Genomic DNA, 115,343 nt, shown 5'->3' with positions numbered 1-115,343 from the left:
CACAACAAAATAATAGCTAGGTTATGCAACAAAAACCCGAAGGCCCAAAGTCTCGTTACCTTTTAATGGTCGAGGACACCGCATCTGTTGCGGCTCTGTACCGCTCATACCTGACACCGCTTGGCATAGATATCAATATTGTCGGCACAGGTAGGGATGCCATTGAGAGCCTAAATCATCGAATTCCAGATCTTATTTTACTCGATCTCCGTCTGCCAGATATGACGGGGATGGACGTTTTACATGCCGTTAAAAAGAGTCATCCCGACGTACCTATAATTTTTATGACCGCTCACGGTTCTATCGATACCGCTGTCGAGGCCATGCGTCATGGCTCACAAGACTTTCTAATTAAACCGTGTGAAGCAGACCGTTTACGTGTCACGGTTAACAATGCAATTCGTAAAGCGACCAAGCTAAAAAATGAAGCCGATAATCCAGGCAATCAGAGCTATCAGGGGTTTATCGGCAGTAGCCAAACCATGCAGCAGGTTTACCGTACGATAGATTCAGCGGCGAGCAGTAAAGCGAGTATTTTTATCACAGGTGAAAGTGGTACTGGTAAAGAGGTATGTGCCGAGGCTATTCACGCAGCAAGTAAACGTGGTGACAAACCTTTTATTGCAATTAACTGTGCTGCAATTCCAAAAGATTTGATTGAGAGTGAACTGTTTGGTCACGTAAAAGGGGCCTTTACTGGCGCTGCGAATGATCGTCAAGGGGCAGCTGAGTTAGCGGATGGCGGCACACTTTTTCTAGATGAGCTTTGTGAGATGGACTTGGATTTACAAACCAAGTTGCTACGATTTATTCAAACGGGCACATTCCAAAAAGTGGGTTCCTCAAAAATGAAGAGCGTGGATGTGCGCTTTGTTTGTGCCACTAACCGTGATCCCTGGAAAGAGGTACAAGAAGGTCGATTCCGTGAAGATTTGTACTATCGTTTGTATGTCATTCCTTTGCATTTACCGCCTTTACGCGAACGAGGCGAAGATGTTATTGAAATTGCATACTCACTGTTAGGTTACATGTCACACGAAGAAGGAAAAAGCTTCATACGTTTTGCGCCTGATGTCATCGAGCGATTCAACAGCTATGAGTGGCCGGGTAACGTTCGTCAGTTACAAAACGTGCTACGCAATATCGTTGTTCTAAACAACGGTAAAGAGATTACGTTGGACATGTTACCGCCACCGTTGAATCAACCGCTTGACCATCCGTCGTCTGTGGCTAAATTAATTGAGCCGAAAGCGATGACCGCATCTGAGATTATGCCATTATGGATGACGGAAAAAATGGCAATCGAGCAAGCGATTGAAGCATGTGATGGCAATATTCCTCGAGCGGCGGGATATCTTGATGTCAGTCCGTCGACGATTTACCGCAAGTTACAGGCATGGAACGGCAAGGAAGAGCGGCAAAAAGTATGAGTGTAAATGTATTAAATCAGCAAAAAATAGATGAACTGTCGATGGAAATTGGCAGTGACAACGTACCTGTACTGTTCGATATCTTCCTAGGAGAAATGGATACCTATATCGAGAACTTATCCCAACTGCAGGGGGCAGAGCGATTAGCTTACTCAAAAGAAATCAGCCACGCGTTGAAAAGTAGTGCTGCGAGCTTTGGGGCAGATCGCCTTTGTGAACTGGCTATGTCCATAGACAAAAAAGCGAAAGCCGGTGAGTTGACTGCGGAGTCTGAGGAGTTAGAGGCTATGTTCGATCTTTTGCACGAAACTCGAGATGCTTATCGCTCTTGGCGACAGTAGCTATTTTTTCTATTAACCATTTTTTCTATTAACCATTTTTTCTTAGTAAACATCTGTTTTTACTGGATGCCTGAACTAAAACCCTTCGATGACAGAAGGGTTTTCATTATCAATAAACACCTTAAAAGAGGGCGCTAGCCAGGTAACGTGCTCTTAAATAGAAAGTTGTAGCTGATTTTCAATCGCTAGTTTGAGCTTGTTTCTATCGTGACGCCAGTCTCGGTTAGAGGAGGCGAGTGACTCCGTCACTACATTCCATTGACTTAAGACGTCTTGCTCGGTTTTCTCTGCTAGAACCACGTCTATTTTTCTTCCTTGACAGGCACGTTCACACCATTCTAATTTTTGAGCCATCGTCATTCGTCCCGCTGGGCCGTATTCTGGACTCAGGTTAGCAACAAAAATGACTTTTGCTTTTGTGTTTGCTGCAATCGCTTTGCCGAGTTCAGGCAGCAATAAAGGAGGCATGATACTAGTTAAAAAACTGCCAGGGCCAAGAATAATCGCGTCAGCTTCCGCCAAAGCTGTGATGGCTTCTTTGGTAGCAGGCACTTCTGGTGAAAGATCCAAACGTCGCAAGTCTGCTTTCATTTCGTCGACATTTGTTTCTCCCGTAACCCACTTCCCATCTACGGATAACGCGGAAAGATCCGAAGGGTGTTCGGACATAGGAAGGATGTTAACGTCGACTTTTAACATATTGCGAATCAGATTAATGGCATCTAAAGGTCTGACCGATAAGTTATCGAGTGCAGTAAGCATCAAGTTACCAAGATTATGACCATCAAGTTCGCCAGTGCCTTTGAAGCGATATTCAAACATCATAGAACTGATCGAAGGCTCTGTAATGAGCTGATTAATACAGTTACGTGTGTCTCCCCAAGCGATTCCTCCTTGGCAGTGACGAATTCTTCCTGTTGAACCACCATTGTCAGTCGTGGCAACAATCCCAGTTGCATTGCTGCCAAAATCTCGTAATGCGGCCAGCATTCGACCTAAGCCATGACCACCGCCAACAGCGACCACTTTTTTATCTGTGTAGATATTCATTATGTTCTTCTAATAATCTAATAAAAAACGGCTACAATTTATCTTAAGGAGTGTCTTAAAGGTACTCACTTAGCGGTAAATTGTGTCTCTAGAGAGTTTTTTATCACTCAAGTCTGGATTCCATTACAAATATTAAGTATTTTACACCGCAAAGCTATCAGAGATTTCATATCTCTGGTTGCCATAACTCCGAGCTCACTATTGCTAAGTCCTTGGATAGGCGTTTTGAGCCAGTGGCATACTGTCACAAGGGCATGATTGGAAATGGCCATGCCTCCCGTGTTTGGAAAGGTGTTCCGTGGCGCAACAATTCGAAGACAAATTTCATCGTAAGTTTTATTACTTGCGTCTGTCTGTGACCGACGTATGTAATTTCAAATGTACCTATTGCCTTCCTGATGGCTATAAGCCTTCGGGCAATAAAAACTCGTCTTTTTTATCTCTCCCTGAAATCAAACGGGTCGTAAAAGCATTCGCTGATTGTGGCACATCAAAAGTGCGCATCACTGGTGGTGAGCCTAGCTTACGCAAAGATTTTACCGACATTATCCATTCAGTAGCGGCGACGCCTGGCATTCAAAAAGTTGCAACGACGACCAACGGCTATCGCATGGCAAAACAAGTCGCAGATTGGCGTGAAGCGGGTTTAACCCACATTAATGTCAGTGTGGATAGCCTTGACCCGCGTATGTTTCATCAAATCACAGGTGAAAATAAGTTTACTGAAGTCATGAATGGTATCGAACGTGCGTTCGAGGTCGGTTATGAGCAAGTAAAAGTTAATGTGGTGTTGATGAAAGATCTGAACCATCACGAGCTGCCAGCGTTTCTTAACTGGATAAAAGATCGTCCAATCCAACTGCGTTTCATTGAGTTGATGCAAACGGGTGAGATGGATGAGCTATTTAATAAGCACCATGTATCCGGAGTGGCAATTCGTAACCAGCTAATTGCAAATGGTTGGTTGCTGAAAGTGCGCTCGCATAATGATGGTCCTGCGCAAGTATTTGTTCATCCTGATTACAAGGGTGAAATAGGTCTTATCATGCCTTATGAAAAAGACTTTTGTGAAAGCTGCAACCGACTGCGCGTTTCTGCGATGGGTAAGCTGCACCTATGTCTGTTTGGAGACCACGGTGTAGAATTGCGTGATCTTTTGGAACGTGATGAGCAAGAGAGTGAGCTTATTGAACGTATCCAGGCGCAGTTACAAACCAAGTCGGTAAGCCATTTCTTGCATGATGGCAATACTGGTATGACGCCACACCTCGCGTCTATCGGCGGCTAACTTCATTCAATTTTTAGAGCGAGTTCACTGATAAGCTGGCTCTAACTTTTTCCGAATCGATACCAAGCGTATCAAAGCTAATTAAGAGAATAGGTGAACAAATGGGTCACGCTGAAAGCAAATTCCAACCTGCAAATATTGCCGTTCTAACGGTATCTGACACTCGTACTGAAGAAAACGATACCTCTGGTCGTTACCTTGCTGAACATGCTCAAGAAGCGGGTCACAACGTAGTAGACAAGCAAATTGTTATTGATGACATGTACAAGATCCGCGCGATTGTTTCTCAATGGATTGCTGATGAAAGCGTACAAGCGATCATGATTACTGGCGGTACAGGTTTCACCTCACGTGATAGCACGCCAGAAGCACTTAAGCCTCTATTTGATAAAGAAGTTGAAGGTTTTGGTGAGTTGTTCCGTATGGTGTCGTACGAAGAGATCGGTACGTCTACGATTCAGTCTCGTGCGATTGCTGGTTTTGCTAACCACACCGTGATCTTCGCAATGCCAGGTTCAACTGGTGCGTGCCGCACAGGCTGGACAAAAATTATTAAACAGCAGTTGGATGCAAGTCATCGCCCTTGTAACTTCATGCCACACCTATCTGTATAACCTTTCCTAAAAGCGAAGGAAAAACAATGACCCAATTTACACATATCAATGCTTCTGGCGAAGCAAACATGGTTGACGTGTCAGCAAAAACGGAGACGGTTCGTGAAGCTCGTGCTGAAGCATTTGTTCACATGGCCCCAGAAACACTTCAACTGATTGTCTCTGGCCAGCACCATAAAGGTGATGTATTTGCGACGGCTCGTATTGCTGGTATTCAAGCTGCGAAGAAAACCTGGGATTTGATTCCACTTTGTCATCCGCTACTACTCTCTAAAGTTGAAGTTCAACTGGAAGCTATCGAAACAGAAAACAAAGTTCGCATCGAATCAGTATGTAAACTTGCGGGTAAAACTGGTGTGGAAATGGAAGCGCTCACGGCAGCTTCCGTTGCTGCTCTAACGATTTACGATATGTGTAAAGCAGTACAAAAAGACATTGTCATTGGTCAAGTTCGTCTAGTAGAGAAAACGGGTGGTAAATCTGGTCACTTTAAGGTGGAATCATGATTAAAGTACTTTTCTTTGCTCAAACTCGCGAGCTGATTGGCATCGACAGTGTCGAGTTAGACGGGCCGTTTGAAACGGTTGAATCAATTCGTGCACATCTAGTGGAAGAAGGCACTAAGAAAGATGGCAAGTGGGATTTAGCGCTTGAGCCAGGAAAGCTACTTGCTGCAGTGAACCAATCCATCGTCCCTCTGGATACACAAGTAAAAGCAGGTGACGAAGTTGCGTTTTTCCCGCCGGTAACTGGGGGTTAAGATGGATTCTCGTGTTTCTGTACAAATTGAAGACTTTTCGGTTGAGCAAGAATATCAACGTCTATCTGAAGGGACGGCTGCCGGCGCTGTCGTTACATTCGTTGGTAAAGTTCGAGATATGAACCTTGGGGATAATGTCATTGGTTTACATCTAGAGCACTATCCGGGGATGACAGAGAAGAGCTTGAGCGACATTTGCGATCAAGCTGAGTCTCGCTGGCCACTATTAGGTGTACGCGTGATTCATCGTGTCGGAGACATGGATAGCGGTGATCAAATTGTATTTGTGGGCGTTTCCAGTGCGCACCGCGGCGCGGCATTTGATGCGTGCGAGTTCATCATGGATTATCTGAAAACCCAAGCACCATTTTGGAAAAAAGAGCGTACGACGAATGAAGATCGTTGGATTGAGTCGCGCGACACCGATCATCAAGCTGCACAGCGTTGGGAAAAATAGAACTAACCCGCATTCTAGTGAAAAAAGCTAAGTGCTAATGGTACTTAGCTTTTTTTGTATTTATCTTCATTGTATTGCTCACTTTGTTTCAATATTTCCTATCTTTTGTCTGGTGATATTCTTCACAATAAAAGTTTTTTGCCCAATATATAAACAATTATTTGTTAGACTTGATTTGTCATAAATGTTAAATGATGTGTAAATATCTAGCATAAGATGCTAGTAAATGGTTTAAACTCAGATTAATCGAAAGTTTCGCCTGTTAAATGTCGCTTCTGGTCTTTATTTGGCTGGTGAATGCTTTGGGGTTGGAGTTTACTGCTAGATATGTGTGGTTTAGTCAGCATTATTGGTTTTTTTGCTACATTTTTATGGCAAATTACTTCAATGATTGCTAATGTGTGCCGCAGTCTTTGTAAGGTTTTAGACTTTTGTGCTCAGAAAGTGCACTAAAAAAATCTAAAACTCTGACCGTTCCAGGCCCTTACAAAGAAGTCATGGATGCTAACGAAAAAATTTGGAGTTTTACGCATGTATAAGAATAAAATCACGCGCGCTTTATTTATTGGTGCTGGTCTTTCTCTCGCTCTAGCTGGTTGTGGTGAAAAGCCTGCGGAGAAACAAGCTGCTGAGCCTGCTCCGGCTCCAGCCCCTGAAGCTAAATCTGATTCTAAAGAGCCAAAACTTGCTGCTGTTCAAGAATTGGTGCGTGGTAACGGTACAGAAGTTGCGACAATAGACCCTCATAAATCTCAAGGTGTTCCAGAATCCCACGTGATTCGCGATCTTCTTGAAGGCCTTGTAAACCAAGATGCGGACGGTAACACTATCCCTGGTGTTGCAGAATCTTGGGAAACTGAAGACAACAAAACATACACTTTCCACTTACGTGAAGACGCAAAATGGTCAAACGGTGATCCTGTCACTGCAGGTGATTTTGTTTACAGCTTCCAACGCGCAGTCGATCCAGCAACCGCCTCTCCATATGCTTGGTACATGGAATACACCAAGATGAAGAACGCAAAAGACATTGTTGCGGGTAAAAAAGATAAGAGCGAGTTAGGTGTTAAAGCGGTTGACGATCACACGTTAGTGGTTGAGTTAGATACTGCAGTACCATATTTTGTAATGATGATGGGCCACACGACAGTGAAACCTGTTCATCAAGCAACTGTTGAAAAGTTCGGCGATCAATGGACGAAGCCAGAGAACTTTGTAGGTAACGGTGCTTATGTTGTTGACAACTGGGTTGTAAACGAGCGTTTGGTTCTAAAACGTAACGAACAGTACTGGGACAACGAAAACACGACGCTTGACCAAGTTACTTTCCTACCAATCGAGAACCAAGTAGCGGAAATGAACCGCTTCCTAGCGGGTGAAATCGACTTCACGAACGAGCTGCCTACAGAGCACTTCAAGCGTCTGAAGAAAGAGCACCCACAAGAAGTGTCTGTAACCGGTAACTTATGTACTTACTACTACATCTTCAATACGAAGAAAAAGCCGTTTGATGATGTTCGTGTGCGTAAAGCGATTTCTTATGCGATTGACCGTAACATTGTGACCGATGCGATTTTAGGTCAAGGTCAAAAGCCAGCTTACTTCCTAACACCTGAAATTACGGCAGGTTTCAACCCAGAAATTCCTGCATACGGCAAAATGACGCAAGAAGAGCGTAACGCAGAAGCTGCGCGTCTATTGGAAGAAGCGGGTTACGGCGCAGACAACCCTCTTGAATTTAACCTTCTATACAATACATCAGAGAACCACAAGAAACTTGCGGTTGCACTGGGTTCAATGTGGAAGAAGACACTTGGTCTAGACGTTACGCTAGAAAACCAAGAGTGGAAAACTTACCTATCTACCAAAGATTCTGGCAACTTTGAGGTTGCTCGTGCAGGTTGGTGTGGCGACTACAACGAAGCTTCATCTTTCCTAACGCTGATGATGAGTAATAACACTACTGGTGGTATTCACTACGACAGCAAAGAGTACGATGCGATCATGAACAAAGCATTTGCTTCAACTTCTGACGAAGAGCGTCAAGCGCTTTACCTAGAAGCAGAGAAGTTGATGGCAAAAGATATGCCAATCGCACCTATCTACCAGTACGTGAAATCACGTCTACTATCACCGAAAGTTGGTGGCTTCCCAGTAAATAACGCGGAAGACAAGATTTACTCTAAAGATCTCTACATCACAGAGTAATTCGTAACTCGATAGAACTATAAAAATGAGGCCCTACATGTGAGAAATTGCATGTAGCGCCTATCTTTAGTCCAAAAGAATTGGACGACTTCTTTAATTTAACTGTCACAGACTGAAAGAGTGAGTTTATGCTTAAATTCATCGCAAAAAGGATATTTGAGGCGATCCCAACAATGTTGGTTTTGATCACCGTATCTTTCTTTCTTATGCGCTTTGCACCGGGAAACCCGTTCTCGACAGAGCGTCCATTGCCACCCGAAGTAATGGCAAATATCGAAGCTAAATATGGCTTGGATAAACCTGTATTTGAACAATACACCACGTATTTGACCAATGTTATCCAAGGTGATTTCGGACCGTCATTTAAATACCTTGATTACTCAGTAAACGAGCTGATCGCGGTTGCCTTACCTGTTTCGGCTAAAGTGGGCTTCATCGCCTTTATCTTTACTTTGATAATGGGGGTTACTGTCGGTACCATTGCTGCGCTCAAGCAAAATACTTGGATTGATTACACCATTATGTCGACTGCGATGCTTGGTGTGGTAATGCCATCCTTTGTATTAGCGCCTGCGCTTATTTACATATTCTCGCTTCACTGGAATATCTTCCCTGCGGGCGGTTGGCAAGATGGTAGCTGGCAGTATTTAGTGCTTCCTGTTATTGGTATGTCGCTACTGTATGTTGCTACCTTTGCTCGTATTACGCGTGGTTCGATGATCGAAACCCTAAACAGTAACTTTATTCGTACGGCACGTGCTAAAGGTTTAAGTTACCGTTATATCATTATCAAACACGCTCTTAAGCCGGCACTTCTCCCTGTTGTTTCTTACATGGGTCCAGCTTTCGTAGGTATCATCACCGGTTCCGTTGTTATCGAAACCATTTTTGGTCTGCCTGGTATTGGTAAACTATTCGTTAACGCTGCGTTTAACCGTGACTACTCGCTAGTAATGGGGGTAACCATTCTGATTGGTTTCCTATTCATTCTATTCAACGCGATTGTAGATATTTTACTTGCAATGATTGACCCGAAAATTCGCTACTAACAGGGACGTTTGGTTATGTTAACGAAAAAAGAAAACCTAGAAGCGATTGAGAAATTCTCCGAAAACTTGGAGATTGAAGGTCGCAGTCTTTGGCAAGATGCTCGTATCCGTTTCATGCGCAACAAAGCGGCGATGGTGAGCTTATTCCTTCTTGTTCTAATGACGTTGGCGGTTATTATCCTGCCAATGATCGCACCGTACACATTTGATGATACTGACTGGTACGCGATGCACGTTGCACCGAATGCTGACCATTGGTTTGGTACTGACAGCTTAGGCCGTGATTTATACGTGCGTACGCTAATTGGAGGTCGTATTTCGTTGATGGTAGGTGTTATGGGTGCATTTGTAGCGGTACTGATTGGTACGCTCTACGGCGCAGCATCTGGTTTCATCGGCGGTAAAGTTGACCGCGTAATGATGCGTATTCTAGAAATTTTATACGCGGTACCGTTTATGTTCCTGGTGATTGTACTGGTAACATTCTTCGGTCGTAACATCATGCTGATCTTCGTTGCGATTGGTGCTATCGCATGGCTAGATATGGCGCGTATCGTACGTGGTCAGACTCTTAGTCTACGTAGCAAGGAGTTTATCGAAGCGGCACATGTGTGTGGTGTAAGCAACTGGAAAATCATTACTCGTCATATCGTACCGAACGTACTGGGTATTGTAGCGGTATACTCTACGCTGCTTATCCCAAGTATGATTCTAACGGAATCATTCCTATCATTCCTTGGTCTTGGTGTTCAGGAACCAATGACAAGTTGGGGCGCTCTTCTACAAGAAGGTGCACAGACAATGGAAGTAGCAATCTGGCAGCTGGCATTCCCAGCAGTGTTCATGGTTGTGACGCTATTCTGCTTCAACTACGTTGGTGACGGCCTGCGCGATGCGCTGGATCCAAAAGACAGATAATTAAAAGATAAGATTAAGGAAGCAATGATGAGCTTATTAGATGTCAAAGATCTGCGCGTCGAATTCACCACGCAAGATGGTATCGTAACCGCAGTAAACGATTTGAACTTCTCTCTCAACCAAGGCGAAACCTTAGGTATCGTTGGAGAGTCGGGATCAGGTAAATCTCAAACCGTATTCGCAATCATGGGCCTTTTGGCTAAGAACGGTATTATTTCTGGTAGCGCAAAGTTTGAAGGCAAAGAAATCCTAAACTTACCAGAAAAAGAACTGAACAAAGTGCGTGCGGAACAGATCGCAATGATCTTCCAAGACCCAATGACATCACTGAACCCTTACATGAAAGTGAGTGATCAGTTGATGGAAGTGCTTATGCTGCACAAAGGCATGGGCAAAGCGGAAGCATTTGAAGAATCAGTACGCATGCTGGAAGCGGTAAAAATCCCTGAAGCGCGTAAGCGTATCACGATGTACCCGCATGAGTTTTCAGGCGGTATGCGTCAGCGTGTAATGATCGCGATGGCGTTGTTATGTCGTCCTAAACTGCTTATTGCCGATGAGCCAACAACAGCACTTGATGTGACGGTACAAGCACAGATCATGGACTTGTTGAATGAGCTGAAATCTGAGTTCAACACAGCGATCATCATGATCACGCACGACCTTGGTGTAGTTGCAGGTTCGTGTGACAAGGTGCTGGTGATGTATGCAGGCCGTACTATGGAGTACGGCAACGTAAACGAAATTTTCTACAATCCAAGCCATCCTTATGCGGAGGGGCTGCTGAAGGCGATTCCTCGCCTCGATACTGAGGGTGAAATTCTGCCGACCATTCCTGGTAATCCACCAAACTTGCTTCGTCTACCGCCGGGCTGCCCTTATCAAGAGCGCTGTCACCGTGTGATGGATCGTTGTAAGCGCGAGGCGCCAATTCTGACACCATTTGGTGATGGTCGTCAGCGTGCATGTTTTTCTGAATGGGAGGCTTGGAACAAATGAACGCAGTAGACAAAAAACTAATTCTGGACATTTCTGAGCTGAAAGTTCACTTCAGCATTGCCTCAAAGTCGGCATGGCCGTGGTCAAAGCCTTCGAGCCTGAAAGCGGTAGATGGCGTGAACGTTCGACTATACGAAGGGGAAACGCTTGGTGTAGTAGGTGAATCAGGTTGTGGTAAATCGACGTTTGCTCGTGCCATCATTGGTCTGGTTGAAGCTACTGACGGCCAAGTAGTTTGGTTGGGTCAAGACCTTACTAAAATGAAAAGCGTTCAGCGCCGTGAGACGCGTAAAGAAATTCAGATGATTTTCCAAGACCCATTGGCATCGCTGAATCCGCGTATGACTGTTGGTGATATCATTGCTGAACCTCTTGAGACATTCTATCCAGAACTGTCTAAGCAGGAAGTGAAAGATCGCGTTAAAGAGATGATGGCGAAAGTTGGCCTATTACCTAACGTGATTAACCGTTACCCACACGAGTTCTCGGGTGGTCAGTGTCAGCGTATCGGGATAGCGCGTGCGCTTATCCTTAAGCCTAAGATGATCATTTGTGACGAGCCAGTATCGGCGCTTGATGTATCTATTCAAGCTCAGGTGGTTAACCTACTTAAAGAGATTCAAAAAGAGTTAGGGCTTTCTCTGGTATTCATTGCGCATGACTTGTCTGTCGTTAAACACATTTCAGATCGCGTTTTAGTTATGTATTTAGGTAATGCCGTGGAACTTGGCGAGGCCGAGGCTCTGTTTGCTGATCCTAAGCACCCATATACGCGTGCGCTGATGTCTGCGGTTCCGATCCCGGACCCGGATATTGAGCGCAACAAGAAAATCCAAATGCTAGAGGGTGATCTTCCTTCACCTATCAACCCACCGTCGGGTTGTGTATTCCGCACTCGTTGCCCACAAGCAACCGAAGAGTGTGCGAAGACGAAGCCAACCATTTTAGGTAATGACGTTCACGCGGTATCTTGTTTACACGTTAGTGTATAAATTCAGCCTGTGACGGGCTTAAGCGCGACACCTTCATCGGGTCGCGCTTTTTTTATGTGTCTGATTTATACATTCGAATTTCTTGAACATGATGTCCTAAGTTCGATGATTCTCTGTTTGATAGGAAACGCTAATATAGACACAAACAGAACGAGAGGAGAGCAATCATGGGTAAGTTGGTTGAAGGTGTTTGGCAAGATGTCTGGTATGACACAAAATCAAATGGTGGCAAATTTGTGCGCGAAGATGCCGGATTCCGTAACTGGGTTAAAAGCGACCCTGATGCGGAGTTTACACCAGAGTCCGGTCGATACCATTTGTATGTCTCTCTTGCTTGTCCGTGGGCACATCGAACCCTCATTTTCCGCAAGCTGAAAGGTTTAGAACCACATATTGATGTCACGGTCGTTTGCCCTGATATGCTCAGCCAAGGTTGGCAAATGGGGCTTCCTGAGCCATTGTTTGGTCACACGCGCATGTATCAAATTTACACGCAGGCCAAACCCGATTACACGGGCCGCGTAACCGTGCCTGTACTTTGGGATAAAAAGACCAATACTATTGTGTCAAACGAGTCGTCAGAGATCATTCGCATGTTCAATTCGGAATTCAATGCGTTAACAGGGAATCACGACGACTACTATCCAGATCATCTAAAACACGTTATTGATGAGTGGAACGATTTTGTTTATCCGAATGTCAACAACGGAGTGTATCGTTGTGGCTTCGCGACTACACAAGAGGCGTATGAAGAAGCGTTTGATTCTTTGTTTAATGCGTTAGATAAAATCGATGCTCACTTAGCGACGCATCGTTACTTAGCAGGGAACACAATTACTGAGGCTGATTGGCGTTTGTTTACGACTCTTATTCGTTTTGATGCGGTGTATGTGGGGCATTTCAAGTGTAACAAGCAGCGCATCGCAGACTACGAAAATATACAAGGCTACTTAAAAGAGTTATATCAAGTCGAAGGCGTCGAAGAAACGACGGATTTCTATCACATTAAACGCCACTACTACTTCAGCCACACTGGGATTAATCCGACGCAAGTTGTACCCAAAGGGCCTGATTTAGACCTAAATACTCCTCATGGAAGAGAAAGTATTGGCTAGTTTGCTGCTTCCATCGCAAATGAAAAAGTACTTAACGGTTAGTAATGCCGTTAAGTACTTTTGTGTCATCTAAATACCTGGAGTAGGAAGTTTACTTTTTCATTCATCGCCACCTTACTTAGCGCGTACGATGTCCATCACTAGCTTTCCGTCCACTTTTACAGGACCGTCCTCTTTAGCGCCGAGCGTATACTCAAACACGCCAGTCTTCATGCCACCTTTCTCTCCGTGGACCATTAACATCAGCATATCGCCTGATTCTACTGGTTCCATCAAAATTGCATTTACGTTTTCATTCTTTCCCATTTTTAACGGAGCGTAGCCGATAACAGGACCAGGCTTCATTGATTCGTCTGTTCGGTGGACAACCATCCACCCATTGTCATCAGCATGAGCCATTTCAGCGGTCACCGTTCCTCCGGACATATCTTGATCGACGCCTTTAATACTCGGGGCGGAAAAGCTGAATGAAGAAAAACTAATCAGAAACGCAGCTAAACCAAACTTTATCAGTGATGTATTGATGAAATCCTTCATATATATTCCTTAGCAGTCAATGAGTTTTTGCATTGCAGTAGCTTTTACGTATTTCCTAGCAAAAAAGTTTAGCTAAAACGTAAATAATGTCGATAAATTGAACAGGACCGTGCTGCTTTGGAGCCAATGCATTTTTTGGGAGTGGGTCAATCGGTGTAAGAACAAGCACGAGCAATGTCGATTAGGTATGGGGGGCGATAGGGAGAAAAGCTTTGTGCACCAGTAATTATAGGTTGTGCAGTGATTGGTATAAAAAACAAATAAGTGTTCTGGCCAGCAATAGAAAAAGCCCTCGACGAATCGAGGGCTTTGTATCTATATCCAACTAGATGTCAGAAGCGATTATTTAGCTTCTTGGTCTGCTTGGATAGCTGTTAGAGCGATGGTGTACACGATGTCGTCTACTAGCGCGCCACGAGACAAGTCGTTTACAGGCTTACGCATACCTTGCAGCATTGGACCGATAGATACTAGGTCAGCTGAACGTTGTACCGCTTTGTAAGTTGTGTTACCCGTGTTTAGGTCTGGGAATACAAATACTGTCGCTTTACCTGCAACTGGAGAGTTTGGTGCTTTAGAAGCAGCAACGTTTTCCATAATAGCAGCGTCGTACTGTAGAGGGCCGTCAATGATAAGATCAGGACGTTTCTCTTGAGCCAGTTTTGTTGCTTCACGTACTTTATCAACGTCTGCACCCTTACCAGATTCACCTGTAGAGTAAGAGATCATTGCAACGCGTGGTTCGATACCAAATGCTGCTGCAGAGTCAGCAGATTGGATAGCGATTTCAGCAAGCTGTTCAGCAGTTGGATCTGGGTTGATTGCACAGTCACCGTAAACCAGTACTTGATCAGGCAGAAGCATGAAGAATACTGAAGATACGATAGACGCATTTGGTGCCGTCTTGATGATTTGGAACGGAGGAACGATAGTGTTCGCCGTAGTGTGAACAGCACCAGAAACTAGGCCGTCAACTTCGTCGTTCTCAAGCATCATTGTGCCTAGGAATACTGAATCTTGTAGCTTCTCACGAGCCACAACTTCAGTCATGCCTTTAGCACCGCGCAACTCAACTAGGCGAGCAACGTAGTTTTCACGAACAGCATCTGCATCAATGATAGTTACACCAGTACCTAGCTCAACGCCTTGTTGAGCCGCTACGCGACGGATTTCATCTGGGTTACCTAGAAGTACACAGTCTGCAATGCCGCGTTCAGCACAGATTGCCGCTGCTTTAACTGTGCGTGGTTCGTCACCTTCTGGAAGAACGATACGCTTACCTGCTTTACGAGCAAGTTCAGTTAGCTGGTAACGGAACGCTGGTGGGCTTAGACGACGAGACTTCTGAGTGCCTTCAGTCATAGACTCGATCCAGTTACCGTCGATGTGGCCAGCAACGTGTTCGTTGATGAACTCGATACGCTCTTTATCGTCTGCAGGTACTTCGATGCTGAAGCTCTGTAGGTTTAGAGACGTTTGCCAAGTGTTACCTTGTGCTTTGAAGATAGGTAGACCAGTGTCGAATGCTGGTTTACATAGGCCTTCGATTTCGCTAGGGATATCGTAACCGCCAGTTAGCAGTACTGCACCAATATCCACACCGTTCATTGCAGCAAGAGAAGCAGCAACGATAACATCAGGACGGTCTGCAGAAGTAACAAGTAGAGAGCCCGGTTTGAAGTGCTCAATCATGTTTGGCAGAGAACGTGCACAGAAAGTGATGCTCTTGATGCGACGAGTGTTGATGTCACCTTCGTTGATGATATCTGCTTTCAGGTGCTTAGCCATGTCGATTGCACGAGTCGCAATCAGATCAATGCTCCATGGCACACAACCTAGTACACGAATTGGAGAAGTGTTAAAAATTTCCATCACTTTCAATTCGTTTTGTTTCGCGCTGTCTGCATCGTCAAAGATTTCAGATAGGTCAGGGCGAGTACGGCCAGCTTCGTCAACAGGAGCGTTTAGCTTGTTGATGATAACACCAGAGATGTTTTTGTTTTTAGTGCCGCCGAAGTTAGAACATGCTACTTCGATACGCTCTTTCAGTTGCGCAGGGTTATCAGTACCTGGAGTCGCAACTAGCACGATTTCTGCACCAAGTGTTGCCGCGATTTCCGCGTTTACTTGGTTTGCAAATGGGTGCTTACGAGTAGGTACAAGACCTTCGATTAGCGTAACGTCTGCGTCTTTGTTGATTTGGTTGTAACGTTCAACAACGGTTTCTAGCAGCTCGTCCATGTTGTCGTTACCGATTAGGCTTTCAGCAACAGACATCGCCATTGGTTCACCGATCTTCATATCGCTGTTACGACCAACGATAGTTGAAGTCAGATCTGGCTGATCACCACCTGAACGTGGCTGACAGATTGGCTTATAGAAAGAAACTTTAACGCCTTTACGCTCCATAGCGCGAAGAACACCCATGCTAACGCTTGTTAGGCCAACGCCTGCGCTAGTAGGGATAAGCATAATAGTACGAGACATTCGTAGAGTACCTTTAGCTATTTGGGGGATAAAAGCTCAACTCTTATTCCATGAAGCTCGAAGAATAGGAGTTGAGCCCCTAAGAAATTCGTTTGAATGAAAATCTGGCTAGCCGAGTGGCTAGCCAGGAATTCAATTAAAGACCTGTCAGGCGAGCAGTGTCTTCAGCGATGACTAGCTCTTCGTTAGTAGAGATAACCATTGCAGGGATACGGCTGTTTTCAGTCGTGATAACGCCTTCGCCGCCGAAGCGAGCTTTAAGGTTAGCTTCGCTATCTACTTCGATACCGAAGATGCCAAGACGGTTTAGAACCATTTCACGGATAGGGCCAGAGTTCTCGCCGATACCGCCAGTGAAAGTGATTGCGTCTAGACGGCCTTCCATTGAAGCAGTGTAGCCCGCAACGTATTTAGCTAGACGGTGGCAGAACACGTCCATTGCGCGTGTTGCTTCTTCTTTTTGACCGTAGTTGTCTTCAACGAAACGACAGTCAGAAGTCACTTCAGTTAGACCTTGAAGACCAGACTCTTTAGTTAGCATCGTGTTGATTTGATCAACAGAGTAACCTAGAGCGTCGTGTAGGTGGAAGACGATAGCAGGGTCGATGTCGCCACAGCGAGTACCCATTACCAGACCTTCAAGTGGAGTAAGACCCATAGAAGTGTCTACAGATTGACCGTTCTTGATCGCACATACAGATGCGCCGTTACCTAGGTGACAGTTGATGATGTTTACTTCTTCAACTGGTTTGTTTAGTAGGCCTGCAACTTCACGAGTGATGAACAAGTGAGAAGTACCGTGCATGCCGTAACGACGGATACCGTGTTCTTTGTATAGGTTGTATGGAAGAGCGTATAGGTAAGACTCTTCAGGCATAGTTTGGTGGAACGCAGTGTCAAATACAGCAACGTTTTTCAGCTCTGGGAAGTTTTTCTTAGCCGCTTCGATACCGATGATGTGAGCAGGGTTATGAAGAGGTGCAAATGTTGCAGCGTCTTGAATACCTTTTAGAACTTCATCAGTAATTAGTGCAGATTGAGTGAACTGCTCGCCGCCGTGAACGATACGGTGACCGATTGCGCCTAGGTTAGCTTTAAGCTCTGGCTTAGAAGCAAGAATAGTTTCTACCATAAACGCTAGTGCTTCTTCGTGAGCTGCACCATTGCCTAGTTGAGCTTCGTGCTTGCCATCAAGTTTCCACTTGATGCGAGCTTCAGGAAGGTGAAGACACTCAGCAAGACCTGACAAGTGCTCGTCGCCGTTCTCGGCATCAACAACGGCAAATTTAAGAGAAGAACTACCGCAGTTTAAAACTAAAACTAGCTTAGACATGTATGACTACCTGTTATTCGTCTGATAAAAAAATCAGTTAAAGAATGAAAAATTAATCACAAGAATAGCCGATACCCAGAAGGCTGCGCACTAATCCTGGTCAAAAATTGTTCTAATTCCATATAAAGAAATAGTGATGAACCCTTCCATCACTATGATGCGATCCGTGCAGATAGATATCTCGGAGTTGCTTAAATTGTAAATAACAGCAACAATGAGATTGAGGGTCTGCAAAGGATAGCGATAATAAGCAATGATAACAAAAAAAATTTGAAAGAATATTAACTTTCATCAATTTTTTGTACCTTCAGTTGAAATGTTCAACTATTTTTTAGTGAGAGAGCGGTATGAGTAATAAAGTCGGATTGATCCATAGCCTGAAAGATGGCCAGAATTACATGGAGATCTGGCCAGTTCGTAAAGAGCTAAGCGCCATATTTCCGGAACAGCGTATCATTAAGGCGACTCGCTTTGGCATTAAAGTCATGCCGGCCGTTGCTGCGATCAGCGTACTCACTCAAATGGCATTCAACAATTACCACGCGTTACCTCAATCCATTGTTGTTGCCTTGTTTGCGATTAGCTTGCCACTTCAAGGCATTTGGTGGCTTGGTGCTCGATCCAACACGAAATTGCCGCCTTCTTTGGCCTCTTGGTATCGGGAGTTGCATCAAAAAATTGTGGAAACAGGTTTTGCATTAGAGCCTGTCAAAGCTCGCCCTCGTTACAAAGAGCTTGCGATAATACTGAACCGAGCGTTTCGCCAGCTCGATAAATCGTCATTAGAGCGTTGGTTCTAATTTAAATTGTTTGAAATGGAGTGTGCACTGGCCGCTCCATTTTTGATCCTGCCTCTATTACCTACTTTGACGGTCGTTGATGAAGCGAGCGAAGCTTTGTTTACCAAAGATTCTTTCCGGATGAAGAAGTCCCCCCGATCACAAATGTTGCTTTAGTGTTAAATCTTTCTTTTCTTTACTAAGACTTAGTAGTAATAATAAAAACAAGATGCGCAAGAAGTGCACAGTTATATGAACACAACAATACCGCCTTCAAACATTTGAATTCACGAGTCGATACACATATTGAAAGCTCGTGAAACAAGGACGAAGTCACATCAAGGAGTTATGATGAAAACGAAACGTTTATTAGCCACTGCCGTTCTATCAGCTACTGCTATTTTCTCTTCTACCAATGTACTGGCCGCCACTGCAACTGTCGCAGTTTCACAGATTGTCGAACACCCGGCGTTAGACGCGACGCGCCAAGGATTGCTTGATGGTTTGAAAGCGAAAGGCTACGAAGAAGGCAAAAATCTAGAATTTGATTATAAGACCGCACAGGGTAATCCAGCGATTGCGGTGCAAATTGCCCGTCAGTACGTCGGTGAAAATCCTGATGTGTTAGTTGGCATCGCGACACCTTCGGCACAAGCTTTGGTGTCGGCTACTCGCTCTATTCCTGTTGTCTTTACTGCGGTAACAGATCCGGTTGGTGCGAAATTGGTTAAGTCGATGGAACAACCAGGCAAAAACGTAACTGGCCTGTCTGATCTTTCACCCGTTGCTCAGCATGTCGATCTCATCCAAGAAATTCTTCCTCAGGTGAAAAGCATCGGGGTTGTATTTAATCCCGGTGAAGCTAATGCCGTGACTTTAGTTGAATTATTAAAAGAAAGCGCAAAAGCAAAAGGCATACAAGTGGTTGAAGCGACCGCACTAAAAAGTGCTGATGTTCAGTCTGCGACTCAAGCGATTGCAGCGAAATCAGACATTCTTTACGCCCCAACAGACAATACAGTTGCAAGTGCGATTGAAGGGATGATTGTGGCAGCGAATCAAGCGAAGAAACCTGTATTTGGTGGCGCGACGTCGTATGTCGAAAAGGGTGCTATTGCAGGCTTAGGTTTTGACTACTACCAGGTTGGTGTACAAACCGCGGATTACGTGGCGGCGATTCTTGATGGTCAAGAACCAGGCAAGCTGGATGTAAAAGTCGCGACGGGCTCTGACCTTGTAATTAATGAAAGCGCAGCATCTAAGCTCGGTATCAAGCTGCCAAGTTCTGTGGTTGAACGTGCGACAAGCATGCAATAAGTAACGCTTTTTGGGGTTAAGCCTGTCACGTTGGTTGGTAGACGCTTGCCCCAAAATTGATACTCGCCGGATTTCTCGTGTAGAGCATTCTGCTAGAGAAGAAGGGGATTATACGTTAGAAGTCTTAAGTTCAGGTTGGTATTAGCCAGCCTGAGCATGCAGAAAGGAGCAGTTATGTCTGCATTTGCTTTTTTTGGTGCACTCGAAATTGGCTTGATTTATGGCCTAGTCGCTCTGGGTGTGTATCTTACGTTCCGTGTTCTCGATTTCCCCGATTTGAGTGTGGATGGCAGCTTTCCAATGGGAGCGGCGGTGGCTGCAACGGCGATTGTCGCAGGTATTAATCCTTGGCTTGCGACAATAATGGCGATGATAGCTGGTAGTATGACGGGGTGGGTAACCGCTTTTCTGGCTGTTCGGTGTGGTATTTTACACCTGTTAGCTTCCATTCTTACCATGATCGCTGCATTTTCAATTAATATTCGTATTATGGGCAAACCTAATATGGCGTTGCTTGGAGAGGATACGATTCTCACTCCGTTTGAAGCATTGGGCGATGCGATGTTTATTCGCCCTCTGGTTGTTGGGGTCTTAGTTCTTGTGTCCGCTTTCTTTGTCATTCGCCTGCTGAACAGCGACTTTGGTCTTGGTTTACGAGCCACGGGTGTGAATGCGCGTATGGTTTCTGCGCAAGGGGCGAGCACTGGCTTTTATACCTACTTTGGCTTGGCTTTATCCAACGGGTTTGTGGGATTCGCAGGCGCGTTGTTTGCACAAACGAACAGCTTTGCGGATGTGACCTCTGGCGTGGGCACCATTGTCGTTGGTTTGGCAGCTGTGATTTTGGGGCAGACCCTTATTCCCGGGCGCAAGATTTGGGTTGCGGTATTTGCGGTCATCATCGGTTCGGTACTTTATCGCCTTGCAGTGGCTTTCGCTTTGAGCTCTGGCATGTTTGGTTTACAAGCTTCAGACCTCAACCTGGTTACCGCAGTATTGGTGGCTGTGGCGCTTATTGCTCCAAAGCTAAAACAGAGCATGAGAGCGAAACAACGCGTTACTGATGCTAAACAAGCGGCATCAAAAAATGGTTCTGGGGAGGCATTATGATCGAACTAAATAATATTCAGGTCACGTTCAACCCTGGGACGATTTTGGAAAATCGTGCATTGAAAGGCGTCTCTTTAGAGGTTCCAGAGCATCAATTTCTTACCGTGATTGGTTCTAATGGCGCAGGAAAATCGACGTTGCTTGGTGCGGTGACAGGTGAGACGCCGATGATAGGTGGTCAGGTGATCATTGATGGCAAAGACGTCACCAAGCAGACGGTTGCCCAACGTGCGTCGCAATGCGCCCGAGTGTTTCAAGATCCATTGGCCGGGACTTGTGGTGAACTGACGATAGAAGAGAACATGGCTCTAGCGCACATGCGTGGTAAAAAACGCAGCTGGGGGTTGGCGCTCTCTACCAAACGTCGCAAGCTGTTCCAAGAGCGAATTAGCATCCTCGGTCTTGGTTTAGAAGACCGCTTGGGCGATAGCATTGGGTTGCTGTCTGGTGGACAACGACAAGCCGTTAGCCTTGTGATGGCGACGTTATCGGAGAGTAAGTTGTTGTTGCTTGATGAACACACGGCTGCGCTTGATCCTCGTATGGCGGCGTTTGTTATCGACTTAACTAAACGTATTGTCGATGAGTTCGATTTAACCGTGATGATGGTGACGCATTCGATGAAAGACGCATTAGCATGTGGCGATAGGACCGTAATGCTTCACCAAGGTGAAATTGTGCTTGATGTGGCTGGAGAGCAGCGCGCTAACATGCAAGTACCAGACTTGTTGGATATGTTCTCCAAAGTGCGTGGTGAAGAGCTGGCAGATGACAGTCTTTTGTTGAACTAAGCGGTATCCGACAAGTCACTACGCCTACTAAGTGTGATCCTCCTTGCGAAAATTGGCTGATATGTCAACTCGCAGGGAGGATTTCTTGTCTCTAATTCTTCAATAAAATAGTGGCATATCCGATGACGAGGAGTGCCCATAATGAACCTGCCATTTATTTTTCATAGTCAAACTATTGATGGTTTAGCTTTTAATGACGAGCAAGTTACAGTCAGGCTGAAAACCGAGACATTGGATTTTGATTCCGTCTATGTGCGTATTGAGCCGGACAATGAAGAATATCTGGTCGACATGGCTCAAATTGGAACAGCTGGGGAATTGTTACTATGGGAGGCATCGTTTCGACCAAATCGAGATCGAGATGTCACACATTATGTGTTTAAGATCCTCAAAGACGGACAACAATACTGGCTCGATGCACGGGGTGTGCAAAAGCGTATTCCACCCAAAGAGTTCCACTTTAAGTTGAATGTAAACCATCAACCACCAAGCTGGGTCCAAGAGCAAGTTTTCTATCAAATCTTTCCTGACCGTTTTTCTGCTAGTAAAAGTGAGTCTGATATTCGCCACGCTTATGCGCAGTATGATTCTGCATCGATTGTCAAGGCGTGGGGAGACGCGGTAGGCTCTCACCAAAATACCGGGGCGCGTGAATTCTTTGGCGGCGACCTCAAAGGTGTAGAACAAAAGTTGGACTATCTTGAACAGCTCGGCGTTACTGCGCTTTATTTCAACCCGATCTTTTCTTCACCAAGTAATCATAAATATGACACCACCGATTACTTCACTGTTGACCCTATGCTCGGCACCAACGATCAGTTTGCTGAACTGTGTGAGAAAATCCGTGGTAAGAATATGAAGATTGTCTTAGACGCGGTGTTTAACCACACGTCAGTGCATCATCCTTGGTTTGATATCCAACAAAAAGGAGAAGGAGCGTATGGCAATCCGCAGTCAAAGTTCCGTGATTACTACTTTTTCGAAGGTGAAACCAATCACTACATTGGTTGGAAAGGCATTGGTAACTTACCGGTTCTGAACTTTGAAAATGAACAGGTGCGCGACTACATCTACCAAAGTGAAGATTCTGTCATCAAGTATTGGCTGAAGCCACCGTACTTGGTTGATGGCTGGCGGTTTGATGTAATCCATATGCTTGGCGAAGGAGACGGCGCGAAAAACAATGCTCATTATGTGGCAGCGTTTCGTAATGCGACTAAGTCAGTAAACCCGAATGCTTATGTGTTAGGTGAGCACTTTTTTGAAGCAACGCAGTGGTTGCAAGGTGATCAAGAGGATGGGGCGATGAACTACTACGGTTTTGCTCATCCAGTTCGAGCTTTTATCGCGCAGCAAGATATTATGTATGAACCAATCAACATTGATGGTTTGGAGTTTAAAGCATGGTTGGACGAAGCCAGAGCAAAAATTCCATTTTCGAATCAGCTATCGCAGCTAAATCAACTCGATAGTCATGATACTGCTCGTTTTATCACACTGGTTGATGGTGATAAGCGTAAAATGAACATCGCGCTAGCAATGCTTATGACTTACGTTGGCACGCCTTGTATTTACTACGGGAGTGAAGTCGGTCTAGAAGGAGGTCTAGACCCAGATAATCGTCGCTGTTTTCCTTGGAATGAAATTGAAAGTTCACAATGGCTATCGCTTTACCAACAATGGATCAAGATACGTAAACAATGTAAGCCTTTACAGTCGGGCTGTATTCAATGGCTTCATTGCACTAACAACCTGTTGGCGTACGCACGTGTACTGGGTCGTGAAGCAGTCGTTGTAATGATTAATCTCAGTGGTAATGAATGTTCAATCGATTTACCTATGTGGCAACTGGGCTTGGAGGTTAGCCAAGTTGTATCGTTGTTAGATGACACAGAACAGGTTGATTATAAAGGTCATATCTCTGTCAATATGTCTGCACAGAGCTGCAAATTATGGCGACTAAAGTGACACCACACTCTATATTGATTAAACTCCTTTAATATATAAACGGTCTCAAACAGCGCGCACACATTTGTTTGGTCTCTTGTTATCTGGTGCTGCATTGCATGCGTCACCAGATAACGAGTATCAATTTAATAGCAGTCATAAGAGACTATTGACCTTTCATATGTATGGTACTCAATGGTAAACCAAAGGCGATTTAGCCTCTCATTTGTCATCTTTTTTCCTCTGGCGTTATTTGTAGTGGTTTTACTCGTGACAACGAAAAATTACTATGATGCGGTTAACCGCTATATCGATTCTGAGTATTCGCGTATCGAGCGTGCAATGTCTCGCGGTATTAAAGTACTCACGGCTTTAGATTACAGCTTCACCAACTATACCAATTACGCTAACCCACTGTTTGAAGAACATAATTCTTTAGTCAAAGAAGGGCTTTGTTATCTTTGGCCTATAGATGTGTTATTACTCGATAGTGTTTATAGTGAAGGGTTACCTGCGGTTGACCTTGATTATATGATCGTAGGGGACGAAAGCTTATGCCAGCAAGGTTCAACGATTAACCAGTTAGCTGAACAAAAGGCGGGTTTTGCGCCGTCCTTGTCATTTCTGCACGATATTGAATCGCACATTGTTGGAATCCATTACATTGACAAACGCGGTTACGTTATCTCCTCACCCGATACCTACGCAAAAAATTTCACGAGAGAACTTTTGTCAACGCTAAAAGCCCGACCTTTTTGGCAAAAAACCGCGCAAGATAAAGTGAACATTACCTTGGCTGGACCAGGGCCAGTGTTGGACTCGATGGAAGGTCAAGTCATTAGTATGACGGTACCCGTCTATGAGAAAGGAGAACACCAAGGTGTTTTGTCTATTGATTTTGACATCAATACGCTCATGGCTTCGTCGCTAGGTCTTGTTGGTCAGTTTCATTTGGTTTCCAATTTACACTCCATTCCTTCAAACAGTACACGAATCAAACCAGTCGAATTAGAGCGATTGAGTGCGAATCACAGCATGTACTACGAGTACAACCTTTGGGATGAAGCTAAGAACCTAGCGGTTTTTGAAAAATACAGCCTTATTGTCGCACTATTTATTTACGTGCTGAGTACCGTCGTCTTGTTCTATGTGAATATGCATAGCGAGCGACGTTACTTTAAAGAACTGGCAGCAAGAGACCCAATGACCAGTTTATTGAATCGTCGAGGTATGCAAACCGTGTGGCGTAATAAGATGACAAAAAAACAGGTTGCTTTAGCAGTGTTCGATATTGATAACTTCAAGAAGATCAACGACACCTATGGTCATGATGTCGGTGATTCTGCAATTCAGCTTGTTGCAAAATGTATACGTGAAAATATTCGCCATACCGATGTTGCCTCAAGGTTTGGTGGCGAAGAGTTCGTTTTAGCGATTTATGACGAAGATTCAGAGGGCATTAAACTCATTTTAGACAGAGTAAAAAAGGCCATAGATGAGCGCTCGACACGCGTAACGAAAGAAGGCTTTACGATCTCTGGCGGTGTGGTGTTTAGTAAAGAGAGCCGAGTAGAAAACTTTGATGAATTGTTTAAAGCGGCGGATGAAAAGTTATATCAAGCCAAAAGTACCGGCAAAAATAAGATCTGTTACTAGGATTTAGATACAAAAAAGGACGAGATATTCGTCCTTTTTTGTGTTCGGGAGTTATGCAACCTGAGAGTTTAAGTCATCGCGGTAGCGTTGAATATGCTCAACAATTGGTGCGGCTTTGTTGAACGTTCTGATTTCTCTAAATAGGTCTTTTGCTTCAGGATAAGCCTGACGTAAGTAAGAGAACCATTGTTTTACGCGGTTTGGGTAATACAAGCCTTTATCGCCTTTCATCTCAAACTTGGAGTAATAGATGAGCAACTCAACCACCTCGGGCCATGACATTGGCTGGTGGTTATGTTTTACCATATTGCCTAAGTTAGGGATATTGAAAGCGCCTCGGCACACCATCAAAGAGTTAACGCCAGTCGTTTCAATGCAACGTTGACCGTCTTCATAATTCCAAATTTCACCATTCGCTATCAGTGGGATATCGAAACGTTCACGAATTTGGTTGATGTAATCCCATTTTATCTCAGAAGCTTTATAACCACCTTGTTTAGTACGTGCGTGTACGGTCAATTCATTTGCGCCAGCAGACTGAATGGCATCGACAATTTCAAAGCAATCTTCAGGGTTCTCCCAGCCAAGACGAATTTTTGCAGTTACGGGAATGGCTTCTGGAACGGCTTCTCGACAAGCTTTAACAACACGGTGAATGAGCTCTGGATGTTGGAGTAGCGCTGCTCCACCTTTACTTTTGTTGACCATTTTGGCTGGGCAACCAAAGTTTATATCAATACCTCTGGCGCCAAGATTTGCCGCTTTAATTGCGTTCTCAGCCATCCAGTTTGGTTCTTGTCCCAACAATTGCACATGTACTGGCACACCAGATGCAGTCTGAGAACCTTGCAACAGCTCCGGGCATAAACGGTGAAATACATGATCGGGTAATAGCTGGTCGATTACGCGAACAAACTCCGTAACACACAGGTCATAGTCGTTTATCTCGGTCAGGATTTGGCGCATCAAATGATCTAAAACGCCTTCCATTGGGCCTAGTACAACTCGCATAGCTTGCCTAATACAGTTTGGTGGTAAAAAGGAGGGCGATTGTAGCGATGTAAGTTAAGTTTGTCATTAAAAGAGTCGAAGCGCCCAGTGCAGTCAAACACACAACGTTAGGTTACGTGCTTTTGAGCTCTGAGGTATAATGCCGCCAAATTTATGGGAAACCAGATGTCATGCAATACACATTGATTGAAAAAGGTGAAGTTCACGTCGATGAATCTTGCCTATTTATCGAAGGCGCAGTGTTAGCTGCGAATCTGACGACAAAACCACTCGCTCCTGAAAAGTGGTTAGAGCCGCTATTAGGTGAGGGATTCAAAGCGATTCAACCAGCTGTGGAAGAGCAAATTCACAAGCAGCATAACCGAATTCAACGAAACGAATATTCCGTGCTAGAGCTAACAGGCAAAGAACCTGAACAACTTGCTGATTTTGCCGAAGGCTTTATGTCTGTTTGGCCAATGATTGAAGAACAGTGGCAGGACGTTGAGCTCAATGATGGATTACAGCGTATGCTGCAAGCATTACTGACCACTTTGATGCTGGCTATCGATGAGCCAGCAACGCAGCAACAGATGCGCGACGCAGGTATTGAAACGCCACCGGCCCTGACAGATTTAGTCGACCAGCTTGATTTAATGGTCGGTGAAGTCGCGCTGGGCGCGGATGAGTTGATGGTAGGAAATAAAGCTCAAAGCCTAAACCCATTCAAAGGTATCGGGCGCAATGATCCCTGTCCTTGTGAGAGCGGAAAAAAATTCAAGCAGTGCTGTGGTCAATCACGCGGCTAAAGCGAATCGCCGCGCTATCCACTTAACAAAAAGCCGACCAGATGGTCGGCTTTTTGTTAATTTTTACGCGTCAGTAGGATTAACGAATTGGATTAACGCGTTTTGCAGGGAAGAATTGTGCAATTACAATTAATGCCAAAGCGATTAAATTGCCTGCAAAAATTACTACTAACCATTGTGGCATTGATAAATCAAGGAGCTGCCACACAACCTTAGAGCAATCACCATATGCTTCAAACATCCAAGGAACCCACTGATTGAGCGGAGCCCAGCTAGGGAATGTGACGAATAAATCGCAAGTCGCGAATGGTGATGGATTAAACTGGTAGTCAACGTGCTGCATTGCAAGTAACAAACCCTTGTAAGCACTTAATCCCCAGCCTATCAAACCTAGCCAGCGGAAAATTGGGTTCTTGGGTGCCAATATACCAACCATTGCAGCGACGCCCACTCCCATCATCGCGACTCTTTCATAAATACACATGACACATGGTGCAAGCATCATGACGTGCTGAAAATAGAGGGCACATGCTTCAAAGAAAACGACGAATAGCAGAAGCAGTAGCCACGATAAACGTCCCTTTGAAAACTGGTTAAGTGAATTTAAAATAGTCACGTTTTTGTTCCTGTCTGAAATAGAAAAAGCTCTGAATACTCAGAGCTTTTTATCGTGGATAAGTTTCCTAATCAACTCAAATTTTAGTGACCACCGGATACTACGGGAGTCAGATCACCACTATGAGGTAAAATCCAACCAGCTTCGTAGAAAGAAGCTGTTGCAGGCTCTAGGAAGAACATGATTCCCATCAGACCGACAATCGCAAGAACGACGGTGTAAGGCAGCGCCATGATAACCATTCGACCGTAAGACAGACGAATTAATGGAGCGAGAGCCGATGTGAGTAAGAATAGGAATGCCGCTTGACCGTTTGGCGTTGCAACAGAAGGCAGGTTAGTACCAGTATTGATTGCCACCGCCAGTAAGTCGAACTGATCACGAGTAATGAGGCCCTCAATGAGTGCAGTTTTTACTTCATTGATGTAAACCGTACCAACGAACACGTTATCCGACACCATAGATAATAAGCCATTCGCCACATAGAACAGAGCTAGCTGAGTACCTTTATCTTCAACGGCAAGCACCGCATCGATGACTGGTTTAAACAGCTCTTGATCAATGATTACAGCAACGATCGAGAAAAATACAGCAAGCAGTGCAGTGAAGGGCAGGGCCTCTTCAAACGCTTTCCCCATGGAGTGCTCTTCAATGACACCAGTAAATGCGGTCGCTAAAATGATCACAGAAAGGCCAATTAAGCCGACAGCCGCTAAGTGCAAAGCGAGTGCAACGATCAACCAAACCGCAATAAGACCTTGAACCCAGAGTTTTGCGACATCTTGATTTGTTCGCGTTTTACGCTCTTCACGGTCAAAATCGACGAGGATCTGACGAACGTTATTAGGAAGCTTCGCGCCGTAGCCAAACACTTTAAGCTTTTCAACTAAAGCACAAGTGATGAGACCACAGAAAAATACAGGTAGTGTCACTGGAGACATACGGATTAGGAATTCACCAAATAACCAACCCGCTTGGTCTGCAATAATTAAGTTTTGAGGTTCACCAACCATCGTGGTTACGCCACCTAAGGCAGTACCTACACCAGCATGCATCAACAAAGAGCGCAAAAAGGCACGATAGTTTTCTAGGTCATCACGCGTTAGTTCAGTGATCGTGTCATCTTGTGTATGGTCATGGTCACCGATAGGGTTACCAGACGCCACTTTGTGATAGATAGAGTAAAAGCCGATCGCCACGCTGATAACAACGGCGATAACCGTCAAGGCATCCAAAAACGCAGACAAAAATGCCGCAGCAAAGCAGAACGCGAGTGATAGTAGGGTTTTAGAGCGAATGCCAAGTAAAATTTTGGTAAAAATGAACAGCAATAGCTGCTTCATGAAGTAGATGCCCGCAACCATAAATACCAGAAGTAGCAGTACTTCGATATTTGCTACTAATTCGTGCTTAACTTGCGCAGGGCTAGTCATGCCGATAGCAATGGCTTCAATAGCAAGTAAACCGCCAGGTTGTAATGGGTAGCATTTTAATGCCATTGCTAGCGTGAAAATAAATTCAGCGACCAACAACCATCCAGCTACAAATGGGTTTATTAGGAAGAATACAATCGGGTTAATTATTAAGAAGGCTATAATGGCAACTTTGTACCAATCAGGCGCTTTACCAAGGAAGTTCTTGATAAAAGCGTTTCCGAGCGATATCGGCATGATAATTCTCTTTATAACAAAATTATGAATAGACACTACAATAGTGCTTAAGTATCTGTTTGTTAGACTTATTAACTAGTCTTTAAAAACAATAACTTAGTAAAACAACAATCCTTTGTTTATTGTAGTCTTGCCAAGTTACTTCCCCTGAACTCAAGCACCGCTCACTTTCGACCGCAAACTCTACACTCAGGCATTTATTAGTCAATAACAAAACGTGATGCTACCGACTAAAATGACTTTTTAAATGTAATAACGCGATCAAAACGGCGTTACTATACCATGAAAGTCTTAAAAAAATCCTCTTGGATTTTAAATGACGGTCAGTGACGAGAAAAGGCAAATTAAGAAAGAATATTAACTGTGATATACAAAGTAATTTTTCATATTTTGAATATAAAAATGTGACACGGTTGTCTTTATTTCTCCGAGATTTGTGAGCTGTTTAATTAAATGAAAATTCATATTTTACTGCTTTCGCTCGCATGTTAGAGCCTCTTAAATTGACACAACATATAGAGTATTAACTCTATGTTATGGAGTCGTTTCCACTATTGATCGTAAATTTTCTCAAACCGCTAAGTAGTGGTATGATGAGTAGTATCGACCCTCAGAAATCAATATTGGATAAAAAGTAGAATGGTCATAAAGGCGAAAAGCCCTGCGGGATTCGCAGAAAAATATATTATCGAGAGCATTTGGAACGGCCGTTTTCCTCCAGGCTCAATTTTACCTGCTGAGCGCGAGCTGTCCGAACTGATTGGTGTTACTCGAACGACTTTAAGAGAGGTTCTTCAACGACTAGCCCGTGATGGATGGCTGACTATCCAGCACGGCAAACCTACGAAAGTTAACCAATTTATGGAGACCTCTGGTCTGCATATTTTGGATACTTTAATGACGCTAGACGTTGATAATGCGACAAACATTGTAGAAGATCTGCTTGCGGCACGTACTAACATCAGTCCTATCTTTATGCGCTATGCATTTAAAGCGAACAAAGAGAGCTCTGAGCGTACAATTAAGAACGTAATCGAATCTTGTGAAGCTTTAATGAATGCGGCTTCCTGGGACGAATTCATCGCTTCTTCGCCGTATGCTGAAAAAGTTCTGCAGAATGTGAAAGAAGATAACGAGAAAGATGAAGCGAAGCGTCAAGAAATCTTGATTGCTAAAACGTTCAACTTTTACGATTATATGCTTTTCCAGCGCCTAGCATTCCATTCAGGAAATCAAATTTACGGTTTGATCTTTAATGGTTTGAAGAAGCTCTACGATCGTGTCGGTAGCTACTACTTCTCAAATCCAGCTTCTCGTGAGCTAGCTCTGAAGTTTTACCATCAATTGCTCGAAACTTGTGAAAGTGGCCAGCGTGAGCAACTACCAGTAGTGATTCGTCATTATGGTATGGAAAGTGCGTTGATCTGGAACGAAATGAAAAAGCAATTACCAACGAACTTCACGGAAGACGACAGCTAAGCGCTGACAAGTTGAATAAACGAAAACCGCAGTGCCTTAGGCCTGCGGTTTTTTGTTTTTATTTATAAGTCGGCGACGAACCAAGCACCAATAATAAGGTATGGAACGTTTATCCTGCTAGTGAGAGTCTGGGTAACGGTAGATATAATGACTCTACGACATCTGAAAGGACATGGTCGTAAGTATTGAAGATGGTCAATGACAAGTCCGATGTGACGCCATAAAGCTCTGCTTCTGTTAAGTCGACATGACTCCCTGTCACGTATTCATTTAGCGTCTGTATTGAGCGCGTGGAAGCAGGAGAGGTAATGCTAAGTGGAGCGATAACCGCTAGTTGGTTTAGCTTACGCATCATGACCGATGCATAATTTTTGAAACGCTCATTTCCGCCTTGCTCTCCTAAATCTTGAATGCTGATTCGTAACTGAGTCAGGGTCTCCAAGCTATCCATAATGTTTTGCCAGTTCATGTGATACTCATTATGCAAGTCATCTCTTTGCTCAACCGCTAGCCATGCGATGGTTACTTCATCCATCAAAAACAAGCAATGACGAATTAACTTACCATGCTCCATCTGGTTTCTTGCAACACTATGGTCATTCCATTGTTCAAGTAGTTTCCCTACTTTAATCTGTAATACGCGATACATGGGTTTGTTTTCAAACCGTGATGTTTCGACTAAAAGATGCAGCTTGTTAGTCAGAGCATCATGAAGAGCGTCCAATTTTTGTTGATCGTTTTGTTGGAATTGAAGCGAGTAGTGAGTAGCAGCTCGGTGGTGTCTCAGAAGGTGAACAACATCTCGCAACAATGTTAACAGCTGATATTTGCGCGCATGTTGCTGCTCTCGTTTAGAAGATAAGTGATATATTCCAGCTAAAATAGCGATGGACAATAGTGTGGAAATCAAAACAAACATAACCAACTCCTTGTTAGTGTTTGGACCTAACAAGGAAGATTGCAGTTTTGATGCCACTAATTAAATTCTATTAAAACAGTAATTTAGGATTGTGATGGGAGAGGTGCTGTACAAGTTTGGTGCACAAATTCCCCAAAAGTGTGAATTCAGTCAAAAAAAGTCCCCGCTGAACTGGCGAGGACTTTTTAAATTTGATTGTAAAGCTACAACTTACATTACGCGCATACCAGGTTGAGCGCCTTCGTGTGGCTCAAGGATCCACAGGTCACTACCACCAGGGCCTGCCGCTAGGATCATACCTTCAGACATACCAAACTTCATCTTACGAGGTTTTAGGTTTGCAACCATTACAGTTAGTTTGCCTTCTAGCTCTTCAGGTTTGTACGCTGACTTGATGCCAGAGAACACTTGACGAGTTTCACCACCGATGTCCAGTTGGAACTTAAGCAGTTTGTTTGCTTTTGGCACTTCTTCACAAGAGATGATACGAGCGATACGCATATCTACTGCTGCAAAAGCGTCGAACTCAATCTCTTCAGCGATTGGCTCTTTGTCTAGCTCAGTTTCGCTAGCCTTGTTCTTTTCCGCTTCTGCTTTCTCTTTCGCCGCCATTTCTGCCGCCGCATCTTCTTTAGATGCTTCGATCATCGCTTCAACATTCTTCGGATCGATACGGTTGAACAGTGCTTTGAACTTAGTGATCTCGTGGCCTGTTAGTGGAGCAGCGATGTTTTCCCAAGTTAGCTCTTGGTTTAGAAACGCTTCAGTACGCGCAGCTAGCGATGGCATTACTGGTTTCAGGTAAGTCATCAGTACGCGGAACAGGTTGATACCGACAGAACAGATGTCTTGTAGTTCCTGATCTTTGCCTTCTTCTTTTGCTACAACCCACGGTGCTTTTTCATCAACGTATTGGTTAGCTTTGTCTGCCAATGCCGTGATTTCACGGATTGCACGACCAAACTCACGCGTTTCGTAAAGCTCAGCGATACGGTCAGCAGCAGCAACAAATTCGTTGTAAAGTTCAGGCTCTGCAAAGTTGTCAGACAGTTTGCCTTCAAAACGTTTCGCGATGAAACCTGCGTTACGAGATGCCAGGTTAACGATCTTGTTAACAACGTCAGCGTTTACGCGCTGAGTGAAGTCTTCAAGGTTAAGATCTAGATCGTCGATACGGCTGTTTAGCTTCGCAGCGTAGTAGTAACGTAGACACTCAGGGTCTAGGTGCTCTAGGTAAGTGCTTGCTTTTACGAACGTACCTTTAGACTTCGACATTTTCGCGCCGTTTACGGTTACGTAACCGTGTACGAATACGTTGTTAGGCTTGCGGAAGCCAGAACCTTCTAGCATTGCTGGCCAAAATAGGCTGTGGAAGTAAACGATGTCTTTACCGATGAAGTGGTACAGCTCTGCTGAGCTGTCTTTTTTCCAATACTCGTCGAAATCTAGGTCGTCGCGCTTGTCACATAGATTTTTGAAAGAGCCCATGTAGCCGATAGGCGCGTCTAGCCATACGTAGAAGAATTTGTTCTTCTCACCAGGGATCTCGAAGCCAAAGTATGGTGCATCACGTGAGATATCCCATTGCTGCAAACCAGACTCGAACCATTCTTGCATTTTGTTCGCTGTTTCAGCTTGTAGCGAGCCAGAGCGAGTCCACTCTTTTAGCATGCTTTCAAACTGAGGCAGGTCGAAGAAGAAGTGCTCTGAATCTTTCATTACTGGCGTCGCACCAGAAACCGCAGATTTAGGATTGATCAGTTCTGTTGGGCTGTAAGTCTCACCACAGTTGTCACAGTTGTCACCGTACTGGTCTTCAGACTTACATTTTGGACAGGTACCTTTTACGAAACGGTCCGGTAAGAACATCTCTTTTTCTGGATCGAACAGCTGAGAGATAGTGCGGCTAGAGATAAAGCCATTTTTCTTCAACTCAAGATAAATGTGTGACGCTAGCTCACGGTTCTCATCTGAGTGTGTGCTGTGGTAGTTATCAAAGCTGATATCAAATCCAGCGAAGTCTTTTTGGTGCTCTTCGCTAACTGCGGCAATCATTTCTTCAGGAGTAATACCCATCTGTTGCGCTTTAAGCATGATTGGCGTGCCGTGAGCATCGTCAGCACAGATGAAGTTTACAGTGTTGCCGCGTAGGCGTTGGTAACGAACCCAAATGTCCGCTTGGATATGCTCAAGCATATGACCAAGGTGGATCGAACCGTTAGCGTACGGAAGGGCACAAGTTACCAGCATTTTCCTTGACGGAAAGTTTTTTGGATCGTTTGCCATACTTAATATTCGCTTTTCTTGATAGGTATAAATAAATTTTGATGGATAATACTACCCCATGAACTGACTAACTCCAAGGTGTCAAACTGCGGAATGCCTTAGTTTTTTTGGGGTTCTGGTTGAGCCTGGACGGTGGTAGCATGACATCTAAAAGGAGGGCTTATGCATCAGTTCACTTCAAAACAAGATTTTTGTCACTGGTTTAACCAATTCCAACATCCACAGTTGGTGGAAAACTGGGCAGATATTCATGGCGCAATTTCGATTACGACACAGGGTTCTATTGATATAACGTTGCCATTCGCAAGTAATGAGCTTCAAACCGTACTGCATGACTGGATTAAACAGCAGCAAGCCTCGGGTAAAGTGGCTGAATTCCCATTTAATATTCGCCTTGGAGTTAAAGCTTTAGAAACTCAAGTGGCTAACTCGGTTAAGGGTGTTAAGAACATCGTTGCCGTCAGTTCTGCGAAAGGTGGCGTTGGTAAATCTACTACCGCAGTTAACTTAGCGTTGGCGATTGCTCAATCTGGGGCGAAAGTGGGATTGTTGGATGCAGATATCTATGGTCCGTCTGTACCTATGATGTTGGGGCAAGAAGATGCTAAACCAGAAGTTCGTGATGGCAAGTGGATGGAACCCATTTTTGCTCACGGCATCTATACTCATTCTATCGGTTATTTGGTGGATAAATCAGAAGCGGCGATATGGCGCGGTCCAATGGCTTCAAAAGCGTTGTCGCAGTTATTAACTGAAACAGATTGGCCAGATTTGGATTATTTGGTGATTGATATGCCGCCAGGTACGGGGGATATTCAATTGACTCTGTCACAACAAATTCCGGTAACAGGTAGCGTGCTAGTCACAACACCGCAAGATTTAGCCCTTGCCGATGCAAGGAAGGGAGCGGCAATGTTTAACAAAGTCCATGTCCCGGTTATTGGTGTTGTGGAAAACATGAGTTATCACATTTGTAGTCAATGTGGCGCGAAAGAGCATATTTTTGGTATGGGCGGAGCTGAAAAAATGTCGCAAGAATTTGGCTTAGCATTGTTAGGACAAATTCCGCTTCATATCTCTATGCGAGAAGATATTGACGCTGGCGTTCCAACGGTAGCAAGACGCCCAGAAAGTGAGCATGCAGGGTATTATAAGCAACTTGCCGATCGCGTATGTAGCACGATGTTTTGGCAAGGCAAAGCAAAACCAGATGCGATTAGCTTTACAATGGTGAACTAAGTTTACTATGCCTGTTGGTTGATAATCGCACATTTTAACGTTTGCTCGGAGGTTAATCCTCTGAGCAGGCAGAAACTTATGACTAAACCCTAATTCCAACTAGTAACTATGGGGTGAACTCCCTATAATCAGGCAGTTTATCTTTTTATGTGACTAGAAATCATCATCGGGTGCAAACTAATGTCTGATAATAATCAATGCGTCATCGTAGGTATTGCTGGCGCTTCTGCTTCTGGAAAAAGTCTGATCGCGAGCACTATTTATAATGAGCTTCGCGCGAAAGTAGGCGATCATCAAATCGGTGTCATCACGGAAGATTGCTACTACAACGACCAAAGCCACCTAAGCATGGAAGAGCGAGTAAAGACGAACTACGATCACCCGAGTGCGTTGGACCACGACCTACTGTGTGAGCACCTAGAAAAATTGGTACGTGGTGAAGCAGTAGAAGTGCCTGAGTACAGCTACACTGAGCACACAAGAACAATTAACACCACCACAATGACACCTAAAAAGGTGATCATTCTAGAAGGTATCCTTCTTCTTACAGACCCTCGTCTTCGTGATTTGATGCATGCGACAGTATTTATGGACACACCGTTAGATATTTGCTTGCTTCGCCGTGTTAAGCGTGATGTGGAAGAACGAGGCCGAACTATGGAGTCTGTTCTTAAGCAATACCAACAAACAGTACGTCCGATGTTCATGCAGTTTATCGAACCTTCTAAGCAATATGCGGACATTATTGTTCCTCGCGGTGGTAAAAACCGTATCGCAATTGATGTATTAAAAGCTCACATTGCAAGACTTTTGAAAGCTTAAGCCTATAGACGGCTATATCGCTTTATTTTTAAGAGAAGAAGTGGCACCTTAAGTGCCACTTCTTTTTTTGTTTTTAAATTAGTCAGTTGCAGGTTAAAACCAGACACTTTTCACGCTTTTGTGGAACTGTCAGCGGTAAATGGAGTCTGCGCTTATAATTGTAAAAACACTCGAGCAAGGAAAAACAAATGAAGAAACTGCTCTTAATTCTAGCAATACCGATTGTGGTCATTTTGGTCGCAATTTTAGCGTTAACCATCTTCGTCAATCCGAATCAGTTTAAACCCCTTATTGTTGAGCAAGCGCAAAAGCAAACGGGATTAGAGTTGGTGATTGAAGGGGATATCAGTTGGCAATTTTTCCCATCGATTGGCTTTGAGTTGGGACATACAGAATTGCGAAACCCACAAGGCTTTAGTAAACCCAATTTATTCAAAGTTGATACCGTTGGTGTAGACATCTCTGTTATGCCACTTTTTAGTCAACAGCTTGAAATTGGAAACGTCACGCTTGATGGTGCTGAGTTCTACATTGAAACCAAGAAAGATGGCAGCAAGAATATTGATGCATTGACGAAAGCCCAAACACAACAAGCAGAACAAGAGAGCAATGCTGCGCCTACGCAAAATGGTGAAACGAAAACTTCTGGTTCTGATTGGAGTATTAATCTTGCTGGCGTTACGGTTTCTAACGGTTCATTAGAAATGCAGGATAAGCAAGCCGGTAGTTACACCAAACTTTATGATATTTCATTAAACCTTTCCGAATTCGCTTTTGACAACTGGACAACGGCTGATTTTGGCGTGAAGGGCGAAATGAACGACCAAAAGTTCACCGCGAAAGGTCAGGCAGACTTTAAGCTAGAAAAAGGTTTGGCAAACTACGCGCTAAAGAACATCAACTTTGATGCGACATACTCTGACCCTGCCAATAAAATTGAATCGGCAACGATCGGTTTAGACACGTTTGAATTCGATAAAGTAAATAACCTGACTTATGCCATTAAGGGTGACGCTGGTGGTATGAAGTTAGATATGCAGGGTGCTGGTCAACTTAGCGTGGACAAGGCTATCAGCAAAGTACAGTTGGATAAGTTAACTCTTAAATCGACTTTTGAGGGTGATGCTTTACCTCAGTCCCCGATGAAAGTCGACATGGTGTCTGATCTGTCTTTCGACCTAACGAAAAACCATCTGAGTTTTGTTCTAGAGAAGTTAACAGCGAATGCTATCGCCCTAGATGGTAAGGCAGATGTGACACTCGGTGATATTCCTAAAGTACGCTTTGCTCTCCATAGCCCCAATATCGATCTTGATGAGTTCTTAGGGTTAGATAAGCAAGCTGCCGAAGGTAATAAGCCTGCTTCTGGTGGCGAGAGTGCTCCTGCCGGACCTGAGGTTGAGCCTGATTTGTCTGCGTTGAAAGCGTTAGATGTAAAGGGTGACATTACCATCGACAAATTCAAAGCGGCAAATGCGAAGATGGAAGCGGTAAAAACGAGCTTCACTGTAAATCGTGGCGTGTTTGAGCTTACATCATTTAGTTCGAAGTTGTACCAAGGCTCAATCTCAGCGACAGCGAAGTTAGATGCACGCCAATCACCAGCGACTTACAGCGTTAAAAAGTCAATCAAAGGCGTGAAAGTTCAACCGCTACTTATAGACGTTGCTGAGAACGACAAACTTGAAGGGACAGGTAACATTGATGTGAATGTTACAGGTAAGAGTCTAACGCCTACCGGTATCAAGAAGAATCTATCTGGTACGGTTGTTATCAATTTTGCTGACGGTGCGGTGAATGGCATCAACGTTGCTCAGTTGATTCGTGAAAACTATGCGAAATTTAAAGGGCAAAAAGTTGAAGGCGCCAATGAAGCTAAGAAAACAGACTTCAGTGCGATGACGGCGACATTGAAACTCAACAAAGGTGTAGTATCAACGGATAATATGCAAGCTCAGTCTCCATTGTTACGTGTTCGTGGTAAAGGTACCGCAAACTACATCAATGAAACAGTCGACTTTACTATCAGCACGTCAGTTGTAGGCAGCCTAGAAGGCCAGGGCGGTAAAGATATAGATGAGCTGAAAGACATCACGATTCCAATCAATGTGTCTGGTAAGTGGGCAGAACCTAAATTCAAGCTCGTATTCGATGATGTTCTGAAGCAGAATGCTCAAAAAGAAATCGATCGTGGCGTGGAGAAGCTAACGGACAAAATCAAAGACGAGAAAACCAAAGATGCGGTCGATGGTTTATTGAAGAATCTTTTCAACTAACCGTGCGTGAAAACCAAAAGGGTTGGCATTTTGCCAACCCTTTTTAAATTACTCTGCGAGTGTTACCAATCGACGCCTTTGAGGGCTTTTACGCCAGATTCAAATGCGTGCTTTACATTTTTCACTTCAGAAACGGTATCGGCCATTTCAATCAGGGTTCGATGTGCGCCACGCCCAGTAATAATAACCGACTGCATTTTAGGTCGGTTGCTCAGCGCTTCGACCACTTCGTCTAAGTCGATGTAGCCGTAGCTCACCATATAAGTTAGCTCGTCAAACAAGATGACATCGATAGAGTCGTCTTGCAGCATGCGTTTACATTCTTGCCATACGCCTTGCGCTGCTTCGGTATCAGCGGCTTTGTTTTGAGTTTCCCATGTAAAGCCGGTCGCCATTACTTGGAATTCAACGCCGAGTTTCTCAAGTAGGTTGCGCTCACCGTTGTCCCAAGTACCTTTAATAAACTGCGCGACAGCACAATTCAAACCATGACCCACTGCGCGTGCGATCGTACCGAATCCTGATGTCGATTTACCTTTACCATTTCCGATAATGATCAGTAGCAGACCTTTTTCCTCTTGAGCAGCAGCGATTTTTGCGTCTACCTGTTCTTTGACTTTTTGTTGGCGAGCTTTATGGCGTGCTTCTTTATTTTCTTCGATAGACATAATACTTCCTCAATTCCTTTTCGTGCTGTGCCCAAGCTAATTTGGGTTCATTGATTTATCTCGCTATGATAGACCAACATATCGTGAAGAAAAACCACCGATAATTCAGGGAATAAAATGAAGAAAATACTTGTTGTTTGTATGGGAAACATTTGTCGGTCACCAACTGGAGAGGCAGTGTTAAGAGCGAAAGCTCAAAAGCTAGGCGTTGAAGTAGAGGTTGATTCGGCAGGTACAATTGGCTACCACGCAGGAAACCGACCGGATTCAAGAGCGATGGCAGCAGGAAAGCAGCGAGGTTATTCTTTTAAAGGAATGCAAGCGCGCCAAGTCACCATTGATGACTTTGAAAAGTTTGACCTTATATTAGCCGCAGATAAAGCAAATTTGGCCGATTTATTGGATATTTGTCCGTTGAAGTATCGACACAAAGTATCGTTATTTTTAAGTCATTCTGAGTCAGGTTACGACGAAGTCCCGGACCCATATTATGGTGGGGAAGATGGCTTTGAACTGGTGCTTGATTTAATCGAAGAGGCATCAGACGCAATTTTGAAGAAGCTATAATCGCCGTGCTTGAAGACAATAGAAAAAGGGATGAGCTCAGCTCATCCCTTTTTATTCGTGTTAACCCGCTAGTATGTCGGTTGCGACTTTGTAGCTTGGGTCTTCCTTCACGTTAATTTCAACCAAGCTGCCAGCTTTGTCCAAAAGTTTACGACAATCTGGGCTTAGGTGACGAAGGTGCAGCGTTTTACCTTGAGCATTGTAACGCTCAGCCAGTGTTTCAATGGCTTCAATTGCAGAGTGATCTGTCACGCGAGAGTCTGCAAAATCGACAATCACATCTTTTGGATCTTCAGGCGCGTTAAACAACTCCAGGAAGTTAGCCGCAGAGCCAAAGAAAATAGGGCCGTGAATCTTGTACTCTTTTGAACCTTCCTCGTTTAAGCACGTGTCGGCATAGATGTGCTTAGCGTGTTGCCATGCAAACATTAATGCAGAAACGATAACACCAACCGCTACGGCAACAGCAAGGTCAGTAAGAACAGTAACAACGGTCACAAGAACAATAACGAAGAAGTCTTGCTTCGGTACGCGGCGTGCTAGCTTAAATGTTGCCCATTCGAATGTACCAATGACAACCATGAACATCACACCAACCAGAGCAGCGAGTGGGATCATTTCAATTAGCGAAGAAGCGAATAAGATAAACATCAATAGAGCGATAGCCGCAACGATACCAGATAGACGGCCGCGACCACCTGAGTTTACGTTGATCATCGACTGACCAATCATCGCACAACCACCCATTGCGCCAAACACAGAACACGTCATGTTTGCCATACCTTGACCGATACATTCGCGGTTAGATTGACCACGAGTATTCGTCATCTCATCTAAAACTGTCAGTGTTAGTAGAGATTCAATTAGACCAATGGCCGCGAGAATGATCGCGTATGGAAGAATGATTTGTAGTGTCTCTAGTGTAAATGGTACCGCAGGAATAGAGAAGGTTGGTAGTGAACCTGCGAGTGTTGCAGCTTCATCACCAGACATTGTACGCAGGAAGTCAACAACAGTGCGAGTTTCCAGATCCAAGCCAACCACTAAAGCCGTCACCGTTACGATCGCAACAAGTGAAGAGGGTACAGCTGTTGTGATTTTTGGTAGAAAGTGAATGATTGCCATAGTCAGCGCAACCAAACCAAGCATTAGCAGCATCTGGTCTTGTGGTAGCCAAGTAAGCATGCCGTTGATGTCTGGCGCTTTAAACTGACCCAACTGAGCTAGGAAGATAACAATAGCCAGACCGTTCACAAAACCGATCATCACAGGGTGAGGTACGATACGGATGAACTTACCCAATTTAAACATACCAGCGGCAATTTGAAGAATACCAGCGAGCATGATGGCTGCGAATAGGTACTGGACACCGTGAGTCGCGACAAGCGAAACCATTACGACTGCCATGGCACCTGTTGCACCAGAAATCATGCCAGGACGACCACCGAAAATGGAAGTAATAAGACCAACGATGAATGCAGCGTAAAGACCGACCATCGGATCTACGCCTGCGACGAACGCAAATGCGACAGCTTCAGGAACCAATGCTAGCGCAACGGTTAAGCCTGATAGCACATCATTTTTTACGGAGTGCTTAGAAAATTGGGGAAATTCGAACATGTTTGTTTTTAAGTTCTCTTTGCAATGAGTTAAACCCGACACATATTCGTATTTGCACAAGCCACTGGAAGGTTGATTTTTAATCAAACATTGCAGTGTAAACCGTAGTATTAAAAGAGCAGCATCAGAATGGTGTCGAAAACTTGAGTCGGCGCATGCTACCGAAAAGTGTGATTAAGTTCAAGAATGATACGAATAATGGCGTACAAATGTGATCACGAATTGGTATTTATATGAACAATTTATTGGGCAAATATGAAGATAAAAAAGGCTACCAGATGGTAGCCTTTAATTTATTTATGCCGTTAAGCAGTTGAACGTAATGATTTAGCCTAGTTAAAGTTAGGCTTTGTCATCTCTGCCGATGCACGGTTTTTAGCCACTTGGCTACCTGCACCTTTAGCTTGGTAACGTTCGGTTTTGAACGGCGCTGCTGCAACCGTGATTTCGCGTAGCTCTTGAGGGCCAGGTGCTTTCGTCATCGGTGCGCTAGCGTTTAGCTTAGCAGCAACTTTAATGGCTTCGACTTTAGGCTCTGGTTTATCTACTGGCGCTTCGGCTACAATCTCTTTTGCTGCTTCAACGATAGGCTCTTCAGTAGGTGCCGTTTCTACAATGGCATCAACCGGTTCAGCATGTTCAGTTACAGGAGTTTCAACGATAGGCTCTACCGATGCTGTTTCTACTACTGCCGATTCAGCTTTTTCTGCGATTACTGTTTCAACAACAGGTGCTTCTACTACTGGAGCTTCCACTTTCGCTTCAACGGTTTCTTGAACCTTGTGTTCAACAACTGGCGCATCTGTTACGACAGGTTGCTCGCGACGAATAATCACTTTACCCATTGCCATTTCTGGACACGCAAAGCCACCTTGGATTGTAGGTACTGCTGCTACAGCTTCTTCCTTAACTCGCTCTTCCTTCTTAGGTGCTGGTTTCGGAATGTAACGTGGCATTACTTTACCCATAGCCATTTCAGGAGAAGCGACACCTCCCTTACGTAGGCGGAACGGGTTAGGGCGGCGATCACGGCCACGGCGACGACGCTGGCCGCTTGCACGCAGGTGACGTGGCGAACGACGATTACGACGTTGCTTAGACTCTGCTTGCTTGTTGTCTTGCTGTGCCTCTACCGCTGCTTCTGTTGGCTTTTCAACTTTAGCTTCAACCGTTTCTTGAGTCTTAACCGCTGTTTCTTCGGCTTTCTTCTCAATAGCTTCTTGGTCCTTAACGCGTACAGACTTGTTCAATTTGCGACGTTGGCGGCGCTCTTTCACTTTTTCTGCTTTCGCATTTTGCTGCTTCGGTTTGCTCTCTTCTGGTTTTGTTTCAGTACGAGCTTCCGCTGCTAGCTGCAGACCTTTTTCCGCTACTTTTGCGTTTGCTTTCTGCTCTTGGGCTTTATCTGCCTGTTGAGCTTTAGGTTTACGCTTTTGGTTACGGTTTTGCGGTTTATTTGTTTGTTGTTGAGCTTCGTTTTGCTCATTAGCCTGCTCATCACGAGGCTTACGACGACGTCGGTTATCGCGATTGTCGCGGTTATCACGATTATCACGCTGGTTGTTATTGCGACGACGATCGTTGCGATCACGTTTGTTACGTCGATTATCGCGATTTGGTTTTTTCTCTTCCTGAGGTTTCTGTTCTTCTTTTGTTTCTTCAGAACCACCGAATAGGAAGCTACCAAGTGCTTTAAACAGACGGCTGAACAATCCAGGTTTCTCTTCTTGTTCAACGTTTTGTTCTTTCTTCTTCGCCTCAGGAGCTGGTTTAGCTGCTGGTGCAGGTGCGGTTTGAGACGGAGCAGCAAAGCCTTTAAGAACTGGCTCTTCAATTCGTTTTGGTTTTACGTCAACTTCCGCTGGCTCTTTACCTTCTGCTTCTTTCATTGCTTCCAGTTTCTTAGGAAGTAAGTAAGAAATCAGATCGAACTCTTCGCCTTCACGAACACGGATAACTTCAAAGTGCGGTGTTTCCATATCAGAGTTAGGAACAACCGTAATTTTCACTTCTTGAATGCGTTCGATATGGTTTACTGAACGACGTTTTTCGTTCAATAAGTAAGAGGCGATTGGCACAGGTACGACTGCAAGTACTTGTGCTGTGTTGTCTTTTAGCGCTTCCTCTTCAATTAAACGAAGTACAGAAAGTGCTAGAGATTCGTTGTCGCGAACGACACCAGTTCCGCTACAGCGAGGACAGATGTGATGGCTTGCTTCTGCAAGAGAAGGGCTCAAGCGCTGGCGTGACATCTCCAACAAACCAAAGCGAGAAATACGACCGATTTGTACACGAGCGCGATCAAGACGAACGGCTTCACGTAGACGGTTTTCTACTTCTCGTTGGTGACGAACTGGGGTCATATCGATAAAGTCGATAACCACTAAGCCACCCAAGTCACGTAGACGTAATTGGCGAGCAATTTCGTCGGCTGCTTCTAGGTTCGTGTTTAGAGCTGTTTCTTCAATATCGCCGCCCTTGGTTGCACGAGCAGAGTTGATATCGATAGACGTTAGTGCTTCAGTCGGGTCAATAACAATAGAACCACCAGATGGCAGACGCACTTCACGTTGGAAAGCCGATTCAATTTGGCTTTCGATTTGGTAGTGGCTGAATAGTGGAACTTCGCCTTCATATTTCTTAACGCGGTTAAGGAAATCAGGGCGCACCAATTGAATGTGCTCTTTTGCACGTTCGTAGATGGTGTTGCTATCAATTAAGATTTCGCCAATATCACGACGCAAATAGTCACGGATTGCACGAACGATAACGTTACTTTCTTGGTGGATTAAGAATGGAGCAGGGTTAGAGTCCGCTGCACCTTTGATTGCACCCCAGTGGTTAAGTAGTACATTCAAATCCCACTCAAGCTCTTCAGCACTCTTGCCAACGCCAGCAGTACGTACGATTAGGCCCATGCCCTGAGGCAGTTCCAAAGTACTTAATGCGGCTTTTAGTTGAGTACGCTCGTCACCTTCGATTCGACGAGAAATACCGCCAGCACGAGGGTTGTTAGGCATCAGAACAAGGTAACTACCAGCAAGAGAAATGAAAGTAGTAAGAGCTGCGCCCTTGCTTCCACGTTCTTCTTTTTCCACTTGAACGATAACTTCTTGGCCTTCCGTTAGCACTTCTTTGATGCTTGGACGACCTTGGTAGGTGTAACCTTCAGGGAAATATTCGCGGGCAATTTCTTTGAGAGGGAGGAAACCGTGACGCTCGGCGCCGTAATCAACAAATGCGGCTTCTAAGCTTGGTTCGATACGTGTGATACGTCCTTTGTAGATATTCGCTTTTTTAGATTCATGACCTGGACTCTCGATATCAAGATCGAAAAGTCGCTGGCCATCAACCAGAGCGACACGCAACTCTTCTTTTTGAGTTGCGTTAATTAACATTCTTTTCATTGAAAATTCTCGTTGTCTTTTCTTTTATATCTTTCTTGTCGACTTGCCACTGTTTTTTCGCTCTTTCACGGTGCCTGATCCCATGGCTTGTATTTTGCAGCCTCCCGGCTGGAAGGGGATGCTCTCGGGCACTTCAGTCATCACAAGCCTCTTGTGGTTTCTGTTGGAAACGTAGACTTGTGACCCGCTATTTGGGCGGTAGGTACTCAACGTGAATATGCGAGGAGTAGGGTGGCAAGAGTGTTGAATTCGATGTGTCTCACGCCAATGCTGCACTCGACCTTCAACGATCTACTCACATTGCTTGAGGATAAATGATTGGTAATGAATAAAATGTAACCAAACCTTCCTTAGCAGCTGTGAACTATAGCAGTGCGCGTGGCTATCAGCAATCTGCTTTCACGCAAACGATAGAAAATTTGCCGCTAAACTCAAAATTTCTATTTTATAACTGGCTGTTTCATAAGCAATTGAGATGTGCAAACTGTTCAAGACAGAAAACAAATTGAGAACTTGATTGAGAGTTTTAATAATTTAAACAAAAGCTTGGCGAAATTTAGACCAGTATGTGCCACCGAGTGTTTCTTTTACGACAAGAATAATGTGAAGTCGCACGAAATTGAGTTTACAATACCGCCCATGAACGAAATAAGAACAAAAGTCCAGTTCGTCGACATCGACGAAGATATGGCGGGTCAGCGCATTGATAATTTTTTGCGCAACCAATTAAAAGACATTCCTAAAAGCATGATTTACCGAATTGTGCGTAAGGGCGAAGTGCGCGTAAATAAAAAGCGTATAAAAGCAGAGTACAAGTTAAAAGCAGGCGATCTCGTTCGTATTCCACCGGTGACCGTCGAGAAAAAAGATGACGATGTCGCACCAAGTACGAAACTTAACAAAGTCGCTGAGTTGGAAAATATGATTATCTTCGAAGATGACCATATGTTGATTCTAAACAAACCATCTGGCACCGCTGTGCATGGTGGCAGTGGTTTAAAGTTTGGTGCGATTGAAGCGCTTAGGGCTCTGCGTCCTCAAGCTCGCTTTCTTGAACTTGTGCATCGTATTGACCGTGATACTTCAGGGATTTTGCTGGTTGCTAAAAAGCGTTCTGCACTTCGTCACTTGCAAGCCCAGTTTCGTGAAAAGACAGTAAAGAAGTTTTACTTAGCTCTTGTCATGGGGCAATGGAAAAGCAGTTGTAAGGTTGTGAACGCGCCACTGCTCAAAAACGAAGTGAACAGTATTGTTCGTGTTAACCCTAATGGTAAGCCGTCAGAAACGCGTTTTAAGATTTTGGAAAAGTTCGAACAAGCTACATTGATTCAGGCGAGTCCGATTACTGGTCGAACTCACCAAATACGAGTTCATACGCAATACACTGGTCACCCAATCGCTTGGGATGATCGCTACGGTGATCGTCGCTTTGATGCTTACACAGGTCAAGTTGGTTTAGATCGTTTGTTCCTACACGCGGCAAACATCAAGTTCCAACACCCATCAAATGATGAGTGGATGGAAATCAACGCACCGATGGAACCGAAACTAGAAAAAGTGTTGGCGGGTTTAAGAAACGCGTAACCATGTTTTCCTCGCGGATGCAAAAGGGAGCCCGTGGCTCCCTTTTATCGTATTTGGGTTAAAGGACATCGAGTCCTTGAACATTCAACATATCAATCAAATCAATCAATGGTAGTCCGACAAGTGTGTTCGGGTCTTTACCGACTAATTTCGTAAACAAGCAAATTCCCATGCCTTCGCTTTTAAAGCTGCCTGCGCAGTAAAAAGGTTCTTCCCTGTCGACGTAGCGTTCGATTTGTTCAAGCGTTAAATCTCTAAAGTGCACCTCGAAAGAATCAAAGCCGACTTCTGTATGGTTTGTCACGGTGTTATGTACCGCAAGACCAGTATAGAAAGTGATGACTTTTCCACTTTGAGCCAAAAGTTGATTTATCGCGTTATCTCTATTTAAAGGCTTGCCAACGATTTCACCATTAATGACACAAACTTGGTCACTGCCGATAACTAAACTTGCTTTATCCGTCTGGCAAGATATTGCTTTCTCTTGGGCCAGTCTCTGCACAAGTTCAGTTGGCGTTTCTTGGTCAAAAGGTGTTTCATCGCAATCAGGTGGTAAACAAACGAATGGTAGTGAGAGCTTTTCAAGCAGTTGTTTACGAAAAGGGGAAGTTGAGGCTAAAACCAGTTGGTAATTTTTCATTTTGAATTACAATTCGTGGGAGCATTTCCAATAGGATAATCGATCAAAAATGATTCTGGCTAATGCTCTGTATGTTAAGCGTAAAAAAGTACAACTTTTTTGCCTTTTTCTTTGACTAATTTTGATTTGGAAGATAATATTCGCGCCCTATGCAAAAGGTAAAAATACCGCGAACGGTTGACCCAGCTAAAGCTGCACAGAAACGATTGGATTACGATGGCATCATCCAAGCTAGTCTTTTCAAGCGCTTAGTGGAAACAACTGAAGGCGTAAAACGCGACGCAGAAGTCTCATTGTCATTTGGGATGGATGAACAGCGACTCGTTGTTATCTCTGGTAAAGCTAACATCGAAGTCGATTTAGAGTGTCAGCGTTGTAATGAGGTATTCGCACATGAGTGCGAAGTTGAATTCCTTTCTACTCCTTACTACGGTGAGAAAACAGAACAGGAAGCACCAGAAATTTATGATTTGGTAGATCTAAATGAATATGGTGAATTAGACCTCATACAACTTGTTGAAGACGAGTTCATCTTAGCATTACCTCAAATTGCGATGCACGATGAAGCGGATTGTAGCGTTGATTCAAATAACATGGTTTTTGGTGAGATTCCTGAAGAAATTGAGGAAGAAAAACCGAATCCATTCGACGTTTTGAAAAGTCTGAAAAAGTAATAGGTGTGGTAGCCGATTCTTCTTCAGGTTTTTAACCCAATAGTATAGGAGTAGGGTCAATGGCCGTACAGAAAAACCGTAAAACTCGTTCTAAGCGCGGTATGCGTCGTTCACACGATGCGCTAACTACAGCTGCTCTATCTGTAGACGCGACTTCTGGTGAAACTCACCTACGCCACAACGTAACTGCTGAAGGTTACTACCGTGGTCAAAAGGTTATCAACAAGTAAGGTTGAACCTTTGCAAAGTATTACCGTTGCACTTGATGCAATGGGCGGGGATTTCGGTCCACGCGTAACAGTGCCTGCCGCCGTGCAGGCACTGTCTCATTTCCCAGAGCTAAAAGTGATTCTTATTGGTGATCAATCTCTGATCACGTCTCAATTATCTCAACTCGGTACCTCGACCAGTTCCCGCTTGACTATTCTTCACAGCGAGAAAGTTATCTCGAACTCAGAAAAACCTTCATTGGCGTTACGTAATAGCCAAAATAGTTCTATGCGTATGGCTATCGATTTGGTTTCTGAGCAGAAAGCGGATGCTTGTGTTAGTGGTGGCAACACCGGTGCATTAATGGCACTATCGCGTTTCATTCTTAAGTTACTTCCTGGCATTGAACGTCCTGCTTTAGTTTCCGCTTTACCGACGATTACCGGAAAGCGTACTTGGATGCTGGATCTGGGGGCGAATGTATCGTGCGATGCTGATAGCTTGTTCCAATTTGCTGTAATGGGCAGTGCATTAGCTGAAGAACACTTGGGTCGTCCTCCTCGCGTTGCTGTACTCAATATTGGCGCAGAAGAGATTAAAGGTAACGATTTAGTCAAACGTTGCGCAGAAATGCTTTCTCAGACCGATGCGATTAACTTTGTCGGTTATATTGAAGGTAATCAAATTTTGCATGATGTTGCTGACGTCATTGTTTGTGATGGATTTGTCGGCAACGTATGCTTAAAAGCCAGTGAGGGAACAGCTCAACTTTTTATCGAAAAAATTAAAACCAGCATAATGGCATCAACGATAAAGGGTTGGATAGCTAGAAAGTTGTTTTCTAGGCTGTTTAATGAACTAAAAACACTGAACCCCGACCAGTATAACGGCGCAAGTTTGCTAGGATTGCGCGGCATTGTCATAAAAAGCCATGGAAGTGCGGATGTATCTGCGATTGTCAATGCACTTGGCGAGGCAGTACACGAGGTCAAACGACAAGTACCAAGCCGTATTAGCGATCGTTTGGAAGCGGTTTTACTCGAGAGGCATTATTAGTCTTCATGTATAGCAAAATTTTAGGTACTGGCAGCTACCTGCCATCTCAGGTGCGTACAAACGCAGATCTAGAGAAAATGGTAGATACAAGTGATGAGTGGATCGTTGCTCGCACGGGTATTAAAGAGCGTCGAATTGCTGCAGAAAACGAAACTGTAGCAGACATGGCATTCTACGCAGCTGAAAACGCTATCGATATGGCGGGTATTGATAAAAACGATATCGACCTGATTATCGTAGCCACAACGAGCAGTAGCCATACTTTCCCTTCATCTGCGTGTCAGGTGCAGGCAAAGCTTGGCATTAAAGGTTGTCCAGCTTTTGACTTAGCCGCTGCTTGTTCTGGTTTTGTGTACGCATTATCTGTTGCAGACCAACATATCAAATCTGGTATGTGCAAAAACGTACTTGTGATTGGTTCAGATGCTTTGTCTAAAACGTGTGATCCGACAGACCGTTCAACCATCATCCTATTTGGTGATGGTGCCGGAGCCGTTGTCGTAGGCGCTAGCCAAGAGCCTGGCATTATCTCTACCCACATATACTCGGATGGTCAATTCGGAGAGCTTCTAAGCCTACCTGTACCTGTGCGGGGGCAAGATGCGGATAAATGGCTTCATATGGCTGGGAACGAAGTATTCAAAGTCGCTGTAACTCAGCTATCGAAACTAGTAAAAGATACGCTTGAAGCCAACAACATGCATAAGTCTGAACTAGACTGGCTAGTGCCGCACCAAGCGAACTACCGCATTATTTCAGCAACAGCGAAGAAACTTTCGATGTCACTAGACCAAGTCGTGATTACACTTGATAAACACGGCAACACATCAGCTGCAACTGTGCCAACAGCACTAGATGAAGCGGTACGTGATGGTCGTATTAAACGCGGTCAAACTCTGCTTCTTGAAGCGTTTGGCGGCGGATTCACTTGGGGCTCGGCCCTTGTGAAGTTCTAAGTTTCACAAGAATTCAAAATTTAAGGTGCACTTGGTGCATCTTATTTCTTTTTACTTTGCTTAAAGGAAAACAACATGAGCAAGTTTGCTATCGTATTTCCAGGTCAAGGTTCTCAAGCTGTAGGTATGCTTGCAGAACTAGGCGAACAATATGACGTAGTAAAACAAACATTTGCAGAAGCATCTGACGCACTAGGTTACGATCTATGGGCGCTTGTTCAAAATGGACCTGCAGAAGATTTAAACGAGACTTTCCGTACTCAACCAGCTTTGCTAGCTTCATCTGTTGCAATCTGGCGTGTATGGCAGGAACTTGGCTTAGAGCAACCAGCAAACCTAGCCGGTCACAGCCTAGGTGAGTACTCAGCACTTGTATGTGCGGGTGTTATTGACTTTAAAGAAGCCATCAAGCTGGTTGAATTACGTGGTCAACTTATGCAAGAAGCAGTACCAGCTGGTACTGGCGCAATGTACGCGATTATCGGTTTGGCTGATGATGCGATTGCAAAAGCGTGTGAAGACGCAGCGCAAGGCGAAGTGGTCTCTCCAGTAAACTTTAACTCGCCTGGTCAAGTCGTTATCGCTGGTAGCAAAGACGCAGTAGAGCGAGCTGGTGCGCTATGTAAAGAAGCCGGTGCGAAGCGTGCGCTTCCTCTTCCTGTTTCAGTACCTTCACACTGTGCACTTATGAAGCCAGCAGCGGAAAAACTTGCTGTAGCTCTTGAGTCTATCGAATTTAACTCACCACAGCTGCCAGTTATCAACAACGTTGATGTGGTTGCTGAGACAGATCCTGCAAAAATCAAAGATGCGCTTGTTCGTCAGCTACATAGCCCAGTTCGTTGGACTGAAACAGTTGAACTGATGCACGAACAAGGCGTAGAAAATCTTCTTGAGCTTGGTCCTGGTAAAGTTTTAACAGGTCTAACAAAACGTATCGTGAAAACGCTAACTGCAGCAGCAGTGAATGATATCGCATCGCTAGACGCTGCGAAGTAATCCATCAAGCGATAAATTTGCGATAAGAAAAGGAAACACAACATGATGAATCTAGAAGGTAAGATCGCGCTAGTTACCGGCGCAAGCCGTGGTATTGGCCGCGCGATCGCGGAACTTCTTGTCGAGCGAGGTGCTACGGTTATCGGTACTGCTACTTCTGAAAGTGGTGCGGCTGCTATCAGCGAGTATCTTGGTGATAACGGTAAAGGCTTAGCGCTTAACGTGACTGATGTCGAGTCTATCGAAGCGACATTAAAAACGATCAACGAAGAATTTGGTGTGATCGATATTCTGGTGAATAACGCTGGTATTACTCGTGACAACCTATTGATGCGCATGAAAGATGATGAGTGGAACGACATCATCGATACCAACCTAACGCCAATCTACCGCATGTCTAAAGCGGTTTTACGCGGCATGATGAAAAAACGTGCGGGTCGTATCATCAACGTAGGCTCTGTTGTTGGTACCATGGGTAACGCAGGTCAAACTAACTACGCAGCAGCGAAAGCGGGCGTGATTGGTTTTACTAAATCAATGGCTCGTGAAGTTGCGTCTCGTGGTGTAACAGTGAACACTGTTGCTCCTGGTTTCATCGAAACTGACATGACTAAGGCACTAAATGATGACCAACGTGCGGCAACTTTGTCGAACGTGCCAGCAGGTCGTTTAGGTGACCCACGTGAAATTGCATCAGCAGTAGTTTTCCTTGCTTCTCCTGAAGCAGCGTACATTACTGGTGAAACTTTGCATGTAAATGGTGGCATGTACATGGTTTAATGCGACAGTTTATGCAAAATAAGCTATTTTACATTGTGAAAAATAGCCTATAGTTGCAGTTAACTGTCATGAACTTGTCATGCTTATGCGCAAGATTTGTGCATGATTTAAGTCAAAAATGTATTGAAATTCGGTTAAATTCGCTAATTTTGTGGTTTGACCAGCAAGGACCCCCTTGCAACTTTCAATAGTTCGAATAAACTACGGAATCATCGCATTAGGCGAAATCTGTAAAGGAAAAGAAAAATGAGCAACATCGAAGAACGCGTAAAGAAAATCATTGTTGAACAGCTAGGTGTAGACGAAGCAGAAGTTAAAAACGAAGCTTCTTTCGTTGACGATCTAGGTGCTGATTCTCTAGACACTGTAGAACTAGTTATGGCTCTAGAAGAGGAATTCGACACTGAGATTCCTGACGAAGAAGCTGAGAAGATCACTACTGTTCAAGCTGCAATCGACTACGTAAACAGCGCTCAGTAATTAGCTTTCCCAGGCGGTCTCCTAGACCGCCTGTGTTCTTTCTAACTTCTTCTATCCTCTCATAGAAATATTCAATTCCCGGAGAATTATATCGTGTCCAAGCGTCGTGTAGTTGTCACTGGCATGGGTATGTTGTCACCGGTAGGCAACACAGTAGAATCATCTTGGAAAGCCCTGCTAGAAGGTCAAAGTGGTATCGTAAATATCGAGCACTTTGATACTACGAACTTCTCAACTCGTTTTGCAGGTCTTGTTAAAGATTTCGATTGCACAGAGTACATGTCTAAAAAAGATGCTCGTAAGATGGACCTTTTCATCCAGTACGGCATTGCAGCGGGTATTCAAGCTCTTGATAACTCTGGCTTACAAATTACCGAAGAAAATGCGGCTCGAGTTGGTGTTGCTATCGGCTCAGGCATTGGCGGTCTTGACCTTATCGAAACTGGCCATACCGCATTAGTAGACAAAGGCCCTCGCAAAGTTAGCCCATTTTTTGTTCCTTCGACCATTGTAAACATGGTTGCAGGTAACCTATCTATCATGCGTGGTCTTCGTGGTCCAAATATCGCGATTTCTACCGCATGTACTACTGGCCTGCATAATATCGGCCATGCAGCACGTATGATTGCCTACGGCGATGCAGATGCGATGGTTGCTGGTGGTGCAGAAAAAGCTTCTACGCCTCTTGGCATGGCTGGCTTCGGTGCAGCTAAAGCGCTATCTACTCGTAATGACGAGCCTCAAAAAGCGTCTCGCCCATGGGATAAAGGCCGTGATGGTTTTGTTCTAGGTGATGGTGCTGGCATGATGGTGCTTGAAGAGTACGAACACGCGAAAGCACGTGGCGCGAAGATTTACGCAGAACTGGTTGGTTTTGGTATGTCTGGTGATGCTTACCACATGACATCTCCAAGCGAAGATGGCTCTGGTGGTGCACTTGCGATGGAAGCGGCGATGCGTGACGCTAACATCACAGGTACTCAAGTAGGTTATGTGAATGCTCACGGTACTTCTACTCCTGCTGGTGATGTTGCAGAAATCAAAGGCGTGAAACGTGCTCTTGGTGAAGAAGGTGCGAAGCAAGTTCTTGTATCTTCAACTAAGTCGATGACGGGTCACCTATTAGGTGCTGCTGGCTCTGTTGAAGCAATTATCACGGTTATGTCTTTGGTTGACCAAATTGTTCCGCCAACCATTAACCTTGATGATCCAGAAGAAGGTCTAGACATCGACCTTGTGCCGCATACAGCGCGCAAAGTTGAAGGTATGGAGTACGCTATCTGTAACTCGTTTGGCTTTGGTGGTACAAACGGTTCTTTGATCTTCAAGAAGTTCGCTGAGTAACACTATCTAACCTAATTTAGATAAGCGAAACTTGTATTCTAACGGCTCGATGCTTAGCATTGAGCCGTTTTGTTTTATTTGTTGTCTGCTAATTTGAAGGTACGTGAATGTTTTGGGTAAATGGAGTTCCGCAAACGCATGTAGAGCTAGGTGATCGCTCATTCCAATACGGTGATGGAGGCTTTACCACCATCCTGACCCAAAATGGAGAGTTGGTTTACTGGCAGGAACATACTGAGCGCATGAGTGCTTGCCTTGACGCTTTGAAGATCTCTTCACCTGACTGGAAAGTTGTGCATGATTGGGCAAGCAAAGCGGTTTTATCTGACGCACGAGCGGGGGTGAAGATTCACGTTAGCCGCGGTATTGGCGGGCGAGGGTATAGCCCTAATGGGATTGAAAGCCCTATCGTGACGATTTCCAATTTTGCGTTTCCTTCTCATTATTCATCTTGGCAAGAACAAGGTGTGGACTTGGGCGTTTGTAATACTCGTCTAGGGATTCAACCTTTACTTGCGGGACATAAGCACAACAACCGTTTAGAGCAGATTCTCGCCAAGGCTGAAATCGACAATACAGAGTTTGCAGATGCAATAACGTTAAATGTGCAAAACCATGTCATTGAAACTACAATGGCCAACCTTTTTTGGGTTAAAGGTAATAAAGTATTTACGCCGGAGCTGACCTTATCAGGCGTTACGGGCGTAATGCGTCGTAAGGTGCTTGAGTTACTAAAAGTAAGTCATATTGAAGTCATCGAGGGGCGTTTTATACTTCCAGATTTGCTGAGTGCTGACGAGGCTTTCATGTGTAACTCAATATTAGGTGTCGCACCTATTCGCAGCATAGTGACATCGAACTCTAAGACTATATTTCCGATAGGAAAATTGACTCAACGACTGCAAGGGAATTTAACTACGTGATTAAAAAACTGTTGGCTTTTGTTGTGCTGATCGCAGTGATAGGCGCAGCAGCTGTTTTTTATATAATTTCACAGGCTAAACAATACGTTGAAAAGCCTATTCTATTGGAACAACCTCAGCTGTTTACTGTAGAAAGTGGTACAAGCTTTCATCATGTCATGCGCGCCTTAGTTGAAGATAAGGTGATTGAAACATCGGAGTACATCCGTTTAATTCCTCACTTATATCCAGAATTGTTGCAAGTGCGAGCGGGTACTTACCAACTTGAGCCTGGTATGTCACTTTCGCAAACATTGGAGCATCTGAATACTGGAAAAGAATACCAGTTTGCGATCACTTTTGTTGAAGGCAGCCGCTTTTCTGAATGGGTAGATCAACTAAAAAGTGCTCCTTATTTAAAGCATGATTTAACCGATCTTTCAGAAAAAGAAATGGCTGCGAAGCTCGGAATTGAGAGAGAAAAGCTAGAAGGGTTGTTTTTAGCAGAAACCTACCATTACACAGCGGGTGCGAGTGAAAGCCAGTTATTAAAACGAGCGCATCGAAAACTCAATAAAATACTGGACGCTAGCTGGGAAGCTCGTCAAGAAAAGCTGCCATTACAGGATAAATATGAAGCCTTGATTCTCGCGTCTATCATCGAGAAAGAGACGGCTATTGATTCTGAGCGTGAGCGCGTCGCTTCTGTGTTTATCAACCGATTGAACAAACGTATGCGGTTACAAACTGATCCGACAGTTATTTATGGGATGGGTGACGCCTACGATGGCAACATTCGTAAGAAAGATTTGCGTACGCCGACACCATATAACACCTATACCATCAATGGTTTGCCACCAACACCGATTGCGATGGCTGGTGAAGCTTCCATTGAAGCGGCTTTGAATCCAGAAAGCAGCAACTATTTATATTTTGTAGCAAGTGGAAAGGGCGGACATGTATTCTCGAAATCCCTTGCTGAGCACAACCGTGCTGTTCGTGCCTATTTAAGAGAACTAAGAAAGAACAAATGATGAAAGCAAACTTTATTGTCGTTGAAGGCCTAGAAGGCGCGGGTAAAAGCACTGCGATTAAAACCGTTTTAGATACGCTAAAAGCGGCCGGTATTGAGGATATCGTAAATACCCGTGAGCCAGGAGGCACACCGCTAGCAGAAAAAATGCGCGCTCTGGTGAAAGAAGAGCACGAAGGCGAAGAACTTAAGGACATGACGGAGTTGCTTCTTCTGTACGCTGCACGTGTTCAGTTGGTTGAGAACGTGATCAAACCAGCTTTGGAAAACGGTCAGTGGGTGGTTGGTGACCGACACGATATGTCGTCGCAAGCTTATCAAGGTGGTGGCCGTCAGATTGACGCATCGTTAATGAAAAATCTCCGGGATACAACGCTTGGTGATTTTAAACCTGCTCTCACTCTCTATATGGATATTGACCCTCGTGTTGGGCTTGAGCGTGCACGTGGGCGTGGTGAGTTAGATCGTATAGAGAAGATGGATATTAGTTTCTTCGAGCGTACACGTGAGCGTTATTTGGAGATTGCTCATGCCGATCCTTCCATCGTTATCATTAACGCAGAACAGACGATTGAAGGCGTGTCGCGTGATATTCGGGACGCTCTAAGCGAGTGGCTAGCTCGTCAATAAGTGAAACGTAAATTTAGGTGACTCATGTTAAATGATTATCCATGGCTACAGCCAATATGGGATAACCTCAAAGTAGGGTTAGAGTCGGACAGAATACCAGGTGCGCTTTTATTACAAAGCGAGCAGGGCTTGGGCATCGAAAAACTTATCGAGTTTTTTAGCCAAGCACTTCTTTGCCAAAATTACGCGAGTGAAGCATGCGGTTTTTGTCATAGCTGCCAGCTAAATCAATCTCAAAACCACCCTGATTTACACTGGATCAAGCCAGAGAAAGAAGGAAAGGCGATAACGGTGGACCAAATTCGCGCTTGTAACCGTCTTGCTCAGGAATCATCTCAGCTTAATGGTTACCGCCTATTTGTAATAGAACCGGCGGACTCTATGAACGAGTCGGCATCGAATGCGCTGTTAAAGACGCTAGAAGAGCCTGGGGCAAAGTGCTTGTTTTTGCTCGTTACCCACAATCAGGAGCGTCTGCTCCCAACGATTCGTAGCCGTTGCCAACACTGGGTTGTTGCGCCTCCGTCAGCGGAACAAGCGATGCAATGGATGCACGAACAAGGGGCGAAGCAAGTTCCTGCTTATGCCTTAAAACTGAATATGGGCTCTCCAATAAAAACATTGGATGCGTTAAATAATGGCGATCTCGAAGCTTACTTGGCTTTTGAACGCAGTTTTATTAAGGCAATCTCTTCGCCTGTTTCAGACGTTTCTGAGTGTGCTTCTTTAATCGCTAAACACTCAGAGCAATCACTAGACTGGGCATGGTATTTACTGACAGATGCTCAGAAAGCGCAGTTTGGTGTATCAGAAGCTCAAATGCTTCCGGGCGCGACAAAGTTTCAACCGGACAACTATAACGGTTTGTACTCATCAGCGAAGGCGCTGATGAACCTGAAAGCTCAGGTGCAAGCCTTTCCTGGCCTGAACCTTGAGCTACTATCAATGAATTGGTTAATTGAATCACGAGAGGCATTATGTTCGTAGATTCTCATTGTCATTTAGACAAATTGAATTACGACGATCTCCACATCAATGTGGAAGACGTTATTAACAAAGCTAAACAAGCAAACGTAACTGAACTACTTTCTGTTGGAGTAACGCTGGATTCTTTCCCGAAAATGATGGAAATGATCGAGCCTTATGACAATGTTTATGCTTCGTGCGGTGTGCACCCACTTGATGTTGAAAGCGACTTTTCGATGGACGTATTGCGCCACCATGCGTCGAATGCAAAAGTCGTCGCTATTGGCGAAACGGGTTTAGATTATCATTACAAGCCCGAAACGGCCGCGTTACAGAAAGAGCGCTTTGAGCAACACGTTGATCTTGCAGTGGAGCTCAACAAACCTTTAATTATCCATACCAGAAACGCACGTGCGGATACTCTAGATATTTTGCGTAAGGGTGGGGCAGAGAAATGTGGTGGTGTTATCCACTGTTTTACAGAAGATCTTCCATTTGCTGAAGCTGCACTGGAGCTGGGGTTTTATATTTCTATCTCGGGGATTGTTACTTTCCGTCAAGCTACAGAGTTAAAAGAAGTGGTGAAGACTCTACCTTTAGAGAAGCTTCTTATTGAGACAGATTCTCCTTACTTGGCTCCTGTCCCTCATCGTGGCAAAGAGAATCAACCCGCTTACGTTGTCGAAGTCGCTTCTTATATTGCGCAACTCAAATCGTGCTCTCTTTCTGAAGTGGCACAAAAAACCACCGAAAACTTCCGAGATCTTTTTTTGCGATGAAAAAATAATAAGAGCATAAAAAAGGAGCTTAGGCTCCTTTTTTGTTGATAAAAACAACAGATACGCTCACGAGTTTAATGTTTACTAAAAATGTTGATTTAATAACATTCAAAAATCACAAATGTAATTTTGTTACTAAAAATAACATTGAGGCGTATTTTATTTACGCCTTAAAATTAATTATATAAATAATTAATTCTTTATAAAACAGTAATATAAGTGCAATGCAAACCTTTTCATCGGCTGTTTTTGGGTGTGATCCAAGACTTGTTTTGAAACTAAATTTCGTAACTGTGTGGAAAGTTTGAGGGTCATCAATATATATTTAGAGCCGGAAAATATAATGCAGTTGTGGTTACATTTTCATTGGGTGCTAACCTTTAGGCTACGGGGGTGTGCCGTTAGTGCCCAAATAATACTTATAAATTTATCAGGAGCATAAACATGTTTAAGAACCTTTTTGCTAACCTGCAAAAAGTTGGTAAGGCTCTGATGCTTCCAGTATCAGTTTTACCAGTTGCAGGTATTTTATTAGGTGTGGGTGCTGCCCATCTAAGCTTTATTCCAGAGATCGTTTCTAATCTTATGGAACAAGCTGGTGGTTCAGTATTCGGCCAAATGGCACTTCTATTTGCAGTAGGTGTAGCTCTAGGCTTCACTAACAACGACGGTGTTGCAGGTCTTGCAGCTATCGTTGGTTACGGCATCATGACGGCAACGCTAGGTGTAATGGCGGGCGTTATGGGTGTTGAGAAAATCGATACAGGTGTACTAGGTGGTATCCTTGTCGGTGGTGTGGCTGCTTGGGCATTCAACCGTTTCTTCAAAATCCAACTTCCAGAGTACCTTGGCTTCTTCGCTGGTAAGCGCGCAGTGCCAATCATCACTGGTTTTGCTGCGATCATCCTAGGTGTTATCCTTTCTGTTATCTGGCCACCAATTGGCGGTGCAATTTCTGCATTCTCTGATTGGGCTGCACACCAAAACCCACAGCTAGCATTCGGTATCTACGGTGTTGTTGAGCGTTCTCTAATCCCATTCGGTCTACACCACGTATGGAACGTACCGTTCTTCTTCGAAGCAGGTTCCTGTGTTAACGCTGCCGGTGAAGCTCAAAATGGTGTACTAACTTGTTACCTAGTTGCTGATGAAGCATCTCGTGCTGCTGGTAATGGCTTCGGTCAGCTAGCGGGTGGTTACATGTTCAAGATGTTCGGTCTACCAGCTGCAGCAATCGCAATTGCTCATTGTGCTAAACCAGAAAACCGTGCAAAAGTAATGGGTATCATGGCGTCAGCTGCACTGACTTCATTCCTAACTGGTATTACTGAGCCAATCGAATTCTCATTCCTATTCGTTGCTCCACTACTATACGGTATCCACGCTCTACTAGCTGGTTCTGCATACATCGTTTCGAACACTCTAGGCTTTGTACACGGTACTTCTTTCTCTCACGGTCTGATCGACTTCCTAGTTCTATCTGGTAACGCTCAGAAGATGGTGCTAATGATTGCCGTTGGTCTAGTTTACGCAGTAATTTACTACGTAGTGTTCCGTGGTGTAATCACAGCGCTTGATCTAAAAACACCTGGCCGTGAAGATGAAACGGAAAGTGCAGCTGTAACTTCTGGCTCTGATATGGGCGGTGAACTGGTTGCAGCGTTTGGCGGTAAAGCTAACATTACTGGTCTAGATGCATGTATCACACGTCTACGTGTAGCAGTTGCAGATACAGCAGCTGTTGACCAAGACAAGCTAAAACAACTAGGCGCTGCTGGTGTTGTAGTTGTAGCTGGTGGTGTACAGGCTATCTTCGGTACTAAGTCTGATAACCTAAAAACTGAAATGGATGAGTGGATTCGTAACCACGGTTAATCGCAATCATTCATAGTAATGCATAAAAGGAGGCTTCGGCCTCCTTTTTTTAGTTCCTATTTTATTAACTGACAGTTCCTTTTTAGTGTGATCCTAAACTCATCTTTACTTTTGTCAGCTTTTTCATACATCGAGCTTACCCATCGTTGACATATTGATACGCCATTATGTTTGAATAGCGAATAATGTTTTTTTGAATAATTGATAACGTGTATGAAGAACAAATTCATTTTAGTTTTGGGACTAGTTTCTAGTACGGCAATGGCGGCAAGCGAACCAACGGATCTATCAGTTGGTATGGCTGTCGATCAACAATTAAGTGTTGTTGTAGAGTTAGATAACAAATATCGTGGCATTATCGGAAACGATGGTATGGCGTTTGATTACATCGCTAAGCGTGGAACATTCGATCAAAACATGCCTGTGACTTGGTATGTCGGCGTTGGTGGCTGGTATGAATGGGATGACGAGTTTGGTGTGAGAGTACCACTTGGTGTGAACTGGGATTTATCACGCGGCTGGGACCTTTATGGTCAAATACACCCAGAGCTAGATCTTTACAAAGGTGCTGACTTGCAACTTGGCGGCGCCGTTGGCATCAAGTACAGTTTCTAGAATTGAACTAAAGTATGTACAAAAAAACGCCGGTAACTACCGGCGTTTTTTTATATGGAACTTAACGTTTTATTGTTTATCCATGGCTCGCTTGATGCAAACGGCAGCGCCGCCCCAAGTGATACCTAAACCAATAACCATCATAATAATTGCGCTGATTGTCATTTTGCTGTCTCCTTGCGGTTCACTGCGTTGATCACTAGACCAAAGATAAAGAGTGCGGCGATAAGTGCCCAGCCTAAAGTTAGATCATAGCCACCGTAGCCTTCAGTAATTAGGGCGTATAGCTTGGTCGCTAAGATAATGGCGAGCATGATTGGTGTAACGAAGCGTAAGCAGATCTCGAACCATTGACCAACAGAGAAATCAGAGCGCTCGTTAACGTAATTACGTACTTCTGGCACGCGCTTCAATAGCCACGCCATCAAGACAATCTCAACCAGACCACCAACCATGATGCCAACGTTGTTTGCAAAGTGGTCTACTAGATCGAGTAGCAGCAGACCGCCATTGGTAGCAAACGCCATAGAGACAACGAAGCCAATACCAATCACAACATTTGCAGCTTTTTTACGGCTCCACTTCAGCTTGTCGATAGTGGCTGAAGTTACGGCTTCCATAATTGAAATATGCGAACTTAGACCAGCAACCACCAGTGCAAAGAAGAACAGTGGACCAAGAATATATGGGGCAGGTAGTAGGTTAATTGCCGCAGGTAAAGTAACAAAAGCCAAGCCAACGCCTGCAGATACCACCTCTGTTAACGGCTTACCTTGCTCTTGAGCCATGTAACCCAATACTGAGAAGATCATGATGCCGGCTAGGATCGAGAAGCCACAGTTGATCAACACGGTCATAAACGCGTTATTCGTTATGTCCGACTTTTCTGGTAGGTAGCTAGAGTAAGCTAGCATGATGGCGAAGCCGATACTTAGCGTAAAGAAGATCTGACCATATGCCGCTGCCCATACTTTCACATCCCAAATTTTGCTGAAATCGGGTTCGAACATGTAGTTCACGCCATCTAGAGCTCCTGGCAAGAAAATCATACGTCCGATTAAGAAAATCACCATCAAGAATAGGATTGGCATCATAATTTTAGATGCTCGTTCAATTCCTGATTTCACGCCTTTGGCAATGGCGGTGTAAGTAATTGCCCAAGCAATTACCATGGATAAAGCAATCTTCCATTGAATACTGCCTAAGTCTGTTGGTGAGTTGTCACCTAGCTTTAGGTATTCACTAAAGAAAAATGCGTTGGTATCGGTTCCCCAACCTTGAGTGAACGACAACCCAAAGTAAGAAATCGACCAACCGATAACAGCCACATAGTAAACGGCAATAACTGCAGCCACACCAACTTGGAACCAGCCAAGCCATTCAAATTTAGAATGAATTTTCGCAAGTGTTTTTGGTGCCGAGCCTCGGTATTTTTGTCCCATACTGAACTCAAGGATCATAAATGGAATACCGGCAGTGATCATGGCAAAAATGTAAGGAATAAAAAATGCGCCGCCACCGTTTTCATAGGCCATGTATGGGAAACGCCAAATGTTTCCCAAACCGATAGCAGACCCAACTGCTGCTAAGATGAATCCCGCCCGGGATCCCCATTGTTCTCGCTTCATATTTGACTCCTATAAGACTCCCTGAGGAATGAAGCTCTCTACGTAACACAGTAATAATTGCGCAAACAGTTGGAAGAAAGGACCGCTGTTATCCATCAGCTTTTCTATCCTTAATTCTAACTTCTTATAATTTTATAGAGCTATATTCTGGCTACTGTAAGAGAAAGTAGATTATTAATCTTAAAATTTTGATGTGTGTTTGATAAAACTGAAATATTTATCTGTTTTCACTGATCAGACTAACTTCTAATAATACTTAGCGCAATAGAATCTAAATGTTAATTCAGATGCGTTGTCTGGTTTTAATCTTGTTAAATTTGAGTTTGATTGTGGTTTTGTGTGGTTGGTTGGTTGTTTGTCTGGAATAAATAACTGGGATCTAATAATTGCTTTGGTGTTTAAGACTATTTTGATGAATTAGGGCGTACGGCTATCTTTTGTGCACCTATCTAGATGATGCTTCGTTACTTTGCCAAACAATGGTGTTTAGACGATATCCTTTATCGGCTCTGTGCAGGACTCGTTCAGCGTTCTTTGTGACGAGTCCTACAAAGGAACATGCATAAAAATTAGAAGCGGAAACTAAAACCGACATTTGATTGGAATTGGTTCATCCAATCAGTATCGAACTTAATGATACAGTTTGAGCCGTCATTAGGTAGAGTACAGGCGCCAGATGTATCGTTATCAACGACCGTTCCTAACCATCTCAGTTGGGCCGTTAATGCAAAGTTCTTTGAAAATTCATATTCCAGCCCTGCAAAAGCGCTAGCCGAAAATCCGTATTTTTTGTCTACCCAATCCACCTCGGCATAAGAAGCGCCCAAACCTACACCGATATAGGTTTGCCAATTTTCTGCGACAGGATAGTACATGCTGCTTTGGAAGTGCAGATAATGTATATCTGCCGAGTTGGACAGCTTTTCAAGTTCCGTCGATTGATTGGAGTAAAACAATCCGATCCTTCCTTTTTCTAAGGGAGTCTCGACTGAAAGAGCGTAATTCACTGCGGGGTCGAGAGCGTATGTATTACCACTTTCATCCTCTACTTGGCCGCCTCCTGTATAGCCTATGTATGGCGTAACGATGATATTCGCTTGTGCATTGATAGCAGTACTCATCATCATGATTCCTACTAGCCAGCTGAGTTTTTGGTTCATGCCCTATCTCCTTATTATGACTAAGCTAATTGTGATGGGTTAGTCAAAATTGCGCGACTAAATTAAGCAAATCTTGAACATATTTCACACCGGTGTTATTAATTTGTTACATATTAAGGAGGTGTTTATGGAACACGATCTAAAATCCGCATTAATCATTGTGGTGACTGTTTTTGCAGTGCTTTTGTCATTTGGCATCATTGCTATTACAACAGCTTAAGATAACCACTTTTACCAAACGTTTTAACAAAATGGCGTGAGCCTATGATACGTAACAGCGGTATAATCACAGAAAGCCATGCAGAGCTTGATGTAAAAGTTTATGAGCACTTTAGGCATGGTAAAACTGCTTTAGTCACGCAAGGTGGAGGGCAGAGAGGGATTTTTACCGCTGGCGTTTTAGACGCCTTTTTACTTTCCAACTTCGATCCTTTCGATGAATTCTATGGCACCTCTGCCGGAGCACTCAACTTATGTTCTTACTTGTGTCGTCAACATGGCATGGGCAAAGCTTTTATTACCGAGCTGACAACGTCTCCTGAATTTTTTAATCTGTTTCGCTATATCCGAAAGCAGCAGTACTTAGGTTTAGAGTGGGCATTAGAACGGATTCAAGATTTCCCATACAAGCTTGACCTTGATTTAGGTCGCAGTGCATTGGGAAAACGAGGAGCGTTTGCTGCGGTAACGAATATAGAGACGCTATCAGATCAATATCTACCAATCTTGGATGACTCGTGGTTTAACACTATGCTAGCGACATGTGCGATTCCCAAGTTGTACCACGGACCTGTCGACGTAAATGGCAATAAGTTTGTGGATGGCGGCGTGTCTGCCTCTATCCCTGTACAAGAAGCGTGGCGTCAGAATGCTCGCAACATTATTGTCATTCGCACAGAGCCGTTTTCAGAGATTGAAGCGAGAGCCCAAAGTGAAGTGGGGGATGTGCCTGTCGAATGGTATCGGGAGTCTATCAACTCAGTACAGCAATCATGGCAGCAAAAAGTGAATCAGTGGAAGCTGGATTGGGCGTCGTTCTTCCAACAAAAAATTAATGCAGCACATCAATCGAAGCTTGCAGGGAAAATGCTGTTAAATGGAGGTCGTTGGTTGTTCGGTGCCGATAACTTGTATCGTTTAAGTCATCTGATTGGTGAGAATTTTGATTCAGGTTTAGCCGACATGCTGATGATTCATTATCAAACATTTGAGCTCACTCAGGCCTTTATATCTGCTCCACCTGACGACACTTTTATTTTACAAGTTGCGCCTAAAGAGGGACTTCGTTCTTCTTCTTTGTTAAGTGACCAAGAGTCACTAGAGCATGACTATCAACTTGGGCTTCAAGCTGGGTTTAACCTAGTTCAACTCTATGACCAGCTGGATGTTGAAATTGATGGTAGAGAGAGTGCATAAACCTTCTTACGTTCACGATGTGCGCAATATACAAAGCATATAAATAAGGCTCCATTTTCGGAGCCTTATTTGCGGGTTCTTGTGGTTAACTCCGGTTAGGTATAACGACTACGCTTGTAGAATGCGCATGCAGTTGGTTGAGCCCACAACATCCATTACATCGCCTTGAGTAATAATGACTAAATCACCTTTGTGCAAGAACCCTTGCTCTTTAAGGCTAGTAATCGCTGCTTGAGCCGTTGGTAAACCCGCATCACTTTTTGACTCGAAATATACAGGTGTCACGCCTCGGTATAATGCTGCTCGATTTAGTGTCGATTCATTCCGTGATAAGGCAAATATTGGCAAGCCAGAGCTTAAGCGAGACATCATCAACGCAGTCCTGCCGGACTCAGTTAACGAGATCATCGCTTTAATTCCTTCCATGTGATTCGCAGAGTACATGGTTGCCATTGCGATGGTTTCTTCAGCGGTTTCGAAGGTTCTATCTAAGCGATAGGTTGATAGACTTGCCTCCGACATTTTTTCTGCCCCCACACATACTTCGGCCATGGATTTGACCGTTTCTACAGGATATTTACCTGCAGCGGTCTCTCCAGAAAGCATCACCGCGTCAGTGCCGTCTAGAACCGCATTGGCCACATCCATCACTTCAGCACGCGTTGGCATTGGGCTAGTAATCATGGACTCCATCATTTGTGTCGCAGTAATCACGATACGGTTTAAACTGCGTGCGCGGCGAATCAGTTTTTTCTGGACACCTATGAGCTCAGGGTCACCGATTTCTACACCAAGGTCACCACGTGCAACCATCACCACATCGGATGCGAGAATAATGTCGTCAATAGACTCATTGGTCGCGACGGTTTCTGCTCGTTCGACTTTAGCCACTAACATGGCTTCAAGGCCTGCATCTCTGGCTAAGCGTCGAGCGTAATGCATGTCTTCGCCGTTACGCGGGAATGAAATAGCAAGGTAGTCTACTTGAATTGCTGCGGCGGTAAGAATGTCGGCTTTATCTTTCTCTGTGAGCGCATCGGCTGACAATCCGCCGCCTTTTTTGTTGATCCCTTTATTGTTGGACAGTGGACCACCGACAATCACACGGGTATGAACTTTATTACCCTCTACTTTGGTAACTTGCAGCTGAACGCGTCCATCATCGAGTAATAAAATGTCATTTGGTGAAACATCTTGCGGTAGTTCTTTATAATCTAACCCTACAGATTCTTGATTGCCTTCACCTTTTGGTAAATCACTATCTAATGTGAATTTATCGCCCACATTCAAAATGACTTGGCCGTCTTTAAACGTTGATACACGGATTTTAGGGCCTTGTAAGTCACCAAGAATTGCAACCTGACGCCCAAGTCTTGCTGCAATGGTACGGACTTTGTTCGCACGTTGAATGTGGTCTTCACTGGTTCCATGTGAAAAATTCATACGGACAACGTTTGCACCGGCTTTGATGATCTCCTCAAGTATATTGTCCTTATCCGTTGAAGGACCCAGCGTAGTGACAATTTTTGTTCGTCTTAATTTGGAAGTCATAGATTCTCCGATGAATGTGTGTGTAAAGGTAACTTGAACTCTATCCTTACTTTACGCAATCGCTCTCAAGGTTAGCCTCGTTGCTGAGCCCACACCTTAAAGCTATTTGAATATAAGTATATGCACAGAATGTTTACATTAAGAGTAACCCCGGTAAAACAGACAGATATTCGACAGGCAATGGCCTTATTGATAAAAATGCGCTGCTTTAAAGGCACTACTTCATAATTTAGTGAATAAAAATAAGTTATTTTTCAAACAATTTAACAGGAGTAGATTCTTCGTTATTTGATTGAATACACAAACAAACAGGTTTATACGTGATGCTTGTCACGGGGATTTATTAATTCACTTCACAATTAGTTCGCAAAGTAAAAAAATTGTCCCGTTATAGAATTTCGGAGTGCAAGATGTACATGGCTCAACCGGGCCATATTGATCATATCAAACAGGTCAATGCTGGTCGTGTATATAAACTAATTGACCTAAAAGGTCCTATTTCTCGAATTGATTTGTCCAAGCAGAGTGAGCTTGCTCCTGCTAGTATCACCAAAATCACTCGAGAATTAATTGAAGCGCACTTGATTCATGAAACGACAGTACAAGAAGCGACGAGTCGTGGTCGACCTGCTGTCGGTTTGCAGGTCAATAATGAAGGCTGGCAATTTTTGTCAATGCGTTTGGGGCGGGGTTATTTAACCATTGCTTTGCATGAGTTAGGCGGTGATGTACTGATCGATACTAAAATCGAGATACACGAGCTTGACCAAGACGATGTGCTTGAGCGCCTGCTTTACGAAATTGATGAATTTTTTCAGACTTACGCGGATCAACTGGATCGGGTTACCAGTATTGCCCTTACACTGCCTGGTCTCGTGAACTCAGAGCAAGGTGTCGTTTTGCAGATGCCTCATTACAATGTCGAAAATCTTGCTCTTGGACCAGAGATATACAAAGCAACAGGCTTGCCAGTTTTCATTGCCAATGACACGCGAGCTTGGGCATTAGCAGAAAAGCTTTTTGGTCATTCTCAAGATAATGACAACTCCGTTCTTATCTCTATCCACCACGGTTTAGGTGCGGGCATCATTCTGGATGGGCGCGTTTTGCAAGGCCGTCACGGTAACATTGGTGAACTCGGGCATATTCAAATTGACCCAAATGGAAAACGTTGTCATTGCGGCAATATTGGTTGTTTGGAAACCGTTGCCAGTTCTCAAGCAATTCGTGAAGAAGTCGTAAGACGAATCGCTGATGGCGAAGACTCTATTCTTGCTAAACAAGAAGAAATGAGTATTGAGAGCATTTGTGAAGCCGCTGCAAACGGTGATCCTTTGGCCGTCGATGTGATTGAAAAACTTGGACGCTACTTAGGCTCTGCAATTGCTATTGTGATCAACTTATTTAACCCTGAGAAAATCTTGATCGGTGGTGTGATTAACCAAGCAAAAGATGTGCTTTATCCTGCGGTTCGTCGCTGTATCGAAGAGCAGAGTTTACCTGTTTATCACCAAGATCTTGAGCTGGTGGAGTCTCGTTTCTATAAGCAAGCCACAATGCCTGGTGCCGCGTTGATTAAGCAAGCGTTGTACGATGGTCAACTATTGATGAAGGTTGTGGAAGGTTAAGTACTTTTTAACATGATGATGTGCCTGGCTGTTGAGACTGCATTTGTAGGTGATTTAGGGTGAGACTTAACGGCTCACCCTTTTTGATCGCCTATTACTAGAAAGGGAATTTGAGTTATGTTGCATTGCTATATCTGCGCCATTCATGTAATTTCCTAAAAAGCTCAAGTAAATAAACAAAATGGCTTTCAATGTGCTGCGTGACTTTGCGTCTGATGCAAAGAGAAGTAATACGCTAAAACTGTTGTACTTTAAAGCTGTGCTCGAAAAGCCAAATATTTTAAGGTTATTTGGTTATATAACCTTGCTGTGTCTGTACTGATTTCGAGTAAAATAAGAATTATCCATAATTTAGGTAGTAGTATGTCCGGAGTGTTAAATACGGTTGACCAGCGTACAAACTTGGTTGGTGAAAATCGACTAGAGCTTCTGCTGTTCACTTTAAATAGTCGCCAATTGTTTGCGATTAATGTGTTCAAAGTGAAAGAGGTCATCAAGCTGCCACCGTTAACCAAGCTTCCTGGCTCACACTACAACATTCGTGGGGTCGCTTCTTTACGAGGTGAAGCAGTGCCAGTGATTGATTTGCGTGGCGCGATAGGTTTCCCAGCTTTGCGTGGTGAAGCGGAAGAAGAAAATTTGATCGTGACAGAGTACAACCGCACGGTGCAGGGCTTCTTAGTCGGTCCGGTTAAAAACATTATTAATACGGCATGGACTGAAATTCAGCCGCCTCCTTCCACGTCTGGTCGCTCGAATTACCTCACGGCTATCACGCAAATTAAAGAGGGGGATGCCTCTCAAATTGTCGAAATTATTGACGTTGAAAAAGTTTTAGCAGAGATCGTACATTACGACGTGACTATCTCGGAGGACATTCTCGATCAAGAATTGGCCCAAGCAATGGTCGGGCGTAATGTTCTGATTGTGGATGATTCCTCTACAGCTCGTAATCAAGTTCGCGATACGCTTTCTCAATTGGGTATGAATATCATCGAGTGCCGTGACGGGCTAGAAGCGTTAACGGTTTTAAAACGTTGGTGTGATGAAGGTAAAGATGTAGAAAAAGAGCTGTTGATGATGATTACGGATGCTGAAATGCCTGAAATGGACGGTTATAAACTGACCCATGAAGTGCGCCAAGATCCACGTATGTCTAAGTTGTTTATCACATTGAACACTTCTCTGAGCGGTAGTTTTAATGAAGCCATGGTACAAAAAGTAGGCTGTGATCGCTTTATATCTAAATTCCAACCGGATCTGCTGGTTGAAGTTGCTCAAGACCGATTACGCCAGATGCTTTCTAAAAGTGCATGATTAGATCTAGTGAAATCAGAGGGAGCGCACCTCTCTCTGATTTTTAACATTTCTCTCCTTAATTCCTCTGTACTAATGGAAATCCCGAGATTTACTTTGTAGATTGTTCAAGTAGTGCGTGCAATCCATCAACTTGCCAGCAATAACGTGTGTGACTTCTCCCTCTTTTTCAAGAATGCCTTTCACCATTAATACTTTAGCGCCTAAATACGCTTGCTTTTGGGCTCGTGCTGTCGCTTGCCAAACGACCACATTAATGTTGCCCGTGTCATCTTCTAACGTAAAAAATGTCACGCCAGCGGCGGTGCCTGGAGATTGTCTTCCTGTTACCACACCTACCACTGTGACCAGTGACTTATGCGGTTTCTCTGTCAGTTGCCTCATGCGGGTAAAGTGAGGGAGTTTGCCCGTTTCTTCTAATAATTTAATTGGATGGCGGCTAAGAGATAGTCCCGTGCTTGCGTAATCCTCAATTAAATTTTCATATTCAGAGGGTTGAGTCTGGTAGCTAACATTGGGTTCTTCGACCTTGTGAAACAATGGTAGGTCAGATAAGGAATCCATTGCTGCCCAGCGAGCGTTATAACGATTTCCCGATAAGGCCTGAAATGCATTGGCTGAAGCCAATAATTCAATGTCACTTCGGCTTCTTAATATCTGCTTTACTTCTTGAATCGATCGGTAACCATTAAGTGGTTTGCGCTCAATAAGCCTTTGTGCGCTTTCTGCGTTAAAGCCTTTCACCAAGCGAAAACCAAGTTGCACGCCGAGCCTGCCATTCGGACGTGAGACGAGATGATGTTGATATTTTGAATGATTGACGCACACCGGCAATACTTCGACGCCATGTCTGCGAGCATCTTGTACTAATTGCGATGGGCTATAAAATCCCATTGGTTGGCTGTTCAATAATGCAGTGTAAAATTCGGCTGGGTAATAATATTTTAACCATGCAGAACAATATGCCAGCACTGCGAAAGACGCTGAATGACTTTCAGGGAAGCCGTACTCACCAAAGCCGCAAATCTGATCGAAAATGCGCTCAGCAAACGCTAAGTCATAACCTCTCTCTTGCATACCATTGATCAGTTTTGGTCTGAATTTAGCGAGATCGCCATTCTTTTTCCATGATGCCATCGCTCGACGGAGTTGATCGGCCTCGCCGCCGCTAAACCCTGCGGCTACCATGGCTAGCTTGATGACTTGCTCTTGGAAAATAGGGACGCCCATAGTCCGCTCCAGAACGCTTTTTACTTCTTCCGATGGATAACTGACAGGCTCTTTGTGATCTCGTCGTTTTAAAAAAGGATGCACCATATCACCCTGAATAGGGCCTGGACGAACAATTGCAATTTGAATCACTAAGTCGTAATAACAAGCAGGCTTTAGGCGAGGAAGCATGCTCATTTGTGCACGAGATTCTATTTGGAATACGCCTATCGTGTCAGCTTTTTGGATCATGCGGTACACGTGTGGATCATCTTGTCGGCGAGTGATCTCGGAAATCGAGAGGGATCGCTGGTGATGTTTCTCGACCAGTTGAAAGCACTTTTTGATGGCGTTTAACATGCCGAGTGCGAGTACATCGACTTTTAGTAGCTTCAAGCTTTCTAAATCGTCTTTATCCCATTGAATGATAGTGCGATCTTCCATCGAGGCATTTTCAACAGGTACCAACTCATATAAAGGGCCAGATGAAATTACAAAGCCACCTACGTGCTGAGATAAATGGCGTGGGAAGCCAATGATCTCGTTGACCAATTGGATAAACTGCTGCCCTTTGAGAGATTCTGGTTGTAAGCCAAGTTCAATAATTTGAGCTTGCCAGCCTTGGCTGCGATCTCGGCGATTAACGTTCTTAACGAAAAAATCTAATTGCGTCTCTTCAATCCCTAGTGCTTTACCGACTTCACGCACGGCACTTTTAAAGCGATAGCTGATCACGGTTGCAGCAAGTGCTGCACGCTCACGACCATATTTTTTGTAAATATACTGGATAACTTCTTCACGGCGCTCGTGTTCAAAGTCCACATCAATATCCGGCGGTTCCTTACGTTCTTTACTGATAAATCGTTCGAATAAGACAGCGATTTGTCGAGGATCGACGGCGGTAATTTCCAGGCAATAACACACCACAGAGTTTGCAGCGGAACCTCGCCCTTGGTAAAGAATGCCTTGCTGTTTCGCGAACATTACGATGTCGTGAATAGTAAGGAAGTAGTAGTGGTATTTAAGCTCTTGAATAAGCGCCAGTTCATTCTCGATGGTTTGATTGACTTCTGCTGGCACGCCTTCAGGAAAACGCAGCTTTTTACCACGTTCGACCAACATACGTAAGTAAGAGTCGGGTGTATAACCATCTGGGATCAGCTCGGTAGGATATTCGTATTTTAAATCGGAGAGCTTAAACTCGCATAAATCGGCGATGTAAGTACTTTCTTCCAGCCATTCTGGTTTGTAAATCCGAATCAACTTTTTAAAAGGACGAAGCGCTCGCTCAGTATTCGAAATACGGTCAAAACCGAGTTTATCGACGCTACACCCATGTTTTATAGCAGTAAGTACATGCTGTAATGGCAAGCGTTCAACGTCATGCATGAGAACGCCTCCGCAGGCAGTTATAGGTAATTGAAATTCATGTGCTAACTGCTCGCAGTGCGCAATGTACTCAGTATCGTTGTTACTCAAATGGCGCTGAATCGCTACCCACAAACGATTAGCGTGGTGTTGATTGAGCCAGCGCCCCCAATAGTGATCACTCTCTTGATGTGTGGGCAGCCACAATACCAAACAATGTCGAACCGACATCAAATCCCATTCGAACAGTTGATAGTTGCCTTTTTCACTGCGTCTTCTTGCGTTTGTGATGATACGACACAACTCGGCATAAGCCTTGCGACAAGGGCAAAGCAGTACGATTTGGCATTCATCATTTAACCAAAACATACTTCCAACGATTTGTTTGATATCGAGTTTATGTTGTTCGATGGTTGCATGGGCTTTGACAACGCCCGCGACTGAACATTCATCCGTTATAGCTAGAGCTTGATAGCGATAGAAAGCAGCTTGGAGTACCAGATCTTCTGCATGAGAAGCCCCAGTCAAAAAAGAGAAGTTAGACTGACAAAATAGTTCCGCGTAACTCATAATGATCCAACAAAAATAACTGTCGATTTAACAAAAATAGCCATGAAGAAACCAGTGCTTGTGCTGATCGCGAAATATCCATAACCAGCGGCCTTGCTTGGTGTGTGCAATGTAGTAATCACGCATGATCTCATCACCATCCCACCACCCAGAAACTATTCGCTCAGGTCCGTGGACCAAAGAAACTTGTTCTTGCAATACAATGGGAGTGGGTAATTGCATTGCGGGGCGTAGTATGGAGGGTATGGCGTGCCCCTTTTTATCTGGAGCATCAGCAGGGCGATACTGACTGGCCTTTTCTGGTCTAGGATCGCAAGCAATATTGGGTTTTAAAACGGCACTTTTCCCCAATTTAGCTTGCAGTAAAGAGAGCAGCTCTAAAGCATTCATGTTTCCTTTCTGCCCAGCAAAGAGATCGCGTGATGCACTAAGAGGCTCACCTTGACGGATGACTTTTAACGTTAGCCCTGTGACTGGGCCATTAAGCGAGAGTGATTCTAAGCTTAAACTCGCTAACTGTTGCCAACGCTGACATAGGTAATCACCTTGCGCAGAAGTGAGTTGAAGGTGTTGCTCTTGTTTCTCACGCTGGTGGAGTGTTAAACACAGTTCAAAAGCGACCTTATCTCTTAATTTTAGAAAGGTTTCGAGTTGACGAAGTAATTTGGTCAACGGCTTTTTAATCCACTGAACGTTTTCGATCTCAAACAAGAGCTCTAAATAAACTTGGAAGGATTCGGTAGGGTGATAAAAGTCGACAGGGTGTTTAAACTGCCCAGTCAGTCGACCAACGTAGTTCACCAAATCGATATCAAAGCGTCGTGCGATGTCTTGCAATGGCAGTTCAAGCAGGTTTTGCAATGTGGTGACGCCTACACGTTGTAACTTCTCTACGGTAGCGTTTGATAAATCTGTCAGTTTTAACGGTAGTGGTGATAAAGCTTTTTGTATGGCAGATTTGTCTTCACTGATGACGTTCGCTCCTGATATTGCCATCAATTTGGCAGCAAAAGGCGAAAAACCACATCCGAATTGAAAACTCAGTTTCAGCTCCGATAAGTGAGCTCTGACTTTATTCCAATAGTTTTCAAGCCCTTCATACAGAGCGAGCATTGGAGTAGCACGCAGCAAAATACCTTGGTTTGGCATCAACACAACGTCAGATGTGATCAAATACAGCCATTGAGCAATTTCTTGTAACTTGCTCAATTCGGTGTGCGGATGATAAGGATGCACTTGTAAATCTCGACACAAGGACGCAGCACTGCCTAGGCCCATACCAGGCTTAATGCCTTGTTGTTCGGCAATCTCGTTGTATTGAAGAATCTGGCAACGTTGGCTTTCGACAATCACCACGGGTTGTTCTTGGTTATCACCAAAGAGTGCGTCTAGCTGCAGGCGAGGGAAGTGCAAGTAAATCCACAGAGCCATATCACTAACCTTGGTTCGCCAGTGGGAAATTGACCACAGTCGAGTGCACAGTTTCAGATGATGGTTTCACCAGTTGCGGGTAATGGTGTTGGAAGCCGATACTAACGCTACCTCTATTCCAGCCTCCTTTCCTTTTCAGCACTTCAACATTAATCCCTTGCTCGTCGCCTTTCAGTTTTAAACTGAGTGACACAGGCAAAGACAAGCGGTTGATAGTATCTGTTTTAAGCATAAAGAGAGGGCAACTCCCTTGTTCACTTGCTACCTGTAAGCGTTTCACTTGATGTATTTCAAGCTCTTCTTGCCATAACAAAACATTACTGCATACCCCACTTTTCAGACATTGCTCTGCAGCCCAAAGAGCATCTTTGGGGTGAGTTGGAGTAACAACCCACACTTGGTTTATATCCAACCCGATGTAGTGTAAAAACAGAGAATTCACTAGCGCAGGTGGTTGAATAAATGCGGTCATACCATTGGTCTGAGTGGCTTTTAAATAGGGAGCGAGCAAACGCAATTCACCAATACTACCAATAGATTCCATCTCCACTACGCCATGAGGTGGAAAGCCTCCGCCGAGCAAATCATCTAATTCAGAAAAACCGGAACTAGTCTGCAACTGCTGAGGATCTGCTTTCGTTAAATTTGCTTGCCAAACAAGGTGTTGGCTTTTTAAGTTCTGAATAATATCTTGCATAATAAATACCTGTATATATGTACAGTATATTTCTGTGGGAGAAAGTCGCAAGATTTTTATGAAGAGAGAAATGAAAAAAGGCAGCGTTTGCTGCCTTTTCAATCGATTATGTGAGGTAACCTGAATGAGTTATTTACGCTTCGGTTGAGCGTCGATGCACTGACCGTTCACATCGGTAACCGCAGGATCCATTAAGTGCAAATATAGCGGCATGATATCCAGTGGCGTTTTGAGAGTATTCGCATCTTCACCCGGATATGCTTTTTCACGCATGCGAGTACGAGTGGCACCAGGGTTAATTGCGTTAACGCGGATCGGTGTATCACTCAGCTCGTCAGCTAAAACTTGCATCATGCCTTCTACGGCAAATTTAGAGATAGCGTATGGCCCCCAGAATGCGCGGCCAGAGTGGCCGACGGTTGAAGAGGTAAAGATAATACGCCCAGCTTCTGATTTACGCATCACAGGCAGTAATGCTTGAGTCATTAGCACTTCGGCTTTCACGTTGATCTGCATGATATCGTCGAAGTCTTCCTCTTTGATTTGATCAAATGGACACAGCGAACTCAAGACACCTGCGTTGTGTAATAGACCATCCAAGCGACCAAACTGTCCTTCGATTGTCTCTGCCATATCAATGTAATTCTGCTGAGTTGCACCCTTGAGATCCAATGGAATGATAGCAGCTTGTGGATAGCCAGCAGCTTCAATCTCATCATAGATAGATTCAAGGTTTTGCACATTTCTACCCAAGAGAATAACAGTTGCACCGTGCTCGGCATAAGAAAGCGCGGCTTGACGGCCGATGCCATTACCAGCGCCAGTAACAAGAATGACTTTACCTTTTAGAGCATCAGCTGAAACGGAGTAGTTCACGGCGATAAATCCTTATTATTGTAAGAGGGTCCATGATAGTTAATTGACGCTAAAAAACGCCTGTTTCTCAATGGAAAATCTTGGTAATCGTGACAAGATGGTTACAATACACCAATTCATGTGTTATACCAATTCCAGAACTTTCGTTAGGTATGCTATCAATCAGAACAAGTGGTTACAAACCGCGCTGCCTTCTCGCTGATGTTTCTGCGTAACATACTAACGTCATCTGAAATGAGATAAAGGAGCTCTCGTTGGAATTTTTATTAGATTATGGTCTGTTTCTGGCCAAAATTATCACGGTGGTTGCTGCGATAATTGTTCTGCTCATTATTGCAAAATCGGCTGGTGGCAAATCGGGTGCGGCGAAAGGGGAGTTAGAGATTACCAACCTTTCAGAGCAACACAAACAATCTGTTGAGCAGTTAGAGCATCATTTGCATGACGATGCTTTCATCAAGGCTCGAGATAAAGCCGTCAAGAAAGAAGAAAAAGAGAAGAACAAATCTCGCGAGAAAGAAATCAAACAAGCGAGCAAAGACGGTTCATTAGATAGCAAGCGTGAACCACACCTATTTGTTCTTGATTTCAACGGTAGCATAGACGCAAAAGAAGTCGCGTCTCTACGTGAAGAAATCACCGCTATTTTGGCTGTCGCACGTGAAGGTGATGAAGTGTTACTTCGCTTAGAGTCTGGCGGTGGTATGGTTCATGGTTACGGCCTTGCCTCTTCTCAACTGGACCGAATCAAAGCTGCGGGTCTTCCTCTGACCATCTCTGTTGACAAAGTTGCGGCAAGTGGCGGTTACATGATGGCATGTGTAGCAGATAAAATTGTTTCTGCACCATTTGCAATTGTGGGTTCTATTGGCGTTATCGCACAGATTCCTAACTTCAACAAACTGTTGAAGAAACATGACATTGAGTACGAACAACTAACAGCGGGTGAATATAAACGCACGCTAACGATGTTCGGTGAGAATACCGATAAAGCGCGCGATAAGTTTAAGCAAGAACTTGAAGAAACACATGTCTTGTTTAAAGACTTCATCCGTGAGCGTCGTCCTAGTTTGGACCTAGACAAAGTAGCCACTGGTGAGCACTGGTTCGGCACACAAGCGAAAGAGCTTGGTTTGGTGGATGACATTAGTACATCTGATGATATCGTTGTTGCGTCATGCAAAGATAAAACTGTACTTTCTGTGCATTATGTACAAAAGAAAAAACTGGCCGACAAGCTAGCAGGTGTGGCGGGTAAAGTCGCTGATAGTGTGATTTTAAAGTTAGCTGAGCGTGGTCAAAAGCCGATTGTTTAATCGAGCTTAAGTTCATGACATTTAAAACGGCGAGGGCGGAAGCTCTCGCCGTTTTTGTTGAACTTTATGTTTATTGATGAATCCAATTACGCATTAGGTGTAATGCTTTACACGACATTTTTCCTCGCTCCAAAGACTGATTACCCGTATAATGTGCGCCTCGAAAACCGAGCAAATTGCTGAAAAGAAACTATTGGTGGAGAAGAACATGTCCTCTCAAACTCCGGTTGTAACCGTAGATGGACCTAGTGGTGCAGGTAAAGGCACTTTATGTATGTTGCTGGCGAAAAAGTTGGGTTTCCAACTCTTAGATTCTGGCGCAATTTATCGTGTACTTGCACTCGCTGCGATTCACCACGGTGTCGACACCGAGTCAGAAGATGCTCTTGTCCCACTAGCAACACACCTAGACGTTCAATTTATCGCGGAAGGTGACTTAGTTAAGGTCATTCTAGAAGGCGAAGATGTGTCAGGGGAGCTTCGTAAAGAAGAAACGGGTATGGCAGCATCTAAAGTTGCGGCTTTGCCACGTGTTCGTGAAGCATTACTACGTCGTCAGCGTGCATTTGAGACCGCTCCGGGTCTGGTTGCTGATGGTCGTGATATGGGCACAATTGTATTCCCGAGTGCGCAAGCAAAAATCTTCCTTGATGCGAGTGCTGAAGAGCGTGCAAATCGACGCCTTAAACAGTTGCAAGAGAAAGGGTTAGATGTTAGATTTGCTGACCTTTTAAGCGAGATCCAAGAGCGTGACGACCGAGATCGTAACCGCCCAGTGGCGCCATTACGCCCTGCTGAGGATGCGCTTGTGCTAGATTCTACGTCGATGACTATCGACGAAGTAGTAGAAAAGGCACTACAATATATCGAATCGAAGCTAGCTGAGTAATAATACTCGACTAGGCTAAGAGCGTTGGTCGCAAGGATGATGACTGGCGAATTTAATAACCCCATGCGGTAGGATACCCGTGGAAGTTTAATTTATTGAAGATTAATTAAATGACTGAATCTTTTGCTCAACTCTTTGAAGAGTTTCTAAACGAAACAGAATTCCAACAAGGCAGCATCGTTAAAGGTACTGTAGTAGCTATCGAGAACGGTTTCGTTCTTGTTGACGCTGGTCTTAAGTCTGAATCTGCTATCCCTGCTGAACAGTTCAAGAACGCTGCTGGCGAACTTGAAGTTGAAGTTGGCGCTGAAGTAGACGTAGCTCTAGACGCTGTTGAAGATGGTTTCGGTGAAACTCAACTTTCTCGTGAGAAAGCTAAGCGTCACGAAGCTTGGATCGTACTTGAGAAAGCTTACGAAGAAGCTGAAACTGTTGTTGGTATCATCAACGGTAAAGTTAAAGGCGGTTTCACTGTTGAACTAAACGGTATCCGTGCTTTCCTTCCTGGCTCTCTAGTAGACGTACGTCCAATCCGCGACACTGCTCACCTAGAAAACAAAGAGCTAGAGTTCAAAGTTATCAAACTTGACCAAAAACGTAACAACGTAGTTGTTTCACGTCGTGCAGTTATCGAATCAGAGAACAGCGTTGAGCGTGACGAGCTTCTAGAAACTCTACAAGAAGGTTCTGAAGTTAAAGGTATCGTTAAGAACCTTACTGACTACGGTGCGTTCGTTGACCTAGGTGGCGTTGACGGTCTTCTACATATCACTGATATGGCTTGGAAGCGCGTTAAGCACCCATCTGAAATCGTTAACGTTGGTGACGAGATCCAAGTTAAAGTTCTTAAGTTCGACCGTGAGCGTACTCGCGTATCACTAGGTCTTAAGCAACTAGGCGAAGATCCATGGGTAGCAATCGCTAAGCGTTACCCAGAAGGTCACAAACTAACTGGTCGCGTAACTAACCTAACTGACTACGGCTGCTTCGTTGAAATCGAAGAAGGCGTTGAAGGTCTAGTTCACGTTTCAGAAATGGATTGGACTAACAAGAACATCCACCCTTCTAAAGTTGTTAATGTTGGCGACGAAGTTGAGGTTATGGTTCTTGAAATCGACGAAGAACGTCGTCGTATCTCTCTAGGTCTGAAACAGTGTAAAGCTAACCCATGGCAGTCATTCGCTGAAGCACAAGCTAAAGGCGACAAAGTTACTGGTAAGATCAAGTCTATCACTGACTTCGGTATCTTCATCGGTCTAGAAGGCGGCATCGACGGTCTAGTTCACCTATCTGACATTTCTTGGAATGTTGCTGGCGAAGAAGCTGTACGTGAGTACAAGAAAGGCGACGAGATCTCTGCAGTTGTTCTAGCAGTAGACGCTGAGCGTGAGCGCATCTCTCTAGGCATCAAGCAAATGGAAAATGACCCATTCAATGCTTACGTTGCTGACAACAAGAAAGGTGTTCTAGTTAACGCTACTGTAACTGCTGTTGACGCTAAAGGCGCTACTGTTGAAATCGCAGAAGGCGTTGAAGGTTACATCCGTGCTTCTGAAGTATCACGCGATCGCGTAGAAGATGCTTCTCTAATCCTAAGCGCTGGTGATGTTGTTGAAGCGAAGTTCACAGGTGTAGACCGTAAGAACCGCGTAATCAACCTATCTATCAAAGCTAAAGACGAAGCTGACGAGCAAGAAGCAATGGCATCTATCAACAAGCAAGATGACAATGCATTCGGTAACGCAATGGCTGACGCTTTCAAAGCTGCTAAAGGCGAATAATATACTCGCTTAAGCAAAAAAGGAGCCGCAAGGCTCCTTTTTTATATTTGGTCATATTTAAGTAGTAATACTAATGACAGTAAACTATCTTAATAAAAGGCATTTCTTCATTGCGCATTTTGCATAAAATTTGTCTAGAATTGTCAGCAAGTGTTTGTTGGAATTAGTATTACTTACTATAATAAGTGATAAAGATACTCAAAGAGGGCAACTATGACTAAGTCTGAACTGATTGAAAGACTCTGCGCTGAGCAAACACACTTATCAGCGAAAGAGGTAGAGGATGCTGTAAAAGATATTTTAGAGCACATGGCCTCTACACTAGAGAGCGGTGACCGTATCGAGATCCGTGGCTTTGGTAGTTTTTCTCTTCATTACCGCGAGCCTCGCGTAGGTCGTAACCCTAAAACGGGCGATAAAGTGGAATTGGAAGGTAAATACGTTCCACATTTCAAACCTGGTAAAGAACTTCGTGAGCGTGTAAATATTGGTTAATGCACTCTTATTAGTTTGAAAAAAGCGGCATACGTTTGTGTATGCCGCTTTTTTGTAATGTATCCAAGTTAGTCATACATCCAAGATCGTTTACTAATCTAATTGTGGATTCAGCTGTTTTCTATACCCAAATAACTTTAACTTCTAAGCATGTCTACAAACTAAGCATCTTGAGGTTACTTGGGTATAGATTATTGCTAATATACGTAGTCTGAAGAAGCATTTTCCTGCATAATCTTACCGACTTACTCCTAGAAGGGTGATGTAACATGAAAATTATAAAAATCGTTGCTGTTTTAGCTCTCTTTTTAATTGCATTGGCGTTAGGTTCCCAAAACCAAGAGCTCGTGACTTTTAACTATCTTCTAGCAAAAGGAGAGTTCCACTTATCTACGCTATTAGGTGTAGTATTTGTGGTTGGCTTTGCTTTAGCGTGGGTTACCTTTGGTAGCATCCAACTGAAAACTCAGCTACAGGTCCGTCGTTTAAAGAAAAAACTGAAAAAGTACGAACCAACTGAATCAAACAACGCTGCTGATAAGCCAGCCATTGAAAAACAGGCATAAGGATAAGGCTTAACTTTAATGCTTGAACTACTCTTCTTGTTGTTGCCTATAGCTGCTGCGTATGGCTGGTATATGGGGCATCGCAGCGCTCAGCAAGACAAGCAGAAGCAATCTCATCAAATCTCTCGTCAGTATATGACGGGTCTTAATCTGTTGCTCTCTGACCAATCAGATAAGGCTGTCGATCACTTTATTGAATTGCTCCAAGTTGATAACGAGACCATCGATACTCACCTTGCGTTGGGTAACCTGTTCCGGTCTCGTGGTGAAGTCGACCGCGCAATCAGAATTCACCAAAATCTTATTTCTCGTTCAGGCTTAACACTGGACCAAAAGAACCTCGCCCTTCAACAGTTAGCGAAAGACTACATGGTCTCAGGTTTTCTTGATCGTGCAGAGAAAATCTTCGAACAGTTAGTCGAAGAGCCAGATTACAAAGAGGCGGCTCTTCAACAATTAGTGACCATTTATCAGCAAACACGAGAATGGGAAAAGGCGATTTATTACGCGAACCAATTGGCTAAGTTAGGTAATAAACGCTCAAGGATGCGTGCAAATATTGCCCATTTTTGGTGTGAAATAGCCATGCTCGACCAAGCTGATGGGAATACTAATAAGGCAATACAGCATTTTAAAAAAGCGTTAGCGGAAGACCCGAAGTGTGTTCGAGCAAGTATTGCTTTGGGACGAATTTATCTAGAGTCTGAAGACTATAAGCACACCATCAAATATCTGACAGGGGTACTTGAGCAAGATAAAGACTTTATCAGTGATGTCTTGCCAACTATTGCAGAATGCTATCATCATCTGGGTCAGGAAGATGAACTTGTCGAGTTTCTGCGAGCTTGTATTGATAAGAAAGCTGGCGTATCAGCCGAGTTGATGTTGGCTCAATTAGTTGCTCATCACGAGAACGTTGGGGCTGCTCAAGAGTTACTGACGAAACAATTGCTGAAAAACCCAACCATGAAGGGCTTCTACCGTTTAATTGACTACCACATTGCAGAAGCAGAAGATGGTCGAGCGAAAGACAGCCTATCAACACTACAAGCGATGGTGGGTGAACAGTTAAAAGTGAAACCACATTACCGATGCCGGAAGTGTGGATTTTCTACCCATTCCCTTTATTGGCATTGTCCGTCCTGTAAAGGATGGGGGACGATCAAGCCAATCCGCGGATTGGATGGTGAATAATTCTTAATGCAGCTGGCAGAGTTTCTGTCCGCTGCATTTTTTTAACTTTTTATTTAATAAGAACCAAAACAGTTAGGAGATGAAATGATCGACCAAAAAGTTATTGTCGCACTGGATTATGATAACCAAGCAGATGCACTTGCGTTTGTAGATAGAATTGATCCTGCGTCATGCCGACTAAAAGTTGGCAAGGAGATGTTTACGCTATTTGGTCCTGATTTTGTACGTGAACTCCATAAACGTGGTTTCTCGGTATTCCTAGATTTAAAATTTCACGATATTCCAAACACCTGTTCGAAAGCAGTTCGCGCTGCGGCTGAAATGGGTGTATGGATGGTGAACGTACACGCGAGCGGTGGTGAGCGTATGATGACGGCATCACGTGAAATTCTTGAGCCATATGGTAAAGATCGTCCACTTCTTATCGGTGTAACGGTACTAACCAGTATGGAACAAAGTGATTTAGCTGGTATTGGTTTGAATGTTGCGCCTCAGGAGCAAGTGATTCGTCTAGCAACCTTGACCAAAAACGCGGGCTTAGATGGTGTCGTATGTTCAGCGCAAGAGTCCTCACTACTGAAGAGCGAACTAGGCCAAGAATTTAAATTAGTGACCCCTGGTATTCGACCTGCTGGTTCAGAACAAGGTGACCAACGCCGTATCATGACGCCAGTAGACGCTATCCAATCAGGTTCAGATTATCTTGTGATTGGTCGCCCTATCACTCAAGCGTCAAATCCTGCAGAAGTGCTGAAGTCGATCAATGAGAGCTTATCTAAAATGTAAGCACTGTCTCGATTGTATGGAGAAAAGTGAGGCTAAGATGCCTCACTTTTTATATCGAATGAAAATACTGATCGCGGTAAACAACCATTCCTTTTAACCAGCTATGTCTGATCATTTACTCGCTGTAACTGGTATATCGGGGCCAATTGAGATAAAGGTTCTGCGGTTTATTCTGAGTAAAGTAGGGCTTGGTACTATGCTGATCACACTTTTGTAACATAACTCACTGTGATGCCTCGAAAATGCAATCATGTGTTATTGATGGCTTGCGTTACAAATATCTAAAGAATACTATGGCGAAGATGCATTCACTGCGTTGTAAGGTCTAGGATGACCTAGTGAAACTCTTTGAAATTAATATAGAAGCTGGCAGGACGTCACTTCATATTACGTTCCTATTATTTCCTATCTGCGTATTTTAAATCGCAGCTTTCTGTGAGCTTTCACACGCTGTCTTCCTTGTTACGACCTTAGTGCGCAAACACAACAAGGAAGAAACATGACTAAAAAACTGCCATTTTCAGTACTAGCAACACTGACCGCTGCCAGTTTTCAACTGAGTGCGGCAGAATTGCCAGCTGATATCGAATGGATTTCAAACAACAACGAACCTCTATTTGCCTCTGAAGAAGCGGTACGAGGTGGCACCTATCGCACTTACATTCAGAGCTTTCCGCAAACATTACGAAGTGTTGGTCCAGATGCGAACTCAGGTTTGCGCCAATACTTAATGGATGGTTCACCAAAACTGGCTCAGCGTCATCCAAATACTGGCAAATGGATCCCTCAACTTGCTAAGTCATGGGCATTTGGAGAGGACAACAAAACCGTATTCTTTAAACTCGACGAAACGGCCGAGTGGTCAGATGGTGAAAAAATTACAGCAGATGATTACGTCTTTATGATGAAGTACTACACGTCAAAAGACATTATCGACCCGTGGTATAACGACTTCTTCACAAACAGTATTGTGAGTGTTGAAAAAATTGATGACTACACGATCAAAGTCAATCTTGCTGTAGCTCAAAGTCATGACTCACTTATGGTTATGATTAACATGCCAAGTAATGGTTTTCAGCCTCGTCCTGAACACTTCTTTGAAGGAGAAAAGGACGCAAATAACGATGGCATGCCTGATAACTTCGTCAGAAAGTTTAACTTTAAATCTGAGCCAACCGCAGCGCCTTACTACATTGATCAAGTGAAGAAAGGTAAGAGCGTGACATTCAAACATGTCGGTGAAGATTGGTGGGGATACAACAACCGCTACTATAAAAACCGTTATAACGTTGAAAAGGTTCGCATTAAGGTAATTCGCGATCCTGATATTGCCATGAAGCACTTTGAGAAAGGCAACTTAGACTACTTTGAGATGGTGCTACCAAGCTTTTGGCATGACAAAACCAATAGTGATGTGTACAAAAAAGGCTATATCCAAAAGTACTGGGGCTTTAACGAAGCACCGCAAGGAGCTGGTGGTCTTTGGATGAACACAGCGATGCCGATGTTGGATAACCTAGAAGTGCGTAAAGGTGTTATGGCAGCCACTGACTATGACGGCATGATTGAAAACATCATGCGTGGAGATTATTCACGTAAACCGCATGGACTCGGCTTTGGTCATGGCGAATACGATGATCCTAACAATACACCGCCAAAGTTTGATGCTGATGCGGCGGTTAAACACTTCGAAAAAGCGGGCTTTGACAAAGTGGGCGCAGATGGTATTCGTGTTAACGACCAGGGCCAACGCTTGAGCTTTGCCATCACCTACGGATACAACTCTTGGACACCGCGTATTGCATACCTGAAAGAGCAAGCGAAACTTGCTGGTCTTGAGTTCACGTTAAACTTGGTGGATGGCTCATCTGCGTTTAAATACATTCTTGAGAAAAAGCATCAGCTAGCGTTTTTGAATATGGGCTCTGGTGAGATCCCTGCGTATTGGGAATACCTACACTCGGATAATGCAAATCGACCACAAACGAATGCGCACACCAACTACAGCAGCCCTGAGCTAGACAAGTTAATTGAAGCGTATGACTCTGAGTTTGATCAGGAGAAGCGTTACGACTTGTCGCATCAAATCCAAAACTATGTCAGCAAAGCAAATATCATCGTTCCTGGCTATATGGTGCCTTATTCTCGAGTTGCTCATTGGCGCTGGGTTAAAATTCCTAAAAACGGCATGACAAAAGCGACAGAATGGGTGCTTCATCCAATGGATATCGGTAATTTCTGGATTGATAACCAAGTAAAAGAAGAGACAGAAGAAGCGATGGACGAGGGTAAAACCTTCCCAGAACTAACGGTAATTGATGATCGTTACAAATTGTAAATCAGTAGTTTAGATAGAAAATGATAGCCCCGATAATGAATTTTATCGGGGCTTTCTTTTTTTACTTAATAAGGTAAGACACTTCTAAAAGGTAGGTTTTTGCATCACCAAGCAAAAAGAACGCTCTATCGATGGTTTTAAATCGATCATCAAGCGAGTCGCTGGATATCAGCTGGCTGAATGTTTGCAACGAAAAAGCTTCGTTTGCTTTGAAGAACTGATGTACGTTTTCAAGCTGAACTTTATGAATATGCTCCACCTTATTTAGGGCGGTGGTTAAATCGGAAATGTTAATCGACATTGCTACTCGGGAACCTTATCAATAAGACCTATATGAGGTCATAGAGTGGGGTTTTATATTTTGCGACAGAGAGTAACACCGAAGAGCAATTTATAGTCTGATGAAGATCAATTTGCCTTATTTAAGCATCTGTAACGCGACACTAGACGTGTACCTAGAGCTAGTACACGTTACAACGCTTGAATATAGGCTAGGGTTTCACCTGATCAAAAGTAAAAGCCAAGTCCGACTAAAAGCCCTTGAGAAGCCGTATCATATTCAAATACTCCCTCATTTTTGTAATCAACCCAGGTCGACTTGTAAGCTAAGTTGAGATCAGACCATTCGTTAAAGCGATAACGAACACCAGTTTGAATGGCATAAGTGAAGTGAGTATCGTTGCCAAGTCCGGCGTCGATACTGGCATGAAATCGCCAGTTTTCGCTCAATTCATCAATGAGTCGCAAGCCAACTAAAAAATCGACCCAATCTTCTTGTAATGACAGTCTATCTTCTAGTACCCGGTTATCATTGCGATACAGTTTGCCGGTGATGTCATTGTCCCACCAACGTAATCCAAACATATAATCCAGTTTACCAAATGAATATTGTTCGCGTTGGAATGCCTTTGCTTCTAGAACACCTTGCCGTATTTCGATGTCCGCACGATAACGAGCGTTAGGCAGAGCGCCCTTGATATTATTAACATCACCACTTAAGTTCATGAAACTATAATCTATGTAGTAGCCCCACTTACTTTGGTAAATACTCTCGAATCGCAACATCGCCCCAATATCGAGGTGGTCTACGATGAACTTAGGATCGACATCCACCTCTGATGAAAAGCGACCAATACTGGTATCCCCGTGGATATTCAGTCCTAGCATGTACACTTCTATGCTATTTCGCCAACGAGATTCTTGTGTCTCGGCTGAGAGCGCTACTGATGTAGGTAATACAAGAATGAGTGAGGAGAGTGATAGCAGGTTACATGGTTTCATCCAATTTCCTTTTCGGCTTTTCGTCAGCTTTCAGCTTAGTAGAAGTCGCTACACTCTGCATAAAAAAGGGAAGCAACTTGCTTCCCTGTAATTAACATTGATTTAGAGTTGTTTGGCAATGTCTGAGGTTAGGCTTTCTAAGCCTATGGATAAAGCGTTGACGAGCGCTTCATAGCCCTCATCTTGAAGCGGCTGTGAGATTTGTATTGGCGCGCTGTTTTCTACCTTACCTTCGGCATTAATGAGTAACCATTCCCCCTCAATTTCGATATTACCTTTGTAGCTGCCATTAAATTTATTTAACGTAAGCTGGAGTTTGGCTTCACCGCTTTGATCCAACAGATTATTCATTTCAGCCGGCCAGTAATGACTTTGCTTGTGACGCAGCTCCGCGACGACTCTCTGAGTGATTTGCTCAGAAATACTGTGCGCCCATTGATTGTGTTTCGCCTGAATAACTTGGGTCTCAGAGGTTCGATAAACAATGCCATTATCATTCAAATAACTCGCCAATGTCACTGGACGAACAACTAAAGTTGGGCGCTGAGCGATATCAGAAGAGCTCAGCGTCACTGGTTCCGCCTTAGGTAGAAGGTACATAGCTCCTTTAGTTTGCGGAGCGCTACTGCAACCCGTTAGACCGACAAATAGCGCGATAGACAGAAAGAATACTCGTTTCATTAGTTTTGGCCTTTAACTGGTATTGGGTCACTGATTTCATCTTCTCCAAACACAAGAGAGTTTGGCTTTTCGTTTAGCTGTTTAAGTACGGGTTTAAACTCTGTCATCACGCTTTCTAATTCTTTTAGCGTGGCTTCCATTTCGCTGTACATGGTTGAGTTGGGCCCATAACCATCGAGTGTTTTTTGTAATTGCTGTAAGCTTTGGCGAATATCTGTTGGGATCTCTTGCGTCTCTTTTTGATTCAAAAGTTTATCAATACTGTCCGCCACGCGTTCTGCTGAAGCTAACGTTTTTTCGGACGTTTTTAACGTTGAATTGAGAGAGTCTAGTGTTTCTTCCATTGGTAAGTTATTAATCTTATTGAGGAAGTCGTTCACTTGGCGCTGAACCTGCGCAAAACCACCACGCATGGTTGGGAAAACATCTAAATCAGCAAACTTACTCGGTACGTAAGGCTCGTCGTTTGGATAGAAGTCGGCGTCAACATACAGTGCGCCTGTTAATAAGTTACCTGTTTTTAAAGTACCACGTAGGCCTTTAGCAAACTCACTCTTCAATTTATCTTTTAACATTGGTAAAGATTGGGATTGGAAATCGCCATAAACACGGCCGAGCTCGATACGTACCAATACAGGAATTTTTTTCGCAGAAAAGTTCTCTTCTGGGATTGGAAGTCGCATTGGTACACGCATCACAGTACCAATTCTCAAGCCTCGATATTCGACAGGTGCCTTACGTTTAAGTCCTCGTACCGATTCATCAAAAAGCATAACGAATTCAATATAATCATCGTACATGCCTTCTCGAAGTTGTTTAATATCATCGTACAAGCGGAAGTTGACCATATTTTCAGTGAGCTGTTCACCGGATTCAAGACCTGGAACGGTATCGAAGGTAACACCACCCGTTAGCATGCTCTCTAATGAGCCAAACTTGACTTCGAACCCTTCAGCATTGAGCTGTAAATCTACGCCAGAATTCAGCCAGAACTTGGTACGAGTGCGCACTAAGCTGTCATAAGGCTTGAAAATAAAGAGTTGGTATAACGCTTTGCGAGTGTCAACATCAAAGCTAGTTTTCTCTACACGACCAACCGTAAAGCCTTTATAAATGACGGGGTCACCAACGCCTAGCTTACCAGCCTCGCGGTGTGTTAACACAAGGCGTAACCCCTCTGCATCAGGAGAGGCCACTGGGGGAACATCTAAGACCGTAAAGCGCTCTTTCTCTATTTTAGATTTACCCGGCTGAAGTTGGATATAAGCGCCAGAGAGCAAGGTCTCTAAACCTGAAACGCCATCACGGCCAATACGAGGCTTCACCACCCAAAACATGGTGTCATCTCGCAGCATGCGTTCTGCATCCTTGTTCATTTGTGCCTTAGCGATGATGTGATCGTAATTTTCACTGAGAGTGACTTCAGTAATCAGTCCGACTTTTACATTCAATGCTCGGATTTCGGTTTTGCCAACCTCAATCCCATCTGCGGTTGGCAGTTGGAGAGTAATTTGTGGGCCTGTACTGTTGATATATTGGAACAGCATCCACGCTCCCATGGCTAGCGCAAGGATCGGGACAATCCATATCGCAGAAATCTGCTTTTGCGGTTTTATTTGAGCGGTTACGTTGTTCTCATCACTCATATTTGGCTTTCTCGTTTAAGTTGTCAGAAATCGGCTCCTGCACTTCGTTTTGTGGCAATTGCCACAACAAACGTGAGTCAAATATCATTGCAGAAAGCATAGTAAAAATGACCACTGCCGCGAAAGAGAGCGCAGCAGGACCTGGATAAATCGCCATTAAGTTTTGCAGCTGAACCAGTGCAACTAAGATCGCGACGACGAAGATATCGATCATGGACCAACGACCAATAAACTCAGTTATGCGGTAGATCTTTAAGCGTGAAATACTCTCTTCGTGCGGAAGATATCGCGCTTTTTGCGCATTGTAATACAGCCACGCGAGTGCCAGCATTTTCGCCATTGGAATAAATACGCTAGCAAAGAAAATTACCATCGCAATAGGGTAAGAACCTAAATGCCAAAGCAATATTACCCCCTCCATGATAGTTGAACCTTCTGCATGTCCAAGGCTTACGGTGTACATCATAGGGTAGAGGTTCGCAGGGATATAGAAAATGACTGAAGCAAACAAAAGCGCCCAAGCTTTTTGTAAATTGTCTGCGGGGTTGTATTTGTGAATAGGGCTTTTACAACGAATGCAGTGTTGGTGTTTTTTAGCTTCAATAGGGTTGAGCTGGTGACACGTATGACAACCAATATGGTTGAGGTTATGGTGCGTATCACCCTCTTTTACATCAGATAGCTCGATAGCTGGAATAAAGTGCCCCCAGAGCCAGCTTTTGTCGACCATTGATATGCATTTGACTACCAGAACGGTATATACACAAAACGCCCAGAATGAAGTGCCCATTCCTATGTCTGCGAGGGAAGCGATTTTAATTAAGCTGACCAACACGCCAATCAAAAAGACATCCACCATTAACCAGGGTTCGACTCGAAACAGAAGACGGCATAAAACTTTTGCCATTCGTTGCTGCTTTCTAGAGGGGGTATGTTTACGTGCTTTTAATGCTTCAAGGTGAAGAAAGAGAATGAGACCAACATAGATTGCAGGCAAAACGATAACTGTTGCGAGTAGCAGCACACCCAAAAGCACATTTTGAAACTCAGCCAGCATTTTGGCAGCGTGCAACAAGGTGATTTCTTGCGACAACCCTTGCACGCTGAACGACATAAAAGGGAAAGAAATGCTTAGCACTAACATGATCAAACATGCCGATGATATGGCGATCACGCTTTGGTAAGGCTTGGCATTCACTTTAGTCAGCGAATGCGAACATCGAGGACATTGTGCTTTTTGCCCCTGTTCGATATCGGGAATGCGAACAACAAGGCCGCACTCTTCGCATGAAATTAACTGACGGGAATTAGGTTGAATACTCATCGGGTAGGTTTTAGATTCATTTGCTTTAAGAATACTCTTTTTTCACTAGGCACGCTTGTTTTGATTCAGGAGTTTACGAGTTTCTTACTTTTGGCATTAGAGGATATGGGAGATCTAAGACATAAACGAAGTCGCGTTTGGTACAAGATTTTACGGCGAAGATGAGTATGTTGGAAGCCGAAAATAATGTGATATTGCTTGTCTGTGGAGGGGTAATTACTTGTTTTTAAGGGTAAGTAACCCTGCCCAGATAGTCTGAGCAGGAAAAAAGAGCATTTTATTTAAAGTGGTTAGTTGTACTTTACTTGACCGTTCCGCTCTTAAAGGCATTGGAGCCGACTTGCGTACCGTTGAGCGTTTTGCCGTAATAGCCTTGGTGCTGGTGATATTTCTCCGCGTTTGCGGTGACATTGCCTTTGAATCGAGGATCTTGTGGACGCTCATGGCTGTTGACGTATGCTGCGACATCCCAAGCTTCTTGCTCTGTCAGCTGCACACTTTTCCCAAGCGGCATGTTTTCGTAAATAAAATAGGCCGCAGTGTTAATCCGGTGCATACCTGCGCCCCAGTTATACGCATATTCGCCCCAAAGTGGTGGAATGTATGAATGGTCGTTGGTGTCTTTGATGCCTGAACCGTTGGCGCGATGGCAAGTTTCACAGTTTTTTTCGTAGACCAATGCGCCTCGCTCTATTGATGGTTCTTGCTCAGGGGCGGCGATTTTTGGGTAGCCACGCCCAGAGAGATTACCTCGCTTTTCAACTGGTAATGCTTGTGCGATGGCTTCGGGCAACGGAAAGTCTTTTGCTTTTCCACCAATTTGCAACGCTTTTGCGTCTAGCTCTGGAATGGGTTCATCCGCCATACCATGTTTGTCAAGCAAGCCGCCCATCGCTAACCAGTAGGCGTAAGCACTAAGGGCAACAATTTCTGGCGAATCGTAAGCGGGCGCTTTACCGTTCATGGAATACTCGAAACAACCCTGGATACGCTCAGCATAGCTGTTTACGCGATCGTTTTTCTTACGATATGCCGGGTATGCCATGTAAGCTGCCCACAGTGGCGCAGCGTTTGCTTTTCGTCCTGCCTCCATATGGCAGTTCACACAGTTTTGTTCGTTGCCAACGTATTTTCCGCGCATTTGTTGTGAGTTAACAAAGAGCGAGTAACCGCGTTTTACTTGCTCACCAAATGCGGTGTTTGGAATTGTACTGAGATCACGCGGTTTTAAGTATTCACCGTGCTTTTCTTTTTCTATCGCAGGTAGCTCTTTCTGGCGGTCCGGTAACGGATCGTTAGCTAGTACGAGCGTAGAAATGAAAGGCAATGCGAACAAAGAATAGAAACGTTTCATGTCTGCTCCTAGTAACGTAATGAGGCAAAGTAGTACGAAAGGTTTTCAATCTCTTCGTCAGTGAGATTTTTTGCGATGGTCCCCATCATATTGAGCGGGTCACCACTGCGAGTGCCGTTTTTCCATGCCATCAATTGCGTTTTTAAGTAATCAGCATGTTGGCTTGCGAGGCGAGGGAACTTGTCGACGCCCATACCGCTGGCTCCATGACAAGTTGCGCAAGCTGGAATGTTTCTATCCCAATCGCCTTGGAAAATTAATTTACGATACGGGTTACGAATATCAGCTTGGTCGCCGCGTTGTTCTGGATTCGTGAACTCATAGCTCGGGAGGTTAGCAAAGTACTCCATCACTTCCTTCCGATCTGCGGGATCGCTGAGTTCCTTCGCCATGCCTTGCATGACCACATTTTGGCGTTCGCCACTAAGGAATAGTTCGATTTGAGTGTTGAGATAATTCGCGTTTAAACCAGCGATCATAGGCGCGATATTTGGCTGTCCCATGCCATCTTGGCCGTGACAACCGCTACATACGCTGGCTTTTTCCGGAATAGACGAGGCGCTTGCGCCCATAGTGGTTGCTAACAAACAGGCCACCACCACTGGAAGAATTTTTGACATGCTGACTCACTTTAATTTTTATTAATATGTCTAAGTGCTACTTGGTAGTCACTTGGACAATATTGTCGGCCTTGCCAATAATGAAAGGTATTGTGGATTTCCACATATTTAATAAGTGTAAATGGCCGTATTTGTTTTTATTGGTTGTTCTATAAGCGATAAAAACAAAGTGGTGAAGAGCTGCACAAATCGGCAGCTCTAAGTGGTAGAGACGTCTTAACGTGCGGCGTTACGCTTTGCGGATTTTGGCCGGCAGGGACTGACGTGCCGCCGCGCCCACTACCCAATCCAACAATACACCTTTACCTTCTCGGGTAGGATCAATTAAGCCAATGTCGTTAATGTTGACGCCATCTTGGCTGCGCGTTTTTACGGGTTGTTGTTTATCGCCGATCCAGTGCGAGCGTTGTCCTAGCTCGGTATGACCAAACCCATGTTCAAATCCGAGTGTGCTAGGGCGAATCCCGCTGACTATCATCGCAAGTGCTTTGGTGCTTGCAGATGGTGTCTCGATAACAAACTCATCACCCGTTTTAATGCCCGCACGCTCGGCATCGATTGGATGGATGTACACTGGGTTTACGCCTTTAATCGAGTTCAACCTTGGCGATAGGTTGGATACCGCACTGTGAATGTTGGATTTAAAGTTCGTCAGGCTGAAAGGCCATTCTGAGCTTGGGAACTGGTCTTCCATTGATGTGCCATCGGCCAGTTTTTGTGGATGCCATGTTGGGCAACCCGTGTAGAAATCACCGGTCATGGTGTTTCTTGCGCTGCCGACACGTTCATTCCATATCGCGACAGGTCGTGTCCATTTGTGCTTCATTTGCTCACCTTGATACGCTTCGGTTGCATTTTCAAAACGTCCACCGCGAGCAAAAATAAACGCCACACGTTTCATCTCATCCGCTGTCAGCGTCTTCTGCATGGCTGGCATTAAACGCTCTAGGCCGGACCACGCAATGTCTTCTGCCGAAACTTCAGGCACCCCGCCTTTCACATAAGCCAAGTTTGCCGCGGAACGTAAGTAGAAATCTTCAGCGCTGTGGAGAGCGTGCCAATTCCCTTGCGCATCTTGAATCGCGTTGTCACCAAAGCCGCCCAGTTGCATTTTCTTGGCGACATCAATCAAAAAGTTTTCTAAGCAAATTGAACGACCATCGGCGGTTTTCTCTGTTCGCGCTCCCACAATCGGCCAGCGAGCGGTGACGGTTTTCACCGGAACGTCGTGCCAAGGCGTTGCCATACCCCAGCTTTCGTAGGTGACCGTGTCAGGTACAATATAATCCGACAACGCGGTGGTTTCGTTAATGAACGCATCAATAGACACAATCAAACCGAGTTGTTTTGGATCTTTAAGCTTGTCTTCCAGCAGCGTTTTCAAACCGGGTACACCATACATTGGGTTCGCCATGTGATTGATCCACGCTTTTACGCGGTATGGATAACCATCAATAGCCGCAGATAGGTGCTCTGTCAGCAGTGGCGCGGCAAACGGATACCAAGGCGCGCGAGTTGGATAAGGGGATTCACCAGCCTCAACGCGACGTTTGTATTCGCTTGTTTTGTGGTAGGGGAATTTACTGCGCGACAAAAAGACGCCTTTCGGGCCGACTTTGCCAGCAAATTTGGTGAAGTCGTAACGAGGACCCGCAGCGGAAGTTGGGTAGCCACCCGCTTTGGCCATCGCGCCGCCTTTCATATTTATGTTACCAATCAACGCATTGAGCATCATGATGGTAAACGAGTTATAGAACCCATTGGTGTGCATGTTGCCACCGTGGGTATCGACCACCGCTTTTGTTCCGTGACTGGTGAAGCGCTTTGCTAGTTCAACAATTTGTTCGACAGGGATTTCACATTGTTGGCTGTAGAACGCAAGGCTGTATTTGAACGCCTCTTCTTTGAGTCTTTGTAGAGACGATTTTACGCGCACTTCGCCCGATGCAAGCGAAACCGTTTTATCGACAAACAGTGCCGCTTCCTCAGCTTGGGTATGAACACCAAATTCGCCGCTTTGCTCATCCACGATGACGTACGGGTCGGAGTCAGACAACGCTTCGCCCTCGAATGGCAGATTCAAGTCCGACGCGCGTAAAAACGTGCCGTTTCTCGGGTGCTGATTATCGCTTATCACGAGATGCGTAGCATTACACCAGTGCGCGGTGCCGGCTCGTTTCATCGCGTTTGCCCCCGGCTGCGCCAAGAAGGTTTTGTTGTAGCGTTGGTTTTCGATGATCCACTGGATCATGCCAAGCACGAGGGCAGAGTCGGTGCCCGGTTTGATTGGTATCCAGCGGTTGTTGTCACCGGCGGCCAAGCTCGATGAACCCGCAGGCAAACTTGGCGTGATGATGGTGTATTCCAAGCTACCTTCTGTTCGCGCATTGGCGAGTTGGCGCGCCTGACGCTTAAAAGGGTTGCCAGCTTGCGCAGGCGACATACCGATGAAGATGATGTATTCCGCATTATCAAAATCTGGCTTTAAGTGTGCGTTCTTATCTAAGTCGTTCATAAATGCGCCGCTGCCAGCACGAAATGCGTAGCCGCAGTAAGAGCCGTGATGCCCAAAGTTACGTGTACCATAGCTGTTGAACGCGAAGCGTTTGAATATGTCGTCTCGGCCTTCGTTACCGGCGTTGGTCATTAACAATTGGTTGGCTTTCGGTCCATATTCTGGGTTTTCAGGATCTACGGGCGTTGTTAAATCGTGAATGTCGCGTAAGCCATCAACATGGCCTTCACCAAATAAATCACCACCTTCTACGATTTCTTCTATCAATTGCTCGTAGCTGATCGGAATCCATTTTCCTTCGCCGCGTTTTCCAACTCGTTTCAGTGGCTGAGTAATGCGGTACGGGCTGTTGCGAATTTCTAGCATCCCATTGCCACGTGCGCATGCTGTTGAACGACCGTCAAGGCCCGCTTCTCCTACCAAACTTAAATAAGCATCTTTGACTGGCGTTTCGAACGGAATGTGTTGCTGATGAGAGAGTGGGTGATATGGGTTGCCAGTAATACGCAAAATCTCGTCGTTGCGGTTATCAATGCGTACACGCAATCCGCACAGTGACCAACAACCAAAGCACATCGATGGCGCAACGCGCTGATTTGGTTTAGGGATTAGGTTGCCTTTGCTGTTGACCGTGTACTCTGGTTCAAGCGAGTTACCGTGGTGAATATCACGCGTTTTTTCTCCCGCAGTGCCTTCGAGCGCACCCTCGACCATGTGTTTGGTGGTGGTGGCGTAACCCGCAGCGAATGCGCCAAGCCCACCCACTGCAATGCCTGATTTCAAAAACTGACGGCGTTTGTTATCCATGATGAAATCCTCTTTGATTAGCGTTCAGTTAAGGTGAGTGATGAGGCTTTTACTTCGATCTTTTGTTTTGGCTGAACCAGCTCCGAACCGAGCAGTGCCAGTGCAAGCCATAATCCGAGCATGCCGATAATGCCTATCCAGCCATTTCCATCCATAGTGAGTTGGTATGGATACAGCCCTGCATCGAACTTGGCGATGGTTTGTACTTCCATGATGGTGAACCAGCGAATCAGCCACGCGCTTGCCAATGCGGCAGCAGACACAAAGCCGAGCCCTATGACGTGACGAAATCTGGCTGATGTGGACTTTTGGGTATCGCGTAAGAAGATGAAGGTGAGCAAAACACAACCTAAAACGACAAAAGTGAGCAAGGCAATGTTGTGCATCCATTGTTCGCTAGAATAGAGCGAAAATGTAGAGTTGTTGGATGCCCAAATGGGTAGGAGAATCAGCGTCAGAACGCTGCTCGTTACCAGTGATTTTTTGAGTAAATTGTTATCACCCGAAGTGAGAGTTTTCGATTGGCTAGGCAGTAGTAACCAAATCAGCAGAGAGAATCCGACTGTGCCCATAAATGCAGTAACAAACCAAAGAACCGGCGACGCGGGTTGGTGCCATAAAGAGCGCGATTGAACGACTGCAATTTCAGCTCCAGTATAAAGGGCGATGATTAAGCCTGATAACACGGTGATTGCAGATATTGTGAGCATCACTTTGCGAGAAATAGCCCATTCACCAAGCGACAACTTAGATAACAGAGGTAGTACTTTTCCCGGTTGATTTCGCAGTGCGATAAGATCCTGACGCAGATACAGCCATGCTGTCGCAACCGCCAGCGCAGAAAAAACAGGCAGGAACAGCGAGCCTAGAGACATCCATGACCACGGCGTGATGTGCGCGTAAAAATGCCAAGCTCGTCCCGGCTGGTGAAGGTCGCCAGTTAACGCTAATGGCCCCACGATGGCGCCGATGGCCAGCGTCAGAACAAGCGCAGCGCGCAGTCTGTGACTGGTGTGTTTTTCAAATAATAGGGCGATTAGGAATAAAACAGCAGCCGCATAAGCCGAGCCGATGTAGAAGAAATACTGCACTGCCCACGGGAGCCAAGCCATTGCTTGAGGTTGGACTAACACTTCGGTGATGTTCATGCGCGCTCTCCCTGTGGGTCGTAAATAGCAGGTTGTCCGTCGATGTGGCTGGTGAAGCGTTCATCCATGCCGATGTAAAACACGTGTGGCTTGGTGCCTTCATTGGGTTTTAGCACTTTGATATCGTCTTGGTGCTGCGCAATTAAGCGGCGGACTTCGCTTGATGGATCATTCAAATCACCAATTACACGTGCTCCGCCAACACAGGTTTCCACGCAGGCAGGCAATAGACCTTGTTCTAGACGGTGAGCACAGAAGGTACATTTATCTGCGGTGAGGGTGTCTTCATTGATAAAGCGAGCATCGTAAGGGCAAGCTTGTACGCAGTACGCGCAGGCGACGCAGCGGCTGTTATCCACCATGACAATGCCATCTTTGCGCTGAAAGGTTGCTTGAACCGGACACACTGCCACGCAGGGTGGGTTGTCGCAGTGGTTACACAGGCGCGGTAGCATAAAGGCTTTTGCTTCTCGCGTGGCTGTAGAGCCATCATCTAACGTAACTTCGTATTGCTTTACGGTGGTTCGGAACTGACCGATTGGCGCTTGGTTCTCGATGCTGCAACCCACAGTGCAAGCCTGGCATCCGACACATTTACGCAAATCTATCACCATGGCATAACGCTTCCCGACTTGTCCTTTTCGGTCAGCGGACTGGTTATTTCGAATAATGTTTCCCGCAGTTGCCGTGCCAATGCCAGCGACTGGAATTAACGCGGCTCCGGCTGTGACCGCGCTGAGAAAGCGACGTTTGGTGGAATCCATAACTCACCTGCTTTTTTGTTGTATTTGAATTGACTGATTCCATTGTGAGAAATGCACTGCGAGGCTTATATTGTGGATTTCCACATACCCAGATCAAACTTGATCTAAAACAAATGTGGTTTACCAAGGGTAGCTGTTATTCTTGCTCCATTACTTTCGAAGGAACGATTCTACTCATCATGAACAAAACGCCACGGTTGCTTCAGTTTTGGGTTCTTTGCTTAGTTGCCTTTGCATCTTTGGCTCACGGCGCAGTTTCTGAACAAGCAGATCTGCAAGAGCAAAAAGCAGAGCAGCCACAGGCCAAGCAAAAAGTCGAAGTGGGCGTGTTAGCGATACGCGGCCATCTTTATGCTGAGCAGAGATGGCAACCGACCATTGATTGGCTCAATCAGCAAATTTCCGATGTGCATTTTGTCCTTCATCCCCTTAACTTGGATGAAATGGGCGAAGCGGTGAAGTTTCAGACCATGGATTTCATCTTAACCAACCCAGGTCAGGCAGTGCGGTTGGGCAGGCAATACGCGCTGTCGTGGATGGCAACGCTAACCAGCAGAGCACCACAAAACTCGAATTACGGCATTGGTTCGGCGCTTGTGGTTCGAGCCAATTCAAGTTATCAAACGGTGCAAGATGTCTCAGGACGTCCTGTTGCGGCGGTATCAGAAAAAGCGTTTGGTGGTTATCTAACGATGCGCTATCAAATAGTCAAAATGGGGCTTAATCCAAACGATTTCTTTTCTGATGTCCGCTATCTTGGTTTTCCTATTGATGCCAACCTGTATCAATTACGTGATGGCAATGTGGAAGCGGCCGTTGTCCCTGCTTGTTTATTGGAACAGATGCTAAGTGAAGGGCTTTTACAACCGAGTAATTACCGAGTTTTACATCAACAGCCGAACGAGCGCTCGTTATGCGCTGTTTCCACACCGCTTTATCCTAACTGGTCATTTGCCAAAACAGAGCGCGGCTCAGCTCAGATCGCCAAACAGATTACGCAAGTATTGTTAGCGATGCCACCTGAACACCCTGCGGTTATTGCGGCAGGCGCGTCAGGTTGGACGTCCCCCGTCAGCTTGCTGAGTATCGACAAACTGTATCAGGCGCTGGATCTCCATCCGTTGCAACAACCTTGGTGGAGTGAGGCTCTACGCTGGCTGCGTAGTCATCAAGAATGGGCATGGGCGCTGTTCATGTTTGTGATTGTGTTGAACGCGTACCACTTTTGGCTTGAGTATCGATTTAGCAAGAGTAAGCAAGCGTTGGAGCAGACATCGTTACGATTAAAAGAGAAAAGTGAACAGTTAGAACATTCACAAAGGGTCGCGATTGTCGGAGAAATCGGCACTAGTCTTGCTCATGAACTCAATCAGCCATTGGCAGCCATTCGCAATTATAGTGAAGGCGGTTTACTTCGCTTGGCCAAAAAACGCCCACATGAAGATATTGTCCCTGTACTTGAGAAAATACAGGGCCAAGTTGAAAGAGCCGATGCAATTATTCAGCGATTAAGAACGTTGATTCGCAAGCGCAGTGTCGACAAAACGTCGTGCGATCTTCAAGTACTCATTGATGACACGATTGAGTTGCTCCATTTTAGAATGCAGAAGCAAAACATTTCTATTGTGGCCAGTACAGAAGGGAACATTCGTCCGTTACTTGTCGATGCAGTTGGCGTACAACAGGTTTTAGTTAATGTGATCAGCAACGCGATTGATGCGTGTACTTTGTTCCAAGAGAAATATCACTCATCAGGCTATCAAGGTAAAATTGCCCTGCATTGCGATTACCAAATCAATCAACTCTCTATTCGAGTGTTAGACAATGGTACAGGGTTGCAGCAAGAGAATCCGACTCAAGCGTTTGTGAGTAGCAAAGAAGAAGGGCTTGGGCTAGGGTTAGCCATTTGTCGCGATGTGATGGAAATGCATGGTGGCGAGTTTGTCATCAGCTCGACAGCACCACATGGTTGTTTGGTTGAGCTTGTGTTTCCATATCAAAACTAATCTGAACTAGGCATAGGAGCATTCAATGAGCAGCGGTGAAAAGCAGCTACCTGTTTTTGTAGTCGATGATGATGAATCGGTGCGTGACTCGCTCGCTTTTATGCTGGAAGAGCATGAGTTCAAGGTGACGACTTTTGCTGATGGGCAATCTTTTCTCGATAAAGTGAACATTCATCAGGCCGGATGCGTGATCCTTGATAGCCGAATGCCCAACCTTCGTGGTCAGCAAGTGCACCAAGTTTTAAATAAAGCCAACAGCCCGTTAGCCGTTATTTATCTGACAGGGCATGGTGATGTCCCGATGGCGGTCGATGCATTGCAAGCTGGGGCGGTCAATTTCTTCCAAAAGCCAGTCAAAGGCGATGAACTGGCACGAGCCATTTTACAGGGACAGGCGCAGTCTGCCACAAACCTCGATATGGCAGCAGCTAAATCGGCTTATGAATCGCTCACACCTAGAGAAAAAGACATTTTACGTTTGATCATTGAAGGAAAGCGCAACATTCGTATTGCTGACGAACTTTGCATAGCAATGCGAACGGTTGAAGTACACCGAGCTAATCTATTGAAGAAGTTCTCGGCAAAAACCGTCGCAGAGTTGGCATATATTTATGGCAAGCTAGATTAAAGCTTACCGAGTGAAGCCTCTTAAGGCTATTTAGAGGATACAACTTGAGCTTTATGACGACTCGCGTATTATCTTCTTCGTTCTTACTTTATCTGAATTCTTATGAGTTTGTTGACTAAACGACATCACACGCCACATAAGCGGGCAAAATGGCTACTGGCGATTATTGGCTGGGTGGTCGTTGTGTGTCTGATGCAAAATTCAGGTTTTGCCTCGTCATGCTCTATGAAATATGAGACGGAATCGCCCGCGGTTTCACTTACTGATGAGCGTTCGAGCGTCAAGTCGATTGATACTAAAGAAACCAGCAAGTGCGAATTGTCTGAAAAGTTAATTCAGTTTTCTCAACATCAACTCGATGTATTTATTGTTGTTCTGTTTGTGGGTCTTTTTGCTTCGGCAATTTGGTTGTGCAGTGCCTATATTGGTGCGCAACATTGGACGGAACCGATAGGCCGTAAGTATCGAGTCCATCTGACTTTCTGTGTGTTCCGAGAATAAAAGCGTGCTTTCTGACCACTAGCGTCAGTTATTTAGCACCTTTGTCTTTTAACTAGGAATCACTATGAATCAAATTACTAAACTGACTCAGTTTGCGTCCATGTTTTTTATGACGCTTGCTTTGAGTTTGCTCTCTCTGAGTATTTCAGCTCAAACTACTGATACAGGTTGGCTAACCAACCCACAACATCCTCCAGTGCAAACGCGCTTTGTGCTCACTGGTCAACAAGATCCGCAAGCCAAAACAATTACTGGTTATCTGGACGTCAAGTTGGCTGGGGACTGGAAAACTTACTGGCGTTCACCTGGTGAGGGCGGCGTAGCACCATCTATTGATTGGCAAAATTCACAAAATTTATCCAAAGTGGATTGGCAATGGCCGCACCCACAAAAATTCGAACTATTAGGTATCGAGACTCTTGGGTATAAAGGCGACACTTTGTTCCCCATGACGCTGCACGTCGAAGATATGTCCAAACCTGTCACGATTGATGCGGTACTGACACTTTCTTCTTGTACGACGATTTGTGTGCTGACCGACTATCAAATTCAATTGACGTTCTTGCCTTCTGATCTAAAAGTCGATGAAGACGTGATGTTCAGTTACGCTCAAGCAGTGAGTAACGTGCCGCAGCCATCGCCGTTTATTGATGTTACTCAGGCGAGTTGGGATGCGAACCAATCGAAACTACAAATCAAGCTACAGAACAGTCAGGGTTGGCAACAACCACAAGTGCTGGTGGATGGTGTCGATGAAGCAACGCGAGACTATAGCTTCAAGCTTGAAGGAATGCATCCAGAAGGAAACATCGTCACCGCGAGCTATATCGTTGATACTTGGCTGGGCGATGTGGAGTTAGATGGTCAGTCGCTGTTTGTGACCATCAAAGACACCAATTTACTAGCAGAAGAAACCACTCAAGCAACTGCTGAGGCAATAGTTGAACCGCTGCCGAGCACGTCTCTAACGAGTGTTTTTCTATTCGCGTTGCTCGGCGGTTTAATTCTTAACATTATGCCTTGCGTTCTTCCGGTTTTGGGGATGAAGCTAAGTAGTATTGTTGCCGCTCAAGGTATCGAGCGTCGTCAAATTCGCGCTCAGTTTGTTGCCTCGTCACTTGGTATATTAACGTCGTTCTGGATTCTCGCTGGTTTTATTTTGGTGCTCAAGCTAACAGGTAATGCCATTGGTTGGGGCGTGCAATTTCAAAGCCCCTGGTTCTTAGGTTTGATGGTGTTGGTCACCACTTTGTTTGGGGCCAATATGCTGGGGCTGTTTGAAGTCCGTCTATCATCGGGTACCAATACATGGCTGGCCTCGAAAGGTGACAACTCGTTAGCTGGACACTATGTGCAAGGGATGTTTGCAACCTTGCTTGCTACGCCGTGTTCTGCGCCTTTCCTAGGAACGGCCGTGGCGTTTGCTTTGGGTGCCGATGTGGTTACGCTGTTTGCTATTTTCACCGCCTTAGCGTTGGGGATGGCGTTGCCTTGGATTATGGTGGCAATTTTCCCAAGTATTGCGCTTAAATTGCCGAAGCCGGGTCAGTGGATGAACGTGGTCAAAAACGTATTTGGTGTGATGATGTTGGCCACCAGCGTTTGGCTACTGTCTTTGATGGCCAATCACCTCCCAGTGTTTTGGGTCATTTTCGCCGGTTTAGTCGCGTTTATTGTTCTGATGATTCGCGTTAAACGCGTTCATGGCGATAAAGCACTCGTGCTATCCGGCTCTGCATCGCTTATCTTAATTGCTGGCGGGCTGCTACTTGGTAGTATCACTGCCGACCAATGGGCGACACCGCTTCCTGAGGACTTAGCGTGGCAGAAGCTTTCTAACTCGGCGATAGAACAGCACGTCAATAATGGGCGAGTGGTGTTTGTGGATGTCACTGCGGATTGGTGTGTCACGTGTAAAGCGAACAAGATCGGCGTGTTCTGGCAAGATCCTGTCTACTCATTGCTGCAAAGCCCTAATGTGGCGACGTTAAAAGGGGATTGGACACATCCGGACGGCTCGGTAACGGACTTTTTACGAGCTCATGGGCGTTACGGTGTGCCGTTTAACATCGTCTATGGCCCGGCGGCGCCACAAGGTATCCCGTTACCTGTTATTCTGACTGATGATGTTGTTTTAAGCGCGGTGAAACAAGCGAGTGGGGGAACCATTCAATGAGTTCGACAAAGCAGCGTAGAACATTCCGATATTGGCTCGTTCAAATCGTACAGATGGTGCTCATTGTCACCGCGATTTCTATCGCGATGGATTGGTATCGCACCAAAGATATTCCTAAACAGGAGGCTCCACCATTGAGCTCCGTATTGAGCGATGGTGAATACTTCGATGCAATCGCGCAAAGTTATGAACAACCTGTCGTTGTTTATTTTTGGGCTACTTGGTGTCCCGCTTGTAAATTTGTAAGCCCAAGCGTGAGTTGGCTGAGTGATGACTACACCGTAGTTGGCGTTTCTGGATCGTCGGGACCGAATGAGCGTGTGGCGCAGTTTATGAGGGCAAAAGAATATCGTTTCGAAAACATAAACGATCCTTCAAGCGATATTATGCGTGAATGGAAAATTAGCGTGACCCCAACCATTTATGTTTTAAGAAATGGTGAAATTTCCTCCGTCACAACTGGCGTTACTACTCCGATAGGAATATTAGCGAGAATTTGGTTAGCTCGATAACGTAATAAAAATCCGATATTCAAAATATTGAGTATCGGATTTTTTCTTTTTATTTTCTTGCTCTAACGGGAATAATAATGTGTGCGTATGGCATACCATTCCACATCACGTATGGGCCATCATAACTTGAACCGATGGGTAGATAGTCGAGCAACACTTGGTCTAGGGTAATAATCATCATGTGTGGTCCTTCCACAATCCATTGGTTATCGTCCGTTATTCCTTCTGAAAATGGGTCGGTGTTATTGGCGCCGCCATCACCCGCTAACATGCCAAAAAGTACAATTAACTGAAATGAAATTAGTTAAATAGTCAGATTAATAAATTAAAGCTCAATTTAATAAAAATTAAAGTTTGATAAATTTAATTATAGAGTGCCTTTAAAAAGGAAGTGTTATTTAAATTTAAAATAGTAATTGATAGTTTTACTATGTTAATTTAAGTGTTCATTTATAAACATTTTTTCGTCTATTAATACGCATGGTTTAAAACATCTTGGCTGTCCTGCTTTGAAGTGTGACCAAAAGGTGATAAATAGGTGTTTTTAGTGATATGAGCTGAGTTTATTTGTAATCTATATTTTCAACACCTAATTCCCCTCGTATGGCTAATCGTATAAAACAACATTTTATCTTTATTGTTGTCACGCTAAAGCGTACTTTCTTAATTATATGATTAGTTATAAAGGTAACGAGAATGGGATTAAAAATCCGTGGCTCTGTTGGTATAAATGGCACTAATTCGAAAAATGATGTTAAAGCAGTTCAACAATTTTTAAATGATAACCAAAAGAGAATAGGTTTTACCCGACTGTTGGTTGTTGATGGCTCGTTAGGGCGGAGTCCTCATTTGTCGAAAACAGTAGAGGCAATAAAAGTGTGTCAGCGTAAGCTACTTTATATGGTAAAGCCAGATGGTCGGATCGATGTAAATGGTAGAACTCATCGTAAGCTCAATGGATTACCATCCTATAGTTCAGTGAAAAATGATCCTCATGATGCTCAAAAACTAGTAACCAAAGTGCCTTGGATGAAAACAGCGTTGGGAGAAATTGGACAAAAAGAAGTTTCAGGCACTAAGGCCAATCCAAGGATTTTAGAGTATTTTACAGCATCTAAGTTCTGGGGCACTGATGACTCTGGAGGTCAAAATGCTTGGTGTGGTTCGTTTGCCGCTTGGGTTTTTAAACAACACGGAATCACTCCAGTAAAAGAAGCTTATCGAGCAAAGGAGTGGAAGGGTTTTGGTAAAAACATCTCAGAACCTATACATGGAGCTCTAGGGATTAAATCGAGAAAAGGTGGTGGGCATGTTGCTTTTGTCGTGGGAAAGAGCCCTGATGGTAGGCATTTGTACATGTTAGGAGGAAACCAAAGCAACCAAGTCAATATAGCAAAGTACTCTATTGATGTCTGGGACAAGTTCGTAGTACCGAGTAACTACGATGAAACAAAAGGTACTTTACCTGTATATACAAAAGGCTCTGCCTTAGCAGGAACGGAAAGTTAAACATGAAGAAATTTATAAGTTTGCTAGGCTGTGTGAGCTTATCAGCTTGTGCTTCACAGGGAGTGTACTCTCAGAATGAGGTACTCAAAGATGCGATATTTCAAACGCCCTATTCTGCAGTGGTGAAAATTACAGGTTTTGAAAAGTTTGCTGAACACGAGGAAGATGTTCTCTTTAAAGTTCAAGCAGAAGTGATTCAGAAACTTCGTGGAGACGTTGGGTCTGAGATTACTTTCAGTATGTATGGCGAGCTAGGAGATGAGCCCAATATACACAATGATCCTGTCATTCTCACACTATGTCGTGATAAAGATACATATTATTGGCCTGGAACGGGGGCTGAGTTTGGGGCTAATCAAGAGAACATATTAAACGCTCAAGAAACAGCTGCTCACTTGGATACAGAACAGCGCCATTTTGCACATTGTTCAGAATGAAAAGGGTGGCGGTTGAAACGAGCGGTTACAGAGCATGTTAGTCGCCATCGTAGACAGCGTCTTTGCTGAATGATTCGTCGAGATTTTTTAGTCTTTGATTGTCAGAGGCGACTGACAAAACCATACCAACTGTGACAACCATACCGCTATTAAAGCAGGATATTATTCCTTCAACTTTGTGTTTTAGGAGTAGTCATTAGACTACCCAATAATTGTTGGAATAAATAATGACGAAACGTTGGCTTGTCTCCGCTGTGAGCATTGCGCTGCTCGGCGGTGGTACGTATTTCTATCTCCAATCTGCCGCTCAACCAGAATTGCTGCCTACATTGATTGTGGAAAAAGGCACGATTGAAAAACAAGCGGTGGCTGTTGGTAAAATTGTCCCTGCACACTCTGTGTCTATCAAGTCACAAATCGACGGTATCGTCGGTGAAATTTACGCGAAAGTTGGTGAAAAGGTGAAGCAAGGCCAGCCGCTGATCAAAGTGCGTCCAAACCCAACACCCCAAGCATTAACGGATGCATCGGCAGAACTCATGCGTAGCGAAGCCGATCTGGAATCCGCCAAACAAAAACTGTCCAACTTAGAAAGCTTGGTCAAGCAGGACATTATTCCAAGTAACTACGACGAATACGTAAGTGCGCGCTCGGCAGTCAAATCTGCGCAAGCGGACGTATTGCAAAAGCGCCAGAATCTCGAACTCATCCGCAGTGGTGAGGCGTCTATCGGCGATGCGCGTTTAACGTCGACGATCTACGCGCCAATTGATGGCACAGTACTCAACCAGAAAGTAGAGGTCGGAGAGCCGATCATCTCGACTCAATCAAGCCAAGCCGCGACTGAAATGATGTCATTGGCCGACATGAACAGTCTGATTTTTAAAGGTAGCGTCAGTGAGCATGATGCTGCGCAGTTGTCTCCGGGAATGCCCGTTATGTTGACGGTTGCGCCTTATCCTGATGTGGCGATTTCTGGTGTGCTAACCAAAGTGGCGATTCAATCTGAGAACCTTAACTCACCAGAGGGCAATGCTTCGGCAAAAAGTTTTGATAACGGTTTTGAGGTTGAAGTGGGAGAACTCAAGATCCCACAAGATGTGTTGCTTCGTTCTGGTTTTTCATCGACGGCTCAAATCATTCTGAAGAAGTCTGAAAACGTGCTCACTCTACCGGAGCGCGCTCTGCAATTTGATGGTGACGCACCGAATGTTCTGATCCCCGACAGCTCAGAACAAGGGTTTCATAAACAACCTGTGAAACTCGGTCTGTCAGATGGCATCAATGTCGAAGTGCTTGACGGCGTGGAGCTTGATGAAGAGGTTATCGACAACAGCATGATGGGAGCGGCGCATGGTTAAGCTGCAACGATCAACAATCGCCTTTGCATTGTTGGCTGCCACGCTCAGTTTGCCGACCTACGCAATTTCTATTGAACAAGCTTGGCAACAAGCAAAGCAGAACGATCCAAATTACGAAAAAGCGAAAATCGGCGTCCAGCTTGGCGAGGTTGGCGTACAGAGTAACCGCAGTGCGTTATTGCCGGGCTTAAGTGCCAGTGCGTCAGCGGATTGGAATGAGTCCTCAAGCCATTCCAACAGTTACGGCGCTACCTTAACTCAAACTATTTGGGATAGCAGTTTGTGGTCGGAACTGGATCAAGCGAATGCCAATTATCTCAAAGTACAGTTAGAGTTATCTCAAGCGCATAACGAGCTTGCGCAAAAGTTGCTCACCGCTTACCTAGATGTGGCAAGCGCACTGGGCGACCTCAAATTGGCGCAGTCCAAGCTGGAGGAGGGGAAAGAACTTCTCAACATCATCGAGAAACGCTATCGAGCAGGCAAAGTGAAGTCGGTTGATGTTGAAGAGATGCGAGCGAATCAAGTCTCTGAGCAAGCAAGTATCCTCAATGCAAAAGCCGATCTCGAAGTTAAAAAAGCAGAGCTTGCGGCGTTAATCAATCAAATGCCCGAGAGTGTCGACCAAATTCGAACGGATTCTTTGATTCAGCCACCGATGCTGGTGGACTCTCAGGAGCAATGGCTAAAGCTGGCGAAAGACAGCAGTCCAGAGCTGTTGGTGGCGGCGCAGATGGTGAAAGCGAGCGAGTTCGCGAAAGATTCAGCTAAAGGTGGATACTACCCGACCGTCAAAGGCAGTGTGGGCTACAGCGATGGTGACAATCGTTCAAACGGCGAGTTTAACGCTGGGATTAGTTTGAGTTTGCCGATTGACCTAAATGGTGCAGTGCGAGCGAAAGTGGACGAAGCATCGTTGAACATTTTAGGCGCCAAGCAAGATATGCGTAGAGTGGAAATTGATATTCAGAAACGAGTTATTCAGCAGTTTACGCAGGTCGATATCAACTGGAATCAAGTTTTAATAGCGAACGAGCTAGTTGAGTCGCGCGCCAGAGTGTTGCAAAGCAAAGAGAAACTTTACGACGCTGGCCTGCTTGAAGTGTCGGAAGTTATCAGTGCACACAACAGCTTGTTTGAGGCGAAAAACAGTCTGCAAACCAACTTGTACAGCTATTGGCGTAAGAGAATCGGCTTACTGCAAACCGCAGGGAAACTCGATGACGATACCATGGTGTTGATCTCTCGGGCTTTTCATTCATGAGCAGCCTGTTGCAGCAAATTTGGCAAACGTTGATGGCGCACCGCATGAAGAGCGTGCTAGCCATTATCGCGATTGCTTGGGGCGTGATCTCTGTGGTGGTGTTAATCGCACTTGGCGAAGGCTTTTATCGCCATCAGACCCAGTCGTTTTCATTTATGATCAACAATGTGCAAGTGGTGTTTCCGTCGAGTACCAGTAAACCGTGGCAAGGGTTACCTTCAAGACGACAAATTGATATTCCACAAGAAAAAGTCGACATGATCAAACAGTCGGGCTTCGTGCAACAGGCGTCGAGCGTTTACGCCAAATGGGATGCGAATATCACCAATCTCAAAGGACAGAACTTATCGAGTACGGTCAGCGGTATTGATACGTCTTACTTTCCTTTAATGCAACGCAAGCTGCAATCCGGTTCGAGAAACCTGTCACCAAGTGATATGAAAAACCACACTCGCGTGGCAGTGTTAGGCGATCAAATTGCGCAAATGGGCGGAATCCAAATCGGGGATAGGCTCAAAGTCAACGGCATTCCGTTTTTGGTGATTGGGATAACCGTTGGTGAGGACACTGGCATTTCATTCGGCGATAGCCGCACGGTTTTCATTCCTCAAACAACGTACCGCGATTTGTGGGATGCGAAACCTTGGATGGTATTGATGAAGCCGAGAGACGGGATGGATGCATCGTCATTTCGACAAAATATCGTGAACTTTTTCGCCAAGCAGCTTCATTTTGACCCAAGTGATAAAGATGCGGTCGAATTACCCGATTTTAGTGAAGGTGCGGCGGTCATCAGTGGAATTTTGCGTGGCATTCAGATTTTTCTCGGAGCGAGCGGTGCGATGACCATGGCGGTCGGTGCGCTTGGTGTTGCCAACATCATGTTTTTATCCGTCACTGAGCGCACGCGTGAAATCGGTGTGCGTTTGGCGATCGGGGCGACTCAAAAATCCATACTCAGTCAGTTTATTCTTGAGGGGCTTATTTTGGTAGCTGTGGGCACGGCATTAGGTCTGATGTTTTCGTATGCCGTGGTATCTGTCCTAAGCAGCATGGGATTACCGGAATGGATTGGTTTGCCTGTGATCACGCCAGATTCCATTGCTTGGTCTTTACTTGTGACGCTTATCTTGGCATTGATGGCATCGTATTTCCCAGCAAGGCGAGCATCACGTCTCACGCCAGTCATTGCTTTGAGTGCGAGGGCTTAGCCATGTTGTTACCGATGAGACAAATTTTCCAAGAAATGGCCGCAGAAAAGCTGAGACTGGGTTTGACCATTCTAGCAGTAGCGTGGGCGACCCTTTGTATCGCTGCTATGTTGGCGGTAGGTGAGGGTATTCGTCAGGGCGTATTGAAAACCGCACAAAATGGTAACGGCAACTTGATTTATTTGACCGGAGGGATGGCCACCGTCGACCACGGTGCTTTTCACCAAGGTAAGTTTCTGACACTAAAAATGGACGATTCAGAGGTTGTTCGAGCGTTACCCGATGTAAAAAGCGTTGCGCCAACGGCGAAGTGGAAAGAGCGCATCACCGTTGGTGACAGAAGCTCGTGGCAAGAGCCGTTAGCAGTCACGAGCGAGTTTCAATCCATGACCAATTTGGTGCCGATGGCGGGGGGACGATGGTTAAATCCACTCGATCAAAAAGAGACGCGCAAAGTCGTTGTACTGGGTTATGAACTGGCAGCCGACTTATTCAACCCGAATGAGGACTTTAGTTGGTTTGCGACAGTCACATTGCAAGTCAACCCTGTGGGGCAAAAGGTAAAAATCGGCAATGAGCAGTTCACCGTTGTGGGCGTATTGGAGAAAAACAGCGCCCAAATAGAACTGGGGGATCTTATCAACTATTCCAGCTTTGTGCCGTTAGCGACGTGGAAGCGATTTCATGTCAACGGTGAAATTGGTGGCATCAATGTGCAACCACAAGCAGATGTAGACCGAGAAGCCTTAGCAAAGACGATCAGGCAAGTGATTGCCCGTAAGCACGGGGCAAGTGTCAGTGATGAACAGGTCGTCCAAGTCGATGATATGTTCCTTAAACAAAAGAGTATGCAGCAGTTTCTGATAGGTTTGCAGAGTTTTCTTGGCATTATCGGCTTCGTGACGTTAGCTGTTGCTGGCGTTGGCATCGCCAATGTGATGTATGCCACCGTAAAGCGATCTACGCGTGATATCGGCGTGCGCATGGCGGTCGGTGCAACCCCAACGGCCATTCGCATGCACTATTTAGTGCAGTCTTTATTGACAATGATGATGGGGGGCGCGCTTGGCTTAGGCGTGACGTACGCGCTGGTGTCTGCCATCAGTTCCATTCCTTTAGAGGGCAATGCCTTTTATGAGCAACTGGGTAAACCTGTCCCTGAGTTGTCGTGGGTCGTTGTCGCGATTGTCATCCTCACCTTAGTGATAATTGGTGTGGCATCTGCATGGTTACCTGCAAACCGAGCCGCAAAAGTCAGCCCATTGGAGGCGCTACAAAGTGAATAACAACAATAACTCTGGAGAGAACATGTCGAACCAGCCGCTTGTTGAGCTAACCAACATCTGCAAATACTACTCAAGCGGAGAGGCGGAAGTACGTGCGCTCGACGGCGTAGACTTAACCATCAATCAAGGTGAGTTTCTTTCGATTCTTGGCCCGTCTGGCTCGGGTAAATCAACGCTAATGAACATGCTCGGCTGTTTAGATAAGCCCACCTATGGCGAGTACCAACTTGGCGGCCAAAACGTAGCAAGTTTAAGTGCGAATGAGTTGGCTGGCATTCGTAACCAAAAGATCGGGTTTGTCTTCCAAAGCTTTAACTTATTGGAATACGCGACGGCGCTTGATAACGTGGCACTGCCGTTGGTTTACTCTGGCATCAAAGCCAAAGAACGTCGCCAGCGCGCAGCTAAATTGCTAGAGCAAGTCGGGCTAGGGGATCGTTTAGACCATAAACCAAACCAGCTTTCTGGTGGTCAAAAGCAGAGAGTTGCTATCGCCAGAGCCTTGGTCAACGATCCGCAAATCATCTTAGCGGATGAACCAACGGGTGCATTGGACTCAAAATCCGGCGCAGAGATTGAAGCCTTGTTCAATCAACTTCACGCTGAAGGCAGAACATTGATCATCGTGACGCACGATAACGCCCTCGCAGAACGCACCAAACGCATCATCACGATCAAAGATGGCAAGGTGATTTCGGATAGAGCGCCGGTAAGTAGGGAGAGATGAGCTTTTCTTAATTGAGAACTGAGTTTTAAGGGAAATAGCGATACAGAGGCTATCTCCCTTTACTTTTATTCGCGATGTTCGTTTTGTCTCTCTTTTATCAAGTCATGCTTTTGTTCTTTAAGTAGAGTGATTGCGAGCTTAGTGTCCTCAATCAATTTACTGTTATCGTTGAGATCTTTGCTCTTCAAAGGCAAAACTAGATAATGAATGCTGCCATCTGCATTCTGTACTCCGGTAGCGATGATGACATCACCTTCAGACGCCGTACCAAAATACTCTGATACGACTTTGGTTTCGCTGACACCGTAGCTATCCAAATAGGATGACTCCGTATTGTCAAACAAGATAGGAACCCCTTGCCTAGCTAATGTTCGCAATTGTTTTTGCTTTTGCTCGTCGAATGGATAGTCGGTCGTACTGATGTAACTTACCTGTTCAGCTTCAATAAAATCGTACAGTTCATTGCTCAGTTCATTTAATGGGGCAGATATCCAAGGTGTAGCTGGAATGACGTCGGAAGTATCATCATTGCCACTTTGTGGTGTTGGAGTGGTAACCACCTTTTGAGCAGCATTGCTCTCAGGAGGCGTTACACTTATTGTCGCAGCGTCTTCTGTCTTGATTTGCTCGTCAAGGCTTGCAACAGGTTCGGTCTGGGCATTCTTGTTATTTGAATTAATCAGAAATATGGCGAGTACTGCACCAAGTGCTAGCGCCGATCCAGTCAAGAGTTTTTTGTTACTTGTCATGTGTCATGTCTTACCGTTTATTTCATTAGTAAATACGGCGGCCACTTATTTATTCCGTGGCCGCAGGCTAATAAGTTAGTGGTAGAGATCGTCATTCCAAGAGATAGTTACGGCTCGGCTAGTCTCTGTCCATTGACTGCTATCACGATTTTTCTTCCAGGTATTTTCTGGTGTGGTATACCAGCTACACCAGTCGCGACCAAAGTAGTAATTGGTTTTTCGCCAACCAGCAACCAGCTTGACCTCTGATGTATCTAGGCCATCTTGAATGTCATTTTTTCTATATACGACGCCGACTTGTGGTTTAAAATCTGAACGCATAACGACAGGTAACTCATTGTAATCAATCAAATTACCCATGTCACAACTGGTCCAACGATACAATAACCAGTCTTTAGCTGGCGTATTATGGCGGATAGTCTTGTTTTCAATTAACCAATTAATGCTTTCGTTAGCTTGGTTAAAATCGGCAACCGTTTGAAACTCTGGCTGGTCGTACGTTACACGGTTGCTCCAGGAGATTCCCCCACTAATATTTGGAGAAGTAGAAGCACTAAATCCAAGGTTAAAATCTAGAGACTCACTGACAGATGCCGTTGCAATGGTGTTTTCGGGAGCATGGCTCATGTGGCGTAAAGGGGCGCCATTTAAATAGCTCAGTGCCAGCTTAAAAGCCGTTGGAACGGTGTAACGGTAATCTCCCCCAGTGGCAAAACCATAGATTTGTTCTTTGTTTGGAACATTAGTCATGTCGAAGCCAGAACCGCCATTTAGGATCAACTTGGCTTCTTTAGCGCCATTTGGTAGCAAAGATTGGTTCCAGACATTTTCTAAAGAATAAATTAAGCGGATTTTTTTCGAGCGTGCATCACCATCATCAAGCTGAAGCAACGTCGAAGTGTAAGATTTCAATGTATCTTCAGCATGTGCTGGTGCTAAAGAACCAAGTAAAGCGAGTGCGATAATACTCGCGGAAAGATGCTGTTTTTCCATTATTGTTTCCTATTAGTCAGCCCATAAAGACTTTTGTTTTAAACTATCTTGATGGGCACTTTATAATTATGGACAGGTTATAAATTCAAGCTCAATAAATGAGCGGTGAAATAGTGCATCTTGTTTTTTATTAAAAAAAGAAAAAGGATAGATTCGTGGGATTAATGTCTCATAGTTTTTAAATTTACCTCTCAACTATAATAAATAAGAATTTGGTTATTAAGTCTTGCCTTTTTAAGTTATTGCTTAATTTTAACTTTCTAATGTTATATTGAGCTTTTTTATTGATAAAAGTGAATTTTATAAATGTTAGCCATGTTATTTTTAGGGTTTTTGTTATACCAAACTAAGTAAAGTATCGTTATGTGGTTATCTCGGGTTTATGAGTTCAATTCAAATTAAAACAGTGGTTTATGTTTTTTGTTATTATTTTTTTAGAGCTTAATGTAATAGTTGAGTGATAAAGTCCGTCAATGAAGTTGTCATGTTCGTGTATGAAGTTATATGTGCTTTTACAGCAGGAAATTAAACTTTACGTTTAAGATGATAAAGATAGAAAAAGAAATAAATAAGATAATTAAATAATCATGTTTCGAGAATATAAAATGTAACGTACTTCTAATTAAACGAATGCTTGAATAAACGATGGGATGTGAAACGTGCTATTTAAGTTACGCTGTCCTATATTCTAGTTGGCGTCTTGTTTATACAATGCGTTTTCTCGGCTTAAACTGGTTTACGTACTGCTAATCTCTTATCCGTTTCTTAATTACACATATTGGCAATATGCTCGCCAAGTTACGTGTATTGGTGTCAATGAAAAACAGTATCTACGATAGCTCTCTCAGGGTTGGAACTGCCACTATGAATTTCCTTCATGTTCAATGTGAAACAATACCAATATTACTCAACTCGTGAAGCAAGTATAAAAAAAGGACTGCTCTGGTGTTAGGCACTGCGACGGTCGTTTTTTGTACGAACCGTTCGTCGTAAGTGCTGTGCAACCTAACGATTGGGAAAACCAAAAAACAAAAAATGTCCCCATGCACAGAGTTAGGAAAAGTCTGCTTTATCTAAGGAAATAGGATACCAACTCACGATGAATAACGATTTCACATTTGCTATCAAAAGCATTCGCTTTGATGAGAATTACCAACCATCAGACAACACGCGAATCACTACCAACTTTGCTAATCTGGCTCGCGGAAACTACCGCCGAGAGAATCTGCGCAATGCGCTCCGAATGATCGATAATCGTTTTAATGCGTTGGCATATTGGGATAACGCGCAAGGTGACCGCTACTCAGTTGAACTTGAAATCATCTCTGTTGATATGGATATCCAAGGTAGTGGAGAAGCATTCCCATCGATTGAAGTGCTCAAAACTAACATTGTTGACCACAACACTAACGAGCGTATCGAAGGCATTGTGGGCAACAACTTCTCTTCATACGTGCGTGATTACGACTTTAGCGTTTTGCTGTTGGACCACAACAAAAACCAGCCACAGTTCAGTATCCCAGCGAACTTCGGTGATTTGCATGGCAAACTGTTCAAAGCTTTCGTTAATTCTGAGTCTTACAAACAGCATTTCAAAAAGCTGCCAGTGATTTGTCTGAGCGTATCGGACAACAAGGTATATCGACGCACCGAAAACCAACATCCTGTTTTGGGCTTTGAATATCAGCCGAACGAATCTTCGTTGACGGAGCAGTACTTCAAAAAGATGGGCTTACAGGTGCGCTACTTTATGCCGCCAAACAGTGTTGCACCATTGGCATTCTACTTCTTCGGTGACTTGTTGAACGATTATTCAAACCTAGAGCTTATCAGTACGATTAGCACGATGGAGACATTCCAGAAGATTTACCGACCTGAGATTTACAATGCCAACGCGGTTGCCGGTAATTGCTACCAGCCAAACTTAAAAAACCTAGACCACTCGCTAACTCAAATCGTTTACGACCGAGAAGAGCGCAGCCAACTGGCGATTGAACAAGGGAAATTTGCCGAGGAGCATTTCATCAAACCTTATCAATCTGTGCTTGAACAATGGTCTGCAAGCTGCGCGTAATCGATAACGAGAATCTAGAAAGGAATGACGATGAAAACACTATTACCGACTTCAACGGCTGGCAGCTTACCGAAACCTTCTTGGTTGGCCGAACCAGAAAAACTTTGGTCACCGTGGAAACTGCAAGGTGAAGAACTGATTGATGGCAAACGCGATGCGCTACGTGTCGCTTTGCAAGAACAAGAACTGGCAGGCGTTGATATCGTCAGTGATGGCGAGCAAACTCGGCAACATTTTGTGACGACCTTTATTGAGCATTTAAGCGGCGTAGATTTTGAAAACCGCAAAACGGTGACCATTCGCAACCGTTATGAAGCAAGTGTTCCGACTGTGGTTGGCCCAGTAAGCCGCACAAAGCCCGTGTTTGTTGAAGATGCCAAGTTCTTGCGTCAGCAAACTAAGCAACCTATCAAGTGGGCGCTGCCAGGCCCTATGACGATGATCGACACACTTTATGATGATCATTACGGTAGCCGTGAAAAGCTGGCTTGGGAATTTGCAAAGATCCTCAACCAAGAAGCGAAAGAGCTTGAAGCGGCAGGTGTCGATATCATTCAATTCGATGAACCTGCGTTCAATGTGTTCTTCGATGATGTGAACGAGTGGGGCATTGCATGTTTAGAGCGTGCGATTGAAGGGCTGAAATGTGAAACTGCAGTGCACATCTGCTATGGCTACGGCATCAAAGCGAACACGGATTGGAAGCAAACGCTAGGCACTGAATGGCGACAATACGAAGAAGTATTCCCGAAGCTGCAGAAGTCTAATATTGATATTATCTCGCTTGAGTGTCATAACTCGCGAGTGCCTATTGAGTTGCTTGAGTTGATTCGCGGTAAGAAGGTGATGGTTGGTGCGATTGACGTTGCTACCAACGAAATTGAAACGCCAGAAGAAGTAGCGAACACATTGCGAGAGGCGTTGAAGTACGTTGATGCCGACAAGCTTTACCCATGTACCAACTGCGGTATGGCACCTTTGTCTCGTGAAGTATCGACCGCTAAGCTCAATGCGTTAAGTGCGGGTGCGGAGATCATTCGTAAAGAGTTGGTGGGTTGATGTTAATACTTAGGCTCCGCACCATGAACTAAAATTAGGGTCATTCTAGCGAGTTTAAATGAGACTAGGAATCTGATTACAGCTCGCTAGGAAATGACGATAACTTTCGCACTTCAAAGCACTCGGTGGGTAGCTCCTGAATCACCTCGTCCCTCGTTGTTCAGGGTGACGGATGTTGGAAGATACATTGCTCGCCACAACCCTAGGTATTGGTTCTGCTCCAAGAGAGGGTCATTCCAGCGAGTCTAGACGAGACTAGGAATCTGATTACAACTCGCTGGGAAATAGCGATAGTCTACGAACCTCAAAGCACTCGGTGGGTAGCTCCTGAATCACCTCGTCCCTCGCTGTTCAGGATGATGGATGTTGGAAGATACATCGCTCGCCACAAAACCGATATTTGAGCAGCTCCAAGATAGGGTCAT

Annotated in this window: 101 protein-coding genes and 1 riboswitch; of the genes, 67 read left to right on the top strand and 34 right to left on the bottom strand. The window is 44.6% G+C overall.

Translation table 11 applies throughout. The features are described from left to right. The first annotated feature begins 23 nt into the window (after positions 1-23). Both luxO and luxU read left to right on the top strand, forming a co-directional pair. The gene (gene luxO, locus R7P69_RS12445; RefSeq protein WP_017636055.1) at positions 24-1,430 is read left to right on the top strand and encodes a quorum-sensing sigma-54 dependent transcriptional regulator LuxO; all 1,407 of its coding nucleotides are present in this window, start codon (positions 24-26) and stop codon (positions 1,428-1,430) included. Next, positions 1,427-1,771 (top strand): quorum-sensing phosphorelay protein LuxU, encoded by a 345-nt coding sequence (gene luxU / locus R7P69_RS12440; RefSeq protein WP_017636054.1) that lies wholly within the window; start codon positions 1,427-1,429, stop codon positions 1,769-1,771. Before luxO ends, luxU begins: the two co-directional genes overlap by 4 nt. 153 nt (positions 1,772-1,924) lie before the next feature. On the opposite strand, the gene R7P69_RS12435 is transcribed toward luxU, so the two are convergent. Further along, positions 1,925-2,821, bottom strand: a complete 897-nt coding sequence (locus R7P69_RS12435; RefSeq protein WP_005388931.1) for a YvcK family protein — start codon at positions 2,819-2,821, stop codon at positions 1,925-1,927. 175 nt (positions 2,822-2,996) lie between these two features. After that, positions 2,997-3,131: riboswitch (molybdenum cofactor riboswitch) on the top strand. Between R7P69_RS12435 and moaA the strand changes: the two genes are divergently transcribed. From moaA to R7P69_RS12380, 11 genes are all read left to right on the top strand, one after another. Next, the gene (moaA, locus tag R7P69_RS12430; protein WP_017636052.1) at positions 3,120-4,109 is read left to right on the top strand and encodes a GTP 3',8-cyclase MoaA; all 990 of its coding nucleotides are present in this window, start codon (positions 3,120-3,122) and stop codon (positions 4,107-4,109) included. Its footprint overlaps the riboswitch before it by 12 nt. A 101-nt stretch (positions 4,110-4,210) precedes the next feature. Beyond that, positions 4,211-4,723, top strand: coding sequence for a molybdenum cofactor biosynthesis protein B (gene moaB, locus R7P69_RS12425; protein WP_005388935.1), 513 nt, complete (start codon positions 4,211-4,213; stop codon positions 4,721-4,723). Positions 4,724-4,749: 26 nt separating this feature from the next. Next, complete coding sequence (gene moaC, locus R7P69_RS12420; RefSeq protein WP_238952045.1) at positions 4,750-5,229, top strand: cyclic pyranopterin monophosphate synthase MoaC; 480 nt, start codon at positions 4,750-4,752, stop codon at positions 5,227-5,229. Further along, positions 5,226-5,483 (top strand): molybdopterin synthase sulfur carrier subunit, encoded by a 258-nt coding sequence (moaD, locus tag R7P69_RS12415; protein WP_005388938.1) that lies wholly within the window; start codon positions 5,226-5,228, stop codon positions 5,481-5,483. The genes moaC and moaD overlap by 4 nt, the downstream gene beginning before the upstream one ends. A gap of 1 nt (position 5,484) precedes the next feature. After that, positions 5,485-5,940: a molybdopterin synthase catalytic subunit MoaE gene (gene moaE / locus R7P69_RS12410; protein ID WP_005380781.1), complete on the top strand. Its 456-nt coding sequence runs from the start codon at positions 5,485-5,487 to the stop codon at positions 5,938-5,940. Positions 5,941-6,471: 531 nt separating this feature from the next. After that, positions 6,472-8,148, top strand: a complete 1,677-nt coding sequence (locus R7P69_RS12405; RefSeq protein WP_017633862.1) for an ABC transporter substrate-binding protein — start codon at positions 6,472-6,474, stop codon at positions 8,146-8,148. Positions 8,149-8,276: 128 nt separating this feature from the next. After that, entirely contained in the window at positions 8,277-9,197 is a 921-nt protein-coding gene (oppB, locus tag R7P69_RS12400) for an oligopeptide ABC transporter permease OppB (protein WP_005380786.1), read from the top strand. Positions 9,198-9,212: 15 nt separating this feature from the next. Then, the gene (gene oppC / locus R7P69_RS12395; protein WP_017633861.1) at positions 9,213-10,115 is read left to right on the top strand and encodes an oligopeptide ABC transporter permease OppC; all 903 of its coding nucleotides are present in this window, start codon (positions 9,213-9,215) and stop codon (positions 10,113-10,115) included. A 27-nt stretch (positions 10,116-10,142) separates the two neighbouring features. Then, on the top strand, positions 10,143-11,114 hold the full coding sequence (locus R7P69_RS12390; protein ID WP_005380792.1) for an ABC transporter ATP-binding protein: 972 nt from the start codon (positions 10,143-10,145) through the stop codon (positions 11,112-11,114). Beyond that, positions 11,093-12,106 (top strand): murein tripeptide/oligopeptide ABC transporter ATP binding protein OppF, encoded by a 1,014-nt coding sequence (gene oppF / locus R7P69_RS12385; protein WP_005387265.1) that lies wholly within the window; start codon positions 11,093-11,095, stop codon positions 12,104-12,106. The genes R7P69_RS12390 and oppF overlap by 22 nt, the downstream gene beginning before the upstream one ends. A 167-nt stretch (positions 12,107-12,273) precedes the next feature. Next, positions 12,274-13,221 carry a glutathione S-transferase family protein gene (locus tag R7P69_RS12380; protein WP_213905679.1) on the top strand — a complete coding sequence of 316 codons (948 nt, stop codon included), beginning with the start codon at positions 12,274-12,276 and terminating at the stop codon, positions 13,219-13,221. 114 nt (positions 13,222-13,335) lie between these two features. Here R7P69_RS12380 and R7P69_RS12375 read toward each other — a convergent pair whose 3' ends face one another. The 3 genes from R7P69_RS12375 to R7P69_RS12365 all read right to left on the bottom strand — a co-directional run bounded on the left by R7P69_RS12375 (position 13,336) and on the right by R7P69_RS12365 (position 17,578). Beyond that, on the bottom strand, positions 13,336-13,758 hold the full coding sequence (locus R7P69_RS12375) for a hypothetical protein (RefSeq protein ID WP_005380804.1): 423 nt from the start codon (positions 13,756-13,758) through the stop codon (positions 13,336-13,338). Positions 13,759-14,100: 342 nt separating this feature from the next. Then, a complete protein-coding gene (gene pta / locus R7P69_RS12370) occupies positions 14,101-16,245 on the bottom strand; it encodes a phosphate acetyltransferase (RefSeq protein ID WP_005380805.1) in 2,145 nt (714 codons plus the stop codon). A 136-nt stretch (positions 16,246-16,381) separates the two neighbouring features. After that, a complete protein-coding gene (locus tag R7P69_RS12365; protein WP_005380807.1) occupies positions 16,382-17,578 on the bottom strand; it encodes an acetate kinase in 1,197 nt (398 codons plus the stop codon). Positions 17,579-17,925: 347 nt separating this feature from the next. Here R7P69_RS12365 and yfbV point away from each other — a divergent pair, with 347 nt between their 5' ends. From yfbV to R7P69_RS12335, 6 genes are all read left to right on the top strand, one after another. Continuing rightward, complete coding sequence (yfbV, locus tag R7P69_RS12360; protein WP_005380809.1) at positions 17,926-18,378, top strand: terminus macrodomain insulation protein YfbV; 453 nt, start codon at positions 17,926-17,928, stop codon at positions 18,376-18,378. A gap of 330 nt (positions 18,379-18,708) precedes the next feature. Continuing rightward, on the top strand, positions 18,709-19,674 hold the full coding sequence (locus tag R7P69_RS12355) for an ABC transporter substrate-binding protein (protein WP_017633858.1): 966 nt from the start codon (positions 18,709-18,711) through the stop codon (positions 19,672-19,674). A 174-nt stretch (positions 19,675-19,848) separates the two neighbouring features. Further along, positions 19,849-20,784, top strand: a complete 936-nt coding sequence (locus tag R7P69_RS12350) for an ABC transporter permease (RefSeq protein WP_318121601.1) — start codon at positions 19,849-19,851, stop codon at positions 20,782-20,784. Then, entirely contained in the window at positions 20,781-21,575 is a 795-nt protein-coding gene (locus R7P69_RS12345; RefSeq protein ID WP_238952044.1) for an ABC transporter ATP-binding protein, read from the top strand. The genes R7P69_RS12350 and R7P69_RS12345 overlap by 4 nt, the downstream gene beginning before the upstream one ends. 141 nt (positions 21,576-21,716) lie before the next feature. Continuing rightward, positions 21,717-23,543, top strand: a complete 1,827-nt coding sequence (malZ, locus tag R7P69_RS12340) for a maltodextrin glucosidase (RefSeq protein WP_054576224.1) — start codon at positions 21,717-21,719, stop codon at positions 23,541-23,543. A gap of 174 nt (positions 23,544-23,717) precedes the next feature. Beyond that, complete coding sequence (locus R7P69_RS12335) at positions 23,718-25,178, top strand: sensor domain-containing diguanylate cyclase (protein ID WP_238952043.1); 1,461 nt, start codon at positions 23,718-23,720, stop codon at positions 25,176-25,178. 51 nt (positions 25,179-25,229) lie between these two features. Here the strand turns inward: R7P69_RS12335 and dusC are convergent, their stop codons facing one another. Then, a complete protein-coding gene (dusC, locus tag R7P69_RS12330; RefSeq protein WP_017633856.1) occupies positions 25,230-26,189 on the bottom strand; it encodes a tRNA dihydrouridine(16) synthase DusC in 960 nt (319 codons plus the stop codon). Positions 26,190-26,359: 170 nt separating this feature from the next. On the opposite strand from dusC, the gene R7P69_RS12325 reads away from it, so the two are divergent. Then, complete coding sequence (locus R7P69_RS12325) at positions 26,360-26,977, top strand: YecA family protein (protein ID WP_005380818.1); 618 nt, start codon at positions 26,360-26,362, stop codon at positions 26,975-26,977. Positions 26,978-27,056: 79 nt separating this feature from the next. On the opposite strand, the gene dsbB is transcribed toward R7P69_RS12325, so the two are convergent. Both dsbB and nhaB read right to left on the bottom strand, forming a co-directional pair. Next, complete coding sequence (dsbB, locus tag R7P69_RS12320; protein WP_031779052.1) at positions 27,057-27,593, bottom strand: disulfide bond formation protein DsbB; 537 nt, start codon at positions 27,591-27,593, stop codon at positions 27,057-27,059. Positions 27,594-27,676: 83 nt separating this feature from the next. Next, on the bottom strand, positions 27,677-29,263 hold the full coding sequence (gene nhaB / locus R7P69_RS12315) for a Na(+)/H(+) antiporter NhaB (RefSeq protein ID WP_005380822.1): 1,587 nt from the start codon (positions 29,261-29,263) through the stop codon (positions 27,677-27,679). Positions 29,264-29,902: 639 nt separating this feature from the next. Here nhaB and fadR point away from each other — a divergent pair. Then, positions 29,903-30,742, top strand: a complete 840-nt coding sequence (fadR, locus tag R7P69_RS12310; RefSeq protein ID WP_005380824.1) for a fatty acid metabolism transcriptional regulator FadR — start codon at positions 29,903-29,905, stop codon at positions 30,740-30,742. 109 nt (positions 30,743-30,851) lie between these two features. Here the strand turns inward: fadR and R7P69_RS12305 are convergent, their stop codons facing one another. Together R7P69_RS12305 and metG are read right to left on the bottom strand one after the other, a co-directional pair. Beyond that, positions 30,852-31,661, bottom strand: coding sequence for a hypothetical protein (locus tag R7P69_RS12305; protein WP_017821380.1), 810 nt, complete (start codon positions 31,659-31,661; stop codon positions 30,852-30,854). A gap of 210 nt (positions 31,662-31,871) precedes the next feature. After that, on the bottom strand, positions 31,872-33,947 hold the full coding sequence (gene metG / locus R7P69_RS12300; RefSeq protein ID WP_033905755.1) for a methionine--tRNA ligase: 2,076 nt from the start codon (positions 33,945-33,947) through the stop codon (positions 31,872-31,874). 162 nt (positions 33,948-34,109) lie between these two features. On the opposite strand from metG, the gene apbC reads away from it, so the two are divergent. The 3 genes from apbC to R7P69_RS12285 all read left to right on the top strand — a co-directional run bounded on the left by apbC (position 34,110) and on the right by R7P69_RS12285 (position 38,284). Further along, complete coding sequence (apbC, locus tag R7P69_RS12295; protein ID WP_054574796.1) at positions 34,110-35,186, top strand: iron-sulfur cluster carrier protein ApbC; 1,077 nt, start codon at positions 34,110-34,112, stop codon at positions 35,184-35,186. Between the two features lie 180 nt (positions 35,187-35,366). Next, entirely contained in the window at positions 35,367-36,008 is a 642-nt protein-coding gene (gene udk / locus R7P69_RS12290) for a uridine kinase (RefSeq protein WP_005380833.1), read from the top strand. A gap of 188 nt (positions 36,009-36,196) precedes the next feature. Further along, a complete protein-coding gene (locus R7P69_RS12285; protein WP_238952042.1) occupies positions 36,197-38,284 on the top strand; it encodes an AsmA family protein in 2,088 nt (695 codons plus the stop codon). Between the two features lie 62 nt (positions 38,285-38,346). On the opposite strand, the gene cobO is transcribed toward R7P69_RS12285, so the two are convergent. Continuing rightward, the gene (gene cobO / locus R7P69_RS12280) at positions 38,347-38,952 is read right to left on the bottom strand and encodes a cob(I)yrinic acid a,c-diamide adenosyltransferase (RefSeq protein WP_238952041.1); all 606 of its coding nucleotides are present in this window, start codon (positions 38,950-38,952) and stop codon (positions 38,347-38,349) included. Positions 38,953-39,069: 117 nt separating this feature from the next. Here cobO and R7P69_RS12275 point away from each other — a divergent pair, with 117 nt between their 5' ends. Then, positions 39,070-39,519, top strand: a complete 450-nt coding sequence (locus tag R7P69_RS12275; protein ID WP_025767219.1) for a low molecular weight protein-tyrosine-phosphatase — start codon at positions 39,070-39,072, stop codon at positions 39,517-39,519. A gap of 60 nt (positions 39,520-39,579) precedes the next feature. Here R7P69_RS12275 and R7P69_RS12270 read toward each other — a convergent pair whose 3' ends face one another. Further along, positions 39,580-41,139 (bottom strand): SulP family inorganic anion transporter, encoded by a 1,560-nt coding sequence (locus R7P69_RS12270; RefSeq protein ID WP_005380840.1) that lies wholly within the window; start codon positions 41,137-41,139, stop codon positions 39,580-39,582. A 332-nt stretch (positions 41,140-41,471) separates the two neighbouring features. Further along, positions 41,472-44,546 (bottom strand): ribonuclease E, encoded by a 3,075-nt coding sequence (gene rne / locus R7P69_RS12265; RefSeq protein WP_042523100.1) that lies wholly within the window; start codon positions 44,544-44,546, stop codon positions 41,472-41,474. Positions 44,547-45,185: 639 nt separating this feature from the next. Between rne and rluC the strand changes: the two genes are divergently transcribed. Beyond that, entirely contained in the window at positions 45,186-46,130 is a 945-nt protein-coding gene (gene rluC, locus R7P69_RS12260) for a 23S rRNA pseudouridine(955/2504/2580) synthase RluC (protein WP_021033985.1), read from the top strand. A gap of 58 nt (positions 46,131-46,188) precedes the next feature. Here the strand turns inward: rluC and R7P69_RS12255 are convergent, their stop codons facing one another. Continuing rightward, complete coding sequence (locus R7P69_RS12255; protein ID WP_017821384.1) at positions 46,189-46,770, bottom strand: Maf family protein; 582 nt, start codon at positions 46,768-46,770, stop codon at positions 46,189-46,191. 149 nt (positions 46,771-46,919) lie between these two features. Here R7P69_RS12255 and yceD point away from each other — a divergent pair, with 149 nt between their 5' ends. From yceD to R7P69_RS12180, 15 genes are all read left to right on the top strand, one after another. Further along, positions 46,920-47,444, top strand: a complete 525-nt coding sequence (gene yceD / locus R7P69_RS12250) for a 23S rRNA accumulation protein YceD (RefSeq protein WP_005387307.1) — start codon at positions 46,920-46,922, stop codon at positions 47,442-47,444. Between the two features lie 59 nt (positions 47,445-47,503). Further along, positions 47,504-47,674, top strand: coding sequence for a 50S ribosomal protein L32 (gene rpmF, locus R7P69_RS12245; RefSeq protein WP_005396978.1), 171 nt, complete (start codon positions 47,504-47,506; stop codon positions 47,672-47,674). 10 nt (positions 47,675-47,684) lie between these two features. Further along, on the top strand, positions 47,685-48,710 hold the full coding sequence (plsX, locus tag R7P69_RS12240; RefSeq protein WP_017633846.1) for a phosphate acyltransferase PlsX: 1,026 nt from the start codon (positions 47,685-47,687) through the stop codon (positions 48,708-48,710). A gap of 5 nt (positions 48,711-48,715) precedes the next feature. Then, complete coding sequence (locus R7P69_RS12235) at positions 48,716-49,666, top strand: beta-ketoacyl-ACP synthase III (RefSeq protein WP_017821385.1); 951 nt, start codon at positions 48,716-48,718, stop codon at positions 49,664-49,666. Positions 49,667-49,741: 75 nt separating this feature from the next. Beyond that, positions 49,742-50,665 (top strand): ACP S-malonyltransferase, encoded by a 924-nt coding sequence (gene fabD, locus R7P69_RS12230; protein WP_005387313.1) that lies wholly within the window; start codon positions 49,742-49,744, stop codon positions 50,663-50,665. Positions 50,666-50,710: 45 nt separating this feature from the next. Further along, on the top strand, positions 50,711-51,445 hold the full coding sequence (gene fabG, locus R7P69_RS12225) for a 3-oxoacyl-ACP reductase FabG (RefSeq protein ID WP_031781117.1): 735 nt from the start codon (positions 50,711-50,713) through the stop codon (positions 51,443-51,445). Between the two features lie 246 nt (positions 51,446-51,691). Further along, positions 51,692-51,925, top strand: a complete 234-nt coding sequence (gene acpP, locus R7P69_RS12220; protein ID WP_004406112.1) for an acyl carrier protein — start codon at positions 51,692-51,694, stop codon at positions 51,923-51,925. Between the two features lie 93 nt (positions 51,926-52,018). After that, positions 52,019-53,269 carry a beta-ketoacyl-ACP synthase II gene (gene fabF, locus R7P69_RS12215; RefSeq protein ID WP_033905745.1) on the top strand — a complete coding sequence of 417 codons (1,251 nt, stop codon included), beginning with the start codon at positions 52,019-52,021 and terminating at the stop codon, positions 53,267-53,269. Between the two features lie 107 nt (positions 53,270-53,376). Next, positions 53,377-54,192, top strand: coding sequence for an aminodeoxychorismate lyase (gene pabC, locus R7P69_RS12210; protein WP_065274708.1), 816 nt, complete (start codon positions 53,377-53,379; stop codon positions 54,190-54,192). Then, positions 54,189-55,205 carry an endolytic transglycosylase MltG gene (gene mltG / locus R7P69_RS12205; RefSeq protein WP_238952040.1) on the top strand — a complete coding sequence of 339 codons (1,017 nt, stop codon included), beginning with the start codon at positions 54,189-54,191 and terminating at the stop codon, positions 55,203-55,205. The genes pabC and mltG overlap by 4 nt, the downstream gene beginning before the upstream one ends. Beyond that, complete coding sequence (gene tmk / locus R7P69_RS12200; RefSeq protein ID WP_238952039.1) at positions 55,202-55,834, top strand: dTMP kinase; 633 nt, start codon at positions 55,202-55,204, stop codon at positions 55,832-55,834. The genes mltG and tmk overlap by 4 nt, the downstream gene beginning before the upstream one ends. 24 nt (positions 55,835-55,858) lie before the next feature. Continuing rightward, on the top strand, positions 55,859-56,821 hold the full coding sequence (locus tag R7P69_RS12195) for a DNA polymerase III subunit delta' (RefSeq protein ID WP_238952038.1): 963 nt from the start codon (positions 55,859-55,861) through the stop codon (positions 56,819-56,821). Next, positions 56,812-57,579: a TatD family hydrolase gene (locus R7P69_RS12190; protein ID WP_017633841.1), complete on the top strand. Its 768-nt coding sequence runs from the start codon at positions 56,812-56,814 to the stop codon at positions 57,577-57,579. The genes R7P69_RS12195 and R7P69_RS12190 overlap by 10 nt, the downstream gene beginning before the upstream one ends. A 444-nt stretch (positions 57,580-58,023) precedes the next feature. Continuing rightward, complete coding sequence (ptsG, locus tag R7P69_RS12185) at positions 58,024-59,454, top strand: PTS glucose transporter subunit IIBC (RefSeq protein ID WP_005372959.1); 1,431 nt, start codon at positions 58,024-58,026, stop codon at positions 59,452-59,454. A 213-nt stretch (positions 59,455-59,667) separates the two neighbouring features. Next, positions 59,668-60,069, top strand: a complete 402-nt coding sequence (locus tag R7P69_RS12180) for a hypothetical protein (protein WP_005372960.1) — start codon at positions 59,668-59,670, stop codon at positions 60,067-60,069. Between the two features lie 69 nt (positions 60,070-60,138). Here the strand turns inward: R7P69_RS12180 and R7P69_RS12175 are convergent, their stop codons facing one another. The 3 genes from R7P69_RS12175 to R7P69_RS12165 form a co-directional block, all read right to left on the bottom strand. Continuing rightward, entirely contained in the window at positions 60,139-60,234 is a 96-nt protein-coding gene (locus R7P69_RS12175; protein ID WP_005372963.1) for a MetS family NSS transporter small subunit, read from the bottom strand. After that, a complete protein-coding gene (locus R7P69_RS12170; RefSeq protein ID WP_238952037.1) occupies positions 60,231-61,697 on the bottom strand; it encodes a sodium-dependent transporter in 1,467 nt (488 codons plus the stop codon). Before R7P69_RS12170 ends, R7P69_RS12175 begins: the two co-directional genes overlap by 4 nt. Before the next feature lie 569 nt (positions 61,698-62,266). Beyond that, positions 62,267-62,857: an outer membrane protein gene (locus R7P69_RS12165; RefSeq protein ID WP_172563542.1), complete on the bottom strand. Its 591-nt coding sequence runs from the start codon at positions 62,855-62,857 to the stop codon at positions 62,267-62,269. A 127-nt stretch (positions 62,858-62,984) separates the two neighbouring features. Here R7P69_RS12165 and R7P69_RS12160 point away from each other — a divergent pair, with 127 nt between their 5' ends. Then, a complete protein-coding gene (locus R7P69_RS12160; RefSeq protein WP_005372970.1) occupies positions 62,985-63,077 on the top strand; it encodes a YnhF family membrane protein in 93 nt (30 codons plus the stop codon). A 44-nt stretch (positions 63,078-63,121) separates the two neighbouring features. Next, on the top strand, positions 63,122-64,273 hold the full coding sequence (locus R7P69_RS12155) for a patatin family protein (protein ID WP_005372971.1): 1,152 nt from the start codon (positions 63,122-63,124) through the stop codon (positions 64,271-64,273). A 108-nt stretch (positions 64,274-64,381) separates the two neighbouring features. Here the strand turns inward: R7P69_RS12155 and pyk are convergent, their stop codons facing one another. Then, positions 64,382-65,824, bottom strand: a complete 1,443-nt coding sequence (pyk, locus tag R7P69_RS12150; protein ID WP_005372972.1) for a pyruvate kinase — start codon at positions 65,822-65,824, stop codon at positions 64,382-64,384. A gap of 410 nt (positions 65,825-66,234) precedes the next feature. Between pyk and R7P69_RS12145 the strand changes: the two genes are divergently transcribed. Further along, a complete protein-coding gene (locus R7P69_RS12145; protein ID WP_005385828.1) occupies positions 66,235-67,452 on the top strand; it encodes an ROK family protein in 1,218 nt (405 codons plus the stop codon). 363 nt (positions 67,453-67,815) lie between these two features. Then, positions 67,816-68,769: a chemotaxis protein CheV gene (locus R7P69_RS12140; RefSeq protein ID WP_005372976.1), complete on the top strand. Its 954-nt coding sequence runs from the start codon at positions 67,816-67,818 to the stop codon at positions 68,767-68,769. A 72-nt stretch (positions 68,770-68,841) separates the two neighbouring features. Here the strand turns inward: R7P69_RS12140 and R7P69_RS12135 are convergent, their stop codons facing one another. The 4 genes from R7P69_RS12135 to R7P69_RS12120 all read right to left on the bottom strand — a co-directional run bounded on the left by R7P69_RS12135 (position 68,842) and on the right by R7P69_RS12120 (position 74,920). Then, positions 68,842-71,916, bottom strand: a complete 3,075-nt coding sequence (locus R7P69_RS12135) for an error-prone DNA polymerase (protein ID WP_170893521.1) — start codon at positions 71,914-71,916, stop codon at positions 68,842-68,844. A 27-nt stretch (positions 71,917-71,943) separates the two neighbouring features. After that, complete coding sequence (locus tag R7P69_RS12130) at positions 71,944-73,347, bottom strand: Y-family DNA polymerase (RefSeq protein ID WP_238952036.1); 1,404 nt, start codon at positions 73,345-73,347, stop codon at positions 71,944-71,946. Positions 73,348-73,351: 4 nt separating this feature from the next. After that, complete coding sequence (gene imuA, locus R7P69_RS12125) at positions 73,352-74,044, bottom strand: translesion DNA synthesis-associated protein ImuA (RefSeq protein ID WP_186584799.1); 693 nt, start codon at positions 74,042-74,044, stop codon at positions 73,352-73,354. Between the two features lie 129 nt (positions 74,045-74,173). After that, entirely contained in the window at positions 74,174-74,920 is a 747-nt protein-coding gene (locus R7P69_RS12120) for a YciK family oxidoreductase (protein WP_005372980.1), read from the bottom strand. 254 nt (positions 74,921-75,174) lie between these two features. Between R7P69_RS12120 and sohB the strand changes: the two genes are divergently transcribed. The 8 genes from sohB (at position 75,175) to R7P69_RS12080 (ending at position 84,285) form a co-directional block, all read left to right on the top strand. After that, a complete protein-coding gene (sohB, locus tag R7P69_RS12115) occupies positions 75,175-76,236 on the top strand; it encodes a protease SohB (protein ID WP_238952035.1) in 1,062 nt (353 codons plus the stop codon). A 208-nt stretch (positions 76,237-76,444) separates the two neighbouring features. Next, on the top strand, positions 76,445-77,125 hold the full coding sequence (gene cmk, locus R7P69_RS12110; protein WP_021033981.1) for a (d)CMP kinase: 681 nt from the start codon (positions 76,445-76,447) through the stop codon (positions 77,123-77,125). Between the two features lie 110 nt (positions 77,126-77,235). Continuing rightward, on the top strand, positions 77,236-78,906 hold the full coding sequence (rpsA, locus tag R7P69_RS12105; protein WP_005385817.1) for a 30S ribosomal protein S1: 1,671 nt from the start codon (positions 77,236-77,238) through the stop codon (positions 78,904-78,906). A gap of 213 nt (positions 78,907-79,119) precedes the next feature. After that, positions 79,120-79,401, top strand: coding sequence for an integration host factor subunit beta (gene ihfB, locus R7P69_RS12100; protein ID WP_005385816.1), 282 nt, complete (start codon positions 79,120-79,122; stop codon positions 79,399-79,401). A gap of 269 nt (positions 79,402-79,670) precedes the next feature. Further along, positions 79,671-79,967, top strand: coding sequence for a LapA family protein (locus R7P69_RS12095; RefSeq protein ID WP_053304243.1), 297 nt, complete (start codon positions 79,671-79,673; stop codon positions 79,965-79,967). Between the two features lie 18 nt (positions 79,968-79,985). Beyond that, on the top strand, positions 79,986-81,161 hold the full coding sequence (lapB, locus tag R7P69_RS12090; RefSeq protein WP_005376665.1) for a lipopolysaccharide assembly protein LapB: 1,176 nt from the start codon (positions 79,986-79,988) through the stop codon (positions 81,159-81,161). 84 nt (positions 81,162-81,245) lie between these two features. After that, on the top strand, positions 81,246-81,947 hold the full coding sequence (pyrF, locus tag R7P69_RS12085; RefSeq protein WP_017821659.1) for an orotidine-5'-phosphate decarboxylase: 702 nt from the start codon (positions 81,246-81,248) through the stop codon (positions 81,945-81,947). A 499-nt stretch (positions 81,948-82,446) separates the two neighbouring features. After that, on the top strand, positions 82,447-84,285 hold the full coding sequence (locus R7P69_RS12080) for an extracellular solute-binding protein (RefSeq protein WP_054574788.1): 1,839 nt from the start codon (positions 82,447-82,449) through the stop codon (positions 84,283-84,285). A 61-nt stretch (positions 84,286-84,346) separates the two neighbouring features. Here R7P69_RS12080 and R7P69_RS12075 read toward each other — a convergent pair whose 3' ends face one another. From R7P69_RS12075 to dsrO, 10 genes are all read right to left on the bottom strand, one after another. After that, a complete protein-coding gene (locus R7P69_RS12075; protein ID WP_054574787.1) occupies positions 84,347-84,586 on the bottom strand; it encodes a hypothetical protein in 240 nt (79 codons plus the stop codon). A 206-nt stretch (positions 84,587-84,792) separates the two neighbouring features. Continuing rightward, on the bottom strand, positions 84,793-85,566 hold the full coding sequence (locus tag R7P69_RS12070; RefSeq protein WP_005385811.1) for a hypothetical protein: 774 nt from the start codon (positions 85,564-85,566) through the stop codon (positions 84,793-84,795). Between the two features lie 102 nt (positions 85,567-85,668). Next, entirely contained in the window at positions 85,669-86,247 is a 579-nt protein-coding gene (locus R7P69_RS12065; protein WP_054574786.1) for a membrane integrity-associated transporter subunit PqiC, read from the bottom strand. Next, the gene (pqiB, locus tag R7P69_RS12060; RefSeq protein WP_238952034.1) at positions 86,247-87,893 is read right to left on the bottom strand and encodes an intermembrane transport protein PqiB; all 1,647 of its coding nucleotides are present in this window, start codon (positions 87,891-87,893) and stop codon (positions 86,247-86,249) included. Before pqiB ends, R7P69_RS12065 begins: the two co-directional genes overlap by 1 nt. Next, positions 87,886-89,217, bottom strand: coding sequence for a paraquat-inducible protein A (locus R7P69_RS12055; RefSeq protein ID WP_238952033.1), 1,332 nt, complete (start codon positions 89,215-89,217; stop codon positions 87,886-87,888). Before R7P69_RS12055 ends, pqiB begins: the two co-directional genes overlap by 8 nt. A gap of 301 nt (positions 89,218-89,518) precedes the next feature. After that, positions 89,519-90,571 carry a c-type cytochrome gene (locus tag R7P69_RS12050; RefSeq protein WP_054574784.1) on the bottom strand — a complete coding sequence of 351 codons (1,053 nt, stop codon included), beginning with the start codon at positions 90,569-90,571 and terminating at the stop codon, positions 89,519-89,521. 8 nt (positions 90,572-90,579) lie between these two features. Next, positions 90,580-91,143 (bottom strand): c-type cytochrome, encoded by a 564-nt coding sequence (locus R7P69_RS12045; protein WP_372082336.1) that lies wholly within the window; start codon positions 91,141-91,143, stop codon positions 90,580-90,582. Between the two features lie 277 nt (positions 91,144-91,420). After that, positions 91,421-94,513, bottom strand: a complete 3,093-nt coding sequence (locus tag R7P69_RS12040; protein WP_054574782.1) for a tetrathionate reductase subunit A — start codon at positions 94,511-94,513, stop codon at positions 91,421-91,423. Positions 94,514-94,530: 17 nt separating this feature from the next. Then, complete coding sequence (gene nrfD / locus R7P69_RS12035; protein ID WP_238952032.1) at positions 94,531-95,661, bottom strand: NrfD/PsrC family molybdoenzyme membrane anchor subunit; 1,131 nt, start codon at positions 95,659-95,661, stop codon at positions 94,531-94,533. Beyond that, positions 95,658-96,425 carry a sulfate reduction electron transfer complex DsrMKJOP subunit DsrO gene (gene dsrO, locus R7P69_RS12030; RefSeq protein ID WP_238952031.1) on the bottom strand — a complete coding sequence of 256 codons (768 nt, stop codon included), beginning with the start codon at positions 96,423-96,425 and terminating at the stop codon, positions 95,658-95,660. The genes nrfD and dsrO overlap by 4 nt, the downstream gene beginning before the upstream one ends. 179 nt (positions 96,426-96,604) lie before the next feature. Between dsrO and R7P69_RS12025 the strand changes: the two genes are divergently transcribed. The 5 genes from R7P69_RS12025 to R7P69_RS12005 all read left to right on the top strand — a co-directional run bounded on the left by R7P69_RS12025 (position 96,605) and on the right by R7P69_RS12005 (position 102,248). Next, a complete protein-coding gene (locus R7P69_RS12025) occupies positions 96,605-98,431 on the top strand; it encodes a sensor histidine kinase (RefSeq protein ID WP_054574780.1) in 1,827 nt (608 codons plus the stop codon). Between the two features lie 25 nt (positions 98,432-98,456). Beyond that, positions 98,457-99,059: a response regulator transcription factor gene (locus R7P69_RS12020; RefSeq protein ID WP_033905719.1), complete on the top strand. Its 603-nt coding sequence runs from the start codon at positions 98,457-98,459 to the stop codon at positions 99,057-99,059. A gap of 102 nt (positions 99,060-99,161) precedes the next feature. After that, the gene (locus R7P69_RS12015) at positions 99,162-99,560 is read left to right on the top strand and encodes a hypothetical protein (RefSeq protein WP_033905718.1); all 399 of its coding nucleotides are present in this window, start codon (positions 99,162-99,164) and stop codon (positions 99,558-99,560) included. 64 nt (positions 99,561-99,624) lie between these two features. Then, positions 99,625-101,736, top strand: coding sequence for a protein-disulfide reductase DsbD family protein (locus R7P69_RS12010; RefSeq protein WP_238952030.1), 2,112 nt, complete (start codon positions 99,625-99,627; stop codon positions 101,734-101,736). Next, on the top strand, positions 101,733-102,248 hold the full coding sequence (locus R7P69_RS12005) for a protein disulfide oxidoreductase (protein WP_033905715.1): 516 nt from the start codon (positions 101,733-101,735) through the stop codon (positions 102,246-102,248). The genes R7P69_RS12010 and R7P69_RS12005 overlap by 4 nt, the downstream gene beginning before the upstream one ends. 49 nt (positions 102,249-102,297) lie before the next feature. On the opposite strand, the gene R7P69_RS12000 is transcribed toward R7P69_RS12005, so the two are convergent. Then, the gene (locus tag R7P69_RS12000) at positions 102,298-102,429 is read right to left on the bottom strand and encodes a hypothetical protein (protein ID WP_258480658.1); all 132 of its coding nucleotides are present in this window, start codon (positions 102,427-102,429) and stop codon (positions 102,298-102,300) included. Between the two features lie 515 nt (positions 102,430-102,944). Here R7P69_RS12000 and R7P69_RS11995 point away from each other — a divergent pair. The 7 genes from R7P69_RS11995 to R7P69_RS11965 all read left to right on the top strand — a co-directional run bounded on the left by R7P69_RS11995 (position 102,945) and on the right by R7P69_RS11965 (position 110,043). Further along, positions 102,945-103,757 (top strand): TIGR02594 family protein, encoded by an 813-nt coding sequence (locus R7P69_RS11995; RefSeq protein WP_017821644.1) that lies wholly within the window; start codon positions 102,945-102,947, stop codon positions 103,755-103,757. Between the two features lie 2 nt (positions 103,758-103,759). Further along, positions 103,760-104,194: a hypothetical protein gene (locus R7P69_RS11990; protein WP_017633884.1), complete on the top strand. Its 435-nt coding sequence runs from the start codon at positions 103,760-103,762 to the stop codon at positions 104,192-104,194. A gap of 227 nt (positions 104,195-104,421) precedes the next feature. Continuing rightward, entirely contained in the window at positions 104,422-105,555 is a 1,134-nt protein-coding gene (locus R7P69_RS11985; protein WP_005376722.1) for an efflux RND transporter periplasmic adaptor subunit, read from the top strand. Beyond that, a complete protein-coding gene (locus R7P69_RS11980) occupies positions 105,548-106,819 on the top strand; it encodes a TolC family protein (RefSeq protein WP_206970727.1) in 1,272 nt (423 codons plus the stop codon). Before R7P69_RS11985 ends, R7P69_RS11980 begins: the two co-directional genes overlap by 8 nt. Beyond that, a complete protein-coding gene (locus R7P69_RS11975) occupies positions 106,816-108,030 on the top strand; it encodes an ABC transporter permease (protein ID WP_225477554.1) in 1,215 nt (404 codons plus the stop codon). Before R7P69_RS11980 ends, R7P69_RS11975 begins: the two co-directional genes overlap by 4 nt. A 2-nt stretch (positions 108,031-108,032) precedes the next feature. After that, positions 108,033-109,316 carry an ABC transporter permease gene (locus R7P69_RS11970; RefSeq protein WP_025787555.1) on the top strand — a complete coding sequence of 428 codons (1,284 nt, stop codon included), beginning with the start codon at positions 108,033-108,035 and terminating at the stop codon, positions 109,314-109,316. A gap of 22 nt (positions 109,317-109,338) precedes the next feature. Then, entirely contained in the window at positions 109,339-110,043 is a 705-nt protein-coding gene (locus R7P69_RS11965; RefSeq protein ID WP_206970725.1) for an ABC transporter ATP-binding protein, read from the top strand. Positions 110,044-110,108: 65 nt separating this feature from the next. Here R7P69_RS11965 and R7P69_RS11960 read toward each other — a convergent pair whose 3' ends face one another. Both R7P69_RS11960 and R7P69_RS11955 read right to left on the bottom strand, forming a co-directional pair. Beyond that, complete coding sequence (locus R7P69_RS11960; RefSeq protein ID WP_206970724.1) at positions 110,109-110,792, bottom strand: topoisomerase I; 684 nt, start codon at positions 110,790-110,792, stop codon at positions 110,109-110,111. Positions 110,793-110,867: 75 nt separating this feature from the next. Next, the gene (locus R7P69_RS11955) at positions 110,868-111,785 is read right to left on the bottom strand and encodes a leukocidin family pore-forming toxin (RefSeq protein WP_005376731.1); all 918 of its coding nucleotides are present in this window, start codon (positions 111,783-111,785) and stop codon (positions 110,868-110,870) included. Between the two features lie 1,099 nt (positions 111,786-112,884). Here R7P69_RS11955 and R7P69_RS11950 point away from each other — a divergent pair. Continuing rightward, positions 112,885-113,859 (top strand): DUF1852 domain-containing protein, encoded by a 975-nt coding sequence (locus tag R7P69_RS11950; protein WP_005376733.1) that lies wholly within the window; start codon positions 112,885-112,887, stop codon positions 113,857-113,859. Positions 113,860-113,889: 30 nt separating this feature from the next. Next, positions 113,890-114,918 carry a methionine synthase gene (locus R7P69_RS11945; protein WP_025767249.1) on the top strand — a complete coding sequence of 343 codons (1,029 nt, stop codon included), beginning with the start codon at positions 113,890-113,892 and terminating at the stop codon, positions 114,916-114,918. Positions 114,919-115,343: the final 425 nt, after the last annotated feature.

This window comes from Vibrio sp. 661 (genome assembly GCF_033339315.1).
GTDB classification, from domain to species: Bacteria; Pseudomonadota; Gammaproteobacteria; order Enterobacterales; family Vibrionaceae; genus Vibrio; species Vibrio alginolyticus.
Note: the sequence above shows the minus strand (reverse complement) of the source record. Positions and strands in the feature narration are given on the sequence as shown.

What these genes read in the sequence shown, in the direction of transcription:
- luxO (WP_017636055.1), top strand. Translation starts at nt 24, where the DNA reads ATGCAACAAAAACCCGAAGGCCCAAAGTCTCGTTACCTTTTAATGGTC.
- luxU (WP_017636054.1), top strand. Translation starts at nt 1,427, where the DNA reads ATGAGTGTAAATGTATTAAATCAGCAAAAAATAGATGAACTGTCGATG.
- R7P69_RS12435 (WP_005388931.1), bottom strand. Translation starts at nt 2,821, where the DNA reads ATGAATATCTACACAGATAAAAAAGTGGTCGCTGTTGGCGGTGGTCAT.
- moaB (WP_005388935.1), top strand. Translation starts at nt 4,211, where the DNA reads ATGGGTCACGCTGAAAGCAAATTCCAACCTGCAAATATTGCCGTTCTA.
- moaC (WP_238952045.1), top strand. Translation starts at nt 4,750, where the DNA reads ATGACCCAATTTACACATATCAATGCTTCTGGCGAAGCAAACATGGTT.
- moaD (WP_005388938.1), top strand. Translation starts at nt 5,226, where the DNA reads ATGATTAAAGTACTTTTCTTTGCTCAAACTCGCGAGCTGATTGGCATC.
- moaE (WP_005380781.1), top strand. Translation starts at nt 5,485, where the DNA reads ATGGATTCTCGTGTTTCTGTACAAATTGAAGACTTTTCGGTTGAGCAA.
- R7P69_RS12405 (WP_017633862.1), top strand. Translation starts at nt 6,472, where the DNA reads ATGTATAAGAATAAAATCACGCGCGCTTTATTTATTGGTGCTGGTCTT.
- oppB (WP_005380786.1), top strand. Translation starts at nt 8,277, where the DNA reads ATGCTTAAATTCATCGCAAAAAGGATATTTGAGGCGATCCCAACAATG.
- oppC (WP_017633861.1), top strand. Translation starts at nt 9,213, where the DNA reads ATGTTAACGAAAAAAGAAAACCTAGAAGCGATTGAGAAATTCTCCGAA.
- R7P69_RS12390 (WP_005380792.1), top strand. Translation starts at nt 10,143, where the DNA reads ATGAGCTTATTAGATGTCAAAGATCTGCGCGTCGAATTCACCACGCAA.
- oppF (WP_005387265.1), top strand. Translation starts at nt 11,093, where the DNA reads ATGGGAGGCTTGGAACAAATGAACGCAGTAGACAAAAAACTAATTCTG.
- R7P69_RS12380 (WP_213905679.1), top strand. Translation starts at nt 12,274, where the DNA reads ATGGGTAAGTTGGTTGAAGGTGTTTGGCAAGATGTCTGGTATGACACA.
- R7P69_RS12375 (WP_005380804.1), bottom strand. Translation starts at nt 13,758, where the DNA reads ATGAAGGATTTCATCAATACATCACTGATAAAGTTTGGTTTAGCTGCG.
- pta (WP_005380805.1), bottom strand. Translation starts at nt 16,245, where the DNA reads ATGTCTCGTACTATTATGCTTATCCCTACTAGCGCAGGCGTTGGCCTA.
- R7P69_RS12365 (WP_005380807.1), bottom strand. Translation starts at nt 17,578, where the DNA reads ATGTCTAAGCTAGTTTTAGTTTTAAACTGCGGTAGTTCTTCTCTTAAA.
- yfbV (WP_005380809.1), top strand. Translation starts at nt 17,926, where the DNA reads ATGAGTAATAAAGTCGGATTGATCCATAGCCTGAAAGATGGCCAGAAT.
- R7P69_RS12355 (WP_017633858.1), top strand. Translation starts at nt 18,709, where the DNA reads ATGAAAACGAAACGTTTATTAGCCACTGCCGTTCTATCAGCTACTGCT.
- R7P69_RS12350 (WP_318121601.1), top strand. Translation starts at nt 19,849, where the DNA reads ATGTCTGCATTTGCTTTTTTTGGTGCACTCGAAATTGGCTTGATTTAT.
- R7P69_RS12345 (WP_238952044.1), top strand. Translation starts at nt 20,781, where the DNA reads ATGATCGAACTAAATAATATTCAGGTCACGTTCAACCCTGGGACGATT.
- malZ (WP_054576224.1), top strand. Translation starts at nt 21,717, where the DNA reads ATGAACCTGCCATTTATTTTTCATAGTCAAACTATTGATGGTTTAGCT.
- R7P69_RS12335 (WP_238952043.1), top strand. Translation starts at nt 23,718, where the DNA reads ATGGTAAACCAAAGGCGATTTAGCCTCTCATTTGTCATCTTTTTTCCT.
- dusC (WP_017633856.1), bottom strand. Translation starts at nt 26,189, where the DNA reads ATGCGAGTTGTACTAGGCCCAATGGAAGGCGTTTTAGATCATTTGATG.
- R7P69_RS12325 (WP_005380818.1), top strand. Translation starts at nt 26,360, where the DNA reads ATGCAATACACATTGATTGAAAAAGGTGAAGTTCACGTCGATGAATCT.
- nhaB (WP_005380822.1), bottom strand. Translation starts at nt 29,263, where the DNA reads ATGCCGATATCGCTCGGAAACGCTTTTATCAAGAACTTCCTTGGTAAA.
- fadR (WP_005380824.1), top strand. Translation starts at nt 29,903, where the DNA reads ATGGTCATAAAGGCGAAAAGCCCTGCGGGATTCGCAGAAAAATATATT.
- R7P69_RS12305 (WP_017821380.1), bottom strand. Translation starts at nt 31,661, where the DNA reads ATGTTTGTTTTGATTTCCACACTATTGTCCATCGCTATTTTAGCTGGA.
- metG (WP_033905755.1), bottom strand. Translation starts at nt 33,947, where the DNA reads ATGGCAAACGATCCAAAAAACTTTCCGTCAAGGAAAATGCTGGTAACT.
- apbC (WP_054574796.1), top strand. Translation starts at nt 34,110, where the DNA reads ATGCATCAGTTCACTTCAAAACAAGATTTTTGTCACTGGTTTAACCAA.
- udk (WP_005380833.1), top strand. Translation starts at nt 35,367, where the DNA reads ATGTCTGATAATAATCAATGCGTCATCGTAGGTATTGCTGGCGCTTCT.
- R7P69_RS12285 (WP_238952042.1), top strand. Translation starts at nt 36,197, where the DNA reads ATGAAGAAACTGCTCTTAATTCTAGCAATACCGATTGTGGTCATTTTG.
- cobO (WP_238952041.1), bottom strand. Translation starts at nt 38,952, where the DNA reads ATGTCTATCGAAGAAAATAAAGAAGCACGCCATAAAGCTCGCCAACAA.
- R7P69_RS12275 (WP_025767219.1), top strand. Translation starts at nt 39,070, where the DNA reads ATGAAGAAAATACTTGTTGTTTGTATGGGAAACATTTGTCGGTCACCA.
- R7P69_RS12270 (WP_005380840.1), bottom strand. Translation starts at nt 41,139, where the DNA reads ATGTTCGAATTTCCCCAATTTTCTAAGCACTCCGTAAAAAATGATGTG.
- rne (WP_042523100.1), bottom strand. Translation starts at nt 44,546, where the DNA reads ATGAAAAGAATGTTAATTAACGCAACTCAAAAAGAAGAGTTGCGTGTC.
- rluC (WP_021033985.1), top strand. Translation starts at nt 45,186, where the DNA reads ATGAACGAAATAAGAACAAAAGTCCAGTTCGTCGACATCGACGAAGAT.
- R7P69_RS12255 (WP_017821384.1), bottom strand. Translation starts at nt 46,770, where the DNA reads ATGAAAAATTACCAACTGGTTTTAGCCTCAACTTCCCCTTTTCGTAAA.
- yceD (WP_005387307.1), top strand. Translation starts at nt 46,920, where the DNA reads ATGCAAAAGGTAAAAATACCGCGAACGGTTGACCCAGCTAAAGCTGCA.
- rpmF (WP_005396978.1), top strand. Translation starts at nt 47,504, where the DNA reads ATGGCCGTACAGAAAAACCGTAAAACTCGTTCTAAGCGCGGTATGCGT.
- R7P69_RS12235 (WP_017821385.1), top strand. Translation starts at nt 48,716, where the DNA reads ATGTATAGCAAAATTTTAGGTACTGGCAGCTACCTGCCATCTCAGGTG.
- fabD (WP_005387313.1), top strand. Translation starts at nt 49,742, where the DNA reads ATGAGCAAGTTTGCTATCGTATTTCCAGGTCAAGGTTCTCAAGCTGTA.
- fabG (WP_031781117.1), top strand. Translation starts at nt 50,711, where the DNA reads ATGAATCTAGAAGGTAAGATCGCGCTAGTTACCGGCGCAAGCCGTGGT.
- acpP (WP_004406112.1), top strand. Translation starts at nt 51,692, where the DNA reads ATGAGCAACATCGAAGAACGCGTAAAGAAAATCATTGTTGAACAGCTA.
- pabC (WP_065274708.1), top strand. Translation starts at nt 53,377, where the DNA reads ATGTTTTGGGTAAATGGAGTTCCGCAAACGCATGTAGAGCTAGGTGAT.
- tmk (WP_238952039.1), top strand. Translation starts at nt 55,202, where the DNA reads ATGATGAAAGCAAACTTTATTGTCGTTGAAGGCCTAGAAGGCGCGGGT.
- R7P69_RS12195 (WP_238952038.1), top strand. Translation starts at nt 55,859, where the DNA reads ATGTTAAATGATTATCCATGGCTACAGCCAATATGGGATAACCTCAAA.
- R7P69_RS12190 (WP_017633841.1), top strand. Translation starts at nt 56,812, where the DNA reads ATGTTCGTAGATTCTCATTGTCATTTAGACAAATTGAATTACGACGAT.
- ptsG (WP_005372959.1), top strand. Translation starts at nt 58,024, where the DNA reads ATGTTTAAGAACCTTTTTGCTAACCTGCAAAAAGTTGGTAAGGCTCTG.
- R7P69_RS12180 (WP_005372960.1), top strand. Translation starts at nt 59,668, where the DNA reads ATGAAGAACAAATTCATTTTAGTTTTGGGACTAGTTTCTAGTACGGCA.
- R7P69_RS12175 (WP_005372963.1), bottom strand. Translation starts at nt 60,234, where the DNA reads ATGACAATCAGCGCAATTATTATGATGGTTATTGGTTTAGGTATCACT.
- R7P69_RS12170 (WP_238952037.1), bottom strand. Translation starts at nt 61,697, where the DNA reads ATGAAGCGAGAACAATGGGGATCCCGGGCGGGATTCATCTTAGCAGCA.
- R7P69_RS12165 (WP_172563542.1), bottom strand. Translation starts at nt 62,857, where the DNA reads ATGAACCAAAAACTCAGCTGGCTAGTAGGAATCATGATGATGAGTACT.
- R7P69_RS12160 (WP_005372970.1), top strand. Translation starts at nt 62,985, where the DNA reads ATGGAACACGATCTAAAATCCGCATTAATCATTGTGGTGACTGTTTTT.
- R7P69_RS12155 (WP_005372971.1), top strand. Translation starts at nt 63,122, where the DNA reads ATGATACGTAACAGCGGTATAATCACAGAAAGCCATGCAGAGCTTGAT.
- pyk (WP_005372972.1), bottom strand. Translation starts at nt 65,824, where the DNA reads ATGACTTCCAAATTAAGACGAACAAAAATTGTCACTACGCTGGGTCCT.
- R7P69_RS12145 (WP_005385828.1), top strand. Translation starts at nt 66,235, where the DNA reads ATGTACATGGCTCAACCGGGCCATATTGATCATATCAAACAGGTCAAT.
- R7P69_RS12140 (WP_005372976.1), top strand. Translation starts at nt 67,816, where the DNA reads ATGTCCGGAGTGTTAAATACGGTTGACCAGCGTACAAACTTGGTTGGT.
- R7P69_RS12135 (WP_170893521.1), bottom strand. Translation starts at nt 71,916, where the DNA reads ATGAGTTACGCGGAACTATTTTGTCAGTCTAACTTCTCTTTTTTGACT.
- R7P69_RS12130 (WP_238952036.1), bottom strand. Translation starts at nt 73,347, where the DNA reads ATGGCTCTGTGGATTTACTTGCACTTCCCTCGCCTGCAGCTAGACGCA.
- imuA (WP_186584799.1), bottom strand. Translation starts at nt 74,044, where the DNA reads ATGCAAGATATTATTCAGAACTTAAAAAGCCAACACCTTGTTTGGCAA.
- cmk (WP_021033981.1), top strand. Translation starts at nt 76,445, where the DNA reads ATGTCCTCTCAAACTCCGGTTGTAACCGTAGATGGACCTAGTGGTGCA.
- rpsA (WP_005385817.1), top strand. Translation starts at nt 77,236, where the DNA reads ATGACTGAATCTTTTGCTCAACTCTTTGAAGAGTTTCTAAACGAAACA.
- ihfB (WP_005385816.1), top strand. Translation starts at nt 79,120, where the DNA reads ATGACTAAGTCTGAACTGATTGAAAGACTCTGCGCTGAGCAAACACAC.
- R7P69_RS12095 (WP_053304243.1), top strand. Translation starts at nt 79,671, where the DNA reads ATGAAAATTATAAAAATCGTTGCTGTTTTAGCTCTCTTTTTAATTGCA.
- lapB (WP_005376665.1), top strand. Translation starts at nt 79,986, where the DNA reads ATGCTTGAACTACTCTTCTTGTTGTTGCCTATAGCTGCTGCGTATGGC.
- pyrF (WP_017821659.1), top strand. Translation starts at nt 81,246, where the DNA reads ATGATCGACCAAAAAGTTATTGTCGCACTGGATTATGATAACCAAGCA.
- R7P69_RS12080 (WP_054574788.1), top strand. Translation starts at nt 82,447, where the DNA reads ATGACTAAAAAACTGCCATTTTCAGTACTAGCAACACTGACCGCTGCC.
- R7P69_RS12075 (WP_054574787.1), bottom strand. Translation starts at nt 84,586, where the DNA reads ATGTCGATTAACATTTCCGATTTAACCACCGCCCTAAATAAGGTGGAG.
- R7P69_RS12070 (WP_005385811.1), bottom strand. Translation starts at nt 85,566, where the DNA reads ATGAAACCATGTAACCTGCTATCACTCTCCTCACTCATTCTTGTATTA.
- R7P69_RS12065 (WP_054574786.1), bottom strand. Translation starts at nt 86,247, where the DNA reads ATGAAACGAGTATTCTTTCTGTCTATCGCGCTATTTGTCGGTCTAACG.
- pqiB (WP_238952034.1), bottom strand. Translation starts at nt 87,893, where the DNA reads ATGAGTGATGAGAACAACGTAACCGCTCAAATAAAACCGCAAAAGCAG.
- R7P69_RS12055 (WP_238952033.1), bottom strand. Translation starts at nt 89,217, where the DNA reads ATGAGTATTCAACCTAATTCCCGTCAGTTAATTTCATGCGAAGAGTGC.
- R7P69_RS12050 (WP_054574784.1), bottom strand. Translation starts at nt 90,571, where the DNA reads ATGAAACGTTTCTATTCTTTGTTCGCATTGCCTTTCATTTCTACGCTC.
- R7P69_RS12045 (WP_372082336.1), bottom strand. Translation starts at nt 91,143, where the DNA reads ATGGGCGCAAGCGCCTCGTCTATTCCGGAAAAAGCCAGCGTATGTAGC.
- R7P69_RS12040 (WP_054574782.1), bottom strand. Translation starts at nt 94,513, where the DNA reads ATGGATAACAAACGCCGTCAGTTTTTGAAATCAGGCATTGCAGTGGGT.
- nrfD (WP_238952032.1), bottom strand. Translation starts at nt 95,661, where the DNA reads ATGAACATCACCGAAGTGTTAGTCCAACCTCAAGCAATGGCTTGGCTC.
- dsrO (WP_238952031.1), bottom strand. Translation starts at nt 96,425, where the DNA reads ATGGATTCCACCAAACGTCGCTTTCTCAGCGCGGTCACAGCCGGAGCC.
- R7P69_RS12025 (WP_054574780.1), top strand. Translation starts at nt 96,605, where the DNA reads ATGAACAAAACGCCACGGTTGCTTCAGTTTTGGGTTCTTTGCTTAGTT.
- R7P69_RS12020 (WP_033905719.1), top strand. Translation starts at nt 98,457, where the DNA reads ATGAGCAGCGGTGAAAAGCAGCTACCTGTTTTTGTAGTCGATGATGAT.
- R7P69_RS12015 (WP_033905718.1), top strand. Translation starts at nt 99,162, where the DNA reads ATGAGTTTGTTGACTAAACGACATCACACGCCACATAAGCGGGCAAAA.
- R7P69_RS12010 (WP_238952030.1), top strand. Translation starts at nt 99,625, where the DNA reads ATGAATCAAATTACTAAACTGACTCAGTTTGCGTCCATGTTTTTTATG.
- R7P69_RS12005 (WP_033905715.1), top strand. Translation starts at nt 101,733, where the DNA reads ATGAGTTCGACAAAGCAGCGTAGAACATTCCGATATTGGCTCGTTCAA.
- R7P69_RS12000 (WP_258480658.1), bottom strand. Translation starts at nt 102,429, where the DNA reads ATGATGATTATTACCCTAGACCAAGTGTTGCTCGACTATCTACCCATC.
- R7P69_RS11995 (WP_017821644.1), top strand. Translation starts at nt 102,945, where the DNA reads ATGGGATTAAAAATCCGTGGCTCTGTTGGTATAAATGGCACTAATTCG.
- R7P69_RS11990 (WP_017633884.1), top strand. Translation starts at nt 103,760, where the DNA reads ATGAAGAAATTTATAAGTTTGCTAGGCTGTGTGAGCTTATCAGCTTGT.
- R7P69_RS11985 (WP_005376722.1), top strand. Translation starts at nt 104,422, where the DNA reads ATGACGAAACGTTGGCTTGTCTCCGCTGTGAGCATTGCGCTGCTCGGC.
- R7P69_RS11980 (WP_206970727.1), top strand. Translation starts at nt 105,548, where the DNA reads ATGGTTAAGCTGCAACGATCAACAATCGCCTTTGCATTGTTGGCTGCC.
- R7P69_RS11975 (WP_225477554.1), top strand. Translation starts at nt 106,816, where the DNA reads ATGAGCAGCCTGTTGCAGCAAATTTGGCAAACGTTGATGGCGCACCGC.
- R7P69_RS11970 (WP_025787555.1), top strand. Translation starts at nt 108,033, where the DNA reads ATGTTGTTACCGATGAGACAAATTTTCCAAGAAATGGCCGCAGAAAAG.
- R7P69_RS11965 (WP_206970725.1), top strand. Translation starts at nt 109,339, where the DNA reads ATGTCGAACCAGCCGCTTGTTGAGCTAACCAACATCTGCAAATACTAC.
- R7P69_RS11960 (WP_206970724.1), bottom strand. Translation starts at nt 110,792, where the DNA reads ATGACAAGTAACAAAAAACTCTTGACTGGATCGGCGCTAGCACTTGGT.
- R7P69_RS11955 (WP_005376731.1), bottom strand. Translation starts at nt 111,785, where the DNA reads ATGGAAAAACAGCATCTTTCCGCGAGTATTATCGCACTCGCTTTACTT.
- R7P69_RS11950 (WP_005376733.1), top strand. Translation starts at nt 112,885, where the DNA reads ATGAATAACGATTTCACATTTGCTATCAAAAGCATTCGCTTTGATGAG.
- R7P69_RS11945 (WP_025767249.1), top strand. Translation starts at nt 113,890, where the DNA reads ATGAAAACACTATTACCGACTTCAACGGCTGGCAGCTTACCGAAACCT.